The sequence below is a fragment of the Cohnella zeiphila genome (assembly GCF_014212055.1).
Taxonomy (GTDB): domain Bacteria; phylum Bacillota; class Bacilli; order Paenibacillales; family Paenibacillaceae; genus Cohnella; species Cohnella zeiphila.
In genome coordinates this window covers 1-115,343 of the sequence record NZ_JACJVO010000010.1, presented here as the reverse complement: position 1 = coordinate 115,343, position 115,343 = coordinate 1, and the positions used below count along the sequence as shown (strand labels likewise).

At 58.8% G+C, this 115,343-nt stretch carries 90 protein-coding genes and 2 riboswitches (1 of these 92 running past the window's edge); of the genes, 70 read left to right on the top strand and 20 right to left on the bottom strand.

Annotation, left to right across the window (positions count from 1 at the left end; genetic code table 11):
- The 3 genes in view from H7C18_RS10165 to H7C18_RS10155 are tightly spaced (at most 12 nt apart) and all read left to right on the top strand, a layout consistent with a single transcriptional unit that may run on beyond the window.
- Positions 1-838, top strand: the end of a protein-coding gene (locus H7C18_RS10165; RefSeq protein WP_185128940.1) for an ABC transporter permease. It extends 848 nt beyond the left edge of the window; the window shows 838 of its 1,686 coding nt (coding positions 849-1,686); its start codon lies off the left edge, out of view; its stop codon occupies positions 836-838.
- A gap of 5 nt (positions 839-843) precedes the next feature.
- Positions 844-1,965 (top strand): ABC transporter ATP-binding protein, encoded by a 1,122-nt coding sequence (locus H7C18_RS10160; protein WP_185128939.1) that lies wholly within the window; start codon positions 844-846, stop codon positions 1,963-1,965.
- 12 nt (positions 1,966-1,977) lie between these two features.
- Positions 1,978-2,682, top strand: coding sequence for a metallophosphoesterase (locus tag H7C18_RS10155; protein WP_185128938.1), 705 nt, complete (start codon positions 1,978-1,980; stop codon positions 2,680-2,682).
- A gap of 752 nt (positions 2,683-3,434) precedes the next feature.
- Here the strand turns inward: H7C18_RS10155 and H7C18_RS10150 are convergent.
- The 3 genes from H7C18_RS10150 to H7C18_RS10140 all read right to left on the bottom strand — a co-directional run bounded on the left by H7C18_RS10150 (position 3,435) and on the right by H7C18_RS10140 (position 6,306).
- A complete protein-coding gene (locus H7C18_RS10150; RefSeq protein ID WP_185128937.1) occupies positions 3,435-4,751 on the bottom strand; it encodes a glutamate-1-semialdehyde 2,1-aminomutase in 1,317 nt (438 codons plus the stop codon).
- Between the two features lie 34 nt (positions 4,752-4,785).
- Complete coding sequence (locus H7C18_RS10145; protein ID WP_185128936.1) at positions 4,786-5,148, bottom strand: hypothetical protein; 363 nt, start codon at positions 5,146-5,148, stop codon at positions 4,786-4,788.
- Between the two features lie 147 nt (positions 5,149-5,295).
- A complete protein-coding gene (locus H7C18_RS10140; protein ID WP_185128935.1) occupies positions 5,296-6,306 on the bottom strand; it encodes an LCP family protein in 1,011 nt (336 codons plus the stop codon).
- Positions 6,307-6,444: 138 nt separating this feature from the next.
- Here H7C18_RS10140 and H7C18_RS10135 point away from each other — a divergent pair, with 138 nt between their 5' ends.
- From H7C18_RS10135 to H7C18_RS10125, 3 genes are read left to right on the top strand one after another with little or no spacing between them, the layout of a single operon-like run.
- Entirely contained in the window at positions 6,445-7,467 is a 1,023-nt protein-coding gene (locus H7C18_RS10135; RefSeq protein ID WP_185128980.1) for an ABC transporter ATP-binding protein, read from the top strand.
- Positions 7,460-8,254 carry an ABC-2 family transporter protein gene (locus H7C18_RS10130; protein WP_185128934.1) on the top strand — a complete coding sequence of 265 codons (795 nt, stop codon included), beginning with the start codon at positions 7,460-7,462 and terminating at the stop codon, positions 8,252-8,254. Before H7C18_RS10135 ends, H7C18_RS10130 begins: the two co-directional genes overlap by 8 nt.
- Positions 8,255-8,268: 14 nt before the next feature.
- Positions 8,269-9,057, top strand: coding sequence for an ABC transporter permease (locus H7C18_RS10125; protein ID WP_185128979.1), 789 nt, complete (start codon positions 8,269-8,271; stop codon positions 9,055-9,057).
- Between the two features lie 222 nt (positions 9,058-9,279).
- Here H7C18_RS10125 and H7C18_RS10120 read toward each other — a convergent pair whose 3' ends face one another.
- Complete coding sequence (locus H7C18_RS10120) at positions 9,280-9,465, bottom strand: hypothetical protein (RefSeq protein WP_185128933.1); 186 nt, start codon at positions 9,463-9,465, stop codon at positions 9,280-9,282.
- A 55-nt stretch (positions 9,466-9,520) separates the two neighbouring features.
- Here H7C18_RS10120 and bcp point away from each other — a divergent pair, with 55 nt between their 5' ends.
- The 13 genes from bcp to H7C18_RS10055 all read left to right on the top strand — a co-directional run bounded on the left by bcp (position 9,521) and on the right by H7C18_RS10055 (position 32,522).
- Positions 9,521-9,985, top strand: coding sequence for a thioredoxin-dependent thiol peroxidase (gene bcp / locus H7C18_RS10115; protein WP_185128932.1), 465 nt, complete (start codon positions 9,521-9,523; stop codon positions 9,983-9,985).
- A 656-nt stretch (positions 9,986-10,641) separates the two neighbouring features.
- Entirely contained in the window at positions 10,642-11,583 is a 942-nt protein-coding gene (locus tag H7C18_RS10110) for an ABC transporter permease (RefSeq protein WP_185128931.1), read from the top strand.
- Positions 11,584-11,595: 12 nt separating this feature from the next.
- Entirely contained in the window at positions 11,596-12,465 is an 870-nt protein-coding gene (locus tag H7C18_RS10105; RefSeq protein ID WP_185128930.1) for a carbohydrate ABC transporter permease, read from the top strand.
- Positions 12,466-12,775: 310 nt separating this feature from the next.
- Complete coding sequence (locus tag H7C18_RS10100; protein ID WP_185128929.1) at positions 12,776-14,398, top strand: type 2 periplasmic-binding domain-containing protein; 1,623 nt, start codon at positions 12,776-12,778, stop codon at positions 14,396-14,398.
- A 58-nt stretch (positions 14,399-14,456) separates the two neighbouring features.
- Positions 14,457-16,202 carry a cache domain-containing sensor histidine kinase gene (locus H7C18_RS10095; protein WP_185128928.1) on the top strand — a complete coding sequence of 582 codons (1,746 nt, stop codon included), beginning with the start codon at positions 14,457-14,459 and terminating at the stop codon, positions 16,200-16,202.
- Positions 16,199-17,818, top strand: coding sequence for a response regulator transcription factor (locus tag H7C18_RS10090; RefSeq protein WP_185128927.1), 1,620 nt, complete (start codon positions 16,199-16,201; stop codon positions 17,816-17,818). Before H7C18_RS10095 ends, H7C18_RS10090 begins: the two co-directional genes overlap by 4 nt.
- An 81-nt stretch (positions 17,819-17,899) precedes the next feature.
- Positions 17,900-20,146: an FAD-dependent oxidoreductase gene (locus tag H7C18_RS10085; protein WP_185128926.1), complete on the top strand. Its 2,247-nt coding sequence runs from the start codon at positions 17,900-17,902 to the stop codon at positions 20,144-20,146.
- Entirely contained in the window at positions 20,128-21,354 is a 1,227-nt protein-coding gene (locus tag H7C18_RS10080) for an SGNH/GDSL hydrolase family protein (RefSeq protein WP_238357611.1), read from the top strand. Before H7C18_RS10085 ends, H7C18_RS10080 begins: the two co-directional genes overlap by 19 nt.
- 516 nt (positions 21,355-21,870) lie before the next feature.
- A complete protein-coding gene (locus H7C18_RS10075; RefSeq protein WP_185128925.1) occupies positions 21,871-26,880 on the top strand; it encodes a golvesin C-terminal-like domain-containing protein in 5,010 nt (1,669 codons plus the stop codon).
- A gap of 251 nt (positions 26,881-27,131) precedes the next feature.
- On the top strand, positions 27,132-28,652 hold the full coding sequence (gene guaA, locus H7C18_RS10070) for a glutamine-hydrolyzing GMP synthase (RefSeq protein ID WP_185128977.1): 1,521 nt from the start codon (positions 27,132-27,134) through the stop codon (positions 28,650-28,652).
- Positions 28,653-28,731: 79 nt separating this feature from the next.
- Complete coding sequence (locus H7C18_RS10065; protein WP_185128924.1) at positions 28,732-29,589, top strand: AraC family transcriptional regulator; 858 nt, start codon at positions 28,732-28,734, stop codon at positions 29,587-29,589.
- A 78-nt stretch (positions 29,590-29,667) separates the two neighbouring features.
- A complete protein-coding gene (mgrA, locus tag H7C18_RS10060; RefSeq protein ID WP_337913255.1) occupies positions 29,668-30,657 on the top strand; it encodes an L-glyceraldehyde 3-phosphate reductase in 990 nt (329 codons plus the stop codon).
- A 230-nt stretch (positions 30,658-30,887) separates the two neighbouring features.
- Positions 30,888-30,988, top strand: a riboswitch (purine riboswitch).
- A gap of 139 nt (positions 30,989-31,127) precedes the next feature.
- Positions 31,128-32,522: an NCS2 family permease gene (locus H7C18_RS10055; RefSeq protein WP_185128922.1), complete on the top strand. Its 1,395-nt coding sequence runs from the start codon at positions 31,128-31,130 to the stop codon at positions 32,520-32,522.
- Positions 32,523-33,057: 535 nt separating this feature from the next.
- On the opposite strand, the gene H7C18_RS35055 is transcribed toward H7C18_RS10055, so the two are convergent.
- From H7C18_RS35055 to H7C18_RS10045, 3 genes are all read right to left on the bottom strand, one after another.
- Positions 33,058-33,996 carry an IS3 family transposase gene (locus tag H7C18_RS35055; protein WP_420481847.1) on the bottom strand — a complete coding sequence of 313 codons (939 nt, stop codon included), beginning with the start codon at positions 33,994-33,996 and terminating at the stop codon, positions 33,058-33,060.
- Positions 33,936-34,613 carry a helix-turn-helix domain-containing protein gene (locus H7C18_RS35050; protein ID WP_238357610.1) on the bottom strand — a complete coding sequence of 226 codons (678 nt, stop codon included), beginning with the start codon at positions 34,611-34,613 and terminating at the stop codon, positions 33,936-33,938. The genes H7C18_RS35055 and H7C18_RS35050 overlap by 61 nt, the downstream gene beginning before the upstream one ends.
- Positions 34,614-34,713: 100 nt before the next feature.
- Entirely contained in the window at positions 34,714-37,716 is a 3,003-nt protein-coding gene (locus H7C18_RS10045) for a glycoside hydrolase family 3 protein (protein WP_185128976.1), read from the bottom strand.
- 327 nt (positions 37,717-38,043) lie between these two features.
- On the opposite strand from H7C18_RS10045, the gene H7C18_RS10040 reads away from it, so the two are divergent.
- The 6 genes from H7C18_RS10040 to H7C18_RS10015 all read left to right on the top strand — a co-directional run bounded on the left by H7C18_RS10040 (position 38,044) and on the right by H7C18_RS10015 (position 47,464).
- Positions 38,044-39,819 carry a cache domain-containing sensor histidine kinase gene (locus tag H7C18_RS10040; protein ID WP_185128921.1) on the top strand — a complete coding sequence of 592 codons (1,776 nt, stop codon included), beginning with the start codon at positions 38,044-38,046 and terminating at the stop codon, positions 39,817-39,819.
- A 3-nt stretch (positions 39,820-39,822) separates the two neighbouring features.
- Entirely contained in the window at positions 39,823-41,355 is a 1,533-nt protein-coding gene (locus H7C18_RS10035) for a response regulator transcription factor (protein WP_185128920.1), read from the top strand.
- A gap of 116 nt (positions 41,356-41,471) precedes the next feature.
- Entirely contained in the window at positions 41,472-42,446 is a 975-nt protein-coding gene (locus H7C18_RS10030) for an ABC transporter permease (RefSeq protein WP_185128919.1), read from the top strand.
- A 12-nt stretch (positions 42,447-42,458) separates the two neighbouring features.
- Positions 42,459-43,358, top strand: coding sequence for an ABC transporter permease subunit (locus H7C18_RS10025; protein ID WP_185128918.1), 900 nt, complete (start codon positions 42,459-42,461; stop codon positions 43,356-43,358).
- An 87-nt stretch (positions 43,359-43,445) separates the two neighbouring features.
- Complete coding sequence (locus H7C18_RS10020) at positions 43,446-45,212, top strand: ABC transporter substrate-binding protein (protein ID WP_185128917.1); 1,767 nt, start codon at positions 43,446-43,448, stop codon at positions 45,210-45,212.
- A 497-nt stretch (positions 45,213-45,709) separates the two neighbouring features.
- A complete protein-coding gene (locus H7C18_RS10015) occupies positions 45,710-47,464 on the top strand; it encodes an ABC transporter substrate-binding protein (protein WP_185128916.1) in 1,755 nt (584 codons plus the stop codon).
- Between the two features lie 200 nt (positions 47,465-47,664).
- On the opposite strand, the gene H7C18_RS10010 is transcribed toward H7C18_RS10015, so the two are convergent.
- Positions 47,665-48,522, bottom strand: coding sequence for an AraC family transcriptional regulator (locus tag H7C18_RS10010; RefSeq protein WP_185128915.1), 858 nt, complete (start codon positions 48,520-48,522; stop codon positions 47,665-47,667).
- A gap of 134 nt (positions 48,523-48,656) precedes the next feature.
- Here H7C18_RS10010 and H7C18_RS10005 point away from each other — a divergent pair, with 134 nt between their 5' ends.
- From H7C18_RS10005 to H7C18_RS09950, 12 genes are all read left to right on the top strand, one after another.
- On the top strand, positions 48,657-50,171 hold the full coding sequence (locus H7C18_RS10005; RefSeq protein ID WP_185128914.1) for a glycoside hydrolase family 43 protein: 1,515 nt from the start codon (positions 48,657-48,659) through the stop codon (positions 50,169-50,171).
- Between the two features lie 195 nt (positions 50,172-50,366).
- Positions 50,367-52,157 carry a cache domain-containing sensor histidine kinase gene (locus tag H7C18_RS10000; RefSeq protein WP_185128913.1) on the top strand — a complete coding sequence of 597 codons (1,791 nt, stop codon included), beginning with the start codon at positions 50,367-50,369 and terminating at the stop codon, positions 52,155-52,157.
- Positions 52,129-53,748, top strand: coding sequence for a response regulator (locus H7C18_RS09995; RefSeq protein ID WP_185128912.1), 1,620 nt, complete (start codon positions 52,129-52,131; stop codon positions 53,746-53,748). The genes H7C18_RS10000 and H7C18_RS09995 overlap by 29 nt, the downstream gene beginning before the upstream one ends.
- Positions 53,749-53,864: 116 nt before the next feature.
- Positions 53,865-55,460, top strand: a complete 1,596-nt coding sequence (locus H7C18_RS09990) for an extracellular solute-binding protein (protein ID WP_185128911.1) — start codon at positions 53,865-53,867, stop codon at positions 55,458-55,460.
- Positions 55,461-55,481: 21 nt separating this feature from the next.
- On the top strand, positions 55,482-56,390 hold the full coding sequence (locus H7C18_RS09985; protein WP_185128910.1) for an ABC transporter permease: 909 nt from the start codon (positions 55,482-55,484) through the stop codon (positions 56,388-56,390).
- A gap of 10 nt (positions 56,391-56,400) precedes the next feature.
- On the top strand, positions 56,401-57,273 hold the full coding sequence (locus H7C18_RS09980) for a carbohydrate ABC transporter permease (protein WP_185128909.1): 873 nt from the start codon (positions 56,401-56,403) through the stop codon (positions 57,271-57,273).
- 16 nt (positions 57,274-57,289) lie between these two features.
- A complete protein-coding gene (locus tag H7C18_RS09975) occupies positions 57,290-58,756 on the top strand; it encodes a sulfatase-like hydrolase/transferase (RefSeq protein ID WP_185128908.1) in 1,467 nt (488 codons plus the stop codon).
- Between the two features lie 286 nt (positions 58,757-59,042).
- Positions 59,043-59,912 carry a tyrosine-type recombinase/integrase gene (locus H7C18_RS09970; protein WP_185128907.1) on the top strand — a complete coding sequence of 290 codons (870 nt, stop codon included), beginning with the start codon at positions 59,043-59,045 and terminating at the stop codon, positions 59,910-59,912.
- Between the two features lie 14 nt (positions 59,913-59,926).
- Complete coding sequence (locus tag H7C18_RS09965) at positions 59,927-61,105, top strand: betaine/proline/choline family ABC transporter ATP-binding protein (protein WP_185128906.1); 1,179 nt, start codon at positions 59,927-59,929, stop codon at positions 61,103-61,105.
- Positions 61,086-61,766, top strand: a complete 681-nt coding sequence (locus H7C18_RS09960; RefSeq protein WP_185128905.1) for an ABC transporter permease — start codon at positions 61,086-61,088, stop codon at positions 61,764-61,766. The genes H7C18_RS09965 and H7C18_RS09960 overlap by 20 nt, the downstream gene beginning before the upstream one ends.
- Positions 61,767-61,792: 26 nt before the next feature.
- Positions 61,793-62,701 (top strand): glycine betaine ABC transporter substrate-binding protein, encoded by a 909-nt coding sequence (locus H7C18_RS09955; RefSeq protein ID WP_185128904.1) that lies wholly within the window; start codon positions 61,793-61,795, stop codon positions 62,699-62,701.
- An 18-nt stretch (positions 62,702-62,719) separates the two neighbouring features.
- A complete protein-coding gene (locus tag H7C18_RS09950; RefSeq protein WP_185128903.1) occupies positions 62,720-63,385 on the top strand; it encodes an ABC transporter permease in 666 nt (221 codons plus the stop codon).
- Between the two features lie 415 nt (positions 63,386-63,800).
- Here H7C18_RS09950 and H7C18_RS09945 read toward each other — a convergent pair whose 3' ends face one another.
- Both H7C18_RS09945 and H7C18_RS09940 read right to left on the bottom strand, forming a co-directional pair.
- Positions 63,801-65,645, bottom strand: coding sequence for an ABC transporter ATP-binding protein (locus H7C18_RS09945; protein ID WP_238357609.1), 1,845 nt, complete (start codon positions 65,643-65,645; stop codon positions 63,801-63,803).
- A 4-nt stretch (positions 65,646-65,649) separates the two neighbouring features.
- A complete protein-coding gene (locus tag H7C18_RS09940) occupies positions 65,650-66,231 on the bottom strand; it encodes a PadR family transcriptional regulator (protein ID WP_185128902.1) in 582 nt (193 codons plus the stop codon).
- Between the two features lie 290 nt (positions 66,232-66,521).
- Positions 66,522-66,623: riboswitch (purine riboswitch) on the top strand.
- Positions 66,624-67,078: 455 nt separating this feature from the next.
- On the opposite strand from H7C18_RS09940, the gene purE reads away from it, so the two are divergent.
- The 15 genes from purE (at position 67,079) to H7C18_RS09865 (ending at position 84,420) form a co-directional block, all read left to right on the top strand.
- Positions 67,079-67,564, top strand: a complete 486-nt coding sequence (purE, locus tag H7C18_RS09935; protein WP_185128901.1) for a 5-(carboxyamino)imidazole ribonucleotide mutase — start codon at positions 67,079-67,081, stop codon at positions 67,562-67,564.
- On the top strand, positions 67,561-68,832 hold the full coding sequence (purK, locus tag H7C18_RS09930) for a 5-(carboxyamino)imidazole ribonucleotide synthase (protein WP_185128900.1): 1,272 nt from the start codon (positions 67,561-67,563) through the stop codon (positions 68,830-68,832). The genes purE and purK overlap by 4 nt, the downstream gene beginning before the upstream one ends.
- Before the next feature lie 6 nt (positions 68,833-68,838).
- Positions 68,839-70,134: an adenylosuccinate lyase gene (gene purB, locus H7C18_RS09925; RefSeq protein WP_185128899.1), complete on the top strand. Its 1,296-nt coding sequence runs from the start codon at positions 68,839-68,841 to the stop codon at positions 70,132-70,134.
- A 499-nt stretch (positions 70,135-70,633) separates the two neighbouring features.
- Entirely contained in the window at positions 70,634-71,563 is a 930-nt protein-coding gene (locus tag H7C18_RS09920) for a phosphoribosylaminoimidazolesuccinocarboxamide synthase (protein WP_185128898.1), read from the top strand.
- Between the two features lie 42 nt (positions 71,564-71,605).
- Positions 71,606-71,848, top strand: coding sequence for a phosphoribosylformylglycinamidine synthase subunit PurS (purS, locus tag H7C18_RS09915; protein WP_185128897.1), 243 nt, complete (start codon positions 71,606-71,608; stop codon positions 71,846-71,848).
- 6 nt (positions 71,849-71,854) lie between these two features.
- A complete protein-coding gene (gene purQ / locus H7C18_RS09910) occupies positions 71,855-72,541 on the top strand; it encodes a phosphoribosylformylglycinamidine synthase subunit PurQ (RefSeq protein WP_185128896.1) in 687 nt (228 codons plus the stop codon).
- A gap of 16 nt (positions 72,542-72,557) precedes the next feature.
- Entirely contained in the window at positions 72,558-74,801 is a 2,244-nt protein-coding gene (gene purL / locus H7C18_RS09905; RefSeq protein ID WP_185128895.1) for a phosphoribosylformylglycinamidine synthase subunit PurL, read from the top strand.
- Positions 74,786-76,282 (top strand): amidophosphoribosyltransferase, encoded by a 1,497-nt coding sequence (purF, locus tag H7C18_RS09900; RefSeq protein WP_238357608.1) that lies wholly within the window; start codon positions 74,786-74,788, stop codon positions 76,280-76,282. The genes purL and purF overlap by 16 nt, the downstream gene beginning before the upstream one ends.
- Before the next feature lie 173 nt (positions 76,283-76,455).
- Positions 76,456-77,499, top strand: a complete 1,044-nt coding sequence (gene purM, locus H7C18_RS09895) for a phosphoribosylformylglycinamidine cyclo-ligase (protein WP_185128893.1) — start codon at positions 76,456-76,458, stop codon at positions 77,497-77,499.
- A complete protein-coding gene (gene purN / locus H7C18_RS09890; protein ID WP_185128892.1) occupies positions 77,499-78,122 on the top strand; it encodes a phosphoribosylglycinamide formyltransferase in 624 nt (207 codons plus the stop codon). Before purM ends, purN begins: the two co-directional genes overlap by 1 nt.
- A gap of 43 nt (positions 78,123-78,165) precedes the next feature.
- Positions 78,166-79,347 carry a phosphoribosylaminoimidazolecarboxamide formyltransferase gene (locus H7C18_RS09885; protein WP_185128891.1) on the top strand — a complete coding sequence of 394 codons (1,182 nt, stop codon included), beginning with the start codon at positions 78,166-78,168 and terminating at the stop codon, positions 79,345-79,347.
- A gap of 16 nt (positions 79,348-79,363) precedes the next feature.
- Positions 79,364-80,098, top strand: a complete 735-nt coding sequence (locus tag H7C18_RS09880; protein ID WP_185128890.1) for an IMP cyclohydrolase — start codon at positions 79,364-79,366, stop codon at positions 80,096-80,098.
- 16 nt (positions 80,099-80,114) lie between these two features.
- Positions 80,115-81,395, top strand: coding sequence for a phosphoribosylamine--glycine ligase (gene purD / locus H7C18_RS09875; protein WP_185128889.1), 1,281 nt, complete (start codon positions 80,115-80,117; stop codon positions 81,393-81,395).
- 959 nt (positions 81,396-82,354) lie between these two features.
- Positions 82,355-83,176 (top strand): alpha/beta hydrolase, encoded by an 822-nt coding sequence (locus tag H7C18_RS09870; RefSeq protein ID WP_185128888.1) that lies wholly within the window; start codon positions 82,355-82,357, stop codon positions 83,174-83,176.
- Between the two features lie 161 nt (positions 83,177-83,337).
- Positions 83,338-84,420, top strand: a complete 1,083-nt coding sequence (locus H7C18_RS09865; RefSeq protein ID WP_185128887.1) for a DUF3048 domain-containing protein — start codon at positions 83,338-83,340, stop codon at positions 84,418-84,420.
- A gap of 25 nt (positions 84,421-84,445) precedes the next feature.
- Here the strand turns inward: H7C18_RS09865 and H7C18_RS09860 are convergent, their stop codons facing one another.
- Positions 84,446-85,051: a TetR/AcrR family transcriptional regulator gene (locus H7C18_RS09860; protein ID WP_185128886.1), complete on the bottom strand. Its 606-nt coding sequence runs from the start codon at positions 85,049-85,051 to the stop codon at positions 84,446-84,448.
- 103 nt (positions 85,052-85,154) lie between these two features.
- Between H7C18_RS09860 and H7C18_RS09855 the strand changes: the two genes are divergently transcribed.
- Positions 85,155-85,892: an SDR family oxidoreductase gene (locus H7C18_RS09855; RefSeq protein ID WP_185128885.1), complete on the top strand. Its 738-nt coding sequence runs from the start codon at positions 85,155-85,157 to the stop codon at positions 85,890-85,892.
- A gap of 6 nt (positions 85,893-85,898) precedes the next feature.
- On the opposite strand, the gene H7C18_RS09850 is transcribed toward H7C18_RS09855, so the two are convergent.
- Entirely contained in the window at positions 85,899-86,747 is an 849-nt protein-coding gene (locus H7C18_RS09850; protein WP_238357607.1) for an AraC family transcriptional regulator, read from the bottom strand.
- A gap of 154 nt (positions 86,748-86,901) precedes the next feature.
- On the opposite strand from H7C18_RS09850, the gene melA reads away from it, so the two are divergent.
- Entirely contained in the window at positions 86,902-88,203 is a 1,302-nt protein-coding gene (gene melA, locus H7C18_RS09845) for an alpha-glucosidase/alpha-galactosidase (RefSeq protein ID WP_185128884.1), read from the top strand.
- Between the two features lie 76 nt (positions 88,204-88,279).
- On the opposite strand, the gene H7C18_RS09840 is transcribed toward melA, so the two are convergent.
- Positions 88,280-89,788, bottom strand: coding sequence for a response regulator transcription factor (locus tag H7C18_RS09840; RefSeq protein WP_185128883.1), 1,509 nt, complete (start codon positions 89,786-89,788; stop codon positions 88,280-88,282).
- A complete protein-coding gene (locus tag H7C18_RS09835) occupies positions 89,785-91,551 on the bottom strand; it encodes a cache domain-containing sensor histidine kinase (RefSeq protein WP_185128882.1) in 1,767 nt (588 codons plus the stop codon). The genes H7C18_RS09840 and H7C18_RS09835 overlap by 4 nt, the downstream gene beginning before the upstream one ends.
- Positions 91,552-91,684: 133 nt before the next feature.
- On the opposite strand from H7C18_RS09835, the gene H7C18_RS09830 reads away from it, so the two are divergent.
- From H7C18_RS09830 to H7C18_RS09820, 3 genes are read left to right on the top strand one after another with little or no spacing between them, the layout of a single operon-like run.
- Positions 91,685-92,593 carry an ABC transporter permease gene (locus tag H7C18_RS09830; protein WP_185128881.1) on the top strand — a complete coding sequence of 303 codons (909 nt, stop codon included), beginning with the start codon at positions 91,685-91,687 and terminating at the stop codon, positions 92,591-92,593.
- Between the two features lie 12 nt (positions 92,594-92,605).
- Positions 92,606-93,478, top strand: coding sequence for an ABC transporter permease subunit (locus H7C18_RS09825; RefSeq protein ID WP_185128880.1), 873 nt, complete (start codon positions 92,606-92,608; stop codon positions 93,476-93,478).
- Positions 93,479-93,508: 30 nt separating this feature from the next.
- Entirely contained in the window at positions 93,509-95,185 is a 1,677-nt protein-coding gene (locus H7C18_RS09820) for an extracellular solute-binding protein (RefSeq protein ID WP_185128879.1), read from the top strand.
- Positions 95,186-95,255: 70 nt separating this feature from the next.
- Here the strand turns inward: H7C18_RS09820 and H7C18_RS09815 are convergent, their stop codons facing one another.
- Positions 95,256-96,242: a hypothetical protein gene (locus H7C18_RS09815; RefSeq protein WP_185128878.1), complete on the bottom strand. Its 987-nt coding sequence runs from the start codon at positions 96,240-96,242 to the stop codon at positions 95,256-95,258.
- A gap of 153 nt (positions 96,243-96,395) precedes the next feature.
- Between H7C18_RS09815 and H7C18_RS09810 the strand changes: the two genes are divergently transcribed.
- The 6 genes from H7C18_RS09810 to H7C18_RS09785 all read left to right on the top strand — a co-directional run bounded on the left by H7C18_RS09810 (position 96,396) and on the right by H7C18_RS09785 (position 100,470).
- Entirely contained in the window at positions 96,396-96,872 is a 477-nt protein-coding gene (locus tag H7C18_RS09810) for a MarR family winged helix-turn-helix transcriptional regulator (RefSeq protein WP_238357606.1), read from the top strand.
- A gap of 150 nt (positions 96,873-97,022) precedes the next feature.
- Complete coding sequence (locus H7C18_RS09805) at positions 97,023-97,586, top strand: TetR/AcrR family transcriptional regulator (protein WP_185128876.1); 564 nt, start codon at positions 97,023-97,025, stop codon at positions 97,584-97,586.
- 311 nt (positions 97,587-97,897) lie between these two features.
- The gene (locus H7C18_RS09800; RefSeq protein WP_185128875.1) at positions 97,898-98,779 is read left to right on the top strand and encodes an oxidoreductase; all 882 of its coding nucleotides are present in this window, start codon (positions 97,898-97,900) and stop codon (positions 98,777-98,779) included.
- Between the two features lie 59 nt (positions 98,780-98,838).
- Positions 98,839-99,168, top strand: a complete 330-nt coding sequence (locus H7C18_RS09795) for an antibiotic biosynthesis monooxygenase family protein (protein WP_185128874.1) — start codon at positions 98,839-98,841, stop codon at positions 99,166-99,168.
- A 244-nt stretch (positions 99,169-99,412) separates the two neighbouring features.
- A complete protein-coding gene (locus tag H7C18_RS09790; protein ID WP_185128873.1) occupies positions 99,413-99,742 on the top strand; it encodes a hypothetical protein in 330 nt (109 codons plus the stop codon).
- Complete coding sequence (locus H7C18_RS09785; protein WP_185128872.1) at positions 99,736-100,470, top strand: hypothetical protein; 735 nt, start codon at positions 99,736-99,738, stop codon at positions 100,468-100,470. Before H7C18_RS09790 ends, H7C18_RS09785 begins: the two co-directional genes overlap by 7 nt.
- 16 nt (positions 100,471-100,486) lie before the next feature.
- Here the strand turns inward: H7C18_RS09785 and H7C18_RS09780 are convergent, their stop codons facing one another.
- The 5 genes from H7C18_RS09780 to H7C18_RS09760 all read right to left on the bottom strand — a co-directional run bounded on the left by H7C18_RS09780 (position 100,487) and on the right by H7C18_RS09760 (position 107,688).
- Entirely contained in the window at positions 100,487-101,332 is an 846-nt protein-coding gene (locus tag H7C18_RS09780) for a carbohydrate ABC transporter permease (protein WP_185128871.1), read from the bottom strand.
- 1 nt (position 101,333) lies between these two features.
- Positions 101,334-102,236 carry a carbohydrate ABC transporter permease gene (locus tag H7C18_RS09775; protein ID WP_185128870.1) on the bottom strand — a complete coding sequence of 301 codons (903 nt, stop codon included), beginning with the start codon at positions 102,234-102,236 and terminating at the stop codon, positions 101,334-101,336.
- Between the two features lie 665 nt (positions 102,237-102,901).
- On the bottom strand, positions 102,902-104,263 hold the full coding sequence (locus tag H7C18_RS09770) for an ABC transporter substrate-binding protein (protein WP_337913276.1): 1,362 nt from the start codon (positions 104,261-104,263) through the stop codon (positions 102,902-102,904).
- A 109-nt stretch (positions 104,264-104,372) separates the two neighbouring features.
- Positions 104,373-105,938 (bottom strand): response regulator transcription factor, encoded by a 1,566-nt coding sequence (locus H7C18_RS09765; protein ID WP_185128868.1) that lies wholly within the window; start codon positions 105,936-105,938, stop codon positions 104,373-104,375.
- Positions 105,916-107,688 (bottom strand): cache domain-containing sensor histidine kinase, encoded by a 1,773-nt coding sequence (locus H7C18_RS09760; protein ID WP_185128867.1) that lies wholly within the window; start codon positions 107,686-107,688, stop codon positions 105,916-105,918. Before H7C18_RS09760 ends, H7C18_RS09765 begins: the two co-directional genes overlap by 23 nt.
- Positions 107,689-107,873: 185 nt before the next feature.
- On the opposite strand from H7C18_RS09760, the gene H7C18_RS09755 reads away from it, so the two are divergent.
- From H7C18_RS09755 to H7C18_RS09725, 7 genes are all read left to right on the top strand, one after another.
- On the top strand, positions 107,874-109,388 hold the full coding sequence (locus H7C18_RS09755; protein ID WP_185128866.1) for a spore germination protein: 1,515 nt from the start codon (positions 107,874-107,876) through the stop codon (positions 109,386-109,388).
- 15 nt (positions 109,389-109,403) lie between these two features.
- A complete protein-coding gene (locus H7C18_RS09750; RefSeq protein ID WP_185128865.1) occupies positions 109,404-110,597 on the top strand; it encodes a Ger(x)C family spore germination protein in 1,194 nt (397 codons plus the stop codon).
- 6 nt (positions 110,598-110,603) lie between these two features.
- Positions 110,604-110,822: a hypothetical protein gene (locus H7C18_RS09745; RefSeq protein WP_185128864.1), complete on the top strand. Its 219-nt coding sequence runs from the start codon at positions 110,604-110,606 to the stop codon at positions 110,820-110,822.
- Between the two features lie 17 nt (positions 110,823-110,839).
- Positions 110,840-111,973, top strand: coding sequence for a GerAB/ArcD/ProY family transporter (locus H7C18_RS09740; RefSeq protein ID WP_185128863.1), 1,134 nt, complete (start codon positions 110,840-110,842; stop codon positions 111,971-111,973).
- Between the two features lie 102 nt (positions 111,974-112,075).
- The gene (locus tag H7C18_RS09735) at positions 112,076-112,690 is read left to right on the top strand and encodes a DUF47 family protein (RefSeq protein ID WP_185128862.1); all 615 of its coding nucleotides are present in this window, start codon (positions 112,076-112,078) and stop codon (positions 112,688-112,690) included.
- Between the two features lie 29 nt (positions 112,691-112,719).
- Positions 112,720-113,718, top strand: coding sequence for an inorganic phosphate transporter (locus tag H7C18_RS09730; RefSeq protein WP_185128861.1), 999 nt, complete (start codon positions 112,720-112,722; stop codon positions 113,716-113,718).
- A gap of 108 nt (positions 113,719-113,826) precedes the next feature.
- Positions 113,827-114,771: a DUF1861 family protein gene (locus H7C18_RS09725; RefSeq protein WP_185128860.1), complete on the top strand. Its 945-nt coding sequence runs from the start codon at positions 113,827-113,829 to the stop codon at positions 114,769-114,771.
- Positions 114,772-115,343 lie beyond the last annotated feature (572 nt).

The following is a 115,343-nucleotide window of genomic DNA, read 5'->3' as shown; positions in this document are numbered from 1 at the left end:
GGCCCGCGCGACCCGTTCGTCTGCCCGTCTGCCCGCCCGCGGAAAATGGCTGCTGGCGGCCGGCAACGCGCTGCTGCTGCTATTGGCTGCGGGAATCCCGTTCGTCTCGAATGTGCTTACTTCGCTGACGCGTTCGAACGGTACGGAGGGCGTCTCGTTTACTTGGGAATTTTACGGCCAACTGTTCGACCCAGGCGGCCAGCTCGGCGGGGGACTGCTCCATTCGCTGGAGATCGCCGCCAGCGCCGCCTGCGTCGGGCTGATCGTCGGCTTTTTCGTCTCGTACGTACTGACGTACTCCGGGTTCGCGCTGCGCCAGACGGTCGATGTCATCTCTCTGATCTCGCTGGCGGTTCCGGGCGTCGTGCTCGGTATCGGCTATATCTTTATTTGGAACCAGGCCTGGCTGGAGAAGATCGGCCTGCTGCTGTACGGCAAGCCCGCCATTCTCGTGCTGGCCGGCGTGGCGGGGGCGATCCCCGTTATTACCCGCGTCGTGACCGGGGCGATGGCCAAGGTGCCGAAGGGGCTGCTGTCCGCCGCGCAAATGCAGGGCGCATCCTTCGGCCGGAGAATCCGGACGATTCTGCTGCCGCTGATGAGGGGCGCGCTCGTCTCGGCGGCGCTCGCGGCGTTCGGATCGAGCGTCTTCGATCTGGCGGTTACTTCGATCCTGTTCCCGCCGAACTTCATGACCCTTCCGGTCGTGATCAACAAGGCGTTCGAAGACTTGAAGCTCGGCTACGCGTCGGCCGCCACCTTGACCGGCGGCGGCATCGTCGTGGCGATCATCCTCGTGCTGGAACGGCTGCTCAAACCGAAGAAACAAGGAGTCTGAAGCCCATGGATCCGATTCTGGAAGTCGTGGATTTGCAAAAAAAATACGGCGGGCAGACGGCGCTGGCCGGCATCGGCTTCAGCGTGTCCCCGGGCGAAATCATCAGCGTGCTCGGCCCGTCCGGCTGCGGCAAGTCGACGCTGCTGCAGCTCATCGCGGGTCTGCAGCAGCCGGACGGCGGCGAGATCCGGCTGCGCGGCGAGACCGTGTCGTCGGGAAGCCGCTTCGTTCCGCCGGAGAAACGGCGTATCAATATGGTTTTCCAGGACTATGCGCTCTGGCCGCATATGACGGTGTACGACAACATTTCCTACGGCTTGAAAAGAAAAAAGAACTCGGCGGCGGACATCAAGGAAAAGGTAAGCGAGCTGCTGGCCATGCTGCACCTGGAGAGCTTCGCGCAGCGCTTGCCCGCGCAATTGTCCGGCGGACAGCAGCAGCGGGTGGCGATCGCCCGCGCGCTGGCGACGGAGCCGGACCTGCTGCTGCTCGACGAGCCGCTGTCCAACCTGGACATGCGGCTGCGCATCGAGATGCGGACGGAGATGTCCTACCTGTTCCGCAGACTGGGCACGACCGTGTTCCATGTGACCCACGATCCGGAGGAAGCGTTCGCGATGGCGGACCGGCTGGTCATGATGCGCAATGGGGCGATCGATCAGATCGACCGTCCGCACGCCTGCTACCGGCTCCCGGCGACGCCGTCGGCCGCTTCGCTGCTCGGAGCCGGCAACCGGCTCGAAGGCGAATCCATGTTCGAAGAAGGCGTGCCGGCGCTTCAGATCGGCTCCACGATCGTACGGGGAGCTTCTCCGGTCGTTTGGAACAATCGAATGAAGCAAGCCGAAGCGCTGTTCCGGCCGGATGCGGCGAGCTGGGAGACGGCGATCGGGGCGGAAGCCGACGAAGTGGCGGCCGCGGCGGAATCGTCCGCGAACTCGCCGTTCAACCGGATCGCCGCCCGGGTCGTGCACAGCTCGTTCGAAGGGAACCGCTGGCGAGTGCTCGCGGAGGGCGCGCCCGGACGCAGGCTTGCCCTGTTCCACCACGAACCGCTGGCGTCAGGGACGACGGGGCATCTCGTCGTTCCCGTCGCCGATACGTTCCTTTATCCGCTGCCGGGTTGAAGGGGGGAGATCATGTCTCGCATCTTAGCGATCTCGGACATTCACGGCCATGCGGAGGGAGCGCGCTCGCTCCTGAGCATGGCCGATTATATTCCGGGGACCGACCGATTGTATTTGCTCGGCGATTTTATCGACCGCGGCCGCGATACCTGGGACGCGCTTGGCGCGGTGCGGCAATGGACGGCGGAAGGGGCGAAGGCGCTGCTCGGCAACATGGAGCGGTGGCTGCTCGAGCTTTCCGCCGAAGGGAATGGGCTGCCGGAGGACTCGGCGGATTTGGTTTTCCTGAAGGAGACGCCGCTCTATTGGCGGGACGGAGGGGATTGGCTGTTCGTCCATGCCGGCATCCGGCCGGGCGTCCCCCTCGAGCAGCAGCGGGCGTCCGATCTGATCGGCATTCGCCAGGAATTTTGGGGGCAGGGAGCGGGACTGGGGCAAGATCAGGGGCAAGGACAGGGGCAAGGTCAGAGCCGGAGTCAGGCGGAAAGGCTTCCGTATACCGTCGTGTTCGGCCATACGCCGACCTTCAAGCTGGGAGCGCCGGCCGGCGAGCTCTGGTTCGGTCCGGACCGGATCGGCATCGACACCGGCGCCAAGCACGGCTGCCGCCTGACGCTGGTCGACCTGACCGGCGGCCTGTCCTATTCCTGCTCGACCGCCCAGCCGGGCGTCTACACCGACTACCGTATCGCATCGTTCTCGGGAGTCGGAATTTGAGCGGTCCCGGGAAAGGGGAATGGACTCATTGCCAGTTCGGGCCAAGCCGGCAGGCCGCAACAGGGCAGGCCGTAAGTTACGATAGGCCGTTATTCTCAAGGCCGCAATCCGGCAGAAGCGGCAGGCTGCCGCTCTGCCGGGCTGCGAGTCCTGTCGCTTTGACCCGCTGCTGGTTCGGTAGCGCTCCGGCAGCGATCACGCGCCCGACGACTAAGTGTCCAAAAGCAACTAATCAGCCCGCGCCTCCGCATTCTGTTCCGAGTTCGTGTCGAAAAGCAATAACCTCGCATGTTCCGTCGATTTTTCCGTTGATTAACTGCTTTGAATCGTCCTAGAAATCGGAATGGGAGAAGGCATTCATAGAGCAGAAGCTCGGATGGAACGTTCCGGAAGCGGCAGCGGTTACATGTTTGCGGTTTGCTTTATCTTACGTGTGGCGCGATTCGGCGAGCCAAGCTTCCGCTGTCATCAGGTCGCTGAAGAGGTCCCGCAGGCTTATGAAGAGGAACCGACGTTGCGGAAACGGCTCTTCCCGAGCCTCCGTCCAGCTACGATCCGCTTACAGCTGCCAACGATGAGCTGTAGCGTTACGGCTTCCCGGCGCGGCTTAAGGATCCGGAAGTATTGGAACAGTGGATGGCAGATGAGCCATTCAACAAAACGGGCACCGTTCAACATAGTGCCTCTCCAAACCCGATTCGGCGGTGAACATAGGAAATGGCGCCGGGAGCCCGGCGCCATGTGTCAAAGGTTCATCGCGCCGCGATGGCGCGGAAAGACGCTTCCGCCGCTTCCAGCGTGGCGTCGATGTCGGCGTCCGTGTGCTCGGTCGTCAGGAACCAGGCCTCGTACTTGGACGGTGCAAGGTAGATGCCGCGCTCCAGCATCTCGCGGAAGAATCGGGCGAACAGCTCTCCGTCCGTATCCTGGGCTTCGGCGTAGTCGGTAACCGGGTGATCGCAAAAATGGGTCGAGAGCGCGCCGGCGATCCGGTTGACGGTGAGCGAGATGCCGTTCCGGCCGGCCGCCGTCTGCAGGCCGGCCGCGAGCCGCGTCGTCAGCGCCTCCATGCGCGGGTAGACGCCGGGCTCGCGCAGCACGCCGAGGCAGGCCAGGCCCGCGGCGACGGAAGCGGGATTGCCCGCCATCGTGCCGGCCTGATAGGCGGGCCCCAGCGGCGCGACCTGCTCCATCACCTCGCGCCGTCCGCCGTAGGCGCCGATCGGCAGGCCGCCGCCGATGATCTTGCCGAGCGCGGTCAGGTCCGGTTCGATCGCCGCGAGATCCGGAAAAGCCGCCGAATACGTCTGCGTCGTGCCGTAATGGAAGCGGAACGCCGTGATCACTTCGTCGTAAATCACGAGCGCCCCCGCTTCGCGCGCCATGCGGCAGACGCCTTCGAGGAAGCCGGGCTTCGGCATGACCATCCCGAAGTTGCCGACGATCGGCTCGACCAGCACGGCGGCCGTCTCCGGCCCCCAGCGCTCGAGCGCCAGCTTGAGGCCGTTCAGATCGTTGAACGGCACCGTGATCACTTCGCCGGCGATGCTGCCGGGGATGCCGGCGCTGTCGGGGATGCCGAGCGTCGACGGGCCGGATCCGGCCGCGACGAGCACGAGGTCCGAGTGACCGTGGTAGCAGCCGGCGAACTTGATGATCTTCGTGCGGCCCGTCGCCGCCCGCGCGACGCGGATCGTCGTCATGACGGCCTCGGTGCCCGAGTTGACGAAACGCACCTTATCCAGCGACGGGACTGCTTCCTTCAGCTGCCGCGCCAGCTCGATCTCGTTCTCGGTCGGCGTGCCGTACAGCGTGCCGTTCTGCGCGGCTTCCACGATCGCTTCCGTCACGCGGGGGTGCGCATGGCCGGTAATGATCGGGCCGAACGCCGCGAGGTAGTCGAGGTAACGGTTGCCGTCAACATCCCAAAAGTAGGCGCCTTTCGCCCGCTTCATGAACACGGGAGCGCCTCCGCCCACCGCTTTGAACGACCGGGACGGGCTGTTCACCCCTCCGACGATGTGCCGCTGCGCTTCTTCGTACAATTTTGCCGATTCGGCTCGATTCATCCTCTTCACGCCCTCTTTTCGTAATATCGCTCGCTCAAAACCTGCAAAAATGCAGTTTTTTCCTCCGCCAGCCGTCCATCGAATAGCGAGAACTGCAAAAATGCAGTTTTTTGGCGGACTGCAGCCTCTTAACGCGGCATCCGGAATGAAATTCCTGCATTTTTGCAGGCATTATGGTGAAAATGGCCCGTGCCGGCTCGAAAGCCTGCACTTTTGCAGGTTTGCCCGTTCGGGGGGAACCGTCGGGGCAACCCGGCCCTGCGTTGCGAAGCGACGAAAGCCGCGCCGCCGTTCCGCCGGCCGAATCGCGGCAGCCTTGTCCGTTCCCGGCGCAGCCTGCCGTTTTCGGCGCAAGATTGCCCGTTCCAAACGGCGGCACTCCCGCTTCCGGCGACAACCCGCCCACTCCCGATGGGCAGCACTCCGCTCCCGGCGGCATCCCGCCCATAACCTGCGGCAGCCTGTCCGCCCTCGCGGCCTCCACAAAAGAAAGCCGCCCTCCCGGGAGAGTGCGGCTTTCGAATCTGACGCCCGCGGCGGCGGTTTACGGGGAGGCCGAAGCCGAGGCGGACGAAGACGCCGACGGAGAAGGCGTCGCTTCCGTCGTATCCGCGGCGAGCTGCTGCTGCACGAAGCCTTTCAGCGCGTCGAGGTCCTTCACGCCGAGAACCGCCGCGCCGCCTTCGCGCTCGTCGGAGATCAGATCCATCGGCGGAACCTGGGCGGAGCCGGCTTCATGCGACTTGTAGCCGAGGCTGGCCAGCTTGAGCATATCGTTCACGGACAGGTTCGTCTCGATATACGGATTGATCTTGTTCAGGATGTCCGGCAGCTTGAACAGGTTCCAGCCGCTCTTCAGCTTGTCGGCGATGGCGCCGAGGAAGGCGCGCTGCCGCTCCGTCCGCGTGAAGTCGCTCATCGCGTCGTGGCGGAAGCGCACGTACTGCAGCGCGTGCTCGCCGTCCAGGTGCTGCTGGCCTTTTTTCAGATCGATATCGTACTTGTGGTCGTCCGCCGCGTCCGTGTAGTGCATATCCTTCTCCACGTAGAAGTCGACGCCGCCGATCGCGTCCACCAGCTTGATGAACCCTTGAAAATCGACGTAAACATAATACTGAATGTCAAGACCGAGCAAGTTGCCGACCGTCTTCATCGCCAGGTTCGGGCCGCCGAGCGCAAGCGCCGCATTGATGCGCTCCTTGCCGTGGTCGGGAATGGAGACGTACGTGTCCCGGAGAATCGAGAAGAGATGCGCTTTCTTGGTGACCGGGTCGAACGAAGCGACCATCATCGAGTCCGAGCGGGGCACTTCGCCTTTGCGCAGTCCGCGAGCGTCGCCGCCCATCAGCAGAATGTTGACCCGCTCGGTACCGGTCCATTCCGGCGGCTTTTCCTCCGGCTTTTCCGTGAATTGTCCGAACAGGGATTGATCTTGCGGCTTTTGCATCTGATCGAGCTCGTGATAAGTGCCGTATATTTTCCAGCCGCCGACCGCGAGCGCGACGATCACCAAGGCGACGAAGGCCAGCAGCGTGCGTTTCCAGGCTTTTCTCATATGCGCGGAATCCCCTTGTCGCATTGCTCCCCCTTCTTGGCGGAAGCTTCGCGTATTATAATAACATATTGTAAAATTATAAAGTTAGGTCGCATATAGAATCAAGTAATGTCGAAAATTGGAGGGTGGAACGAACGGATGCTGGCCATCGACGTTCATCAGCTGCGCAAGCAGTTCAAGGTTCAGAAAAACCGCGAAGGCCTGAAGGGAGCGATGCTCGACCTGTTCAAGCGCGAGCATACCGAGGTGACCGCGGTCAAAGATATTAGTTTTCAGATTCCCCAAGGAGAGATTTGCGGATACATCGGCGAGAACGGCGCCGGCAAATCGACGACGATCAAGATGCTGACCGGCATTCTGGTGCCGACGTCCGGCAAGCTTCTGGTGAACGGATTCGTGCCCCATAAGGAAAGGGAGAAATTCGTGCACGGCATCGGCGTCGTGTTCGGCCAGCGGAGCCAGCTGTGGTGGGACATCGGCGTCATCGAGTCGTTCCGGCTGCTGCGCAAGGTGTACCGGGTCGACGAGGCCGACTTCCGGCGGCGATTGGACGAGCTGGTGGAGACGCTGCAGCTTCAGGAGCTGCTGAACCGTCCGGTCCGCAAGCTCAGCCTCGGCCAACGGATGCGTTGCGAACTGGTGGCCGCGCTGCTGCACCAGCCGTCCATTCTGTTCCTGGACGAGCCGACCATCGGCCTGGACATCGTCGTGAAGACCGAAATCCGCGAATTTCTCAAAAAAATCAACCGCGAGCACGGAACGACCATTTTGCTGACGACCCACGACCTGCAGGACATCGAAGCGCTATGTTCCCGCGTCATCATGCTCGACGACGGCCGGATCATCTACGACGGCGGCCTCGAGGAGCTCAAGGAGCGCTGGGGCAAAGGACGCGAGGTACAGTTCCAGTTCACGGATCCGATCAGCCTGGACGCGGTGTCCGCCTGGACGGCGGGAATGGACGTCCGCTGGACGAAGGAGAACGATCTGACGGCCAAAGTCTGGATTCCGCGCGAGATGAACGTGTCGGACGTACTGTCGCGGGTCGTCGGCTCGGCGGAGATCAGCGATATTAAAATTTTCGAGACGAACACCGACGAGATCGTTCGCGAGATATACAAGACGGGCAGCTCGGAGGCGAAGGAGGCCGTTCGTGCTTAGCGCTTATCTGGACTTCGTGCGCATCCGATTTCTCATGATGCTCGCTTATCGCGTCAATTATTACAGCGGCATTATTATTTATGCGATCAATATCGGAGCTTATTATTTCATGTGGAAAGCGATTTTCGGCGACGCCGAGACGTTGGGCGGGTTCACGGTCATGCAGATGACGACCTACATCGCGGTATCGTGGATGGCGCGCGCCTTCTACTTCAATAACCTCGACCGCGAAATCTCAAACGAGATCCGCGACGGCAGCGTGGCCGTACAGATGACGCGTCCGATCTCGTATCTGATGGTCAAGCTGATGCAAGGGTTCGGCGAGGGCGTGTTTAGGCTGCTGCTGTTCATGGTGCCGGGGATGATCATCGTCAAGCTGATTTTTCCGATCGAGCTGCCGGCCGATCCGATGCGGTGGATCGTGTTCTTCGTCATGCTCTGGTTCAGCTTCCTGATCAATACGCAGCTCAATATCATGACCGGATTGTTCGCTTTTTTCGTGGAGAACAATCAGGGACTGATGAATATGAAAAGAATCGCGATCGACCTGCTCTCCGGCGTCATTCTGCCGATGTCGTTCTTCCCGGGTTGGGCGCGGGCGGTGCTGAGCTGGCTGCCGTTTCAGGCGATCACGTACCTGCCGAGCTCGGTGTTCACCGGCCGGCTGAACGGCTCGGACGTCTGGAACGCCGTGCTCGTTCAGGCGATCTGGTTCGCGGTGCTGACCGTGCCGATCGCGTGGATGTGGCGGGCGGCGCGCACACGCCTGTTCGTGCAAGGAGGTTGACGGCGATGCGGCGAATGGCTCAATCGATGTCCTTGTTCCGGGAATACATCGGGAATTATATTAAGACCAAGCTGACTTACCGCGCCGACTTCTGGGTCGAGGTGATATCCGACCTGATGTTCTCGGCGATGAATCTCATCTTCATCTTCGTCGTGTTCCGGCAGACGCCTGCTCTGGGCGACTGGAGCGAGGCGGAGGTCGTGTTCGTGTACGGCTACTTTATGATTCCTTACGGCATTTTCAGCACGTTTTCGAACTTGTGGAACTTCAGCGACCGCTATATTACGAAGGGCGAGATGGACCGGATTCTGACCCGGCCCGCCGGCTCGCTCACCCAGGTCATGCTGGAAAACGTCGATCCGCCTTCGCTGATCGGCTCGCTGGTCGGCATCGGCATCATGATTGCCGCCTGGCTGCGGCTCGATCTGCCGTTCCACTGGTACGATCCGCTCGTGCTGATCGTGATGGCGCTCGGCTCCACGCTCGTCTACGTCGGCTTGTACACGGCGCTGGCGGCGATCTCGTTTTTCTCCGACGCGCCGACCGGTATCGTGCCTCTGATCTACAACATTCAGAACTACGGACGGTACCCGATCCAAATCTACAATCGGACGATCCGCTTCCTGCTGACGTGGCTGCTGCCATTCGCCTTCGTCGGCGTGTATCCGGCGTCGTTCTTCCTGGTGGGGCACGGCGGCCGGGCGATGGCCTGGCTGACGCCGGTCGTCGGCGCGATCGTGCTGGCGCTCGGCCTCTGGGTATGGCGCAGCGGCGTCAAGCGTTACCGCGGCGCGGGGTCTTGAGGGGGCGGGACCGCAAGCTTTTGCTAAATTCACCGAAGAACCGCTCATGTGAGTAATCAGGTTGCTCTCTTGCGCCGCATTCGCCGAAGAACCGCCAAAGTAAGTAATCTGGTTACTCTCTTGCGTCGAATTCTCCGAAGAACCGCCAAAGTAAGTAATCTGGTTACTCTCTTGCGCCGCATTCATCGAAAAGCTGCCAAAGTGAGTAATCAGGTTGCTCTCTTACGCCGCATTCGCCGAAGAACCGCTCATGTGAGTAATCAGGTTGCTCTCTTGCGCCGAATTCGCCGAAGAACCGCTCATGTGAGTAAACAGGTTGCTCTCTTGCGCCGAATTCGCCGAGGAACCGCCAAAGTGAGTAATCAGGTTGCTCTCTTGCGTCGGCAAGCTGGCCGGATTCTCGGCCATTTCGGGAACCATAGTCATACAATAACAAATAGGTGAATCCAAGGAGCGAGGAAAAATGTCACAACCGCAAATCGGACAACCCGCGCCGGATTTCGAACTGGAGTCGTCGGACGGGGGCCGCTTGAAGCTGAGCCAACTGCGAGGCCGCAAGGTGGTCTTGTTCTTTTATCCGCAAGACTTGACACCGACATGCACGCAGGAGGCTTGCGACTTCCGCGACGCGAACCCTGACCTGCTTAAGGCGGGAGCGGTCGTTCTCGGCATCAGCCCGGACCCGGTGAAGTCCCACGGGAAATTCATCGATAAGCACGGCCTGCCGTTCACGCTGCTGTCGGATCCGGACCATGCGGTAGCGGAGCAGTACGGTCTTTGGCAGGAAAAGAAGCTTTACGGAAGAACGTACATGGGCATCATCCGCACGACGTTTCTGATCGACGAGGAGGGCATTCTTCGGAAGGAATGGAAGGTCAACCGGGTGAAGGGACACGTGGAAGAGGTGCTGGCGAAAGTGAAAGGGTGAGAAACTTTCGGCGACGTGCTGGTGAAGCTCCTTAAGTTGAAGGAGTTTAAGCTGCGTCGCCGGTACGGGGTGAACCTGCTGGCGGCTCCGCGAATCTGCACCTGAAGTCAGCAGCCTGCCTTCCGCCTCTAGGCCTATTTCCCTAGGCTTCACCCTAGGCCAGCCGCACAAAGCTTCGTTCCTCGAGCCAACCGCCAGCCTTCAACCCCATACAAACTTCGGTGCCGCGCCTGATGCTTGCCAACCCGAACCCGTTGCCGTTCGTCGCATGCTTCTGTCGTTTATCCCAATCATCACTGCAGCTCTGAAGCAATGTCGACGTCCGAAGCAGCCTTCTGCCGACCAGCATGGAACCTAACAGCCCTGTCAATCCTTTTTGCGGGGAATTCGGCCGGCTTCGACTTCCCCATAAAGATCCGCATTCTTAATTCCATCGAATCCTCCCGTCACAATCGCAACCTCCGCCACAGCCTCCGCCGCAGCCTCTTGTCACAGCCGTAGCATCCTTCGCAGTCCCTGTCACAATTCCGCCCCCTGCAAATCAACAATCATCCTCCCGGCACCGCCTTAAAATCTTATAAAAAAAACTAAAGATCGAAGAAATGCGCCCTGACGGCCGCGTGCTAAGCTATAGAAAAATCAAGACAGGTGATGGCATGGACGCAAAGTCGGCGGCAGGCCGAACGGCCGGCGGCCTGAGCATCAGGCTTAGGACCGTTCTGAAGCATAAAACGATGTATTTGATGTTGCTGCCCGCAATGGTCTATTTCATCGTTTTCAAGTACATTCCGATGGGCGGAATTCTGATCGCGTTCAAAAATTACAACATGGTGCTCGGCTTGTGGGACAGCAAGTGGGTCGGGCTCACCAACTTCAAGGATTTCGTGAACGGGGTCTACTTCTGGGACATCATGGGCAACACGATCATTCTCTCGCTCTATAAGCTGGCGTTCGGATTCTCCGCTCCCGTCCTGCTGGCGCTGCTGCTCAACGAGGTACAGACTCAGTGGTTCAAGCGGGTCGTGCAGACGCTCACTTACTTGCCCCATTTCCTCTCCTGGGTCATCGTCTACGGCTTGATGGTCGCATTGCTCGCTCCGGGCGACGGCCTGATCAACATGCTGCTGAAGGAGAACGGCTTCGCGCCGATCTCGTTCCTGACGGAGTCGGCCTGGGCCCGGCCGATGGTCGTCCTGTCCGAGATTTGGAAGGACATCGGCTGGGGAGCGATCCTGTATCTGGCCGCGCTGGCGGGCATCGATCCGAGCCAATACGAGGCGGCCCGCATCGACGGCGCCTCCAAGCTGCGGCTGCTTTGGCACGTGACGTTGCCGGGTATCCGAAGCGTCGTGGTGCTGATGCTCGTTCTCAAATTAAGCCACATTCTGGACGCCGGATTCGATCAGATTTTCATGCTTGCGAACACCTTCAACCAGGACAAAATCGACATCATCGACACTTGGGTGTACCGCGAAGGCCTGCAGCGATTGAAGGTCGGCTTGGCGACGGCGGTCGGTCTGTTCAAGGCGGTGATCGGCTTCGGTCTGGTCATCGCGGCCAACAAAGTCGCCAAAAAATTCGACGGGCAAATCTGGTGAGGTGAAGACAACATGACAAACCTGACGTTTGGCGAAAAAGCGGGACAGGCCGTCGTCTATCTCGTGCTGACCCTGCTGGCGCTGCTGTGTCTGTTTCCTTTCGTGTATGTCATTGCCGTCTCCTTCACCCCGGCGACGGAGGTGATGAGGCGCGGCATCGTCATCATTCCCGAGAAGGTTACACTGGCGGCTTACAAGGAAGTGTTCTATCACCACGGCTTCGGGCAAGCGTATCAGATTACGCTGTTCCGCACGCTGGTCGGCACGGCGCTCAATATGCTGTTTACCGTCTTGGCCGCTTACCCGCTATCCAAGAAGTATCTGCCTGGCCGAGGCGTCTTCCTGCTGGCGATCGTATTCACGATGATGTTCAGCGGCGGGCTGATCCCGACTTATCTGCTCATTCGCTCGCTTCATCTGCTGGACACCGCTTGGGTGCTCGTCATTCCGACGCTCATCAGCGCGTTCAACGTCATTATCGTCAAAGGTTTCTTCGAGCAGCTGCCGGGCGAGATCGAGGAGTCGGCGCGGGTCGACGGCGCGAGCGAGCTGCAGGCGCTATGGAAGATCGTCCTGCCGCTGTCGATGCCCGTGCTGGCGACGATCTCCCTGTTCTACGCCGTCGGCCACTGGAACAGCTATTTCGACGCCATCGTGTACATCAACGACACGAAGCTGATGCCGCTTCAGGTCGTGCTGCGCAACATTCTGCTGAACCTGCAGGCGCAAAGCGCGGACCCGGCCGCGAACACGGAGTACGTCAGCACCGCCGCGCTGCAGATGGCGGCCGTCGTCGTGACGACGCTGCCGATCCTGGTCGCTTATCCGTTCTTGCAGAAGCACTTCACCAAAGGAGTGCTGATGGGCTCCATCAAAGGCTGACGTCGGAGGGCAACGCTTCCTCCGAGGTCGACCTTAAGAGAGACGCCGTCCACCGAGGTTTGACATGAAGAGGGGCGCCGCCTCCTTTGAGGATTGAGATCAAAGGGAGCAACAACTCCATCGAAGACGGATGCCAGGACGGGCGAACGCCGCACTGAAGATGAACGTAGAACGGGCGATCGCCGCACTGAAGACGGACGCCAAAAGGGTTGCACCGCCGGAATTTCGCTCGAGCCGAGTCTTGCTTGACAAACTTCTTGCGCGATTCCGGCGTGTTCATACATTATTAAGCTTAAGGGGAGAGGTTGGTATGAAACGCAGCAAGTCGATCTTATCCGTATTGGCCGCGGTTGTCGGCACCGGCATGGCGCTGTCCGGCTGCGGCGGGAACGGCAACGACAACGGCAACGGGCAGGCGGCGGCACCCGCGTCCTCCGCGGCCGCGTCGGGAAGTTCTCAAACCGCAGCGAGCGGCAAATTCGCAGACAAGCTCAAGATTACGATGTTCAATCAGGCGACGTTCAACGCGGCGGCTCCGGTTCCGCCGGCGGACAAGGACGTCCAGCACCAGATGATCGAGAAGGCGGTCAACGTCGATCTGCAGATGGTCTTGCCGCAGGCGGGAGAAGCGACGACCAAGCTGAACACGCTGATCGCCGGCGGCGACATTCCCGATCTGATCTTCCTGAAGAATCGGGCCGATCTGGCAAACTATTACGAGCAAGGCATTCTGGCCGATCTGACGCCGTACATGGACCAGTTCCCCAAGCTGAAAGAGCGCTTCGGACAGGATTCCTGGGACGCGTCGACCTATCAGGGCAAGATGATCGCCGTGCCGGGCTACGACAACGTCAACGGCGTCGCCCATGACATCCTTATCCGCAACGACTGGCTGCAGAAGCTCCATCTTCAGGTGCCGACCACGCCCGACGAGCTGTTCAACGTAATGAAAGCGTTCACCGAACAGGATCCGGACGGCAACGGCAAGAAAGACACTTACGGGTTCATCGGCGGCATGAACAAGGAAGGAACGCTGCAGACGTACGGCTTCGATACGCTCATGTGGATGTTCGGCGTCAATCCTCCCGCGGCGATCGACGTCAAGGACAACCAGGCGCAGTTCCTTTTCACCGATCCGAAAATGAAAGAAGCGCTGACCTATATCCACAATATGATGGAAGCGGGCGTCGTCGATCCCGACTGGGTCACCATGAATACGTACGATCAGCTCAACGAGAAGCTGTTCAAGGGCAAGGTCGGCGTCATGGTCAACGACATCCGCAGGTTGGAGGCGGACGGCACGCAGAAGATGCAGGAGGTCGGCGGAGAGGTGCCCGATTGGATCGTCATTCCTCCGATGAAAGGGCCTTACGGCGATCAGATTCTGGAGACGAAGACGTACCAGAGCAACACGTGGGCGATCTCGTCCAAAGCAAGCCCGGAGAAGATCACCCGCATTCTGGCGATGCTGGAATACTTGTTCACCGACGAGGAAGCTTACCCGTATTTCGCCTACGGCATCAAGGGCGTTCATTGGGACATGGTGGACGGCAAGCCGAAAAACTTGACCTCCGAATTGACGAAGGAAGTCAAGGACGAATACGCTTGGGTCGATCATTACAAATTCCCGCGCCGCGGCGACGACGCCGAATACTTCAGCTTCAAGAATCCGAAGGTCACCGAATATTTTGAGGAGAACCAGAAGTACGTGGCGCCCACGCTTCCCGGATCGGCTCTGACGCCCGATCCGAACGACGCGAAGGCCGCGGATCGGCAGAAGTACATCAACGAGATGCTAGTCAAATTCATGAGCGGCAAGGAACCGCTGGCGAACTGGGACAGCTTCCTGAATACGCTCGATACGAAGTTCGACTTGCAGAAGTACAAGGACAACGTAACCGAACAATTGAAGCAGCTCGGTTATATCAAGTAACGGAATCGAGAGGGGCGGCTAGGCGCGTCCCTCTCTTTCGCATGAGCGGGAGGACCCGATGAGGAGAAGAATCAGCCTGCCTCTGAAGCTGTTTGTCATCTGCTTTGCGTTCGTGCTCAGCTGCATCATTCTGATCAGTCAGCTGTCCTACCGGTACGTGCGCAGCGAGATGAGAACGAACGACGAATATTACATCAAGCAGATTATGGACAAGGTGGATCAATATTTGACGGTCAACTTCTCCTCCTTCCAGACGATTCTGTTCTCGCTCGAGACGTCCGTTCAGGCCAATCTCCAGAACCCGGAGGTGATCCGTAAGCAAGTCGGGAAGCTGTACGAGATGAACAGCAATTACGTCAGCAACATCTATCTGATCAAAAGCGATCTGTCGGTGATCGGCGGCAGCATGCCGACCCGGATTTTCGACGAACCGCTGCCCGAGCGCAAGCCGCTGTTCGAGGCGGCGACCCGCAACAAGCAGACGACATACGAGAGCGAGCCCTACTTGTCCCGGTATTCCGGCTGGACCCTTACGATGGTCCGGTATTTGCCGGGCTCCGACGAACCGATGGCGGTTGCCGTCGACTTGGATTTGAAGGCGATCGAGGCGACCTTGCTGCAGATTCATGAAGAAGAGCAGATGAATCTGGCTCTGCTCACCTCCTCGGGGCAGATTATCGCCGGCTTCTCCGACAGCAAAGTGCCACAGGAAATGCGGAACCACACGTTCTCCGTCGGCGGCATGTCCGGAACCGATCTGATTGCCGCCAACGGCTCTAACCTGACCGTCGAGACCCGGCAGGGCAAGCCCGTGTCGGTGCAGAAGCGGCCGACGGAGAAGTTCAATTGGTACATTGTCTCCGTCAATGACGAATCGCGGCTGAAGGCGGCATTGGACCGGTTGCGGCAGTACTATCTCGGTCTGCTGCTGGCGGGGCTCCTGCTCAGCTTTCTGATCGCTTATTTGATCGCCAAGTACATCCGGAAGCCTCTCTATTACCTGATGACAAAAATGAACCGGGTCGAGCAGGGAGAACTCGGCGTTGTCGTCTCCGTTCGGCGCAACGACGAGTTCGGCGACTTGTCGCGGGCGTTCGACCACATGCTGCAGCAGATCGTCGACTTGCTCAAACGGTCGGAGAAGCATAACGAGCTGCAGCGGAAGCTTGAGATTCAAGTGCTGCAATCGCAGATCAATCCGCATTTTCTGTACAACACGCTCGGCTCCATCAGCCACGTTGCCCGCCTGGGCCAACTGGACAAGATCGACACGGTCATCGGCTCGCTCATCTCGCTGCTGGAATACGGTATCTCCGACGCCTCCGAGCAAGTGGCGCTGCGGGACGAGTTGCGAAACGTGGCGGATTACGTCGCGATTCAGAATATCCGGTACAACCGGCATTTTCAGCTGGTGGAGCGGATCGAAGACGGGCTGCCGAACTATCCCGTATTCCGGATGCTGCTTCAGCCGCTGGTGGAGAACAGCCTTTTTCACGGCTACTGCGGGGGTCAAATCGAGGGACCGCTGGAGATTTCCGCCTTCCGGGAAGGCGGCTTCGTCGCGATCGAGGTCGCGGACCGCGGCGTCGGCATTCCCGAGGAGAAGCTGGCCCTGCTGTTGACGCCCGAGCCAAGGGACGGAGACGCGAGGCGGCGAAGAATCGGCCTGAACAATATTCATCAGCGCATCCGCACGTATTACGGCAAACCGCACGGGCTGCAGATCGTCAGCGTTCCCGGTCAAGGAACCCGGATCCGCGCTTTGTTCCCGGCCCATCCGACAAAGGAGCTGCAAACTGAATGAGAACCTACACCTGTCTGGTTGTGGACGACGAGGATTTGATCGTTCAGCGGCTGGAGCTGTTTTTCCAGGGACTGTCCGCAGGGGATCGGCGGTTCGAGCTGATCGGCAAAGCGTACAACGGGATCAAGGGGGCCGAACTGGCGTTGGAGCTGAAGCCGGACATCGTTCTGTCCGATATCGTCATGCCGCAGCTGGACGGGATTACGATGATCGAACAGTTGCGGCCGAAGCTGCCGAACGCGCAGTATATTTTGCTGACCGCCTACAGCACGTTCGAATACGCCCAGCGGGCCATTCGCAGCCATATTCTGGAGTATATCGTGAAGGTTCCTTTGAAGGAGGAGGAACTTACGCGGGCCTTGGAAAAGGCGGCGGAAACGCTGGAGGACATTCGGAAGCGGGAGGGCGAATTGCAGGCGCTTAATCTCTCGATTCAGGAGAATCGGTACCGGGTGCGCAAGCAATGGATCGGCGAGCTTGTGAGCGGAGAGCTTCCCGCCCGCCGGGCGACGGGGGAAGGGGGCGGGGCGGAATACGGCTTTTTCGAATCCGGCTATTGCTGCTTCATCGCGGAGATGAACCAGTACGAGAGCTTCCGGAATGCCTATTCGTCGGCGGACCAAAGCGTTCTCAAATTCGCCGTGACCAACGTGCTGGAGGAGACGTTGGCGGACTACGGGGGAGGCGCGGTATCCGAGCTGCGCGATCATCGGTTCGTCGGCTTTCTGGCGCTGGACGGCAACCGCAGCGAGATGGAGATCGAGCGGATCTGCCAGACGTTGGGAAGACAGATGGTCGACAATCTGGAGCGTTACCTGAACCAGGAGGTGTCCGTCGGCTTCGCGGGGCCGCGCAAGGGCTGGGACGCGATCAGGTCCGGCTATGCGGAAGCGGCGGGGCTGTGCGACGACTTTTTCTACCGGGAGGCGAAGTCGGTCGTGACGCCGGCGCATCGCCTTCGCTATCGAGGCGAGCTCGGTCCGGCTTTCCGGGAGAGGGTGGCCGGCGTGCTGGCGCAGCTGCACCGGGAGAGCGGCCGGGAAGAGCTGGCAGAGTGGATGGGAGCGCTGGAGCGGAGCGCCCGGGACGAACGGATTCCGAAGCCGGCGATGCTCGCCCTGCTTCGGGACTTCTGGCGGGATATCGCGGCGAAGCTGAAATCCTGGGGGATTCCAGAGCTGGATGCGGAAGCGGTCCCGGCTCCCTTCGCAGCCTTCCGGGAACAACTGAGGCTGATCGCCGACCTCGTCTTCGCCGCTTTGCAGGACGGTGCGCCGTCCCATCGCACGGAGATCACGAGGGCGATCCTGTATATCGAGCGGCATCTGCGGCAGCGGCTGACGCTGCAGGAGCTCGCCGAGCAGGTGAATCTGGCCCCCGCCTACTTCAGCAGCCTGTTCAAGAAAACGATGAAGGAAGGGGTCGTCAGCTACATCAACCGGCGCAAAATCGAGCTGTCGTTCGAGCTGCTGCAGCGGCGGGATTACTCGATCCTGGAGCTGTGCGAGGAGACGGGGATCGTGAACGAGGGGTACTTCTGCAAGCTGTTCAAGCAGTATGCCGGAATGACGCCCAAGAGGTACCGCAACCTGCATCAGGGGCTAAAGAATGTGTGAGTTTTTCGCAAAATCGTGTAAAAATCGGGTTTCGAAAGCGACTACCATGAATACCAAACGAAGATTCATGGAGGGTTCGCAATGGAGCTTGTCCAATCGGACGTCACCGTCGTCGGAGGAGGCATCGCGGGCGTATGCGCCGCCATCGCCGCGGCGAGAAACGGCTTGGCGGTCGCGCTGATCAACGATCGGCCCGTCCTCGGCGGAAACGCCAGCAGCGAGGTCCGCGTCCATATCAACGGATCGGCCTATCAAGGCAGAAGCCCGTCCTACTACGGGCGGGAGGGCGGTCTGGTCGAAGAGCTGAAGCAGAAGCTTTTTCGCCACAATCCGCTGTACAACCAGAAAATCATGTACTCGGTATCGGATACGGTGCTGCTCGACATGGTCTACGGCGAACCGAACATCGCGCTGTATCTGAACACGTGCGTCTACGAGACAGGGACGGAGGGCGGAAGAGTCGCGCGGGTGGACGCGCTGCAGCTCGCTTCCGAACGGAAATTCCGCTTCGTCAGTCCGTATTATATCGACAGTTCCGGCGACGGCGCGGTCGCGTATCAGGCGGGCGCGCAATTCAGGCGCGGGCGGGAAGCCAGGAGCGAATTCGGGGAAAGTCTGGCTCCGGAGGAAGCGGACGCTTACACGATGGGGGATACGATTCTGTTTCAAACCCGCGACGTCGGCCGCAAGGTGCCGTTCAAAAGGCCGGCGTTCGCATACGATGTCACGAAGCTGAGCTTCTTCGAGGATATTCGCAAAGGGCTGCGCCATCGCGTCATTCCTCGCAAGGTAAATGGGCTTGGCGGCTTGTGGTGGCTGGAATACGGCGGGCATATCGACACTGTCCGGGACAACGAGGAGATCGCGCTGGAGCTGCGCAAGCTGGTGTTCGGCATCTGGGATTACATCAAGAACAGCGGAGACTTCGACGGCGTGGACCCTCTCATCCTGGACCACGTGTCTCCGATTCCGGGCAAACGGGAGTCGCGGCGATTCGTGGGGGATTACATGCTGTCGCAGAACGATCTGACGGAAAGACCATACTTCGCGGATGCCGTGGCCGTCGGCGGCTGGGCGATGGACCTGCACGCCGCCAAAGGGGTTTACGACACGGGGCCGGCGACGGCATGGAACTTCGTTCCCGGCCTGTACAACATTCCGCTGCGGAGCCTATACTCCGCCAACGTTCCCAACCTGCTGCTGGCCGGCCGCAACGTCAGCGCCACCCACGTCGCCTTCGGGTCGACCCGCGTTATGGCGACGTGCGGCTGCATGGGCCAAGCGGTCGGTACGGCGGCGGCGCTCTGCGTGAAGTACGGGGCGGACCCGGCCGACATCGCGGCGGAACACATCGGCGAGCTGCAGCGGATGCTGATGCGGGACGGACAGACGATCGTCGGGCTTCGGGAGGAGCTGACGCCGTGCTTCGCCGAGGGCCTGACCGTTCGGGCGTCTTCGCGGCGGGCGTATGCCAATGAAGTCCCGGGCGAGGCAGTCTCTCTGGAACAGCCGCTGTGCCTGGCGCTGCCGATCGGCACGGAGCGTCTGGAGAGCGTGGCCGTCCGTATTCGGAACGCCGGGGACCGGGCGGAGACGCTTCGCCTGACGGTGCTGGGCGGCGACCGCAAGGAGAACTATGTGCCCGGCGGCGAGCTGAAAAGAGCCGGTATCGAGGTGGCGGCCGGCTTCGACGGCTGGATGACGCTGGACATCGGCTGCGGGAGGCCCGCGGGCGATAAGCTGTATCTGGTGTTCGAAGGGGCGGAGACGCTGGCGCTATCCTGCAACGGCGAGAAGCCGACCGGAGCGGTCAGCTTTCTGTACCGGCCGGAAGAGCCGGCTAAGCTAAGGAAGTGGGAGAAGAGCATCCTGTTCAAGAACCTTCTGCCCGCCCAGCATCTGTACGATCCCGCCAATATCGTCAATGGCTATTCGCGGCCGTACGGGCTGCCTAACGTATGGGCATCGGAGCGTTCCGGCGGCCGGGAATGGCTGGAGCTTGCATTCGCGACTCCCAAGGATGTGGAGGAGCTTCAGCTTGTCTTTAATCCTCGGCTCGATCTGGAGCATTTCGACGAGCCGCCGGAGACGCTGGTCAAGGACTACGACGCGATCGTGACGCTGGCGGACGGCAGCGAGCGGCGCTTTGAAGCCAGAGGCAACGATCTGACGTTGAACCGGTATCGCTTGAACGTACGGGGCGTCGTCCGCATCCGGTTCGAATTCGGCGGCACGCACGGTTCGCCGTACGTCGAAGTGTTCGCCGTCAAACTGTACGCCCCGGAGGTAAAGGAAAAGGAGAGCCCAGAATGCACCCCGAACCGTTGAACGCTTTTTTTCCGCGTGCCGGCTTGCCGAACGTATTCGCCAAACTGGCAGGAGGAGGCGATGCGACGATCGTCTACCTGGGCGGAAGCATCACCCGGGCGCCCGGCTATCGCGTCATGACGGCGGAATGGCTTCAGGAGCAGTATCCCCAAGCGAAGATTGAAGCGATCAATGCCGGGGTCAGCGGTACCGGCTCGGATCTGGGCGCCGCCCGGACGGCAAGGGATGTATTAAGGCACCGGCCCGACCTCGTCTTCGTCGAATTTGTCGTGAACGATCGGGGCGCTCCCGAGTCGAAGGCCTGGATCGAAGGCATCGTCCGGCAAGTCCGCAATGCCGACCCGATGACCGATCTACTGTTCGTTTATACGCTTGCGGAGCAGGACGTGGCCGGATTCCGGAAGGGGAGGTACCAGCCCGGCGCGCTGCTGCAGGACGAGGTGGCAGACGAGTACGGCATCCCGTCTATTCATTTGGGCGTGGAGCTCAGCCGGCTCGTCGCGGAAGGAACGGTTGTTTTTACGGTTTGGGAAGGGGAAAAGGCGCCGGCCGGCGCCGTCGTCTTTACGCGCGATTCCGTTCACCCGACCGTGCCGGACGGCCATCGCCTCTACGCCGACGAAATCGTTCGGCGCCTGAAAACGCTGCGCGGGCGGGCCGAAAGCGGCATGCCGTCGCCGCACCTTCTCCCGGCGGAGACTCTCGTGCCGGGGAATCCGTGGGAGTACGCCGCTATGAAGGCTCCGGCGGAGCTGGCAGCGTTCGCCGGCGAATGGACGTTCGAGACGCCGGAACGGCCAGGGCCTGCTCAAGAATTCTCCTGGCTGTTCCCGGGTCTATGGCGGTCCGGGAAGCCCGGCGACGCTTTTACGGTCGAGTTCGTCGGCACCCACATCGGCCTGTTCGACATCGGCGGCCCCTATTCCGGCAGGCTGAAAGTTTCGGTGGACGGTGGGGAGCCTATCGTTCTCGACCGCTTCACGCTCCACAATGACCACGACCGGAACGAATACGCGTTCCTTCCGGCTCTGCCCAACGGGCGGCATGTCGTCCGCTTCGAGATCGATGCCGCGCGTACGGACAAAGCGGCTGTGTTCGAGGCTGCCGGGAAGCATGAGAGTCTCGGGCATTTTCGACAGCATCCCGATCGATACGGGCAGACGCTCGTCCAGCTCGGCATGCTGCTTCTGGTGCAGCCGCCGCTGTAAGTTCACACCAGGCTGTGCCGGGCTGCGTCCCGTCGCAGCCTGGCTGCCGCGGAACGGGCGATAGAACGTAATAAGACTACTCACATGGGCGGAACGTTGGCGGAACGGACGAAAGAAGGGAGCTTGACTACCCGTATTGACGGAAAGTTATGTGAAGCTTTACGGTCGGCGTGCGGAGGCCATAACGTCATAGTGTACCGGCCACGGCGAACCGCAAGCGGTCGAGCACTACGGCCTGGAATGCCGGTATTCGGTTTCAGCGAGGAGGAACGCGTCCGTTTCGTCTGTTTTTCAGCAAGCATTGCAACTGCAGAAAATCGTATAAACATTTCTAAAAATCCAATAAATCTAAGCCGTAAACGCTGCACTATGATGGCAGAGGAGACGTTAGCCGCATCGAAGCTCAGGAGAGAGGAGAGAGGAAGGCGGAGGGAGAGGAGGAGTTTTCGGGAATTCGAAAGCTCTCACATGAACAGCTGGTTTGGAAGCAGAATCTTCAGAAACGGGGCGATGAGAATGAAGTTGGGAAGAGTCGGAACGGCTTTTTTGGTTTTGTTGATTTTGATAGCGCTTGCAACGATTGGCGCGCCGCTGCCGCAGCCGGGCAAGGCTTCGGCGGAGGAAGGGACGGCGCCTCCTTACCGAACGATCACCATCGACGACGGCAGCATCACCGTCGACGGCGTCGCGAAGAGCGATCCGACGAATGCGACGACGGGCTTTTCCGTGACCGGCATCTGGAACGTCTCCACGAATGTGAAAGGCTACGGCAACTCCAGTTCGCGTTGGACGGACACCGTGAACAATTCGGTGACCTGGAATCCGAATCTGAAGGCCGGCACGGCAACCATCTCGCTGTACAAGCTCGATTGGGAGGACAAGGCCGACGACGGCGTGAAGGTGGAGATCGTGCACAACGGCACGACGGACGTGCTGAACGTCGACCTGCGGCCGTCGTCCGGAGGAAGCGGCTGGGTCGAGCTCGGCGACTACTATTTTAACGGAACGGACAACGAATTCGTCAGGCTGACCCGCGTTCACTCCTCTACGGGGACGGTGCTGACGCGGGCCGACGCCGTCAAGTTCGAAGGAAATATCGAGCAGTACGATACGCCCTATAACTCGATTGTCATCGACGACGGCGACGAAGGCTATTCGGCCACGAGCGGCTGGCAGACGTCTACGGGCGTGAAGGGCTATAACAATTCCGGCACCCGCTACACCGACACGATCAACAACGCCATAACGTGGAATCCGCGGCTGGAAGCCGGCACGGCCAAGATCTCGCTGTATAAGCTGGATTGGGCGGACAAGGCGGACAGCAACGTGAAGGTGGAGGTCGTGCACAACGGGACGACAGACGTGCAATATATCGATCTGAGGCCGTCATCCGGCGGAACCGGCTGGGTCGATCTAGGCACTTACGAGTTCAGCGGAACCGGAGCGGAATTCGTCCGGGCAACCCGCGTTCAGCCGACGACATCGAACATTCAGACCCGGATCGACGCGGTCAAGTTCGAAGGCCGCATCTCGCAGAAGCCGCTGCCGCCGCCGGCGCTGCGCGACCGGACGCTGCCGAATCTGACTTATACGGAGGCGGGCAGCATCGAGAACGACGGCTATAAAACCGTTTTTTACGACGCGGCCTGGGACGGCGGCCATACCGTTGTTCGGGACGTGTATTACAAAGACGCCGACGCGGACGCCTGGGTGCCCGCCAATACGCCGCAGGAGCGGCTCGACGAGCAATGGGTGCTGCTGGACGGGGACGCGGGGCAGCGGACCAACTACTACGACACGATGAATAAAACGTGGATCACATTCGACAGCGTCCAAATTACGGACGGCAAGACCGCGGTTCTGAGCGACTCGTCTCATTCGGCCGATTACGATTTCGAGGCGACCTGGTCGCTCGCGAAGGACAGGCCGGAGGTGTCGTATTCGTTCACGCCCCGACGCGCCGGCCATTACGTGATCGGCTATCAGTCTTTCACGTCGGAGGCCGAGGCCGACGTCGACGAGGTGCTGAGCGGATACAAATCCCATGCGAAAATGATCGGTACGGCGGAATCGACGGGGCTGTGGCAATTGACCGCGCCGATGAGTCTGGTCGAGAAACGCGACGGCGACGGTAATCCGTTGACCTACGGCGTGTTCGTGTCTGCCGAAGAGCTGCCGCTCGACTTCGAGCCGCATGGGGGAGCCGATCGTCAGCCGCTCGGCATGAGTCTCGTCAACAACGACGGCGGCGTGCAGCCGATCGTGTACGCGCCGCAGCTCGGAGCCTATTCGTCTTTGGCCGCGGAGAGCACGTACCGGTTTACGATCGGACTGTACGCGCAGAGGAGCGACATCTACGACGCATACGAGAACATTGTTCGCAGCGAATACGGCTATACGGACTATCGGGAGAACGTCGCCGGCCAATCGCTGACCGACGCGATGTTCAACATGATCGATCTGATGAAAGTCGAGCCGCAGGGGGACGATTCCGTGAATTACGTGCCGTCTCCGAGCGGCTGGTGGGGCCGGGCGAAAGGCTTCATCGACATCGAGAACGAGGACGCGGTCCGCACCTCCTCCGACGGCGTTCTGATGAGCGCCTATTACTTGACCGGAGACGATGATCTGTACGATACGAGGGCGCTGCCTTCTCTGGAGTTCGGCGTATCGCGCAACGCCCAGGGCTGGTCGCCGACGAAGAAGCCGGTTTACGGCGTGCCAAGTAATTGGAAAATGACCTCGCTGCCGTTCGATGTGTCCTCGGTCGCGTCCTTGGCACAGTTAACGAACGGGAACGCGGCCATTCAAGAGATGGTAGAGGAAGAGTATCGCTTTCGGAACCCGGACCTGAAAGAAAGAGGCCCTGTCATCCAGCCGTTGATGATGTACCGAATGACCGGCAACGCGGTCTATTTGCAGCAGGCCGAGACGGCGGCGGACGCTTATATCGCGAGCCAGATCGACACCCCAGCCACCGGTAATGTGTCGGAAAATGAATTTATCGCCAATAACGGCAAGCTGTGGATCGAGTTGCTGGAGCTGTACGAGGAGACCGGGGACGCCGAATACCTGAACGCGGCCTACAAGGAAGCGAAGCGGTACGTCACGATGTTCGTGGCTCGTCCCGTCCCCGAAGGGACCTATACGATCCCGCAGCCGGACGCGCCGTATACGGAATCGTTCCACTGGCCGGCAAGCGCAAAGTACGATTACCCGCGGGACGACTTCCCGGAATACGAGACCGGCGGCGTCCAGACCGACGCTTGGAAGGTATCGCCGAACGGCCTGACCTTCGAAGCGGGCAGCACATCCGCTTACTACCGGATGAACGCGCAGGAGGCGCCCTTCCTGCTGCGGCTTGCGCAGGATACGGGCGATTCGCTGCTCGCGGACGTCGCCCACAACGCGGTGATCGGGAGGTATTCGAGCTATCCGGGCTATTACTACAAAGGCTTCTCGATCAGCCAGCTGGAGCCGGACTTCCCGTTAGAGGGCCCGAGCGAAGCGACGTCGATTTATTACCACCACGTTCCCGGCCAGCTCGGCCAGACGATGGATTATCTGATCAGCGAGCAGGCGCTGAGATCGAACGGAAGCATCTCGTTCCCGTCCGTGTTCGAGACCGATTTCCTGTGGTTCAAGTATCACCTGTACGGCAGCAAGCCGGGAACGTTCTACGGCCATACTGGCGTCTGGCTGTGGATGCCCAAGGGCATTATCTCGACCAGCAACCCGCAGCTCAACTGGATTACGGCCGAGAGCGGCGACCGGTTCTATATCTCGCTCAGCAACGAATCGGCGGACGCGCAGCAAGCGTCGATCGAGCTGAATTCGCAGATCGTCGGATTCGACCCGGTGCAGACGTACCCGGTGACGGTCATCCGGGGCAACGGCGAGCCCGAACAGGCGACGATGACGAACGGCGCGATCGATGTCTCCGTATCCGGCAAAGGAATTACGGCCGTTATCGTGGAAGGGCTCGACATCGAGGTGCCTTTTCACCGGCAGCAGCCGGAGACGACGTCGGAGGCAAGCTATTTCTTCGACACGCACAGCCCGATCGACGCCGTGAAAGGCATGCTGATCGTCAAGCCGGACAACACCGCCTACGACGCCTACATCGAGGCCAAGACCGAGAAAGCAGCGACGCTTTATTACTCGCTTGATGGCGGCGACACGTACACGGCAGTCCCCGATACGGTTTATCCTACGGAGTGGTCGATCCGGGTGAACGATCTGTCCGACACGTTCACCTATTACGTGGAGTCGGAAGGGAAAAAGACGAGAACGAGAAGCCTCTACCTGCCCGATCATACGGCCGTCCCGCCAGAGCAGCCGGCATGGCAGCCGGGAAGCTCGATCGTGACGGACAACACCGAAGCGGAGACGGACGGGATATGGATCCGCGACACGTCGGGCGACGGCTACTATTATGACGGCTACGTCTACGCGAAGTCCGCGACGGGCGCTGCGACGGCCGCGATCCGCTGGCGCCCGGATTTGCCCGAGAGCGTCGTCTACGACGTCTACGCCAAATTGCCAAAAATGACGATCGCGAACGAGAACTGGTCGACGGGCGCCGCGTTCGACGTCCATTATGACGGAGGTACGCAAACGGTGGCGGTCAACGAGCAAGCGTCGGACGGCGGATGGGCCTACCTGGGAGCCTTTCCTTTCGCGGAAGGAACCGGCGGATACGTCGAGCTGACGAATCAATCCGGCAATTCCCGGGTCATAGCCGACGCGGTTATGTGGGTGCCCGAAGACGCGCAGCCGCAATGGCAATCAGTCTCCATAAGCGCGGACAAGGATGCGCTGGAAATGACACGGAACGTTCAGCTTGCCGTGTCAGGCCAGCTGGATAACGGTCTTCCCGGAGATATGAGCCAGGCGGACGTGGCGTACCATCTGGATCGGCCCGATCTCGCGGCTGTCGACGCCGGCGGCGTTCTGCAGCTTCTTCAGTTGGACGGGACAACCGACCATATCGAGGTATGGGCCGATGTGACCGTGAACGGAACGACGCTGGAGACGCCCCGCCTGTCCATCCCGATCCGGGATCTGACCGTTACGGTCGACAGCGCGAACGCGGACGGGCTGTTCGTATCGGCCGGTTCTTGGACCCAGAGCAACCTGTCGGGTTACCAAACGGGCGTCAAATCGCGTTATACGACGACTCAAGGGTCTTCGGCGACTTGGACGGCCATGCTTCCGGAAGGGAACTATACCGTGTCCCTGTACAACATCGTTCACTCTCCCGGGCAGGACACAAACGTCAAGGTAGAGGTGAAGCATAAGACCGGAACGGAAATCCTGTACATTGATCAGTCCTCCGGTTCGTCGGAGTGGCTGAACCTTGGCGCCTACGATTTCGCGGGGGACGGGACCGAATACGTCCGTATGACGAGGGTCACTCCGACCACGGTCGAACCGCAGACGCCCGCCGCGGAACTAATCTACACAAGAGCGGATGCGGTCAAGTTCGAGCGGCATTCCGAAATCCCGGCCGCTGAGGAAGAGTAACGGCTAAGCATGACGAACGGAAGCAGTGATCTTGAGAGGGCACCGGATTCGGCGCCCTCTCTGTTTAGGCGCTCTCGCCGCTTCGCCCGCCGCTCGCTTGTCCTTGACGCTGTCGAAGCCGCAAGGCTATAATGACTTCAATTGATTTGAACCGCGGGAACGCTCCGCTTCCGCCGGCAATGCCGGAGAGCCGGGCGCGTTTTTTGCATTCAGGAGGCTTAGGTTCGACCGTGAATAATCCATCGCATGAAATGATCGTCGTGCTCGACTTCGGCGGCCAGTACAACCAGCTCATCGCGCGGCGCATCCGCGATCTCGGCGTGTACAGCGAGCTGCTGCCGCACAATACGCCGGCGGACAAGCTTCGCGCCCTGCGGCCCAAGGGCATCGTTTTCTCCGGCGGCCCGGCCAGCGTCTACGCCGATGGAGCGCCTTCGGTCGATCCGGGCGTGTACGACCTCGGCGTGCCGATTCTCGGCATCTGCTACGGGATGCAGCTGATCACCCACCAGCAGGGCGGCAAAGTCGAGCCGGCGCATAAGCGCGAATACGGCAAGTCCGACATCGACTTCGCGGATGGAGCCGAGTTGGTTCATGGTCTGGACCGGCGCCAGACGGTGTGGATGAGCCACGGCGACCACGTGACCGAGCTTCCGGCGGGCTTCAAGGTGGACGCCAGCACGGAGCATGCGCCGGTGGCCGCCATGAGCGACGCGTCCCGCCGCCTGTATGCGGTGCAGTTCCATCCGGAAGTGCGTCATTCGGTGCACGGCAACGAGATGATCCGCAACTTCCTGTACCGTGTTTGCGACTGCCGGGGCGATTGGAGCATGTCGTCGTTCATCGAAGACACCATCGCCGACATTCGCCGCGAAGTCGGCGATCAGAAGGTGCTGTGCGCGCTGTCCGGCGGGGTCGATTCCTCCGTCGTCGCGGCGCTTATCCATAAGGCGATCGGCGATCAGCTGACCTGCATGTTTATCGACCACGGTCTCCTGCGCAAAGGCGAAGCGGAGAGCGTCATGGACACGTTCGTCGGCAAGTTCGACATGAACGTTGTCAAGATCGACGCCAGCGAGCGGTTCCTGGGCAAGCTGCGCGGCGTGGAAGATCCGGAGCAGAAGCGTAAAATCATCGGCACCGAATTCATCCGCGTGTTCGAAGAGGAATCGGCGAAGTTCGACGATTTCGCTTTTCTGGCTCAAGGCACTCTCTACACCGACATCGTCGAGAGCGGCACGGCCACGGCGCAGACGATCAAGTCGCACCACAATGTCGGCGGGCTGCCGAAGGATATAAAGTTCAAGCTTGTGGAGCCGCTGAAGGCGCTGTTCAAGGACGAAGTCCGCAAGGTCGGCGAAGAGTGCGGCTTGCCGGAGGCGATCGTCTGGCGCCAGCCGTTCCCGGGACCGGGGCTCGCGATCCGCGTGCTCGGCGAAGTGACGGATGAGAAGCTGACGATCGTGCGGGAGTCCGACGCCATTCTGCGCGACGAGATCGCGAAGGCGGGGCTAGACCGCGAGATCTGGCAATACTTCACCGCGCTGCCGAACATGAAAAGCGTAGGCGTCATGGGTGACGGCCGCACGTATTCGTACACCGTCGGCATCCGCGCCGTAACGTCGATCGACGGCATGACGGCAGACTGGGCGCGCATCCCTTGGGACGTGCTCGAGAAAATCTCCGTCCGCATCGTCAACGAAGTGGACAACGTCAACCGGATCGTCTACGACATTACGTCGAAGCCGCCGGCGACGATCGAATGGGAATAAGCTTATCAGAAAACGAGAACCGTCAGACCGGCCGATTGCCCGCCCGTCTGGCGGTTTTGCCGATTAGGGGAGGATGGGGATGAAGGCGTTCCATTCCAATCGCGACGGCACCGGCGCGGATGATCGTCCGTCCGAACTGACGCTGAGCCATTGGGGAAAAGAAGACTGCGCCCCGCGCCACTCTTTCGGCCCCGGGGTCCGCGACGTTTACAAAGTCCACTTCGTTCATCGGGGACGAGGCAAGGTGCGGGTCGGAGGCCATGAATACGGGCTGGCGGCTGGCGATGCGTTTCTGATCTACCCGCAGGTCGTCATCCAATACGAGGCGGACGAGACGGATCCGTGGACGTACTCGTGGGTCGGCTTCCGCGGCGACCGGATGGCGGACTGGCTCGCACGGACCCGCCTCACGCCCGAGAATCCCGTCTTTGCGATGGACGTGTCGGTCATGCCGACTTTGTACGAGCGGCTGACCGAAGCGGACGCCCGGGAGGAAAGCCGCGACATGCGGATCGCCTCCCTGCTGTACCGGTTCATGGCCGCCCTGATCGAAGCGGCTCCGGCGAGCGCGCCGGGCACGCTCTCTCCGAGGAAGCATCCGGCTCATGTTCATCGCGCGATGGAGTTCGTTCACGCTCATTACGGCGAGCCGATCTCGGTGTCGGGAATCGCCTCCGAGCTGGGGCTGGACCGCAAGTATTTGTCCGCGATTTTCAAAGCGGCGACCGGATCGCCTCCCCAGCGTTATCTGCTGGAGTACCGCATCCGACAATCGTGCAAGCTGCTGAAGGAGAGCGGTCTGCAGGTCGGGGAAGTCGCCCGGTCGGTCGGGTATGAGGATGCGTTGCTTTTTTCCAAAATGTTCCGCAAAGTCACGGGAGTCTCTCCGACGGAATACCGGAGCGAAGAGCAGGAGAGATCTGACTTTATTCCATAAAAAGAAGTTGCTCTGACATCGACCTTCCGGCTTGTCTTCGTTAAGATGGACTTATCCATACGTGAGGAGATGATCCATGTGAGTTACACGGCAAGCGATTCCAGATACGACACGATGACATATAACCGCTCGGGCAAAAGCGGCTTGAAGCTGCCGGCGATATCGCTGGGCCTATGGCACAACTTCGGCGGTATCGACGTCTTCGAGAACGGCAGGGCGATGATCCGCCGGGCGTTCGATCTCGGCATTACGCACTTCGATCTGGCGAACAATTACGGTCCGCCTCCGGGTTCGGCAGAGCTTACTTTCGGCCGCATTTTGAAGCAGGACTTCTCTTCTTACCGCGACGAGATGATCATCTCCACCAAAGCCGGCTATTACATGTGGCCCGGCCCTTACGGAGAATGGGGCTCCAAGAAGTATCTCGTCTCCAGTCTCGATCAGAGCTTGAAGCGGATGGGGCTCGACTATGTGGACATTTTCTACCACCATCGTCCGGACCCGAACACGCCGCTGGAAGAGACGATGGCCGCGCTCGATCTGGTCGTCCGTCAAGGCAAAGCGCTCTATGTCGGCATTTCCAACTACAAGCCGGAAGAGGCGCAGCGGGCGTCCCGCATTCTGAAGGAGCTCGGTACGCCGTGCGTCATCCATCAGCCGAGCTATTCGATGATGAACCGTTGGGTGGAGGATGGCCTGCTGGACGTGCTGGACGAGGAAGGGATCGGCTCGATCGCGTTCTCGCCGCTCGCCGGGGGCGTACTGACCGACCGGTACCTGAACGGCATTTCGCCGGATTCCCGTGCGGCGGGTCCGAGCGTGTTCCTGAAGCCGGAAGATATCAACGACGCGAAAATCGCCAAGGTGCGCAAGTTGAACGACCTGGCCTCCGAACGCGGGCAGAAGCTGTCGCAGATGGCATTGGCCTGGGTGCTTCGCGGGGGCCGCGTAACGTCCGCCCTGATCGGCGCCAGCAAGGTGAGCCAGATCGAAGATGCGGCGGGAGCCGTGCGCAACCTCGCATTCTCGGACGAGGAGCTGGCTCGGATCGACGCGATCGTGGGATAAGCGCGGCGTTTTGGAGCGTTATAGGAGAGAGGGCGTCACCGCGGCGGCGGCGGCGCTCTTTTTTTCTCAATAGAGACTGTTCAGAAAAGTCGGAATCTGGCCTGCGAAGTCCAATAGTCGTTCATTTTGGAATTGTAAACGGTGCCAAAACGAACGAAATTTGCGGAGAAACGTAAAAAGTTCGTTTTACCCGTTGACGGAAAGGTGCTTTGTACCTAGAATGAGGAAGGACAACAACTGAATCGTATTTTCGTATAATCCCGGGAATCGGCCCGGGAGTCTCTACGGGGTCACCGCAAATGATCCGGCTACGGAAAGGCGAGAAGGAATACCGGGGAACGCAGAAGGGGCCGGTATGCTTTTTCGCCGTTGTGCGGAACCTAGAGGAGAATTCTTCTAGGTTTTTTGTATGTTCGATTTCGGTGTTCCATATCTTATCCGTTTCGGATCAAGGAGGGCTTGCTCAAGCGATGGACAAGTTTTTTAAGCTGAAGCAACTGGGAACGAATGTACGCACGGAGATCATGGCGGGGATCACGACGTTTATGACCATGGCGTACATCTTGGCGGTCAACCCGGCCGTGCTGGGAGGTTCGGGGCTCGACACCTACGGCATCTTTCTGGCGACGGCGCTGGCCGCGGGTATTTTCACGCTGGCGATGGGGCTGTTCGTCAATTTCCCCGTGGCGCTGGCACCCGGGATGGGGCTGAACGCCTATTTTGCGACGACGGTGCTCGCATCCAAGGCGACCGATCATCCGATTTCCCCTTCGATGGGTCTGGCAGCCGTATTTATCTCGGGGATTATTTTCGTCATTCTGACGGTTACAAAGGTCCGCCAATTGCTCGTGGTGGCGGTTCCCGACGGCTTGAAGCACGCCATTACGGTCGGGATCGGCTTGTTCATTACGATTATCGGGCTCAAAAACAGCGGCCTGCTGACGATTTCGCTCGACGCGTTCGGCCGCGATTTCGCCAAGGGCTCTTACACCGACCTGGGCGGCAGCGAGACGGTGCTGCATATGGGCGACCTGACCCAGCCGTCCGTCTGGCTGACGGTGGTCGGCCTGCTGCTGATCAGCGTGCTGATGGTGCTGCGGGTACGCGGCGCGATTCTGATCGGCATCCTGGTGACGACGCTGATCGGCGCCATTCCGGGAGTCGACGTCGTCGACTTCGGCTCGCTGAAAGGCCAAGACTGGGTCCCGGACTTCTCGAAGCTGAATTTCTGGGATTTCGATTTCAAAGATTTGCTGTCGACCGGCCTGTTGTCGGCCATCGCGACGTTCACGTTCGTCGAGCTGTTCGACACGTTCGGCACGCTGGTCGGTACCGCCAACCGCGCGGGACTGCTTCAGGATAAAGAGAAAGGCAACAAGCGGATCGGCAAAGCGATGCTCGTCGACTCGATCGCGGTCAGCGGCGGCGCCGTTCTCGGCACCAGCACGATCACGGCCTATGTCGAGAGCACGGCCGGCATCGCGGAAGGCGGACGCACGGGCTTGACGTCTTCGACGACCGGCGTACTGTTCCTGCTGTCGCTGTTCCTGGCGCCGATCGCGCTGCTCGTGCCGTCTCCGGCTACGAGCGCCGCTCTGATCATTGTCGGCGTGCTCATGATGCAATCGGTCAAGGAGATCGACTTCTCCGACCTGATCATCGGCATTCCCGCCTTCCTGACGATCGGGCTGATGCCGTTCACGTACAACATCGCCAACGGCGTCTCGTTCGGCATCGTCTCCTATGTCGTTCTCGCTACGGTCGGGAGAATGGCCGGCAATAAGAAATACAGCGTGCACTGGCTCATGTGGATCCTGTTCGTGCTCGTCATCGCGCGCTACATCTTCATCGGCTCGCAGGGCTGATATCGCTGACAGGTACTTTGTAAACCTGTATATTTCGTTTACCCAATCCCGTGTGGCTTCTCTTGAGAGAGGCTGTGCGGGATTTTTTACCTCCGGCCGGGGTGCGGGGGATAGCTGGATATGGGCGGGAATGAGGCTCGGCGGATGGAAGTAGTCGAAACTCAATTCGGGCGAGGCTGCGGCTCGATGGGTGGAACTAGCGTCGGAACGCAATAACTCGGGCNNGTCTCGGAACGCAATAACTCGCGGGGGAATGCGGCTTGGTGGGCGGAATTAGTCTCGGATCGCAATAACTCGTGCGAGAATGCGGTCAGACGAACCGAATTAGTCTCAAAACGCAATAACTCGTGGGAGAACGCGGCTTGGTGGGCGGAATTAGTCTCGGATCGCAATAACTCGGATGGATATGCGTCCAGGCGGGCGTTTGTATGCGGTGGTAAGATGGGCTGGGAAGTAACCGGTAGTTTAAAGAGCAAGGACCGCCAGGAAATGATCTGCGCCCCGTCAAGTAGACAGTACAAAAAATAAAAGTCGGTTAAGCGGCCTTCGTCCTGAATTCCATGGGACTGAGGCCGTTTAGCTTTTCCTGCAACCGCTCGTTATTGTAAAAGTGAATGTAGCCGTCAATGTCCCGTTTGAGTTCCTCAAACGTGCGGTAGGTATGCAAATAGTACTTCTCACACTTCAGCGTTCCCCAGAAGGATTCCATGGGACCATTATCGATACAGCGCCCCACGCGTGACATGCTTTGAGTCAGTTTGCTTTTGTCTAAGATCTTCTTAAAATGGCGAGACGTATATTGAAATCCCCGGTCGCTATGAAGCAAGGGCGAGCTGTCTGGCGCTGCCTTCAAGGCCAGCTTTAACGTCTGGAAGACGAGTGAATTGTTATTGGAGTGCCCGATGACGTAAGACACAATCGCGTTGTCGTGAAGATCCAATATGGCGCTAAGATAGGCCTTCTGACCATTTCCATATTTGAATTCCGTTACATCGGTGACCCACTTTTTATTGGGAGCTTCCGCTTGGAACTTGCGGTTTAACACGTTCTCGGCAACCTGCTGCGGCGCAGAGCGCTCATATTTCTTCCTCTTCTTGCGGATGACGGACTGGATGCCCTTGAGCTTCATGAGGCGCTGTATGCGCTTGTGATTAATGGGTTTCTCCGTCTGGCGCCGCATATGCAGCGTTAATCGGCGATACCCGTAGATGCCTTCTACCTTCTCGTACAATGAATACATGGTCTGCATCAGTTCTTTGTTTTCAAGTTCGCGCGGGCTGGGTACATGCTTTAGCCATTTGTAATAGCTCTGGCGTGGTATACCGGCAGTCTCGCACAACAGCAGCACGCTGAACGAACTTTCTTGCCGTACCGCTTGAATCGCAAGGTAGACGTTCTCCTGGCGATGTCCGCTTAGCGACGCCTCCTTTCGAGTTCCTGCAACTTTTTTAGAAAAGCATTCTCCGCCCGTAATCGCTCGTTTTCATATTCCAGCTTCTTCATCGCAAGTTTTTGACGTTCCGCCTCGGTGAGCTCCTCTGGCGCTTTCGTTCTTCCGCGACCGTCCTGAAGCGCATCCTGGCCGCCTTCTTCATACTTCTTGACCCATCCGTACACTTGCTGATAAGACACCTGGTACTGATTGGCCGCCTGCGTATAGTCACACTTGTGAGCCAGGCAATATAGAACGATGTCGATTCTCTCTTGCCAAGTCGTTGTCCGTCCCTTGGTCATAGCCGTAGATCCCCCTGTGTAAGCCTTGAGGCTGCTATGACCATTATACTTCTTTATCCAATTTGACAGTTGGGTTCGGCTCGCGATCTTGTACTTGTCGATAACCTCATATTGGGATAACCCGCCATCCAGATAGTCTTGGACGGCTTGTTGCTTCAGCTCCGCGGAATAACTCCGATTGTGAGAACGGATTTCTAAGCCCTCGTATCCATACACCTTGTAGCGGCGGCACCATTTTACTAACGTTGTCTTGTTAACGCCATACTTGTACGCTGCAGCTACAAAGCTAATTCCACCCAGCTCCAGCTCCTGAATAATGGATAATTTCTCAGATGCAGTAAAAGGTTCTCTTCGCATGAAAAAGCTCCCCATACAGCAGCAGGCTTTTATTATTTCACCTGTCTACTGTATGGGGAGCATATCAAAATCCTGACGGTCCTTGCTCTTTCCTCAAGCATCACCCGACGAAGCGGAACCAGCTCAGCCGCACGCCGGGGCTGAGGCGAAGGACGACGTCGCGTCGTCCTAAGAGCGGCGCGACGGCGCAGGTCAGCGTCCGCCACGTCTGAGCTCCGCCGGCAGGCACCGGGCAGACGCCGAGGACGTCGCCGTCCGGACCGTCCGCGCGCAGCTCGATCCAGCCGGCATCGGAGTTGGCCGGATCACTGGCACCGCCATCAGCCGCACCGCCATCGCGGCCCTTGACGCCAGTCGCGTCGCTGCCGTTCTCGCCCTCGCTGCCGTTCTCGCCCTCGCTGCCGTTCTCGCGGCCACCGCCGACGGCGGAAGCCCGCGCCTCAAAACTGATCTCGCCGCGCTGGCCGAAGTCCGCGTCGCGGTACAGCATCCACGTGCCTTCGCCGACGGCCCAGGCGCTGCTGCCGCCTTCCTTGCACTCGTCGAGGACGACGCCCTCGTAGTCGTCGTAGTTGACCGCCGCCGTAACCTGGCGCAGGTCGCGCGGCGGTACGGTCTCCCCCCGCACCGTCAGCTCGGCCGTCAGCGCCTTGTCATCCGATGAGCGGCCTGCCCACACGGCCCAAGCGCTCTCCTCGAGGCACCAGCGGTCCCGCGTGACGTCCCAGAACGACAGGTCCGCAGCCCGAAGCGGGAACCGCACGACGGCGGTCTCCCCGGCTTCCAGTCGAATCCGTCGGAAGCCGAGCAGCTGCCGGACCGGACGCTTCACCCGCGACACCCCGGCGCTGCCGTACAACTGCACGACCTCTTCGCCGGCCTTGCCGCTTGCGTTGCGAACCGTGACCCGAACTTCGAGCTCCTCGTTCGGCCCGATCGAAGACCGGCTGAACTCCATCGCCTCATAGGCGAATTCGGAATAAGTCAGCCCGTGCCCGAACGGGTAGAGGACGTCCCCTTGGAAATATTGATAGGTGCGCTCGCCCTTGATAATGTCGTAGTCCATGAAGTCCGGCAACTGTTCGGTCGAGCGGTACCAGGTCATGTTCACGCGTCCGGCCGGGGCGTAATCGCCGAACAATACGTCGGCAAGCGCCGTGCCCAATTCCGGACCGGCATGGGACGTGTACAGCAGCGCCGGTACGTGCTCGTCCGCCCAGTTGACCGCGAACGGATAGCTGCCGACGATCACGACGATCGTATTCGGATTGGCCGCGCGCACTTCTCGTATCAACCGCTCTTGCGACTCCGGAAGCGTCAGGTCCGGGCGGTCGATCGTCTCCTTGCCGTTCACGAGCGGGTGGTTGCCGACGAAGACGATCGCCGCATCCGCTCCGCGCGCCGCTTCCACCGCCTCGCGGACGCCGTCCGCGACCGTCAGCGAATCGAACGTGACGGCAGCCACTTTACGTGCCGCCTTTTCCCCCGCGGCGGCCCGCTCCTCCGGCGAGCCGAGGGAAGAGCGCTCCTCCGCGGTTTCGGAGTCGACGCTCAGCAGGCCGTTGTCGCCGATGCCGATCCGGGCGTTGTTCCACGCCGAGATATTCAACTTGCGATTGCCGATACAGCCCGCGCTTAAGCCGCTATCGCCGCAATTGCCGTCATCGCTGCTCCCGTTCTCGCCGGCATGGCCGTCGCTATCGCCGCCATCGCCGCCCGAACGATCGACAAGCAGCGCTTCTTTCGTGAACCAGCCGAAGACTTCGTCCGAATCGGCGGTGACATGGACGTCGTCCGCCGTCGTGACATACTTGCCGGTGCCTTCCGCCACGATCGTATGCGCGCGCCAGCCCCAGTCGGTCAGCTCGAACGTCTCCGCGCCATCCGGTCCGTCCGCCGCCGCGGCAAGCTTGCCGTCCGCAAGCGCAGTTACGAACTTGCCGCCGGACGCCAGCTTCAGCCTGTCGTTGCCGCTGGCGTAAACGACGTCTCCATGCCCTTTCATCCGATCGCGAATCGCCGCCAGCGGCGTGACCGCGTAAGGCAGCTTTCCGCTGTACCAGTCGCGGTACACGATGTCCGCCAGCGGCCCGACGACGGCGACTTTGCGAACGCGCGACGCGTCCAGCGGCAGCGCGGCGCCTTTATTTTTCAACAAAACGACGTTCTTGCGGGCCGCGTCGAGCGACACCTCGCGATGCTCCGGCGAGCAGATGACCGATTCGTCGATCGCGGCGTACGGATTGCGCTCGTCCGGATCGAATTCGCCGAGCCGGAAGCGCACGCGAAAGGCGTTGCGCAGCGCGATGTCGAGGTCGTTCTCGGTCAGCAGTTCGTCCGCCAGCGCGTCGCGGATCGCCTGCTTCGATACGGCATGATCGTCGGTGATGCTGTCGATGCCGCTCTTGATCGTCTGCGCGACGGCTTCTTTGTAGCTGTCATAGTAACGATGGTCGTTCACGGTTCCGAGCACGTCGCCCGCATCGCTGACGACGAATCCGTTCATGCCCCATTCGCGCTTGACGACGTCGTTCACGAGCGGCAGCAGGTTGGCGGGAACGCCGTTCACCGAGTTGTAGGCGGTCATCATCGACAATGCGCCGCCTTCCTTGAAAGGCAGCTCGAACGCCTTCAGGTAATACTCCCGCAAGTTGCGCGGATCGAGGCTGACCGAGCGTTCCCCGCGCCCGACCTCGTTGTTGTTGCCGATAAAATGCTTCAAGCTGGCAACCGCCCGAACGTAGAACGGATGGTCGCCTTGGATGCCTTTCGCCAGCGCGGCCGTCAGCTTGCCGGCCAGGTGGGGATCTTCGCCGTACGCTTCCTCGTTGCGGCCCCAGCGGGGATCGCGCTCCATGTCGACGGTCGGCGCCCACAGCGTCAAGCCGTTCAGGGCCGGATCGCGGCGGAAGAAGCCGCGCGCTTCCGTGCCGATCGCTTCGCCGACGCGGCGGAGGAGCTCCGTATCCCAGGTGCAGGCGAGGCCGACCGGCTGCGGAAAATAAGTCGCTTCTCCAAGCCAGGCGATCCCGTGCGCCGCTTCGGTTCCATGCTTGTACTTCGCCACGCCGAGCCGGGCGATCTCTTCCTGATATTGGCACATCAAATCGATTTTCTCATCGAGCGTAAACCGCGAGACGAGATCGTTCACCCGCGTCTCGAGCGGGAGATCGGGGTTCCGAAACGGATAAGAACCGTAAGCTTCGTTCAAGCGAAATATCTCCTTCCAAGGCCTGCACAGATTGCAAACGCATCCAAATGATACCCTATTGTACTACGAAAAACGTTTTCTCCATACCCCAACAATTGCACTTAAAATCCTGCATATTCTTGACAAGGGCTTGCAAGTTTCCCGCCGATTGGCCACAATAAGGCATGGCAAAAGAGAAAGAAGGCTGCCTTCCGAACGAGGAGGAGCGACGATGGGGGAATGCGTTTGCGGCGGCTGATCTTACGGTTCAACGACATGAAACTGCGCAATAAGATCGTCCTCGCCTACATCCTGTTCCTGATGCTTCCGATCGTCCTCGTCGGACTGGGCGTCGTTCGACAGTATCGGGAATCGGCGCTGGACAAGGCGATCGAGCAGACGGAGAACTCCGTCGCGAGGGTCGAATCCCGGACGGAAGAGACTTTGTCGGTCGCCAGCGATCTGTCGGCGCGGCTTAAGCTGAACAAGGACATGGAGAAAATCGCGACGACGCGGTTCGAATCGGTTAGCGATATTGTAGACGCTTACAGCGGTTTTGATATTTTTGAAACGTATCTTACGTTCAATCCGGAAATCTCGTGGATCAAGCTGTACGCGGCCAATCCGACGCTGATCGACAATTGGGAATTTATACCAACTTCCCCGGATGTTGAGAATTCCTTCTGGTACCAGGCGGCGCTGAAGCACCCCGGCCTGCTCGGGTGGTACGATTTTCCGGCCGAGTCCCGCAAAGCGAACAGCAATTTGAGCCTGGTCAGCAGCGTTTATTTTCAGGAGAGCCACAAGTTCGGGGTGCTGGCCCTCGACATCAATACGAACTACCTGAACACGATGCTCGAGCAGGAAGATTCGGAGACGGTGCTGCTCGACGGCAGGGGAGTCGTCGTCGCCTCGAACAGCCCGGACTTCGTGGGCAAGGAGCTGAGCAAGACCCGCCTGGGACCGACGCTTGCGGAGGACGGCCCGGGCACGTACGAGATGACGGTGGACGGCGTTCTGTCCAAGGTCGTCATCGACGAGTTCCTTCCGGAGAACAGCTTTACGAAGCTCAAGATCATCTCGATCTTCTCGGTCGGCAGCATCGTCAAGGAGGCGAACCGGATCAATACGGTCGGGATGGAAGTCATCGCGCTGTTCGCGGTGCTGTCCGTTCTGATCATCTATCTGATCTGTTCGCTGGTAACGAACCGGCTGCGGAGGTTCAGCCGTCAGATCAGCAAAGTGTCGATCGGCAACTTCGACGCGGAGCTCACGGTGGAGGGCAAGGACGAGATCGGGCAGATCTCCCGCCAATTCAACCAGATGGTCGCGAATATCAAAGACTTGATGGAAGAGCTGAAGGTCTCCCATAAGCACTCCAGCGAGCTGGAACGCAAGCAAAGCGAGATCAAGCTGAAGATGCTCGCGAACCAGATCAACCCGCATTTTCTATACAACGCGCTCGAGTCCATTCGCATGAAGGCGCATATCCGGGGCGAGAAGGACATCTCGCGGACGGTCAAGCTGCTGGGCAAGCTGCTTCGCAAAAATCTGGACTTGACCGGCGGGAAGATCAGCCTGGGCGAAGAGATCGACATGGTCGAATGCTACCTCGAGATCCAGAAGTTCCGGCATGAAGAGCGGCTTCGCTACAAGATCGAGATCGAGCCCGGAGCGGAGCAGGCCAGGCTGCTCCCGCTGCTGATCCAGCCGCTCGTGGAAAATTCCGTTATTCACGGGCTGGAGGCGAATATAGACGGCGGCGAGGTCAAGGTGGTCGCGGAGCTTAGGCGGGGCGGCCTGGAGGTGACCGTATCGGACGACGGCGTCGGTATTCCGGCCGGGAAGCTGAAGGCGATCCGCCGGTCGCTCATGGAACAGGAGTCGTCGCGGATCGGCCTGCATAACGTTCAGCAGCGGCTGCTGCTCACCTACGGTCCGAATTCGGGCCTTCGCATCGAGAGCGAACCACATTCTGGAACCCGGATTTCCTTCTGGATTCCGTTGGAGGAATGACAGATGTACAAGGTGCTGATTGTAGACGACGAGCCTCTGATCCGCGAAGGATTGCGAACGATCGTGGAATGGGAGGAGAACGGCTTTGCGGTCGTCGGGGTCGCCGCCGACGGGAGGGACGCGCTCGCGAAGGCGGCCGACCTGGAGCCGGATCTGATGGTTGTCGATATTCGCATGCCGGGTATGAGCGGTCTCGATCTCATGGGGGCGATTCGGGAAAAGTTCGCTTCGGCTCCGAGATTTCTCGTTCTGAGCGGCCATGCCGACTTCGAATACGCCCGCCAGGCGATGGCTATGCAGGCGGACGGCTATATCCTGAAGCCGGTGGAAGAGGACGAGCTGATCTCCGCCCTCGTTCGCATCAAGCGGACGCTGGACGAGCAAAGAGCGGGGGATGTCCGGCCGCCGGTCCACGATTGGGGGCGGGAGCGTACGGCGATCAGTCTGCTGACCGGCGAGGGAGATCGTCCGCCGAAGGAAGCGATGGAAGCGTTTCGGTTCGGCGAGCCGCCTTACGAAGCGGTGCTGATCCGGCTGCAGAGCCGGGGAGAGATCGACTCGGCGACCTATACGCTGATCCGCAACCGCTTGTCGGATTCCTTCGAGGCATCGGACAAGGGCATTGTTTTCTCCCTTGATCCGTATGTCGGCCTCGTCCTTGCGGGCGGCGACGCCGGGCTGGAGGCGGCTTATCGCGAGATCCGGCGGGCGTGCGCGGAGGCGGAGGTCGACTTTGCCGCGGTGGCCGGCGGCGCCGTGGCTCGTCCGGAGGAGCTGAACCGATCGTTCCGGTCGGCCCGGGATGCGATGAAGAACCGCTTCCTGATGGACGGGGATCGCCTTTACCGGGCCTCCGAAGCGGAGGCGTTGGCGCCCGGCGCCGGGCAAGCCGCCGCCCCGAGCTCCGACGACGCGGCTTCGGGCGAGAAGCTTCTGCTGGCGCTGGATATCGGCAGCGGGGAGGCGGCTGCCGCATGGGTCCGCGAGACCGGCGAAGCCATGCGGGCGTCGGGAAGGAGCGAGCAGGAGATCAAAGCCGGCTTCGCGCGGTCGTTCACCCAGGCGCTGGCCAAGCTGGAGCAGAGCCGTCCGGACGTTCGCGAGCGGAGCCGGGCGTTCGCCGCCGAAGTGCCGAAGCTGTATGAAGAGTATCGCTTCTCCGGGCTGCTCTCCCGGCTGACGCAGCTGGCGGGCGAGATGGCGGACGCCTTCCGCAGCTACGACGGCGACAAGCAGGTACGGAAGATGATCGAACTCATTCGCCGCAATTACGCGGAAAACCTCAAACTGGAGTCGCTGGCGGAACTTTTCGGCTATAACAGTTCATACCTGGGCAAGTTGTTTAAGAACACGACAGGCGAGCCTTTCAACACCTATTTGGACAAGGTTCGGATCGAGCGGGCCAAGGAACTGCTGGAGCAGGGAATGAAAGTGTACCAGGTCGCCGAGCGCGTCGGCTACTCGAACGTCGATTATTTCCACGTCAAATTCCGCAAGTACGTCGGGGACTCCCCCTCCTCTTATCGCAAAAAATAAGGGGAGTCCCTCCTCTTCCACCTCTAATTTTTGCATGGTTTTTACTTCAAAAAATCGCGTATTTTCCGTTCTTTCGGTAAGCTATGCTATTTGTATAGCGAAGGGGGAACGACATAATGGATTCGCAACCAGCCTTTCCGTCGACTGGCCGTGTAAGCGCAACCGGCGCTTCCGCAAGAAAGAAGAACCGATTCTGGTCCGACATCTTGCGACAAAAATATTTGTACTTAATGTCTTTGCCCTTTGTAATCTGGCTGTTTATTTTCAATTACGTGCCGATCTGGGGCTGGACGATGGCGTTCCAGAACTACAAGCCGGCCAAATCCTTCAGCGAGCAGAAATGGGTAGGGTTCGACCAGTTCAAGACGCTGTTCCACGATGATCAGTTCTATCGAGTGCTTCGCAACACGCTGGCGATGAGCGGCCTGTCGCTGGTCGCGGGGTTCATTTTCCCGATCCTGTTCGCGGTCCTGCTTAACGAAGTGAAGAGCATGCCGTTCAAGCGAATCACCCAGACGATCTCTTACCTGCCCCACTTCGTCTCTTGGGTCGTCGTTGCCGGCATCGTGACGAGCATGCTTTCCCTGGACGGAGTCGTCAACCACCTGCTCACATGGCTGCATATCTCCGACGAACCGATCCAGTTCATGGCCAAGCCGCACTGGTTCTGGGGAATCGTCACCGGCTCCGATATTTGGAAGGAGACCGGATGGAACGCGATCATCTATCTGGCGGCCATTACCGGCATCGACAAGGAGCTGTACGAAGCGGCCCGCGTCGACGGAGCCGGACGCTTCCGGCAGATCTGGAACATTACGCTTCCGGGCATTCGCTCCACGATCATGGTGCTGTTCATCATGTCCATCGGCCATCTGCTCAGCATCGGATACGAGAAGCAGATGCTGCTCGGGAACAACCTGGTGTCCGACTATTCGCAAGTGCTCGACCTGTACGCGCTCAATTACGGAATTAAGATCGCGCACTTCTCTTACGGTACCGCCATCAGCATGTTCAACTCGGTCGTCAGCGTCATTCTGTTGTTTGCCGCGAACGGCCTGTTCAAAAAATTCGCGAAAGAAAGCATCATGTAAGGGGGCGGGCCTGTGTCAACCAAAGCTTTCAACCTGACCCGAGGGGAAAGAACGTTCAACGTCATCAATTACGTCGTGCTTACGGTCATCGTCGCCGCCACGCTGTACCCGTTCTTGAACGTGCTGGCGATCTCCTTGAACGATTCCGCCGACACCGTGCGCGGGGGGATCTATCTGTGGCCGAGGCAGTTCACGCTGAAAAACTACGAAACGATCTTCGGCTATACGACGCTGGTACAAGGCTTCAAAATATCCGTTCTGCGGACGGTGATCGGCACGCTGCTCGGTTTGCTGAGCGCTTCGATGCTGGCCTACACGCTGAGCCGGCCCGATTTCAGAAGCCGCAAGTTCGTCTCTACGTTCCTTGCGCTCACGATGTACTTTTCCGGAGGAATGGTGCCGGTGTACATCCTGATGCGCGACCTTCACATGATCGGGACGTTCGGCATCTACGTGCTTCCGGGCATAGTCAGCGCCTTTAACGTGTTCGTCATTCGTTCTTTCATCGACGGCTTGCCGTACGCCCTTCAGGAATCGGCCAAGCTGGACGGAGCGAACGACTTTCAGATTTATTACAAGGTCATTCTTCCGCTCTGCAAGCCGGTGCTGGCGACGATCGCTCTCTTTCTGGCGGTCGGACAATGGAACTCCTGGTTCGATACGTATTTGTACAACGGCAACAAGCCGTCTCTCACCACGCTGCAGTACGAATTGATGAAAATTCTGGACAGCACGCAGCAAGGCAGCGCCATGAGCAACTCCAACGATCTGGCGAAGCTGATGCAGCAAGTGTCGCCGGAATCGATCAAGATGGCGATTACGATCGTCGTCACCGTGCCGATCCTCGTCGTCTATCCGTTCCTTCAACGGTATTTCGTCGGCGGCATGACGCTGGGCGCGGTAAAGGCATAACCGTTCTTCGCTTCCATATTTTATCGGTACATCCGGGCTTGAAGCCTGTGTACAATATAAGCTTGATACGATTAAGGGGGAAGTTCAATGAAGTGGAACAGCACGAAATCGCTCTCATCGCTCTCGTTGCTAACGCTTTCGGGCGCATTGCTGCTTAGCGGTTGCGGACAGAACAACAACGGCGATTCGGCAAGCAATTCCGGCAGCTCTGCGTCCGCCAGCCCGAGCGGCAGCGGCAGCGCCTCCGCATCGTCCGATGCCGGCGCGCAAATGGATACGACGCCGATCACGTTCTCCTTCTTCGGCGCGGACGCAAGCCCGAACTGGAATAACATGCAGGATGACGTCGGCAAGGCTATTACCGCGAAGACGGGCGTTACGATCAATGCCGAATACGACGTCGCCAGCGGCGGCGGCCAGAGCAAAATCGCCCTGATGGCCGCGAGCGGTCAATATCCGGACATCATCTTCGCCAAGGGCGAGCTGGGCAAGCTGGTCGACGCGGGCGCCATTATCGATTTGACCGACCTGATCGACAAATACGCTCCGCACATCAAGGCCATGATGAAGGATAACATGAATCGCCTGAAGTACAGCAACGACGATCAGTCGATTTACGCCATTCCGACGAACGGGGGCGTGAACAACCAATATTTCGACGCCACCGGCGGCTTTGAGGTTCAGCTCCGCGTGCTGAAGGAACTGGGTTACCCGCAGATCAAAACCGTTCAGGATTATGAAAACGTTCTGAAGGAGTACGTGGCGAAGCATCCGACGACGGACGGACAGCCGACGATTCCGCTGCTGCTGAACGGCGATGGTTGGAAGCGCATGATTACGATCACGAACCCGGGATTCATTGCAACGGGCGCGCCGGACGACGGCGAATATTATGTCGATCCGACGACGTACAAGGCTGAACTGCACTACAAGCGTCCGGAAGAAAAAGACTACTTCAAATGGCTGAACCATATGTACAACGAAGGCCTGCTCGACAAGGACACCTTCGTCGAGAAGGACGACCAGTATCAAGCGAAGATCGCGAGCGGCCGAGTATTGGGCCTGATCTCGCAGGAGTGGGAGTACGGCAATGCGGAGAACTCGCTGAAGTCCGCGGGCAAAAACGATGAAACGTACGGCCACTTCCCGGTAACGTTGAATGATCAGTACCAAGATCACGAGCTGCAATCCGTCGGCGTCGACTTCTCCGGCATCAGCATCACGACGGCGTGCAAGGATCCGGTTCGGGCGATCCAGTTCCTGGATTGGCTCGCTTCCGACGAAGGCCAAGTGCTCGTCAACTGGGGCGTGGAAGGCAAGCAATACAATATCGTGAACGGCCAGCGCGTCATCCCGGCCGATGTCCAGAATGCGAAAGTCAACGACAACTCCAACTTCGCCAAGACGACCGGCGTCGGCCTGTACACGACGTTCGCTCCGCATTACGGCGACGGCGTCAAGGATTCGACGGGCAACTACTACACGACGAACTTCCCGGATCAAATCGTTGCCAGCTATTCCGACGCCGAGAAGGAAGCGCTGAAGGGCTACAACGCGACGACCTGGAAGGACTTGTTCCCGAGCGAGAAAGATCTGCCGGTCAAAGAATGGGGAGCGCTGTATAACATGCAGGTGCCGACGGACGGCGACTACGCGGTCATCTACCAGAAGACGCAAGAAATCGTCGACAAGAGCATTCCGAAGGTCATTCTGGCGAAGCCGGAAGACTTCGACAAGACATACGACCAGTTCATCTCCGACCTGAACAAGGCGGGCGCGGAGAAGATGGAAGCTACGTATACGGACCTCGTCAAGAGCAGAGTCAAGCTGTTTACCGGCAAGGACGTTCAGTAACGGCATGTACGCAGAACCGCCCACGGGGAGACGGAAACGTCCCCATGGGCGGTTTTTATCTATCCTAAAAGAAAGTAGAACGAATAGGAATTTCTCCTCCTAAATATGCGAAAACTTCGGGAAGAAGAGGATGAACAGGAAAACCTCCCGTTATTTCATGCCAAACTCCCCAGAAGGAGCCGACGAGCCATGATTAGCGGGAGGTTTTCCCTTTGATTCTGTCCATTCATGATATTTGGAAAAAATAGCAGGAGATTTTCCCTTTATGATTTCTACGATACAGCCTTTATCAGAATTGCTCCTCGTACAAGGACGTCGTAAAGCGTTTTTCTTATGCGATGGGCCGGCTCCCAATCGAATGACTATATCATGCTAGTTTATGACTTGAAAATCAAGGTTTGGCGACGAGCGCTAAGCCTATAATCAGAAAGAAGGGAGGAATCCCGGACAGGGACTCCCGATTCTCGCATGGCTGATTATGTTAAGGGGGAAATTCAATGAAGTGGAACGGCACGAAATCGCTCTCATTGCTGACGCTTACGGGCGTATTGCTGCTTAGCGGTTGCGGACAGAACAACAACGACGATTCCGCGGGCAATTCCGGCGATGCCGCCGCGACCGGCAGCGCGTCTGCCAGCGGCAGCGCTGCCGCATCGTCCGATGCCGGCGCGCAAACGGATACGACGCCGATCGCGTTCTCTTTCTTCGGCGCGGACGCAAGCCCGAACTGGAACAACATGCAGGACGATGTGGGCAAGGCCATTACCGCGAAGACGGGCGTTACGATCAACGCCGAATTCGACGTTGCCAGCGGCGGAGGCCAGAGCAAAATCGCCCTGATGGCCGCCAGCGGGCAATATCCGGACATCATCTTCGCCAAGGGCGAGCTTGGCAAGCTGGTCGACGCCGGCGCCATTATCGACTTGACCGACTTGATCGATAAGTACGCCCCGCACATCAAGGCGATCATGAAGGGCAGCGAGAACCGCATGAAATACAGCAATGACGACCAGTCGATCTATGCGATTCCGACGAACGGGGGCGTGGGCAACCAATACTTCGACGCCACCGGCGGCTTCGAGGTTCAGCTTCGCGTGCTGAAGGAGCTCGGCTATCCGCAGATCAAGACGACGCAGGATTTTGAGAACGTGCTGAAGGAGTATGTGGCGAAGCATCCGACGACGGACGGACAGCCGACGATTCCGCTGCTGCTGAACGGCGACGGATGGAAGAGGATGATTACGATCACCGACCCGTCCGTCAATGCGACGGGGGCTCCCGGAGACGGCGAATACTACGTCGATCCGACGACGTACCAGGCCGAGCTGCACTACAAACGCCCGGAGGAGCGGGACTACTTCAAATGGCTGAACCATATGTACAACGAGGGCCTGCTCGACAAGGACACCTTCGTGGAGAAGGACGACCAGTATCAAGCGAAGATCGCGAGCGGCCGCGTACTGGGCCTGATCTCGCAGGAGTGGGAATACGGCAATGCGGAGAACTCGCTGAAGTCCGCGGGCAAAAACGATGAAACGTACGGCCACTTCCCGGTTACGGTGAACGATCAATACCAGGAGCACGAGCTGCAGCCCTTCGGCGTCGACTTCTACGGCATCAGCATCACGAAGGCTTGCAAGGATCCGGTTCGCGCCATTCAGTTCCTGGATTGGATCGCTTCCGACGAAGGCCAAGTGCTCGTCAACTGGGGCGTGGAAGGCAAGCAATACAATATCGAGAACGGCAAGCGCGTCATTCCGGACGATGTCCTGAATGCCAAGGTGAACGACAGCGCCAACTTCGCCAAGACGACCGGCATCGGCCTGTACACGGCGTTCGCTCCGCATTACGGCGACGGCGTCAAGGATTCGACGGGCAACTACTACACGACGAACTTCCCGGAACAGATCCAGGCGAGCTATTCCGACGCCGAGAAGGAAGCGCTGAAGGGCTACAACGTGACGACCTGGAAGGACCTGTGGCCGCAAGACCTTCCGGTCAAGGAATGGGGCGCGCTGTATAACATGCAGGTGCCGACGGACGGCGACTACGCGGTCATCTACCAGAAAACGCAGGACATCGTCGACAAGAGCATTCCGAAGGTGATCCTGGCGAAGCCGGAAGACTTCGACAAGACGTACGACCAGTTCATCTCCGACCTGAACAAGGCCGGCGCGGAGAAGATGGAAGCTACGTATACGGACCTCGTCAAGAACAGAGTCGAGCTGTTTACCGGCAAGGATATTAAGTAACGGCAAGCCTGCAGAACCGCCTATCGGAGGACGGAAACGTCTCCCCATGGGCGGTTTTTTATCGGGGGCTCCCCCAAAAGGATTCGGAATTCGCTACGGAGCTTAGCGTCACTTTTGGGGGTTCATACCGGGGGCTCCCCCAAAAGGATTCGGAATTTGCTACGGAGCATAGCGTCACTTTTGGGGTTCATATTGGGGGATTAGTGCCGCCTATAAGCCTTCGGGGACATCCCCAGAACCTTCGTGAACTGGCGGGTGAAATAATTGCTGTCGTTAAACCCGCACTCGTAGGAAATCTCCGTAATGGGAAGGCTGGTCGTCTTGAGCAGCATGCACGCACGTTCCAGGCGCAGCTTCAGAAGATACGAGAAGGGGGTCGTCTGGTAATAGGACTGGAAGATCCGGTTCAGATGCCTTACCGAAATGCCCGATTTGGATGCGATATCCTCAAGAGTAAGCGATTCCAAAAAGTGGGCTTCGATAAAGGAGATCGCATTTGCCAAGTGCATCAGATTGCTTTGAACGCCGGTCTCTTCCTTCTCGTATTGCCTGGACAAGAAAACGACGAGTTCCATAAACCGCGCCCGGAGCATCGTCTGGTAGCCCTGAAGCTTGCTCTCATACTCTTCCATCATGAAGGAGATCATGGACGAGACGTGTTCCAGGCTTGCAATCGACAGGTTCATCTTGCTCTCGTAATGCTGAATGTTCCGATAATACGGCTCCAACAGGAACAGAGCCTGAAATCCCTTGGACGCCCTCAAGTCGGACCCGGCCGCTTTCAGCATCTCGGGCCGAAACATGATGTTGCAAATTTTAAAGTCGTGGGGGTCCTTATACGCATGAGCGGTCACGCCGTCGATGACGAATACGTTCCCCTTTTTGATGAAGGATGCCTCCGAATTGACGATGTGCGTAGCGTTGCCGCTCAGCACGATGACGAGTTCGGAGAAATCCAAATGCCTGTGCAGGTCCATGTCTTCGTCATGTCCGCCATATTGAATGAAGAACGGGAATTGTTCGTCGGACGTAAACCAATTCAAGTGCACGGTAAGCATACGAACGCCCCCTTCCCAAGCTCGCGGCCGGATGACTATATCATGCTATTTCATGACTCGAAAATCAAGGTTTGACGAAGAACGCATCCCCTATAATACTAGCCGAGACTATAACAAATAGGAGAAGTGCATCCATGCCGTACACGAACCCGATCATTCCCGGCTTTCATCCCGACCCGAGCATCTGCCGAGTCGGGGAAGACTACTACCTGGTGACAAGCTCGTTCGAATATTTTCCGGGAGTGCCTATTTTTCATAGCAAGGACCTCGTGAATTGGCGTCAGATCGGACATTGTCTGAATACGGAGGAACAGCTGCCGCTGGCTCACGCGGGAAGCTCGGGAGGGATCTACGCCCCGACGATTCGCTATCACGACGGCTGGTTCTATATGGCGACCACGAACGTAAGCGGGGTCGGCAATTTCTATGTCCGGAGCAACCAGCCCGCCGGCCCCTGGTCCGATCCGATTCCCGTTGCGCAGCAAGGCATCGATCCGTCGCTTTTGTTCGACGAGGACGGCCGCGTATACTTTCAATCCACTTGTTCCGGCCATGAGGGCGAGGGGATTTATCAATGCGAGATCGATATTTCGACCGGAAGCCTGCTGACGGAGAGCCGTCTGATCTGGAGGGGAACGGGCGGAGCTTATCCGGAAGCGCCTCATCTCTACAAAATCAACGGACTTTATTATTTGATGATCGCCGAGGGCGGGACGGAATACGGCCATATGGTGACGATAGCAAGAAGCGGCGATCCCTATGGTCCATACGATCCATGCCCGCATAATCCGATTTTGTCTCACAGAAGCTTGAAAAGCAGCATCCACGCGACCGGGCATGCGGATCTCGTACAGGCGCACGACGGCAGTTGGTGGGCGGTTTTCCTGGGAATCCGGCCGGTCTCCTATCCGATGAAGCATCATCTGGGCAGGGAGACGTTCCTCGCGCCCGTCTCCTGGTCGGATGACGGGTGGCCGATGATCGGGCATGGCGGACGCGTCGAGTCCGTCATGGATTCTCCGCCGTTCGCCGAAGTCCGGTGGCCGCTGAAGGCCGATCGGGATGATTTTGACGATCCGACGCTGGGCCTCGATTGGACCTTCCTGCGGAATCCAGCTCCCGGAAGCTGGTCGCTGAGCGAACGTCCGGGGCATCTCGTGCTGCGCGGAACGAAAACCTCGCTCGACGACGCCGGAGCCCCGGCCTTTGTGGGCCGCCGTCTCGCTCACTTCTCGTGCAGCATGGCGGCCGCCCTCGATTTCGAACCGGCCGAGGAAGGAGAGGAAGCCGGGCTTACCGTGTTTATGAACGAAAGGCATCATTACGACCTGGCCGTAAGGTTCCGGGAAGGACGCAAAGCGATCGTCTTTCGGCGAACCGTCGGATCGCTCCGAACGGAGAGCGCGCAGGAATGCGCGCCGGGCCCGGTCGTCTTGCAAATAGAAGCTCGGCCGGACACGCTTGTTTTTACCGTTCGGCAGGATTCCGCCCCTGATCTGGAAGCGGGCTCGGGGGAAACGCATCTGCTCTCCACGGAGGTGGCGGGCGGATTTACGGGGGTATTCGCCGCGATGTATGCCGTCAGCGAGACGGGCGAGCGTACGCCGGCTTGCTTCGATTGGTTCGATTATGTGCCGAATCGCGCCTAAAAGCGGTGTGAGGTCGGCAGATACGGTCTCGTCGTCCGTTCGGACGGCGAGGCCGTTTTTTTGTCGCGGCCGGCGGCGTCCTTCAAGTCTGCATTGATCCGAAGGTTTATTGAATGCTAATATTTGAATTAGAATTTTTTGGGGATACCCGGCTACCAGCGTTTGCGTGCATGAGCGGCGGAGGGCTGACTGGACATGAATACTGCGTTCTTTAATTATCTGTTTTCCGCAAGAACGAGCATTCAGGCGAAAATATTCATTTCGTTCGGTACGGTTTTTTGCCTGTCGATTTTGCTGGTTTCGTTCAGCGCGTATTATAATTCCTCTTCGACGATCAAAAGAACGACGATCGACAATTTCACGGCAAGCATTCGGCATGCGGAGGAGAATTTGCGCATCATGCTGGATGACATCGACAATATGACGACCGTGATTACGACAAGCAAGGAGTACATCACCGATCCCCTTTTAAACGCCCATGATCAGGTCACTTACGAAGGGTTCATGGAAAGCAAGAAAGCCGAGGATTTCCTGTCTTCGCTCATGGCCTATAAATCTTACATTTCGCGAATCGCCGTGCTCGGTACGAACGGTAAGGTGTTCCGAACCGGCGGTTCGCTGCTTTCCCGCTCTGTCATACGGGAGCGCTGGGCGCAAGAGCTTCTCGCTTCTCCCCGCAAACAGATCCTGTACAACGCCACCGATGAGGGAACCGTTACCGTGGGGCGTCCGATTTACGTGGCCGGCGAACCTCTTGGCGTCGCTCTGATCGATTTTAATTCAGCCATCCTGAACAAGGTGTTCGATATTCAGCCGTCCACCGACATGCTGATCCTCGTCGTCGATCCGTCGGGCGAGCTTGTCTACCGTTCTTCCGAACAAGTCGTCGCGACCAATATTATCTTCACCCCTTATGCCGATGTGTACAAGAAGCTGCAGGCAGCCGGGTCCGACCATACGTACCGGGTCGGGAATCGAACGTATTTCGCCATGCACGTTACCTCTTCCTATACAGGCTGGACGACCATCGGGCTGATCCCCGAGAACGTGCTCATGCGAGAAGCGTACGTCATTCGCAATCAAATTTTCGGCATCGCATTCCTCGTGCTGGTTGCGGTTCTTGTCGTATCCATCATCGTATCGAATCAAATTACCAAGAATTTAAAGCGTCTTCATAAGTCCATGCGTCTCATTCGAGCCGGCCTCCTGACCGCCAAGCCGGAAGTGAATTCCAAGGATGAAGTGGGTCAGCTCAGCGAAGTGTTTACCTCGATGATGAGCGAAGTCCGAGGCTTGCTTGACGACATCAAGCGGAGGGAGAAGCAGAAGCGGGAAACGGAATTCAAGGCGCTTCAGTCGCAAATCAACCCGCATTTTCTATCCAATACCCTCAACACGATCTCGTATTTGGCTCGGCTGCAGCATGTCCCCAACATTGAAGAAGTGACCAATTCCTTGATCGATCTTCTGCGCATTGCCATTCGGAGAGAGGAGTACATTACGATTCGGGAAGAGCTGAATTATGCGAATCGATATTTGGACATCCAGAAGTATCGCTACCTGGAAAAGCTGCGCGTCGTTTACGACGTGGAGGACGGGAGCTACGATTGCTACACTCCCAAGCTCATTCTGCAGCCGATCGTAGAAAATGCGCTGGACCACGGGTTATCCGGCAAAAAAAGCGGCGGGCTGATCACGGTCCGCATCTATCGAATGGGAGAACACATGATCTTCGAAGTTACCGACAACGGTATGGGCATGAGTCCGGAGCAGGTCGAAGCCCTGCGGCAAAGGGCCCCGACAGGGAAAGAGGGGTCGACCGGGATCGGCTATCATAACGTAGACGAACGATTGAAGCTGAGATTCGGCGACTCTTACGGTTTATCCATTTATAGCCGATCCGGGCAATTTACCAAGGTTCTGATTACGATTCCGGTTTTGAGGGAGGCGACGGTTCGTGATATTGAGCGTCTTGATCGTGGATGACGACTTGCTCGCGCGCAATCATTTGCGCTCCTTGATCGATTGGGAACGGCACGGCTTCCGCATCTGCGCGGAAGCCGCGGACGGTGCGGCGGCTCAGGCGGCCATTCGCCAACATCGCCCGGACGTCGTGCTATTGGACGTTCAGATGCCGATGAGGAACGGCGTGGAGGTGGCGAAGTACGCGCGCGAGCATCACGAGGATATTCAAGTCGTCATGCTAAGCAGCTTCGATTCGTATGAATACGTCCGCGAAACGCTGATGAACGGCGCCGTGGATTATTTGCTGAAGCACCGGACGGACGCCGCCGCATTGCTGAACGTGCTGCGCACCATCAAGAACCGGGCCAAGAAGCAGCTCGAACGCAAGGAGAACGACGATCGGACGACGAGAATGTGGACCGCCGTCAGTCCGCTGGTCGCTCAGAGCTACATTCGCGAGACGGTTACGGGCGTCAGCCAATCGGGGCTTCAAGAGCTAAGCCCGCTAAACGAGTTGGAAAGATGGAACAACCTGAAGCTTGTCGTAGCGGAGATCCCCAATTTCGATTTTGTCACGAGCCGCTATACCGATATTCAAAAAAACAAGCTGCTGACGTCCATCTCCGATATCTGCCAACAATCCATCGAGGAATATGCGAAAGGATATGCGGCTTACATCGAGAAGGGACGATTCGTGCTGCTGGTTTCTTTCGAGAAGCACCGAAGCGAAAGCGCCATTTTCCAAGAACTGCAGAGCATGCAGCAGCGGATCGAACAATCGTTGCGGATGTATCTGGGCATTCACGCCGTATCCGCGAGCAGCTCGCTGCCTAACGGAATGAGCCGACTGGCTGACTGTTATCAAGCGATTTGCGGCCGACTCGAGCGGACGCATCGCCCCGGCGAAGCGGCGTCCGGGCTGAAGGCGGATCAGCCGATCGTGACCTTGACGATCCGTCAGGAGAAAGATTTGCTGTCGGCCATCGAGCTTGGCGACGGCGATCAAATAGACGGACAAATCGAGCGCATCTTTGAAGGGTTGAACGCGGCGGACAGCGGCACCGTTCAGTTCGTCATGAGCGAATTGCTCCATGTGGCCGAGAAATTAAGCGGTAAATCCGGACGGGATACGCAGTGGGTGACGGCGGAAATGAAAGAGATGCTGAGCAATTCCCGCTTGGAGCCTCGCGACTTCTGCGAATGGTTCCAATCGTTATTTCAAAGAATCGCCCGTCAAATCCACTCGGACGGTACCGCCAATTCCTATTCGCCGCATGTTCGGGAAGCGATCGGATATATTCATAAGCATTACCGTCAAGCGATTTCCTTGGAAGAAGCGGCAAGCCGCGCCGGTATAACGGCTTCTTATTTAAGCCGCTTGTTTAAAGAGGAGACCGGCATCGCTTTTACGGAATATTTGAACCGTCATCGGATCGAGATCGGCAAGCAGCTGCTGGCGGAAGGGCAGACCAAAGCGAAAACCATCTACGGGAAAATCGGCTTCAACAATTACAGCTATTTTATCAAGGTGTTTAAAGATATCGTCGGCATGCCTCCGCAGAAATATGCCCAAACGACTCGCAATCCGAAAGATCCGACTGCAAAAAAGTGATGTTTTCGTGCAAAAATTCGAAATCGGCTGCCTCCTCGGGATCGGTATACTTGGCTAAGGACGGATGAAAGCGATGGTCATCGGCAGGCAGCCCACAAACACGAGGAGGTCGAAAGATGAAAAGAAAGCGCAAGGGAACGGTCCTGCTGCTCGCAGGGGCTATGGCCGGAGTGCTGACGTTGTCGGCGTGCGCAAAAGAAAGCGCTGACACGAATGGAGGAGCCTCGGCGGAAGGGCAGAACGGCGGGGTCAATACGGCGGGGTTTCCCATCGTGAAAGACCAGGCGTCGTTCACGGTGTTCGGTTGTAAGGACCCGAACCAAGCCGCATGGAAGGACGTTCTGGTGTTTAAAGAGTACGAGAAAAAATCGAACGTCCATATGGATTTCCAGGAAACGCCGTCGCAAGGCTGCGCAGAAAAGAAAAACTTGCTGTTCGCCTCCAACGAGCTGCCCGACCTCTTCTTGCGGGCCCAGCTTACCAACGATGACCTCGCCAAATACGGCATGCAGGAGAAGCAGCTGATTCCGCTCGAAGGGCTGATCGACCAGTACGCGCCGAATCTCAAGAGTCTGTTCGAGCAGTATCCGGACGAGAAGAAAGCGATTACCGCGCCGGACGGGCACATCTATGCGCTCCCGCAGATGCGGGTGCTCGGCTCCGAGCGCTCGGAGAAAATTTGGATCAACAAGGATTGGCTGCAAAAGCTGAATCTGCAGGCCCCGACCAATGTGGAAGAGCTGAAGAAGGTTCTTGTCGCATTCCGGGATCAAGATCCGAACGGCAACGGGAAAAAGGACGAGATTCCGCTCGGTCTCCGGGATATGGGCATGGTATTCTCGGAGTTGACGGGCTCCTGGGGACTGGATCGGCAGCTCGGCTACAACATCAATATCGACAACGATAAGGTCCATATCTGGGTGGCGGACGATCGCTTCAAGGACATGCTGATGTTTCTGAACGAGATGTACAAAGAGAACCTTCTGTGGGCCGATTTCTACAAGGGAGACATTCCGAAGTGGCGCAGCAATTTGTCCCAGGCGAACTTCGGCATGTTCTTCATTCAAGCGTCCGATCCGTTTATCAATGTGGAAAACCAATTTACCGGCATGGCGCCGATTAAAGGTCCTTTTGGCGACCAGAAATTCGTGTCCGCCCAGCCGATCGCTTCCCCGACCGGCACGTTCGCCATTACGAAGGTGAACAAGAATCCGGAAGCGGCCATGCGCTGGGTCGATTATTTCTATGGCGATGAAGGCTCCTTGTTCTTCCGGTTCGGCGTAGAAGGTCAAACGTATGAGATGAAGGACGGCAAGCCGGTCATGAAGGATTCCGTCCTGAACGATTCGCGCGGCGTGATGGCGGCCATGGGGGACATCAACCTGGTGCCGGGCGGCGGGTTCCCTCATCTCGTCACCGAGAAGACCGGAGGCTTGACGAATAACGAGAAGGTCATGGAAGTTTACGGCTATGTCGAGAAATACATTCCTCAGACGATTTACGGCGCGCCGATCTTTGACAAAGCCGCTTCGGAGAAGATCCTCTCTCTCCGGGCGGACATCGACAAGTACGTGAACGAGTCCGTCGCCAAGTTTATTCTCGGCGAATTGAGCTTCGACCGCTGGGACGCTTACGTCAATACGCTGAAGAAGATGCAGCTCGACGAACTGGAGAAAGCGTACCAGCAAGCCTACGATACGATGAAACAATAGACGGGGATCGGAGGGATCCGGATGCAGGGCAAGCTTCTGAGGCGCATGTTGACCAGGTATGATTTATATTTGCTGCTGCTCGTCCCTATGGTTTGGTATATCGTGTTCAAATATTATCCGATGTACGGGCTGCAGATCGCCTTCAAGGATTTTTCCCCTTCCCAAGGGATATGGGACAGCAGCTGGGTGGGGCTTAAGCATTTCGACCGCTTCTTCTCCTCCTATTATTTCTGGCAGCTGCTGTGGAATACGGTTTCGCTCAGCCTCTACTCTTTGATTGTCGGATTTCCGATTCCGATCCTGCTGGCGCTGCTCATCCACGAAACGCCGAGCCGCAAGTTTAAGAAATGGCTGCAAAATGCCACGTATATGCCGCATTTCCTGTCCCTGATCGTCATCATCGGCATGCTGAACATTTTTCTGGACCCGATTACGGGGATGGTCAACCGGGTCCTTGCGGTTTTCGGAATGGATCCCGTCGATTTTATGCGCAAGGCGGAATGGTTCCAGACGATCTTCGTCGGGTCGGGGGTATGGCAGAACATGGGCTGGGGCTCGATTATTTATTTGGCCGCCTTGTCGTCCATCGATCCGACCTTATACGAAGCCGCCAAGATGGACGGCGCCTCGCGGATGCGGAGAATTTGGCACGTCTCCCTTCCGGGCATCCTGCCGACCATCATCATTCTGTTCATCCTGCAGATCGGCAGTTGGATGGATGTCGGCTTCGAGAAGGCGCTGCTCATGCAAAACCCGATCAACGCGGAGAGAAGCGACATCATCGCCACGTTCGTCTACAAGACCGGTATCCAGGAAGGACAGTACAGCTATACGGCCGCGGCCGGCTTGTTCAACTCGGTCGTCGACTTCATTTTGCTTCTGCTCGTGAACGGTTACGCGAGAAGGAAGACGGAATCCAGCTTGTGGTAGGAGGCGGCTTATGCCATCGAGAGCGGCGGATGAAAAGTGGTTCAATTTTCTCATATACGGTATCGCGACGATTACCCTTGTCATCGTCCTGTATCCTCTTGTTTTTGTCTTGAGCGCCTCCTTCAGCAATCCCGAGAAAGTCGCCGACGGAAGCATCTGGCTGCTGCCGCAGGGACTGACGCTTGAGCCGTATCGCAAGGTGTTCGAGAACGAGTCGATCTGGACCGGATATGCCAATACCTTGTTTTATGCAGGGGCGGGAACTCTGGTAAATATCGCGCTGACCGTCATGGCGGCGTATCCGTTGTCCCGCAAAGATTTGCCGGGCAGGCAGATCTTTATGTTCCTTATCACGTTCACGATGTTTTTCAGCGGAGGGCTGATTCCGACTTTTCTGCTTGTGAAAAGTCTCGGAATGATCAACACGGCATGGGCGATGATCGTTCCCGGAGCGATCGCGACTTACAATCTGATCGTCATGCGGACTTTTTTTCAAACCAGCATTCCGGTCGAATTGCAAGAATCGGCGTGGCTGGACGGCTGTTCGAATATCCGCCTTTTGATCCGTATCGTGCTGCCGCTGTCCAAGCCGATCCTTGCGGTCATGGTTTTGTTCTACGGGGTCGGCCATTGGAACGCTTGGTTTAACGCGCTGATTTATTTGAAGGATGAGCATCTGTATCCGCTCCAGTTGGTCCTGCGGGAAATTCTCATCCTGAATCAGTCGGACGATATCGGTGCCGGGATGAGCGAACGGGTGTTGATGTCGGAAAGCATCAAATATTCCGTTATAATAGTCTCGTCCGTTCCGGTGCTGCTGATTTATCCGTTCATTCAAAAGTACTTCGTTCAAGGCGTCATGATCGGTTCCATCAAAGGATAAAGGGGTGTGATACGGCGTGCAGCCGAATATTGTCCTCATTCAAACCGACCAGCAATCCGCCGAGACGCTCGCTTTGTACGGCAACCCGCTCGTGCGTACCCCTCATTTGGATCAGCTGGCGAAGCAAGGCGTGTTGTTCGAGAAAGCGTTCTGCAATTATCCGGCCTGTTCTCCGTCGCGATCGTCGATGATGACCGGAAGGTACGCCTCGACGATCCGCGTCCACGCGAATCATATGCTGATCGATCCGCGCGAGATCTCTTTGCCGCAGGTGCTGCGGGAAGGCGGGTACCAAACGGCGTTAATCGGCAAAAATCACGCTTTTCCGAAAGAGACGCTCCATCAAGTGTTCGATCACGCCGTTCAAGGCGAGCACGGTCACCTCGTGGACGGGCATCGGGACGATCCGGAGGCGAAGGCCGCCCACCAATGGGCGGTGGACCATTGCTGGCGCAGCCCGCTCGGCCATGGGACGAATCCGGCTCCTTATGAGAAATGCGGCACGTACTTGCTCGGACAATCGGCGGCGGATTACATGGAACAGGCAAGGCAGCCCGAGAAACCGTTTTTCATGTGGCTTTCCTTTCCGGACCCCCATACGCCCTATCAGACGCCGGAGCCTTACGCGAGCATGTACAGCCCCGAAGACGTTCCGATGCCGCCGTACGACGACTTGAAGACGAAGCCGGAACGGCAGCGGGTCATGCACGCGATGGATGCCATGGATCGGGCCGACGAGCAGACGATTCGCAGCGTCCGGGCGATCCACTACGGCATGATCTCCTTTATCGACGACGCCATCGGGCGCGTGATGGCCAAGCTGGAGGAACTCGGACTTTCCGACAATACCGTCATTCTCTTCACGTCCGACCATGGCGATTCGATGGGGGCGCACGGCTTGATCCAGAAGCATAATGCCTTTTACGACACGTTCACTCACGTGCCGCTGATCATGGCTTGGCCTGGCAAATCCTTGGCGGGGATTCGCAGCCCCCATCCGATCGAGCTCGTCGACATCATGCCGACGATACTGGACTTGGCCGAATGCCCCATTCCGTACGGCGTGCAGGGCAGAAGCTGCGCTTCTTATTTGCTGGGGCAATCTTACGAGCCGCGCGAGTTTGTCGTCATCGAGAGCGGAGAAGAAGGAGAACCGATCCGCATGGAGGAGATCGGGAAGCGGCCAAGCGATCCGTTCGACGAAAGCTGCTTCGTATGGTGCGCCTACCGCGATGCCTGGTACGGCAAAGGAAAAAGCATCCGCACCGCGGAATGGAAGCTGAATCTGTACACGAACGGCGATGGAGAACTGTATCGCCTTACCGAGGATCCGCACGAATTAACGAACGAGTACGGCAATCCGGAATGGGAGTCCGTCGTCATCGAGCTTGAGCGAAAGCTGTTGCGATGGTCCTTGGCGAACGAGGACCGGCTGCCGGTTAACGACACGGTGAAATTGAATTATCGGCAACAAGCGACGTGATGCGGATCTTCGGGGATAAAGAGAGCAGCTTGCCTGTGGCAGCTGTTCTTTTTTTTGGTAAAACCGAGCGAAACCGGAGGATCCGGGAGGATACGGGACGATCGGGCAGGATCCGGGGAGGATCCGGGGATGAGCTTTTCTGAGGTAACGATATCCAAGGAGATCCCTGCTCCTCCCCTATTACCGCCGTTGCCCCATGAATCGTCCGTTTGTTACGATATACATCATAGAATTTTATTTATCATAGAATTTTTCAACATTCTGTACAAACAGACGGTGATGCATCGTGACGGAATCGTTGGAGGGCACGGAGGATTTACTGATTTCGTTCGAACGTTTCTTGGCCCGGCAATGCAAGGAGGAGAGCACGATCCGGATGTATATCGCGGAGGTGCGCAAATTTCTCGGCTGGGTCCGGAGAAGCGGACGGACATTGCCGGAGATCCGGATGGATGACCTGCTATCTTTTCGGGGCGACCTGGAAAAAGCCGGCGTTCGCAGCGCGACGATCAACAAATCGCTGTCCGTGGTCAGCACGTTTTTTAAATGGGCTCACGCGCAAGGCCATGCTTCCGGAAATCCCGCGGAGCATGTGCGCATCATTGATACGCAGAAGGCCGCTCCGCCGCGTTGGCTGTCCGCCGAAGAAGAAGAGAAGCTGCTGAAGATCGCCGCCATGGAGCAGAACCCGTTCAAGCGGGCGAGGAATTTGGCGCTCCTTCACACGATGCTCTATGCGGGTCTGAGGGTGGAGGAGGTCTCCGACCTGCGGCTCGAGTCGCTGCGGGAGAACGAGCTGCTCGTTTTCCACGGGGAGGAGCCTGCGCGCGCCGTTCCGCTGTCGCCGGAGTCTTCGGCGCAGCTTCGGGAATGGGTGCGCCTGCGCGGCGAAGCGGGCAAGACGGAATACGTTCGAAGCCCGTACCTGTTCATCACCGAGCGGATGGGCGCGATGCAGCCGCGGGCCGTGCAGTTCGTCGTCGAGGGCTATAGCGAGAAACTCGGATTTCCGGTGCTGTGCCAGCATTTGCGGCACACCTATTGCCGGAGACTTGCCGAACAGGATATGCCGATCGAGCGAATCCAGCGGCTTGCCGGACAGAAGTCCCCGACGACAACGCGGCGGTATTTTCAAGGTTTGGATCATTTTTCATAAGGGGAGGGTTTGCCTTGATTGTGTTTACCGGGGTGAAAAAGCAGTACGACGATGGCTTTCAGGCAATCAAGAACATCGATCTCGAAATCAAGGAAGGCGAGATCACGGTGCTGATCGGTCCGAGCGGCTGCGGGAAAACGACGACGATGAAGCTCATCAACCGTCTGATCCAGCCGACCGGGGGCTCGATCCGCATTCAGGGCCGCGACATCGCGTCGCTCAATCCGGTGGAGCTGAGGCGGCAGATCGGTTACGTTATCCAGAACATCGGACTGTTCCCGCACATGACGATCGCGAAGAACGTCGGCGTCGTTCCCAGACTGCTCAAGTGGGATAAGGACAAGGTGGAGCGAAGGGTCGACGAACTGCTGGGCTTGGTCGGGCTGGACCCGGACACCTATCGCAACCGGTATCCATCGGAGCTGAGCGGCGGCCAGCAGCAGCGCATCGGCGTCATTCGCGCCTTGGCCGCCGACCCGGACGTCATCTTGATGGATGAGCCGTTCAGCGCGCTGGACCCGATCAGCCGCGAGCAGCTCCAGGATGAGCTGGTTCGTCTGCAGCAGGAGCTGCGCAAAACGATCGTGTTCGTCACCCACGACATGGACGAGGCGCTGAAGATCGCCGATACGATCGTGCTGATGAAGGATGGGGAAATCGTGCAGGCGGACCGGCCGGAACGAATTCTGCGTTATCCGGCGAACGACTTCGTCAAGAGCTTCATCGGCAAGAAACGGCTGCAGTCCGCCGGAACCGAGCTCGTCGCTCCCGAACTTGCTCCGAGCGTGGACGACGTGATGGTGGAGCAGCCGGCGACGGCGTTCCCGAGCCGCGGCTTGGCCGAGGCGGTCAAGCTGATGGAGAGACGGCGCGTCGACACCTTGCTGATCGTCGACAAGAACCGCAAGCTGCAGGGGACCGTCTCGATCTACAACGTGCTGGACCAGTACGCCGAAGAGAACAAGACGGTCGCCGACGTGATGAGGCCGGTCGAGCATACGGTTCCTTCCGGGACGTCGCTCGCCATCGCGCTTCAGCTCATGAGCGCCAAGCAGCTGTCCAATCTGGCGGTCGTCGGGGAAGACAACCGTTTCGTCGGCCTGATTACCCGGGGCAGCGTGGTCAGACATATGGCTGATCTGTATGCTTCCGGAAGCAACGGAGGCGATGCATATGCTTCTGTTATCGTCTGAATTTTTGAAAGATTTCGACGTCTTTATCCGAGAGCGCTACCCCGACCTGCTGCAAGCGACCGGCCAGCATCTGATCCTGTCGGGGGTAGCCCTCGCGCTGGGGGTGCTGGTGGCCGTGCCGGCCGGCATGCTGCTGGCGCACTATCCGGCCAAGTGGGCCCGGACGGGCGCGTTCGGCGTCGCCAACATTTTTCAGACGATTCCCAGCCTGGCGCTGCTCGCGCTGCTCATTCCGCTGTTCGGGATCGGCACGAAGCCGGCCATTCTCGCGCTGTTCCTGTATTCGCTGATGCCGATCCTGCGGAACACGTACACCGGCTTTCGGTCCGTCGATCCAGCCATTCTGGAATCCGCAAGGGGGATGGGATACGGTGCGGCGCAAAGGCTGATGCGGATTCAGTTCCCGCTCGCTTTTCCGTATATCATGTCCGGCATTCGGGTGACGACTGTCTATATCATCAGCTGGGCGACGCTCGCTACGCTGATCGGCGCAGGCGGACTGGGACAACTGATCGTGTCGGGAATCGGGGTCAATAAGGAAGAGTTGGTCGTTGCCGGCGCGGCCGCAGCCATCGTACTGGCATTGCTGGCCGACGGAGTGCTGGGCGGCATCGAAAGGCGGGTCGCCCGCAGAGCGCATCCGAAGGCCGCATCCAAATAAACAAACAGATTCACAGAGGAGGAGCTATGCAAAAAAAGAAACTGAAATTCGGGGTCGGATTGGTTGGACTTGTCGCTCTATTGCCGCTTGCGCTTACCGCTTGCGGAGGAAGCAAGGGAGATACGCTCACGATCGGGGCGCAGACCTACTCCGAGCCGAAGATTCTGGCGGAGATGTACAAGGCGCTCATCGAGGACAAAACCGACATGAAAGTGAAGATCAAACCCGATCTGGCGGCGAGCAAGGTCGTCATCGACGCCATGAAGAAGGGCGACATTCAGATGGCGACGCTGTATTCGGGCGAAATCTACAACGGATACTTCGATATTCCCGATACGAAGGACCGCGCGGAAGTGCTGAAGGTCGCGCAGGAGGGCTTCGATAAGAACTACGGCTTCAAATGGTACGACTCTTACGGCTTCGAGAATACGTACGCTTTTGCCGTCCGCAAGGACGTGGCCGACCAGTACCAGCTCAAGACCGTATCCGATCTGAAGGATCACGCCAAAGACTTGAAGCTGGGCGTGGACACGACGTGGCTCGAGCGCGATAACGACGGATATAAGGCGTTCCAGCAAGCGTACGGGATCTCGTTCGGCGAGACGTTCCCGATGGAGATCTCGCTCGTCTACAAAGCCGCCGGAGATAAGAAGGTCGATGCCGTGCTGGCTTATACGACCGACCCGGGCATCAAGCAGTACAATCTCGTTACGCTGGAAGACGACAAGCACTTCTTCCCGCCTTACGACGCATCGCCGGTCATCCGCAAGGATATGCTGGAGAAGCATCCCGAGCTGAACGATATCATCTCCGAATTGATCGGCAAGATCGACGCCAAGACGATGGGCGAACTGAACTACCAGGTCGACGTGGAGCAGCGCAGTCCGGATGAGGTGGCCGTCGAATATTTGAAGCAGAACGGCCTGCTCGACTAAACAGGGGAAGTGATAGCGATGAATGCGGATCAACCGTTGTTCGTTCGCGTGTATGAATATATGGCCGATCATTCCGACGAGTTGATCGGTCTGATCGGAGACCACCTGGCAATGGTATTCTGCGGCCTCGCCCTGGCGCTTGTCGTCGGCATTCCGCTTGGCATCCTCTGCCTTCGCAGCGAGAAGCTGGCCGCGGTCATTCTTGGGGCTGCCAACGTTATTCAAGTGCTCCCGAGCCTCGCCCTGCTGGCCTTGCTCATGCTCGCGCTCGGACTCGGCTTCAACACGATGGTCGTCGGACTGTTCCTGTACTCGCTTCTGCCGATTATCCGCAACACGTACGTCGGCCTGAAGCAGCTCGACCGCAACCTGGTCGAGGCCGGGCGGGGCGTCGGCATGAGCCCGATCCAACTGCTGGTGAAGGTGCAGCTCCCGCTGGCGCTGCCGTTCATCATGGCCGGCCTTCGGGTGGCCGCGGTCATCGCCATCGGCGTGGCGACGCTCGCTCCGCTGATCGGCGGAGAGGGGCTCGGCCGGGTGATCTATTCCGGTCTGAACATGCGCAACGACGTCAAAATTTACGCGGGCGCCATTCCCGCGGCGGTTCTGGCCATCCTGGCCGACGCGATTCTCGGGTGGCTGCAGGGCCGGTTCAAGAAAGGCAGCCACGCGGCGGAAGCTTGAGCGAAGCGTCGAGGGCAGCCTCTGCTGAAGCGCAAGCGGAGCGTGAAGAGGGCAGCCTCGGCGGAAGCGCAAACGGAGCGTGAAGAAACGGCCGCTGCCGCCAGCGACCCATACGGCCCCGCCGTCCTTTCGGACGGCGGGGCCGTTTTTGCTTTTGCTGTTACGATGCCTACGGACTCAGCTTCGGCCGCATTTTCGCCAATGAGGGTAATCAGACTGCCTACTTTTACGTCGAGTGACGAAATATCGCCAAAGAAGGTAATCAGACTGCCTACATTTGCGTCGGGTGACGCGTTCTCGCCGATGCAGGCAGTCAAATGGCCGTTTTCGTTTGCTTTTGACCTGTTACTCTGCCTGACGAAATTGCGACAGGACATACGCGGGGGACGTCAGCAGCGGTTTCGTAACCCGCTTGTCAACGGGCCTGCACCGGAATCGCTCTGTCCTGGCGCGGACTTCGCGGTTCGGACTTGCTCGACTGCGGGAACTGCAAGTCGTACAGATGCTTGTATTTGCCTTGCCGCTCCAGCAGCTCCTCATGCGTGCCGGATTCGACGATAACGCCCCGTTCGAGCACATGGATGACGTCCGCTCTGCGGATGGTGGACAGACGATGCGCGATGACGAGCGAGGTCCGGCCGGTCAGCAAGTCTTCGAGCGCCGCCTGGATCGCCCGCTCCGACTCGGTATCGAGCGCGGACGTTGCCTCGTCCAGAATGAGCAGCCCCGGATCCCGCAGGAGAGCCCGCGCGATCGACAGCCGCTGCTTCTGTCCGCCCGACAGCTTGACGCCGCGTTCCCCGATCTGCGAGTCGTAGCCTTGCGGAAGCGACACGATGAACTCGTGCGCATGGGCCGCCCGGGCGGCTTCGATCATCATCTCCTCCGTAGCTTCCGGCGCGCCGTAGACGATATTTTCGCGGACGGTGCCGTTGAGCAGCACGACGTCCTGGGAGACGAGCCCCATCCGGCTGCGCAGCGACTTCAAGTTAAGGTCCGGCAGCGGTACGCCGTCGATCTCGATCGTCCCCGACTGCGGGTCGTAGAAGCGGGAGATCAGGTGGGCGATCGTCGACTTGCCCGCGCCCGAAGAGCCGACGATCGCGGTGACGGTTCCGGGGCGAAGCTCCAGGTTGAAATTCCGAAGCACGGGCGAATTCGGCTGATAAGCGAAGCCGACGTCGCGGAACTCGACATGGCCGCGAAGCTCCGGAAGAACGACGGCGTCCTCCTTTTCGACGATTTGCGGTCGGGTGTCCAGCACCTCCACGATCCGGTCGTAAGCGGCGGCGGACTGCTGAACGGTGTTCAGCGTGCGGCTGATGCGGCGGATCGGGTTCTGAAGCAGCCGCAGGTACGCGAGAAAGGCGACGATCTTGCCTATCGTCAGCGCCCCGTCCATCGTGTGCAGCGCGCCGACGATCAGCACGGCGGCCGTTCCGGCGTACGTCAGCATGTCGATCGTCGGTTCATAGACGGCCCGCAGCTTCACGGCGGCCAGGTTCGCATCCCGATTGACGGCGCTGCGTTGCTCGAAGCGTTCCGACTCGTACTCCTCGGTGGCCGAGATTTTCATCAGCCGAATCGACGACAGCGTATCCTGCAGATGGTTCGATACTTCCGCGACCGATTCCTGGGTTCGGCGGAAGGCGGCGCGAATGCGCTTACTGAAAAAACGGGTGGCGGTTACCATCAGCGGAAACGTAGCCAGAACGATCAGCGTCAGCTCCCAGTCCTCCCACATCATATAGGCGACGACGGCGACGAACGTGAACAGGTCGGTCACCACCGTCATCATGCCAGAGGAGACGAGCTGCTGCAGCATCCCGACGTCGTTCGTTACCCGCGACATCAGGTCGCCCGTGCGGCTGCGGTCGTAGAAGCCGAGATCGAGCGATTGCAAATGCCGGTAAAGCCGGGTCCGCAGCTCGTGCACGGCCTGCTGGCCGACGGTAGCCAGCGCCATGCTGCTGGCGTAATTGAAGATGCCGAGCAGGACGGCGGTCAGCGCGAAGCAGACGGCAATCCATGCCAGGTCGCCGTATTGTTTGGCCGGAATCAGCTTGTCGATCGTATATTGGGAAAATTGCGGGACGACGAATTGCAGCAGCGACACGGCGACGATCGAGATCATCGCCACGATCATTCCTTTCCATTGGGAGCGCACCTGGAAAAAAATCATCCGATACATGCCCCAGACGGATCCCGGCTTCGGCTTCGCTCCTCCCCGGCCGAACCGGCGCACCATGCGTTCGTCCATCGGCTCAGGCGCCTCCTTCCTCGGGTACGCCCGCCAGGAAGGCCTCAAGCTCCGCGTCCACCTTCGCGATCAGCCGATCCAGCTCCTCGCGCCTGACGCCGTCCCCTTCTGCTGCTCTCTCCGCAGCGCTCAGCTTCCGCACGATCTCGTAGCTTCCATCGCCGATTCCCAGCTTTCTTTTGTACTTTTCCCGGCGCCATCTGGCGATCCGTTCTTCCTCTTCGTCGGTTCCGGCAGCTTCTCCGAACGGTCCGCGGCGCTCGTCTTCCGAACGTTCCCGCAGGAACCGAAGGCCTTCCTCGGTAATCCGGTACGCCTTCTTGCCCTCGCTCTCCGCCGGCTCGATCAGCGAGCGGTCCTCCAGCATTTGCAGCGTCGGATAAATCGAGCCGGCGCTCGGCATATACATGCCGCCCGATTGCTCCTCCAGCGCCTTCATCATCTGATAGCCGTGCATCGGCTCCTTGGCCAGCAGCTCCAGCAGGGCGTACTTAACGCCGCCCCGGCCGAAGTATCGCCGGTTCCCGCAGAACGGCGGTTCGTCTCTCCCGGCCCCGTTCCGCCTTTCGTCGCGGTCCTGCTTCATCTTGGATCACCCCAATACGATATATCGTATTTAGAAAATAAGCGATATATCGTATTAATGTCAATCGCGTTTTTGCGGAGTGGGGAGGGAGGGAAGTATAATAGGAAGAGAAGGATCGAAGCCGCTCTCTTTTTGTCGATTCGCGCCGTGAAGGACGGCGGAGCGAAGAGTCGCCTCAGCCTTCGCGAAGAGGAATGGAAATGTGGCCTAAATCCGAACGTTCACTTTTTCAAAACAAAAAAGCGTTCGCCTTTGGATTGACAATCATGTCAGGTTGGAGTAAACTTAGAACCGAAAAAAACGAAATCGCTCGTATATCATCGGGGATATGGCCCGGTCGTCTCTACCCGAGAACCTTAAATTTTCGGACTACGAGTTTTCGGATTTCGCAGGTGAACGCCGTCCGGACTCGACAAAGTTCGAGCTTTCGGCGTTTCGCCTTTGCGGCGTCCGGAAACTCGCGGTTTCGTTGGCGTTTGTCGGAAGATGCCGCTAAGGCGGGCGTCGGCCGAAGATCGCATACGCCGGACCCGCATTAAGGGTTAAGGAACGGCGCCGGCTTGGCGCGGGGAGAGAGAAGACGGGGCCCTTGGGGAATGCTGACAGTATCCCCAGCGGCCTTTTTGCGTTGTCCAGCAAATAATGCGATAACCGGGGGGCTCCCCCAAAAGTAATCGGAATTAACTTCAAAGCATCACGTCACTTTTGGGGGATTCATACCGGGGGCTCCCCCAAAAGTAATCGGAATTAACTTCAGAGCATCGCGTCACTTTTGGGGGATTCATACCGGGGGCTCCCGGGGATTTGTTCTTCGGGACCAATCGCGGAAAATGGGAAGGGTGGAAGCATGTCGGCATTGGTTGGCGTCATTATGGGGAGCACGTCGGATGCGGAAACGATGAAGAAAGCGTGCGAGATCCTGGACGAGCTGCAGATTCCATATGAATGGAAGGTCGTCTCGGCGCATCGGACGCCGGATTTGATGTTCGAATATGCGGAGAACGCGGCGTCTCGCGGGCTCAAGGTCATTATCGCGGGAGCGGGCGGAGCCGCTCATCTGCCGGGTATGGTCGCGGCCAAAACCGTGCTTCCCGTCATCGGCGTGCCCGTCAAGTCTCAAGCCTTGAACGGGCTCGATTCGTTATTGTCGATCGTCCAGATGCCGGGCGGCATTCCGGTCGCCACGGTGGCGATCGGAACGGCGGGCGCGACGAACGCGGGGCTGCTCGCGGCCCAGATCATCGGCGCGTTCGAGCCGGACGTTCAGGCTCGGCTGACGGCTCGTCGCGAGCGGATCACGGCGGACGTGCTGGCGCAAGGTGATCTGGCATGAGCGACGAGATCAAGCTGACGAGCCTGGACCTCGGCGATTCGCAAGGAGCGGTATGCGAAGGCGACAACTGCGCGGTTCCGGGTGCGGCTGACGGCAAGGATGGCGGGCTCGAGCCGCAAAGGCGAACGATTCTGCCGGGCGCGACAGTCGGCATTCTCGGCGGCGGCCAGCTTGGCCGGATGCTCGCTCACGCCGGGAGCCGGCTCGGCTACAAGTTCGTGACGCTCGACCCGACGCCGGACTCGCCGTGCGGCCAGACGGCGGCGCAGATCGTCGCCGGCTACGGGGACCGCGAAGCGGCGCGCGAGCTGGCGCGCCGCTCGGACGTCATCACGTACGAGTTCGAGAACGTCGACGCCGGCGTGGCGGCGATGCTTGAAGCGGAATCGTACGTGCCGCAAGGCAGCGCGCTGCTGCATACGACGCAGCATCGGCTGCGGGAGAAGCGCGCCATCGAAGCGGCGGGCGCGCGGGTCGCCCCGTACGCCCAGGTCGCCGGCCTGGGCGAGCTGAAGGAAGCGGCCGCGCGGCTCGGCCTGCCGGCCGTGCTGAAGACGGCCACCGGCGGCTACGACGGCAAAGGCCAGTGGGTGCTGCGCTCGGAGGCCGAGCTGGAGCCCGCCTGGGCGGAAGCCGAAGCGGCCGGCACGGAGCTCGTCCTGGAGAAGTTTATCTCCTTCGCCAAGGAAATATCCGTCATCGCGGCGCGGCGCCCGTCGGGCGAGATCCGCACGTTCCCGCCCGCCGAGAACGTCCACGTGGACAATATTTTGCACTTATCCATCGTCCCCGCCCGCATCGGCGAGCGCGTTCGCGAGGAAGCGGAGAAGCTCGCGGTGTCGATCGCCCGGACGCTCGGCGTCGTCGGGCTGATCGCCGTCGAGATGTTCGTCGGCGCGGACGGCGAGCTTTATGTGAACGAGCTTGCGCCGCGCCCGCACAACTCCGGGCACTATACAATAGAAGCAAGCCGCACGTCGCAGTTCGAGCAGCACATTCGCGCGATCTGCGATTTGCCGCTCGGCGACCCGTCGCTTCTGACGCCGGTCGTCATGGCGAACATTCTTGGCGAGCATGTTCCGCCGCTGCTGGAATGGATGGGGACGCGCGATTCCGAAGCCGAACGGCTTGGAGTGGAGCCGAAGGTGCATCTGTACGGCAAGACGGAAGCCAAACGCAAGCGAAAAATGGGCCACGTCAACGTGCTCGCGCCGAACGTCGACGCCGCGTTGGCGTGGATCGCCCAATCGAATATATGGAGGGTCTGACCTACTATGATTGAACGCTACAGCCGCCCGGAGATGCGGGCCATCTGGACGGAGGAGAACAAGTTCAAAGCTTGGCTTGAAGTCGAGCTTTGCGCTTGCGAGGCATGGGCCGAACTGGGCCATATTCCGAAGGAAGATACCGTGGAGCTTCGCAAAAACGCGAAGTTCGACATCAACCGCATTTACGAGATCGAAGAGGAGACCCGCCACGACGTCATCGCTTTCACCCGCGCCGTCTCCGAGAGCCTCGGGGCGGAGCGCAAGTGGGTTCACTACGGCATGACGTCCACCGACGTCGTCGACACGGCGCTCGGCTATCTGCTGAAGCAGGCGAACGAAATTCTGGAGCGCGACCTGGTTGCCTTCGTCGATATCCTTCGCGGACAAGCGATTCAATACAAGTCGACCCCGATGATGGGCCGCACCCATGGCGTTCACGCGGAACCGACGACGTTCGGCTTGAAGCTGGCGCTGTGGCACGAAGAGATGAAGCGGAACCTGGAGCGGTTCCGTCATGCGGCGGACAACGTCCAATTCGGCAAAATGTCCGGAGCCGTCGGCACGTACGCCAACCTCGACCCGTTCGTCGAGCAGTTCGTCTGCGACAAGCTGGGCATCAAGGCCGCGCCGATCTCGACGCAGACGCTGCAGCGCGACCGCCATGCGGAATACATGGCGACGCTGGCCTTGATCGCCACGTCGCTGGACAAGTTCGCGACCGAGATCCGCGCGCTGCAAAAAAGCGAATTCCGCGAGGTCGAGGAGCCGTTCGCGAAAGGGCAGAAGGGCTCGTCCGCGATGCCGCACAAGCGCAACCCTATCGGCTGCGAGAACATTAGCGGCCTCGCGCGCGTCATCCGCGGCCACATGGTGACCGCGTACGAGGACGTGCCGCTGTGGCACGAGCGCGATATCTCGCACTCTTCGGTCGAGCGGATCATTTTGCCGGACGCCACCATGCTGCTGAACTACATGCTCAACCGCTTCGGCAACATAGTCAAAAACTTGACGGTGTTTCCGGAGAACATGAAACGCAACATGCGCAGCACGTATAACGTTCCGTTCTCCGGCCGCGTGCTGACGAAGCTGATCGACAAGGGCTTCAGCCGCGAGCAGGCGTACGACACCGTGCAGCCCCGCGCGATGCAGGCATGGGAAGAGCAGCGCGACTTCCGCGACATCGTCTCGTCGACGCCGGAAATCACGAACGTCCTCAGCGCCGAGGAAATCGCCGACTGCTTCGACCCAAGCTGGCACCTGAAGCACGTCGACACCATTTTCAAGCGGCTGGGCCTGGAGTAAGCGCGGGCTTCCTAGCTCGGAACCGACGAAGTTATTGCTTTTGGACACTTCATTCGCCGGATGCAGCGTAGGAGTTATTGCGACCAATACCAATAAGGCCGCGCGAGGCACAGAAGAGGCGAAATTAGTCTGAAATCAGACTATCTAGATCGCACGAGGCACAGAAGAGGCAGAATTAGTCTGAAATCAGACTAAACCGGTCGCACGAGGCACAGAAGAGGCGAAATTAGTCTGAAATCAGACTAAACCGGTCGCACGAGGCATAAGAAGAGGCGAAATTAGTCTGAAATCAGACGAACTCGGCCGCACGAGGCACAGAGGATGCAGATTTAGTCTGAAATCAGACGAAATCGATCGCACGAGGCATAGAAGAAGCGGATATAACGCGGAGTTGGTCTGATATCAAACCAACTCCGCCGCATCCGGGCATCGAAACAAAAATCAACCGGGCTCCCCGGAGTCCTGATTGACATCCATTACGCTCCACAAGGAGGCTGTCATGTCGACAGAAGCGTTGTCCACCGCCGAAGGGCTCGTCCGCGCCCCGCTCATCCACAAAGGGAAGGTGCGGGAGCTGTACGATCTCGGAGAGCATCTCCTGATCGTCGTTACCGACCGCATTTCCGCGTTCGACTACGTGCTCGATCCGCCGGTTCCCGGCAAAGGCCAAGTGTTGAACGGCCTCAGCTCGTTCTGGTTCGGGTTGACCGGCGACCTGCTGCCGAACCACGTCGTCCATACCGACGTGAACCGGCTTGGCGAAGACGTCGTCGATCCCGCCGATCGCGCCAAGCTCGGAGGCCGCATCATGGTCGCCCGCAAGGCGAAGCGGATCGACATCGAGTGCGTCGTGCGCGGCTACATTACCGGCGGCGGCTGGCGGCAGTACCAGGCGACCGGCGAAGTGAACGGCATCAAGCTGCCGGAAGGGCTCCGCAAGAACTCCCAGCTGGAGCAGCCGATCTTCACCCCCGCCGGCAAAAACGACGTCGGCCACGACGAGGACATCCCGTTCGAGGAGATGGCCCGCCGCGTCGGCCAAGACCTCGCGGAGAAGCTGCGCGACCGCAGCCTGGACCTGTACGCGTTCGGCCGCGGCTACTGCGACGCCAACGGAATCATTCTTGCCGATTGCAAATTCGAATTCGGCCTTATCGATAACGACATCATTCTGATCGACGAGCTGTTCACGCCCGATTCCTCCCGTTTCTGGGCCAAGGAGAACTACAAGCTGGACGTCGAGATCGACAGCATGGACAAGGAGCCGGTCCGCGCTTACCTGGCGAATTCGGACTGGGACAAGAACAGCACGCCGCCCCGCCTGCCCGACGAAGTCGTCGAAGCGACGTCGGCCCGCTACTGGGACATCCATCGCCGTTTGACCGAATCCAAAGTCGGATTCAGCATCCTGAAGCCGATCGCGCCATAAGCCGCAAGCCATTTTCCCCAAATCAGGAGGAGACATTCACCCATGAAAGCAACGGTATACGTCACGATCAAAGAGAACGTGCTCGATCCGCAGGGCAACGCCGTTCAAGGCTCGCTGCACACGATGGGCTTCGAGGAAGTCGGCAAGGTCCGCATCGGAAAATACATGGAGCTTCAACTGGACACGAACGACCGGGCGAAGGCGGAGGAACGGGTCAAGGCGATGTGCGAGAAGCTGCTGGCCAACACCGTCATCGAAGACTATCGCTTCGAACTGGAGGGCTGAACCCCGATGAAATTCGCGGTACTCGTTTTTCCGGGCTCCAACTGCGACATCGACATGCTGAAGGCGGTCGAGGACGTCGTGCGGCAGCCCGTCGACTACGTGTGGCACACCGCCACCGATCTGTCCGACTATGACGCCATCCTCGTGCCGGGCGGCTTCTCCTACGGCGACTACCTGCGCTGCGGCGCGATCGCCCGCTTCGCTCCGGTCATGGCGGAAGTTCGCAAAGCCGCCGAAAAGGGTAAGTTTATCCTGGGCGTCTGCAACGGCTTCCAGATTCTGACCGAAGCAGGACTTTTGCCGGGTGCGCTTATCCGCAACAATTCCCTCAAATTCCGCTGCCACCCCGTCGACCTCCGCGTCGAGAACGCGGGAACGGCGTTCACGAACGATTACGAGAAGGGCGAAGTCGTCCGCATCCCGATCGCGCACGGCGAAGGCAACTTCTATTGCGACGACGAGACGCTGGCTCGCCTCAAAGCGAACAACCAGATCGTTTTCCGCTATGCAGGGGAAAATCCCAACGGCTCCGTCGACAACATCGCCGGCATCTGCAACGAAGCGGGCAACGTCGTCGGCATGATGCCGCATCCGGAGCGCGCGGTCAGCGACCTGCTCGGCTCGGCGGACGGCGCCCGGATGTTCAAGTCCGCGCTTCAAGCATTCGTATCTCAGGCCGCATCGGCCCGCTAAGGAGGGACATCGACCAATGGCGCAGCAAACCGCCGCGAAAGAGCCGACGATCGAGCAGATCGCCGAGCAGAAAATTTACAAGCAATTCGGCGTGTCCGACTCGGAATACGCGCTCATCTGCGAATTCCTCGGCCGGCAGCCTAACTATACGGAGATCGGCGTTTTTAGCGTCATGTGGTCCGAGCATTGCGCCTACAAGAACTCCAAGCCGCTGCTCCGCCGCTTCCCGACGACCGGCCCGCGCGTCCTGATGGGCCCCGGCGAAGGCGCCGGCATCGTCGACATTGGCGACAACCAGGCCGTCGTGTTCAAGATCGAGTCGCACAACCACCCGTCCGCCGTCGAGCCGTACCAAGGCGCGGCGACCGGTGTCGGCGGCATTATCCGCGACATTTTCTCGATGGGCTCGCGCCCGATCGCCTTGCTCAATTCCTTGCGGTTCGGCCGGTTGGAGAACGACCGCGTTCGCTACCTGTTCGAGCATGTCGTCAGCGGAATCGCCGGCTACGGCAACTGTATCGGCATCCCGACGGTCGCCGGCGAAGTCATGTTCGATGAGTCGTATGAGGGCAACCCGCTCGTCAACGCGATGTGCGTCGGCCTGATCGACCACGACCAAATCCAGCGCGGCGTCGCCAAAGGCGTCGGCAACCCGGTCTTCTACGTCGGCCCGGCCACCGGCCGCGACGGCATCCACGGCGCGACGTTCGCGTCGGAGGACCTGACCGCCGAGTCGGAAGCGAAGCGTTCCGCCGTGCAAGTCGGCGACCCGTTCATGGAGAAGCTCGTCATGGAAGCGACGCTCGAGCTGATCGCGTCCGGCATCGTGCTCGGCATCCAGGACATGGGCGCCGCGGGCCTCACCTGCTCGAGCTCGGAGATGGCGAGCAAGGCCGGCAACGGCATGGAGCTGTACCTCGACGAGGTGCCGCAGCGCGAGGAAGGCATGACCGCTTACGAAATGATGCTGTCCGAGTCGCAGGAGCGGATGCTTTTCGTCACCGAACCGAAGCACGAAGAGCAGGCGAGAGCGATTTTCGCGCGGTGGGGGCTGGATTGCCACAAAGTGGGCAAGGTAACCGACGACGGACGACTGCGGTTGTTTCACAAGGGCGAGGTGGTCGGCGATATGCCGGTCAAGGCGCTCGTCGACGACTGCCCGGTGTATGACAAGCCTTCCAAAGTACCGGATTACTATCTGAAGAACGGTTCGATCGACACGAACCGCTACGAGCAAGCGATCGACCTGAACGACGCGCTTCAAAAAGTGCTCGGCTCCCCCTCGCTCGCAAGCAAAGAGTGGGTGTACAGCCAGTACGACTACCAAGTGCGGACTTCGACGGCGGTCGTTCCGGGCTCGGACGCGGCGGTCGTTACGATCCGCGGCACGCGCAAGGCGCTGGCGATGACGACGGACTGCAACGGACGTTACGTCTACCTCGACCCGGAAGTCGGCGGACGCATCGCGGTCGCGGAAGCGGCGCGCAACATCGTCTGCTCCGGCGGCGAACCTCTCGCCATTACGGACAACCTGAACTTCGGCTCTCCGGAGAAGCCTGAAGTTTTCTGGCAGATGGAGAAGGCCGTCGACGGCATGGCCGAAGCCTGCCGCTTCCTGGAGACGCCGGTCATCGGCGGCAACGTCTCCCTGTATAACGAGAACGCCAAGGGCGCCATCTACCCGACGCCGGTCGTCGGCATGGTCGGCCTTGTGGAAGATATCGACCACATCACCACGCAGGACTTCAAAGCGGAAGGCGACGTCATCTTCCTGCTCGGCGAGACGAAAGCGGAGATCGGCGGCAGCGAGTTCCAATACGCCGTGCACGGCTTGACCGAAGGCCGTCCGCCGGAGCTGGACCTGGCCGTCGAGCAGCGCTTGCTCAAGTCGGTGCTGGGCGCGATCCGCAAAGGGCTCGTCGCTTCGGCGCACGATCTGTCCGAAGGCGGACTCGCCGCGGCGATCGCGGAATCCGGCTTCGGCCGCGGCCTTGGCGCCACCGTCGACTTCGCGACGAACCTGCGCCCCGACCTGGCGCTGTTCAGCGAATCGCAGTCGCGCATTCTGCTGTCGACGAAGCCGGAGAAGGCCGAAGCGCTGGCCGCGTTCCTGGCCGAGAGCGGCGTGCCCGTGCAGCGGCTGGGCACGGTAGGCGGAGAACAACTGACCATTTCCATTAACGGACATATCGCGATTCAGGCACCTTTGAACGAATTCCGTATGCCATGGAAGGAAGCGATCCCATGCCGGATGCAGTAAAATCCGGAGTTGACGCCGCCGAAGCCCGGTTCTGGACCGGGAACCATTATAACGAGGGCGGCTTTCAGGAAGAGATTTTCGACAAGGCGAAGGAAGAGTGCGGGGTGTTCGGCGTGTTCGGCCATCCCGACGCTGCCGGTCTGTCTTATTACGGCCTGCACGCGCTGCAGCACCGCGGCGAAGAGAGCTGCGGCATCTGCGCTTCCGAGGACGGAGAATTCCATTATCACCGCGGCATGGGGCTGGTCAAGGAAGTGTTCGACCGCGACCGTCTCGGCGCGCTGAAGGGAGACCGCGCGATCGGGCACGTCCGGTATTCGACGTCGGGCTCCAGCAAGCTCGGCAACGCTCAGCCGCTCGTGTTCAAATACCGTGACGGAGACCTGGCGGTTTGTACGAACGGCAACCTCGTCAACGAGCCGGTCATCCGGCGGGAGCTGGAGGAGCAGGGGTCGATTTTTCAGACGTCCAGCGACACCGAAGTCATCGCCCACCTGATCGCCCGCTCTCCGAAGGACCTGGTCGAGGCGGTCAAGGATGCGTTCGCCCGGCTGATCGGAGGCTACGCGTTCCTGATCATGACGAAGGACCGGCTGATCGCGGCCTGCGACCCGAACGGCTTCCGTCCGCTCGTCATGGGGCGGCTCGGCGAGGCGTACATTTTCGCGTCGGAGACGTGCGCCTTGGAGACGATCGGCGCCGAGTTCGTGCGCGACGTTCAGCCGGGCGAGCTGCTCGTGCTGGACAAGGACGGCCTGCGCGAGGAACGCTTCGCGAAGATGGAGCGCCGCGCGGTGTGCGCGATGGAGTACATCTACTTCGCCCGGCCGGACAGCGACATCTACTCGGTCAACCTGCATTCGGCTCGCAAACGGATGGGCCAGCAGCTCGCGCAGGAAGCTTTTGTCGACGCGGACATCGTAACCGGCGTGCCGGATTCGAGCATCTCGGCCGCGATCGGCTACGCCGAGCAGACGGGCATCCCGTACGAGCTCGGACTGATCAAGAACAAGTACACCGGCCGGACGTTCATCCAGCCTTCGCAGGAGCTGCGCGAGAAGGGCGTCAAAATGAAGCTGTCCGCCGTCCGCAAAGTCGTCGAAGGCAAGCGCGTCGTCATGATCGACGACTCGATCGTCCGGGGCACGACGTCGCTGCGCATCGTCAACATGCTGCGAGAAGCGGGCGCGACCGAGGTTCACGTTCGCATCTCGTCGCCGCCTTTTATGAACCCGTGCTACTACGGCATCGACACGCCGAACCCGGCGGATCTGATCGCGTCCACCAAGTCGGTGGAGGAGATCCGCAAGGCGATCAACGCCGATTCGCTCTACTTCCTGAGCAAGGAAGGGCTGATCGATGCGGTCGGCGGGCACGACGGCGAGAAGAATCGCGGCCTCTGCCTCAGCTGCTTCGACCACGATTACCCGACGAAGGTGGAGTTCGAGCTGGCGAAGGCGACTTCCTGCAGCTGCGATTGACTCGCGATCGTCGCACCATGCGGCTGACGCTCCGCGTTGGGCGTCGCTGGTGGGTGAGTTAGCCGAGAAAATCGGCTAACGCTCCACCTTGGCGCCAGAAGAGACGTCGTTCCGCTGGCGTTACGACGAAAAAGGAAAGTAATCATTCACCGAATTTCTAAGGAGTGAACGAAGTGTCCGAAGCGTACAAACAGGCCGGCGTGGACATCGCCGCGGGCAACGAAGCGGTCGAACGGATGAAGAAGCACGTTCGCAAGACGTTTCGTCCGGAAGTGCTGACGGGGCTCGGCGGGTTCGGCGGGCTGTTCGGGCTGAACAAGGACAAGTACGAAGAGCCGGTGCTCGTCTCGGGGACGGACGGCGTCGGCACGAAGCTGAAGCTGGCGTTCATGCTGGACAAGCACGACACGATCGGCATCGACGCGGTCGCCATGTGCGTGAACGACGTCGTGGTGACGGGAGCCGAGCCGCTGTTTTTCCTCGATTACCTGGCCTGCGGCAAGCTGGTTCCCGAGAAGATCGAAGCGATCGTCAAAGGCGTAGCCGACGGCTGCGAGCAGGCGGGCTGCGCGCTGATCGGCGGCGAGACGGCGGAGATGCCGGGCATGTACCAGGACGGCGAGTACGACATCGCCGGCTTCACCGTCGGCATCGTGGACAAGCCGAAAGCGATCGACGGCTCGACCATCGCTCCGGGAGACGCGGTCATCGGGCTCGGCTCCAGCGGCGTCCACTCCAACGGCTACTCGCTCGTTCGGCGCCTCCTCATCGAGACCAAAGGGTACTCCTTCGCCGACAAGCTGCCGGAGCTTGAAGGACGGACGCTCGGCGACGTGCTGATCGAGCCGACCCGCATCTACGTCAAGTCGGTGCTGAAGCTGATCGAGAGCGTGACGGTCAAAGGCATGGCGCACATTACCGGAGGCGGCTTCATCGAGAACATTCCGCGCGTGCTGCCGGATGGCGTGAACGTCGACATCGAGCTCGGCTCGTGGCCGATCCAGCCGATCTTCAAGCTGATGCAGCGGGACGGCGCGATCAGCGACCGAGACATGTTCACGACGTTCAACATGGGCGTCGGCATGGTGCTCGTCGTGCCCGCCGACCAGGCGCAGCAAGCCGTCGAGCTTGCCAAGCAATGCGGCGAACGAGCCTACGTCATCGGAAAAGTCACCGAAGGCCGCAAGATCGTTACGTTCGGAGGGGCGGAGCTGTAATGGCGTCGTCCCGGCTGAAAATCGCGGTATTCGCTTCAGGCGGCGGGAGCAATTTTCAAGCGCTGGCCGAAGCGGTTCGGGCGACGAATATCCCCGCCGAGCTCGCGCTGCTCGTCTGCGACAAGCCCGCCGCGCGGGTCGTTCAGCGGGCGGAGTCGCTCGGCGTGCCGACGTTTCTTTTCAAGCCCAAGGACTATCCGTCCCGCGAAGCCTATGAGCAAGAGATTGTCCGCCGCCTGAACGACGAAGGCATCGAGCTGATCGTGCTGGCCGGCTATATGCGGCTGATCACGGACGTGATCGTGAAGCCTTATTACGGAAGGATGATCAACATCCATCCGGCGCTTCTGCCCGCTTTTCCTGGCGTGGGAGCGGTGCGGCAGGCGCTCGAATACGGCGTCAAGCTGACGGGCGTGACGGTTCACTTCGTGGACGGCGGGATGGATACCGGACCGATCGTCGCTCAGCGTGCAGTCGAAGTGCGCGAAGGCGATACGGAAGAGACGCTGGCGGAGCGAATTCATGCGGCGGAGCATGAGCTGCTGCCGCTTGCAGTGAGATGGATCGCGGAAGGCCGCGTGACGCTGACGGATCGGAAAGTGAACGTTCGTCCCGGCGAATAGCGCCGGGCGACGACCGATACAGGGAAGGGACGAGGATAAACCGATGAGCGAAAAGAACGAAATCGCGCTGCGATACGGCATGAACCCGCACCAGAAGGAAGCGAAGCTATTTTCCGAGGACGGCAAGCCGCTGCCGCTGACCGTCGTGAACGGCGATCCCGGCTTCATCAATCTGCTGGACGCCCTGAACGCGTTCCAGCTCGTGCGCGAGCTGCGCCAGGCGACCGGCCTGCCGGCTGCGGCGTCCTTCAAGCACGTAAGCCCGGCCGGCGCGGCGGTATCCGTGCCGTTTACGCCGGAATTGGCGAAAGCTTATTTCGTCGACGGCATGGAGCTTTCGCCGCTGGCAACCGCCTATGCGCGGGCCCGCGGAGCCGACCGCATGTCCTCCTTCGGCGACGCCGCCGCGCTGAGTGACGTCGTGGACGCGTCGACCGCGCTGCTGCTCAAGCGCGAGGTGTCCGACCTCGTCGTCGCGCCGGGCTACACGCCGGAAGCGCTCGACATCCTGAAGCAGAAGAAGGGCGGCAAGTACCTCATTCTGCAGATCGATCCGGAGTACGTCCCGGACCCGATCGAGACCCGCACGCTGTTCGGCTTGAAGCTGCAGCAGGAGCGCAACAACGCGGTGCCTGACGCTTCGGTATTCGACAAGATCGTAACGGAGAACAAGGAGCTGCCGGACAGCGCGAAGCGCGACCTGCTCGTGGCGCTCATCACGCTCAAATACACGCAATCCAACTCCATCTGCTACGCGCTGGACGGCCAGACGATCGGCATCGGCGCGGGCCAGCAGTCCCGCATTCACTGCACGCGCCTCGCCGGCGACAAGGCGGACCGCTGGTATCTCCGCCAGCATCCGGCCGCGCTGAACATGAAGTTCCGCGAAGGGCTGGCGCGGGCCGAGCAGAACAACGCCATCGACCTGTGGCTTGAGGACGAGGTCACGCCGGTCGAGCAGGCGGCTTGGGAGAGCTGCTTCGAGGAAGTGCCCGCGCGGCTGACGCGCGAGGAGAAACGCGAATGGCTGCACGGCCTTGCCGGCGTCTCGTACGGCTCCGACGCTTTCCTGCCGTTCCGCGACAACCTCGATCGCGCAAGCCGCAGCGGCGTGAAGTATGTGATCCAAGCCGGCAGCTCGCTGCGGGACGAAGAAGTGGTGCAAGCTGCGAACGATTACGGCATGGTGATGGTGTACTCCGGCGTGCGCCTGTTCCATCACTGAGGAAGGGGCGACGAACATGGCTGCGAATTGGCAGGAGCTGGCGGATCGTACCGTACAGACCTTGAAGGAGAACGCGTACCCGGGCCGCGGAATCGTCATCGGGCTGACGCCGGACGCGACGCGATACTTACAAGTGTATTGGATCATGGGCAGAAGCGAGAACAGCCGCAACCGGATTTTCGTGCCTGAGGAGAACGGATTCCTCCGGACGGAGGCGCGCGATCCCGCAAAGCTGTCCGATCCTTCGCTCATCATTTACTATCCGCTGCGGCATGAAGGCGGCGCCCATATCGTGACGAACGGCGACCAGACCGACACGATTTGGGAGGCGCTGAAGCAAGGAAGCACGTTCGAGCAGGCGCTCGCGACCCGTACCTATGAGCCGGATCCGCCGAACTTCACGCCGCGCATCTCGGGGCTCGTCGACTTGAACGACCGGCAGAACGCCTACAAGCTGTCCATCCTCAAGTCGAACGAGAACGACGAGTCGCAGACGAAGCGGCAATTTTTCCACTATGAAAAAGCGATCGCAGGCTACGGCCACTTCATCTCGACGTACGTGGGAGACGGCAATCCGCTTCCTTCGTTCGCGGGCGAGCCGCAGCTGGCGCCGCTGTTCGACGACGAGCAAGAGACGGCGCGGTTCTACTGGGATCTGCTGAATGAGGACAACAAGATTTCCTTGCTCGTCAAGACGATCCGTATCGGGGACGGAACCGCGTCTCTGACGGTCATCAACAAGGAAGTTTAAAGGGGGAGCTGGCAACGTGCGCATACTTGTCATCGGACGCGGCGGCCGGGAGCACGCGATCGTCTGGGCGCTGAAGCGAAGCGAGAAGGTCAAGCAGGTGTACTGCGCGCCGGGCAATGCGGGCATCGCGCAGCTCGCGGAGCTGGTCGACCTGGACGAATTCAAGTTCGACGAGCTCGTTCAGTTCGCGCTCGACAACGCGATCGACCTGGTCGTCGTCGGCCCGGACGATCCGCTGGCGGCGGGAATCGTCGACGCGTTCGCGGCGAAGCGGGTGCCGGTGTACGGTCCCCGCAAGAACGCGGCGGAGATCGAGGGCAGCAAGATTTTCATGAAAAACCTGCTCAAAAAGTACGACATCCCGACCGCCAAATACGAGACGTTCACGGATTATGAGTCGGCGCTTGCGTATCTGAATTCGCAGCCGGTGCCGATCGTCGTCAAGGCGGACGGCCTGGCCGCGGGCAAGGGCGTCACGGTATGCTTCACGCGCGAGGAAGCGGAGAAGGCGCTCGCGGACACGATGGTGGGCAAGGCGTTCGGCGCGGCCGGAGAAAAGGTTGTCATCGAGGAGTTCCTCGAAGGACAGGAAATGTCGATTCTGGCGTTCGTCGACGGCGAGACGGTGCGTCCGATGCCGGCGGCGCAGGATCACAAGCCGATTTTCGACGGCGACAAAGGGCCGAATACCGGCGGCATGGGCACGTATTCGCCGCTGCCGCACATTCCCCAGTCGATCATCGACGACGCGATCGAGAACATCGTCAAGCCGACGGCCCGCGCGATGGTGGCCGAAGGCCGGCCGTTCCGCGGCGTTCTCTTCGCCGGACTCATGATTACCAAAGACGGACCGAAGACGATCGAATTCAACGCCCGTTTCGGAGACCCGGAGACTCAGGTCGTACTGCCGCGCTTGCAGACCGACCTCGTCGACATCTTCCTCGCGTCCCTCAACGGACGCTTGAACGAGATCGACATCTCTTGGAGCGACGAAGCGGCGGTATGCGTCATTCTGGCTTCGGAAGGCTATCCGGGCTCGTATCCGAAGGGGATTCCGATCGAAGGGCTGGAGGACGCGGGAGACGCGCTCGTTTTTCATGCCGGTACGGCGGAAAAAGACGGCCGGATCGTGACGAACGGCGGGCGGGTGCTCGGCGTCGTCGGGCTCGGCGCGGACATCGCGGCGGCGCGGGACAAGGCCTATGCCGCGGCCGACAAGATCCGCTTCCAGGGCAAGCAAAATCGCACGGACATCGCAGCGAAGGCGCTGGCGCCGCAGGCGCCGTGTCGCGGCTAAAGAGCAACGCAATGTAATGCAAAGCGTCGCAACGACAACGCAATGCAACTACAAGCAATGATACGCAATAAAACCGCCGCAAGGCTCCCCGGACGGAATGGGACGGGAGCTTTGCCGGCGGTTTTTTTGTCGGGCTTGGAAGTGCGGAAGCGAGCGTTCACGCTAACGAAACTCAGAGACGCTATACCGGCAAAATCAAGGTTGGGCCAAACGTAACGAAACGAGTAGACCTTATCTGGGCCGATGAGGGCTGGTTGCCGGAGAAAATGGGCGAATAAGCGTCCTCCGTTTCGTTAGAGCGCAAACCGGCTTTGTTTTCGCTGAATAAGATCGTGAGGTTTCGTTAGCGATGGGGACTCGAACGAGCCCGGATGCTGCTAGACTCGACGTGCCGGAAAACCCCGGGCCGCTGCTCGCCGTGCCGGAAACGGCACTCGATGCCGTAAAACCCGCGAACTGATCGAAGCCGATAGCGGCCTCGATGCCGCAAAACCCGCGAGCTGGAATCTCGCCGGAGCCGATAGCGGCACGCGTTGCCGTAAACTCGTGGGACGGAATCCCCTGGTACGGCTTCGGTTTCCGCGTTCGGAGCCGTCACTCTTTCCAGAACAGGTTCTGGCGGTTGGCGATCACGTAGCCGACAGCCAGCAGCGTCCCGATGATCAGTATCGTGGTCAACACGTGATGGGATAGCCAATGGACGAATGCAGCCAAGCGGGTTCACCTCCGGGCAGAATGATCGAACGGTCGAAACGCGTGCACGACGGCGGCCGAACCGAAGCGGACCGCGCGCTTGGCGTGGATGAATCGTTGCCGCTATGGGTAGGATACCCATGTTCTCGATATTCTATCGGCCATTCTCGGGAGAGGGGGGCGAAATCCGTTGACAGGGCGGCGCGCGGATGATAGGATTAATTCATATTAATTCAATCGGAATTAACGAAAATGGAGGGCCGGCCATGATCCATTCGCTTACGATTCGCCACGACAACCTGTCGCTTGCCGCGACGATTCACTACCCGGAGGGCACGGCGGCCCGGTGCGACCGCAAATGGCCGCTGGTCATCATCGCCCACGGCTTCGTCGGCAACCGCATCGGCGTCGACCGGCTGTTCGTGCTGGCGGCCCGGGAACTGGCCTCCAAAGGCCATCTCGTCATCCGCTTCGACTTCGCGGGCTGCGGGGACAGCGAAGGCGTCTACGGCGAGCACGGGCTCGACTCGATGATCGCGCAGACGCGCTCCGTCATCGACTACGGCTTGGCGCTGGATCTGGTCGACCCGCTGCGCGTGACGCTGCTCGGCCACAGCCTTGGCGGAGCGGTTGCCCTGCTGACCGCCGTCCGCGACCGCCGCGTCAAATCGCTCGCGCTTTGGTCGCCGGTCGCCTATCCTTTTAACGATATCGTCCGCATCGTCGGCCGGTCCGTTTACGATACGGCCGTCACCAAAGGGACCGCCGACTATCTGGGCTACTCGCTGACGCCCGACTTCTTCGACTCGCTACTCCGCCATCAGCCGTTCCAGGAAACGCAGAAGTTCTCGGGCGACGTGCTGCTCGTGCACGGAACGGGGGACGAGACGATTCCCGTCGACTACACGTTCCTGCTGGAGAAAACGTTCTGGATGCGCGGCGAAGGACGCTGCGACAAAGTCGTGCTGTTCCAGGCGGATCATACGTATTCGAGCGGCGAGCACAAGAAGGAGCTGCTACAGGCAACGGCCGACTGGCTGACGGGGTATGAGCAGCGCCAGCAGGAGTGGCATCACTGGAGCATCTGAACCGGGGAGTATCGGAGAATCAATCGTCGTTTTGCCGTCCGCTGCGGGCGGCTTTTTCGCGTCCGGGAACGCTCTGCCCGAGACAAGCGGTTCCCGGATATGTTTTAATAGGAGGAGCACATCCTAACAGGGAAAAAATGCCGACGGAGGATTTGGAGACCATGCCCACGATTCCGGCCCGCATGAGGCGAACCGCCGCCGCGCTCGCGCTGGCGTCCGCCCTGACGGCCTTGGCCGGCTGCGGCGGCAGCGGCGGGAACGAGCCGGCGACGGCCGACCCCGTGACGTCCGTGCCGAGCTTGCCCGCATCGCCTTCGGCCAGCGCGTCCGCGACGCCGACCGCATCCTTCCTTGCGCCGCTGACCGGCTTGCCGGTGGAGGAGAGCGTCACGCAGCGTCCGCTTGCCATTATGATCAACAACTTCAGCGAAGCCCGGCCCCAATCGGGCCTGACCCATGCCGACACCGTCTGGGAGGTGCTGGCCGAGGGCGGCATTACGCGATTGGTCGCGATTTTCCAGAGCCGGAACTTTGCCGATCCGGTCGGCCCGATCCGCAGCATCCGCCCCTATCTGATCGACATCGGGGAGACGTACGGCGGCATTCTGGTGCACGCGGGAGCGAGCAACGACGCGCTCGCGCTGCTGCAGCACTCGGGCAAGGCCGACATGGACGAGATCAACAACGCCGGCGCTTACTTCTACCGGGACAAATCCCGCAAAGCGCCGCACAATCTATACTCCACGCTGGACAAGCTCCGCGAAGGGGCGCAGAAGCGCAAGTTCGACGAGACGGCTCCCGAACCGTCGCTGTACTTCGATGCGCAGCCCCATCTGGATTCCGAGCCGGCGGCGACGAGCGTCGAAGCGAAGTTCGAGCTGTCCAGCTACAAAGTGTCGTATGCGTACGACGCTTCCAAGGGACTGTACTTGAGATCGGTCAACGGCGAGCCTCACATCGACAAGAACAACAACGAGCAGCTGACCGCCGCCAATCTCGTGTTCATCTCCGCGAAGCATAAAATCTACGACGACTACGGCCGTCTGGACATTGACCTGTACAGCGGCGGGGACGCGCTGCTGTTCCAGCAGGGCCATGTCATCGCCTGCACGTGGCAGCGCAAGAAGGGCGACATCGTTCGTCTGATGAAGGACGGCAAAGAACTGCCGTTCGTGCCGGGCGTGACGTATTACCACGTCATTCCGAGCTCGCACCCGCTCGCCGCGCAAGTCACTTACCAATAGCGTTTTTCTGGAACGCCCGCCGGCCTCAATCGGCGGGCGTTCGCGCGCCGAGAAGCAGAAGGTCGACGATCCGGCTCGCGAACGCGTCGTCCAGCTCGGCGTGGCGGTTCAGCAGCCGATACCAGATCGGGCCGTAACACAGATCGGCCAGCCACTCGAGATCGGCGTTCGTCGGAATTTCCCCTCGTTCGGCGCCGCGGCGCAGCAGGGAGGCGAGCGCCTCGCGGCGAACATAGATGAACTTCTGCCGGAAGGTATCCGCGAATTCCGCATCGAACTGGGTCTCCGCCATAAGCCGGGCCACGATCTCCCCGGTCGGGCCCGCCAGGATCCGGCAGGTTTCCGTAACGTACGAGATCAGATCGTTCCGCAGCGAGCCGGTGTCCGGAAGTCCGATGCCGTCGTCGGCCTTCCTCAGAAGCGCTTCGATAACGATGGACGGGGCGTTGGGCCACCACCGGTACAAAGTCGGCTTGCCGACGCCCGCCTCCTTGGCGATGGCTTCCATCGTCAGCCGGCGATAGCCTTGCGTCTCAAGCAGCGCGTCGACGGCCTTCATGACGGCTTCCCACGCTTCCTGACTGCGGGGCCGTCCGGGGCCGCCGGATGTGCCGGTGCTTTTTGCGACCATATGGAAAGTCTCCTTTTTTTAAAATTGATTATTTACATTACGTTACGTAAAGTATTATAATCGATTCAGGAAAAGAAATCCACCCTTGAGGAGGCGCATACTTATGTTCGAATCGATTCGCGGTCAACGCGTCATTATCGTGGGAGGCACGTCCGGCATGGGGCTGGCCGCCGCGCGCATGCTGCTCGAAGCCGGAGCGTCCGTCGTCGTCGCGGGGCGCGACGGGAAGAAGCTCGATGAAGCGCTCGCGACGCTCGGAGCCGGCGCCGAGGGAGAGACGCTGGACGCTTCGTCGCCGGAAGCGGTGCAAGCTTTCTTCGAGCGGCAGGGAAGCTTCGATCATTTGGTTCTGTCCCTCTCCGGAGCGAAGGGGGCGGGCGGCTTCCGCGACCTGCCCCTGGACGATCTGAGAGGCGGCTTCGAAGCGAAGTTCTGGCCGCAGCTTCTTTGCGCGCAAGCCAGCCTGAAGACGCTGAATCCGGCCGGCTCCCTCACGTTCATCACCGCGATCTCCGCCCGCCGGGCCGCTCCCGGTCTCTCCGGTCTCGCGGCCATCAACGCCGCGCTCGAAGCGATGGTGCCGAATCTGGCGCTGGAATTGGCTCCGCTCCGGGTCAATGCCGTCTCGCCGGGCATCGTTAACACCGCCTGGTGGAATTGGATGCCCGAAGAGCAGCGCGCGGCCGCTTTCCGGCAGTACGCCGGCCAAATCCCGGTCGGCCGGGTCGGCGAGCCGGAGGATCTGGCCCAGTCGATCTGCTATCTGATCGGCAATTCGTTCGTCACGGGGACGGTGCTGGAGGTCGACGGCGGCCAGCGCTTACGCTCCGAAGGATTGTAAGAAGGATCAAGTCCGGCCGAGCCCTTGCCGGTACTCCGTCGGCGTGCAGCCGACCCACTTCCTGAACGACTTGGAGAAGTAGAGCGGATCGGCATAGCCGACAGACAGCGCGACCTCCTCGATTCGCAGCGGCTCCAAGAGCAGCGTCTTGGCCCGCTCCATCCTCAGCTGCTGCAGATAGCGGATCGGCGACATCCCCATCTCGGCGTGAAAAAGCTTGGTCAGGTGCGTCCGGTGATACCCGAGCTCCCGCGCCATCCGCGCGATCGTGACGGGGCCGGCAGCCTGCGCCTGCAGCCAGCGGGCGGCGCGGTCGGCCTCGGCCGCCGCGACGCTCTTGGCCGTGGCGGCGGTGGGCGGCCCCGCGGGCCGGTTCGCCCCGGCCCAGGCCGAGAAGGCGAGCCGCAGCCAGCCTTCCGCTTCCCAGTCCGCGGTCCACTCTTTCTCGCGGAAGCAGCGCTCCACGGCGGTCATCGCCCGGAGCGCCGTTTCGTGTCCGCCCTTCACGATCGGCCGCTCCGCGTCGATTCCCGCCGCAGCGAGCCAGCGGTCCGCCTCCGCGCCGCGGAAGGCGATCCACCGGTATCGCCACGGATCCTTCCCGTCGGCCTGATACGTATAAAGCTCCCCAGGCAAGATGACGAAGCTGTCTCCCGGCCCCAGGTCGTAATGCCGCTCCCGGCAGCGGAACCAGCCCGTTCCCTCGATGACGGTATGGATCAGCACGTAATCCACCTTCTGCGGCCCCATGCGGTGCTCCGGCACGGTCTGCGACTGTCCGGCGAACAGGATGCTGAGCGCCGCGCCGGGACGGGGCGACGGATGGACCATCGTAACGGTGAACGATTCGCGCAAGGGGGTTCCTCCTCTCCAACTCTTCGCAGATATCCGCAGATGACTACAAAATTCCATATAACGAACAAATTCATCCATGTGTCCGCAAACGCTTTTATTCTATTATAGGACGCATAAAGTCTTTATTCTAGCGGATAATCAGGAGGATCTTGCGATGTCTAAAATTACGTTCCTTGGCGCGGGAAGCACCGTCTTCGCCAAAAATGTCCTGGGTGACGTCATGCTGACGCCGGCGCTTCAAGAGTTCGAGCTGGCGCTGTTCGATATCGACCCGGTACGGCTCAAAGATTCCGAGGACATGCTGAACAACCTGAAGCGGACCTCGGGCAGCACATGCCGCGTGGTGGCCTACACCGACCGCAAGGAGGCGCTGCGCGGCGCCAAGTACGTCGTGAACGCCATCCAGGTGGGCGGGTACGATCCCTGCACCATCACCGACTTCGAAGTGCCGAAGAAGTACGGCCTGCGCCAGACGATCGCGGATACGCTCGGGATCGGCGGCATTTTCCGCAACCTGCGCACGATTCCGGTCATGCTGGACTTCGCCCGCGACATCCGCGAGGTGTGTCCGGACGCGTGGTTCCTGAACTACACGAACCCGATGGCCGTGCTGACGAACGTCATGAACACCTACGGCGGCGTAAAAACGGTCGGCCTGTGCCACAGCGTCCAGGTGTGCGTGCACGACCTGTTCAAGGCGATCGACATGGACGAGACGGGCGTTCAGTCGAAGATCGCCGGCATCAACCACATGGCGTGGCTGCTCGAAGTGACGAAGGACGGCGTCGACCTGTATCCGGAGATCAAGCGGCGCGCGGCCGAGAAGCAGAAGGAGAAGCACCCGGACATGGTGCGCTTCGAGATGATGCTGCGGTTCGGCTATTATATCACCGAGTCTTCCGAGCACAACGCCGAGTACCATCCGTACTTCATCAAGAAGAACTATCCGGAGCTGATCGAGCGGTTCAACATTCCGCTGGACGAATATCCGCGCCGCTGCGTCAACCAGATCAACCGGTGGGCGGAGATGCGGGAGAGCATGGTGAACAACGTCAACCTGACGCACGAGCGGTCGCACGAGTACGCTTCGTATATTTTCGAAGCGATGGAGACGAACAAGCCGTTCAAGATCGGCGGCAACGTGATGAACACCGGAGGGCTGATCGCGAACCTGCCCCGCGAAGCGTGCGTCGAGGTTCCGTGTCTCGTCGACCGGTCCGGCGTGACGCCGACGTACGTCGGCAACCTGCCGCCGCAGCTCGCCGCGCTGAACCGCACGAACATCAATACGCAGCTGCTCACGATCGAAGCGGCGATGACCGGCAAGAAGGAGCACATCTACCATGCCGCGCTGCTCGACCCGCACACGGCCGCCGAGCTGTCGATCGACGACATCGTCTCGCTGTGCGACGATCTGATCGAGGCGCACGGAGACTGGCTGCCGGAGTTTAAATAAGATTGGCCCGACAAACCGAAAGGGGGCTGTCCGAAAAGGTCGTAAGCGACCTAGGGGCAGCTCCTTTTTTTGTCCCTCAACGATGCTGCCGGAATTCGCTTGGCGAGACGTGAAAGTGCTTTTTGAACACGCTGGAGAAATAGGTGGAATCGTCGAATCCGACGGTCTGGCAGATCTCCGAGATCTTCATGTCCGTATTGCGCAGCAGCACCTGCGCCTTCTGCAGCTTCAGCTTGGTAACGTAGCCGGTGAAGGTCTCGCCGGTCTCTTTCTTGAACAACGTACTCAAGTAGCTGGGGTTCAGATGGATATTTTCGGCGACTTGCTTGATGGACAATTCGCTGTCAAGGTAATGTTCTTCGATATAATCGATCGCTTGCTGAATGCTGTTCATATAAGGGGTGGCTCGCTGCTTCCACCGGTCCAGACGGGTCTCGAAATTCTGGCAGGCCGCTCTGAACCAATTCCTTAGCTCCGCGCTCCCCGGAAGTTGATCCACGATTGGCAGCAGCGACTCCGCCGGATTGCTCTGACGGGCGAATAACCCCAATACCTCCGAGATCTGATTCAACGCAAGGGCGTGGTTGATCACAAGCATTTTGCCGTCAGTCAATGGAAGAGAGGCAGCTTGTCCGCCAACCTTCTCGAAGTAGTCGCGCAAGGCTTGAAGATCGCCGGAGATAATGAGCGACATGACTTCGTTTTTTACCGCTTCAACCGCTTGGCGCTTATTTGTTCCGTCCTCGGCATGTGGCGTTTTTACCGTTCGCATTCGCTGCTCATTATAATCGTTATAGGCCGACACCAGCCGATCGATCTCCGTGCTTGGTCCAAGCAGTACGCTCTCGATGTCGATGCCTAAGTACTCGCGTACCGCAAGCTCCGCATGCTCTCTCCAGCAGGCTTCCCCAAGCGCGGAGGATACCGACAAGATGAACTGGTCTTCCTTCAGAATAAGCAGCTTGGCATCCGCATCCTCGCTTACCGCCAGCTCCTGAATCATGTTGTAGATTCCGTATTGCAGCACGTACAGGTCGTCCGCACCATAGTTCTTGCCCTCCGGAAAATAATCCGTCATCGTAACGAGCCATAGCCGGCTGCCTTCAAACAGGCGGAGAAAATGGGACTTCAGCTCCTGATTCATCTGATACTTGAGCAAGATCGAGCGGAGCAGATGCTCCCTGGCGGTCTGCCGCTCCTTGCGCTTCGTCCTCAGTCTCTTGAAGGCGCTGTCGAGTATGCTTGAAATATCCTCGTCCGAGCAAGGCTTTAATAAGAAATCCGTCGCTCCGTACCGAATAGCCGCCTGTGCGTATTGGAAGTCCTGAAAGCCGGTGATGATAACGAACAGCGTATCCAGACCATGCGCGTGTATGCGCTCCGCGAGCTCAATCCCGTTCATCGCCGGCATGTGAATATCCATCAGAATGAGGTCGGGCTTCAGCTCAAGAGTCCTCTGCCAGCCTTCTTCTCCGGTCTCGGCTTCTCCGATGACGGTCCAGTTTCTTGAGCTCTGATTGATGAAAACTTTCAGTCCCTCACGGAAATTCGGCTGGTCCTCTACCAATAATACGGTGCCCTTCATGCGGATTCTTCCTTTCGGATCGGTAGAATAAAGCTGACGGTTGTTCCGGCACCCGGTCTGCTTTCGAAATGCAAGCCATAGGGAGCTCCATGCACGAGTTGGATTCTTCTCTCCGCGCTGTGAATGCCCAGATGATTCCCCTGAATGTCGCGCTCGTTGGCCTCCAATTTGCGCAGCATATTCGGCTCGATTCCCTTGCCGTTATCCGTGACATCCACCCTCAGATGATCCTGCTCCCGAGAAACGCGAATCCGCAGCAGCTTCTTGTCCGCTTTTGTTTTATCGGCAAAGGCATGGACAAAAACATTCTCGACCGCCGGCTGCAGCAGCAGCCTTTGCATTTCCATGCACAGCAAATGCTCGTCCGTTTGCATATCCAACTCCAAGTCCGGATGGAACAGCTCCATCTGAATGTTAATGTAGCTTCGGAGCTGCTCGAGCTCCTCCCGCAGCGTACTCGGCTGCTCTATGGGTTTCAGGGAATACTGCAGGATTTTCGAGAGAGACCGGATGATGCCGGCCGTCTCCTTGGCATTCTGGAGATACAGCTTCCAATAGATTTCGTTCAATATATTGTACAGAAAGTGCGGATTCAACTGTGCCTGTATCGCCCTGAGCTCCGCTTCCTTCTCCCGCAGCTGCTTCAGCAGCACCTCGTCAATCAGCTTCTGAATATGATCGGCCATATCGTTAAACGACTCTCCGAGAAAAGCGAGTTCATCCTTGGAGCGCACTTCGACGCGGGCATGCATCTGACCCGAGCGAAGCCGCCGCATTCCGGACACCAGATTCCCCAGAGGACGAAGCAGCCTGGCGCTGATGATCGTCAGCAGGAGACTGGTCAGCAGAATACTGAACAGGCCGGATATCGCGATCGTTTTGAAAATATCGGCATTTCGTTTGTCGAGCGCATTCAGTCCTAAGCCGCTGACAAGCTTGAAGATGCCGGAATCGGAAATATTTTTGACGAACAGATAGTTGCCTTGATCGGGAACTTGAACGACGGACGACTGTTCTCCCGCGTCGTGCTGCAGCGGAATCGTCTCCGGCTTCGGTTCGGCGGCATCCTCTTGGCTTCGTTGGCTAAATAAGAGACGGTCCTTCCGGTCAAGCAAATAGACGATGCTGCCGTTCTGGCCGATATCGTCGATCACCTCGGAGAAAAAGCCTTCATCGAGCACCAGCACAAGCGTGCCGTACGTTTCCTGGAAGGTGCTCTTCATTTGACGGGCGGCGATGATCATATACCGGTAGCCGCTTGGATCGGCCGAGCTTGCTAGCTTTAAGCGGAACCAGGTCAACGCCCCGTTGGTCCCCTCAAGCTCTTGATTAATGATGCTGCGTGCAGACGGATCCAGCATGGAGATAGCCCCGAAATTCGCATTGTAATAGCTTTCGCCGCGCAGATTGTAGATGAACATCGCCCGGATATGCGGCGTATCCAGACTCGTTTGCGAGACCATGTCATACATAAGCTGCAGCTGCTCGACTTTATCTTCGGTTTTCAAGGAATTCGTTAAGATGGAAACGACGGTCGGGTGGAAAACGATGGACTGCGAGATTCGTTCCACCTCGCGAATATTCTGGTTGATCCGCTGAAGAGCCTGCTTGTTATTTTGCAGAAATTGGCTGCGGATTTCCTCTCGAAACAGCTTCTGATTGGACCGGTACACCATGATTCCGGTAATCGAGGAAGTGAGGATGACGACGAGCGACAGGCTGAGGATCAGCTTGACGGCAACGCTACGGGTATGAAACGGCATGTCAAAGTAAGCCTCCTTACAAGATCTAATTTAAGCTAAAATTCCCCCAATTAAATTTAAAGAAGTACCCTATGCAAACGGATACACTAGTTACAGATCAAAAGCAAACCGTAACTGGAAAAGGGGGAATAGCTTGAAATCAGCATCTAAGAAAGCTTTGTTCAAGAAAAATGTGCCTCTTCTGTTGATGTTTGCTCCGGTTCTTGCATATTACTTGATTTTTAGATACTTGCCAATAGGCGGGCTTGTCATCGCCTTTGAGAACTACAACTTCTTTGATGGCGTATTCCATAGCCCTTGGGTAGGTTTTAAAAACTTTGATATGCTGTTCAGCAATGACAAAACGATCCGAATCATCTGGAATACGCTGTGGCTCAGCGTGCTGAACCTGGCGGTCGGCTTCCCGATCCCCATCATTCTGGCCCTTATGATTAACAGCGTGAGAAAGCCGGGGTATAAAAGGTTTGTTCAGACGGTTGTGTATCTGCCGCATTTCTTCTCCTGGGTTATCGTGGGCGGCATGGTGGTGACCTTGTTCTCCATGGAATCCAGTTTCCTGAACCACTGGATCGAATCGAAGTACGGCGAGCCGTATCCATTCTTGTACAAAACCTTCTCCTGGGTAACGATCTTCGTAGGTTCCGGGGTTTGGAAGGAGATGGGCTTCGGCACCATTATTTATCTGGCCGCTCTAACGACGATTTCACCGGCCCTTTATGAAGCGGCTTCGATGGATGGGGCAAGCAAGCGGAAACAGACCTGGCATGTTACTTTGCCCGGGATTAGAGGCACGATCATCCTGGTGCTGATCCTCTCCATGGGACGAGTCTTAGAGGTTGGTTTCGATCAAATCTATAACCTTCGCAATGCCATGGTATCGAATATCTCGGAGGTCATCAGCACTTATATCTACACGTTAGGCATTCAGGGGGGGCAATTCAGCATCACGACCGCTCTGGGCCTGTTCGAATCGGTTGTCGCCTTTATCTTTATTCTGAGCGCGAATCGGATGGCCAAGAAGTTCGACAACAACTTGTTCTGAGGTGAAGCGACGGTGAGAGAATCCTCCGGGGATAGAATAACAAGAATTGGGATTTCGTTTCTCCTGCTGCTCATTTCCATCTCGTGTCTGGCGCCGGTAATCAACATTCTGTCGGTTTCCTTCAGCGGCAAGCAGGCCGTGGAGACGGGCAAAGTGCTGCTTTGGCCCGTCGATGCCACTCTGCAGAGCTACTCCGCCTTATTTGAAGGAACGCGGGTGCTCGCGTCGCTGTGGAACGGGGTTGTGATGACGGTTGGCGGAGTTATCATTTCGATGGTTTTTACCATTTGTGCGGCTTATCCGCTGTCAAAAGGTTATTTTTACGGCAGAAGAACTTTTACGCTGCTGCTGCTCTTCACGATGGTTTTTACGGGCGGCTTGATTCCGACTTATCTGGTTGTGAAGAGTCTGGGGCTGATCGACTCGTATTGGGCGATTTGGCTGCCGGGAGCGGTCAGCACGTATAATATGCTCATTATGCGTTCCTACTTTGAGAGCATGGAGCCGGAGATCGAAGAGGCGGCGCGGATCGACGGCTGCAAAGAATGGACCTTGCTGTTCCGGATCATTCTTCCTTTGTCCATGCCGGTTATGGCAACGTTAATCTTGTTCTATGGCGTAGGCTATTGGAACAGCTTCATGAATGTACTGATTTATATCAATTCGACTGAAAAATATACGATCACGGTATTGATTCAGCAAATGATCGCGAGCCAGTCTCTCTTGACCGAAGCGCTCGTCAACGATTCCCAGGCGATGCTGTTAGTGCCAGAGGGCATCCGATCGGCCGGTATTATCGTTCTGATCCTGCCGATGGTTCTGATCTACCCGTTCCTACAGAAATATTTCGTAAAAGGCGTCATGCTGGGGTCTGTGAAAGGGTAAGTTTACAATCGACGATGGAGGATTGCGTACATGAAGATGTCCAAGAGAAACGTCATGTTAGCCGGTGCGTCTGTAGCCTTGATCGGAATGCTGGCTGCCTGCAGCCATAGCGACCATGCGGAGAATAGCGGGCCGTCCGGCGACAGCGGAAGCGGCAAGAAACCGACGATCAGCGCAACGATCTACGACCGCGGATTAATTGCGGCATCCGAAGGGACGATGGAGAACAACCGCTGGACCAAATGGATTAACGAGAACGGTCCGACGAACGTGAAGTTTACGGCGGTTCCGCGTACAGAGTCGAAGCAAAAGCTGAATACGCTATTTGCCTCCGGCAGCGCGCCCGATCTGATCTTCGAGTTTGATCCGAACATCAAGAACCCTCTGTACGAGCAGAAACAGCTGATGCCTCTCGACGATATGATCAACCAGTACAGCACGACTTACAAGAAAGTGCTGGATGAAAATCCGATTCTGAAGCAGGTGGCTACCAAGTCGGACGGCAAGATGTACGAGTTCGGAAAAATAAATGAGGCGATTCCTCAGAACATTGCCGTCATCCGCCAGGATTGGCTGGATAAGTTGAAATTGACGGCTCCGAAGACAACCGAAGAGCTTTATCAGGTGGCGAAGGCATTCGCCGAGCAGGATCCGGATGGCAATGGGCAAAAGGATACATATGGCCTTAACGTAGGTCCGGGGCTGCTGGATATATTCGGCGGGGGTGGCTCCTATAACATCGAGAACGGCCAGTTGGTCCGGACATGGGACGGCTACAAGTTCTACATTGATTTTCTCAAACGTTTATACGATGAAGGCGTTATCGATAAGGATTATATTACAGACAACAACGGTGCCAAGGCTCGTCAAGATTTCCTCAACGGCAAGACGGGAATCTACTTTGTGCAGGCGAGCTCCTATAGTCTGTGGAACCGTCTGTGGGTCACGGATTACGCTACGCTGAAGACAAACGCGCCGGGAGCGGATCTCGAAATGATGCCCTATCCGAAATCCCCCAACGGTCAATTCATCAACTGGATCAACAATCCGGTTCAACTGACGGCGGTGGTGAACCGCAATGCCAAAGATCCGAAGGCGGTTATGGAATATATCGACTTCCTGTCTAAACCCGAAACCGGAAGAACGCTGACGAACGGTCTGGAAGGCGTGCATTGGCAAGAAGGACAGAGCGGGTGTCCGAATACGATCGATCAGGAGAAAAACAAAACGGAGCTTGGTTACGTGGGACAGGACTACGATATGATTTTCTCTGTCACCAGCGGCGGCAAATGCTCGTTCATTGCAAGCAGCTTTAATCCCGATAAGCCGGATGAGAAGCTCGCGAAGGACAAATTTAAAGAGAGCATGAATATCTTTTACAGCATGATCGATCAAGGAGCCAAGTGGCCCGGTCTGACGCACTCCGAGCACATGCCGACCGTTCCGCAAGACTTGCTGGTCGATTCCCAGAACGGATCCACCGAAATTGGCAATCTGGTTACGAAGGCGATTGTAGGCGGCGCAAGCTATACGCCGGATAAAGCCATAAGCGAAATCCAAGCCCTCTGGACCAAATACAACGGCGCGAAGATCGATGCGTTCTATCAGGAATGGTACACCGCGAACAAAGATACGGCGCTGATGCCGGAAGACATTTTCCAGATCGTGAAGGAGCAGAAGGCGACACAGGATGAGATCTTGAAATAGGAGCGGGAACAACCCCCGGGGAGCGTGAGCTCTCCGGGGGTTGTTTGTTTCGTTCGCGTTCGCCTATCGTTTACCGCCCCAATTCCCGAATCAAGCGCTTAAAGACTTCAAAAGCGGGCTTCGGCGTGTAGTCGTCCCGCAGAATGCCGTACTGATGGAAGAGATCCTGCTTGCCGCTATCCGCATCCCGAAGGCCGAACAGCTCGTAGTGGCTGATATGGAGCTCTTCTCGCAGACCGAATACGGCGCGGATCACCGCTTCCAGGACGCTCGCCTGCCGTTCGTACGATCTCTCCCATAGGGTAAAAGGGTTCTGTCCGGTAGGCCACCCGTTCTCCGTCACCCGGATCGGAACGGAAGCGGAAATTCCGGCCGCGGTTAGATGATCTTCCCTCAGCTGCCGAAGAGTCCTTTCCACGGCCGCGGGAATTTCGTTCAAGTCAAGCGGCTCCTCCTCGAATACGTCCACGTAGAAATTATGGCCGACGAAGTCGACCGAATCCGCGAACGTCTTGCCGCCTTCTTCGGCCAGGCCTTCCCAGAAGCCCGGAACCGACACGGGGCTTTCCGGCACGGAGCCGAATCCGATCGGAACCTGAAGTCCGAGGGAGGACATCTCTTGTTTGGCCGCGATCACCCCTGCGATCAGGGCTTGGCGCGCGTAAGGCTTTGCGCCTTCCATGAACGACAAGTTCGGCTCGTTCGTAATCTGCAGGGAGGATAGATGGGAACCGTACGTTCGGACGACTTGGCGAACGAACGCAAGCCAAGCCTCCATTCCAATATCCGCCTCTCCCATCTGGTGCCAGCCAATCGTCAGATCCCCGAGCAAACCGCCGTGAAGGAGCCGGTCGGCGAACTTGAACAAGCCGGGCTCCGAATCGGGCTTCGTAAACACCAGATAGTTCCGCGGAGATAACGCGCGCGAGTCGCCCCGGAGCTCCCGAAGAGCGTCCGCGATCTTGGCGTAGTCGTCTTCCGGACCGACGGCCAAGCCGGTCGGGGTGCCGGCCGGGCTCAGCGGGTAAATCCCGAATGTGAGAAGCGAAGAAGTCATCCGTGTCTCCTCCCGAATGCTTTTTTCTGCGAACGGCGCTGCATGAAGGAACGATAGATAGTAAGATAATAATGTTCATGATATCAAAATGATAAATATTTGTTTACTTTATGTCAAATAAATCGAATGAATAATAAAGGGATGTTGACTAATTTGAAAGATCAAACCCAGAAAATCGCCGAAAACTTTATTCGCTTCCTTCCGCTGGTCTATAACCGTATGGACAAGACGGCTCTGAAAAACAATCCGGAGGCCGGCCAGACGAGCCTGACTCATCTTCAGCAGCATATTCTGGAGGAACTGGCCCAGACGGAGGCGGGCATCTCCGTTACGCGTCTGGCGAACAGCATCCGGATCTCCAAGCAGCAGCTGACTCCCCTTATCATGAAGCTTGAGGAAGCTGGGTATGTAAGCAAAAATCCGGACCCGATCGACAGGCGGGCGGTATTGCTCTTGCTGACCGACAAGGGGAAAGACATCGTGACTCGGCATTGGGGAGAGTTCTACCGCGCGTTCACCGGCCGAATCGCCGCCCTTTCCGAAGAGGATCTGAACGATCTGGACTACGCGATCGATAAGATCGTCCGCATCTTCGAGCGGATGGAACGCGGGGACGGGGCTCGCCGATAACCGGCTCGAATCCGATCCCCGATTCTGACGGGACTTATATCCTCATCCGAAAAGGACAAGGATATTTACGTAGCCAGGCCGTCAAAAAGGCGGAGATTCTTGACTTCTGCCTTCGGCCCGTACTAATGTTAGTCTCGAGAGGTGGAGTAGATGAGCAAGAAACAAGATATAATGGCTGCCACGCTCGACTTGATTCATGAAGAGGGGCTCCAATCGGTTACCTTCTCCAAATTGTTTAAAAGGGCAAACGTAGGGTCCGGCACGATCTATAACTATTTTGCCAATAAAGAAGAACTGGTGAATGCCGTCTATAAAGAGGCGCGGCTGCACATGGGGGAATACCTGATGCAGGGTTACGATCCCGAAGCCAGCCTTTACGAGCGCTTCAAGTGCCTTCAGTTGAACAGGCTGAGGTTTGGGATTGATTTTCCCAAAGAGTTCCTGTTCATCGACAGCTTCTCCTATTCTCCGTATATTTCGCCCGAGCTGCGGAACATGGACGATCCCCGCCATTCCGTTGAAGTTGTTCTTTCCTTGATTGTCGAAGGGCAGAAGCACGGGGTCATTAAAGAGATGGATTCTCATTTCTGCCATCAGCTCATTCACGGCATTATTTCATCTGTTTTGAAAGGCTATTATGTAGAGAAGTATCCTTTAAATGAAATTCAGATTCAGCAGATGCTGGAGGCGTCCTGGAAAGCCATCCTCGTGTAAAGAACAATCCCTTTGGAAGTTCGCGGAAACGGCGACCCGTCAGAAGACACTTTGAAAAGTGGTTCTCTGGCGGGTCGATTTTATTTGAGAATTGGAATATTTATTCTAATCATCATGAATTGTTTATTCCTATCTGGAGTAAACGTTCTAACAAATCGGCGTGAATATGCGTTTAAATATAAAAAATGGTATAGTGAGTGATATGAATTTGGAATGTATATTCCGATTTTTCTTGACGAAGTGACGTAGAGGGTCTATACTGACATTGGAATGAATGTTCCAAACTTATTTTTGAGGAGGCGCATAGGAAGATGTCGAAGGTTTGGCTGATTACAGGAAGCTCCCGAGGTTTCGGCCGCAGTCTTGCGGAAGCGGTACTGGCGAGTGGCGATCAACTCGTCGCAACGGCTCGCAAAACCGAACAGATAGCCGATCTTGCGGATCGCTACGGGAGCCGGGTTCATATCGTACAGCTGGACGTCAATCGTTACGACCAGGCCGAAGCAGCCATCAAGGCCGCTTTCGATACGTTCGGACGATTGGATGTCCTTGTGAATAACGCAGGCTACGGCAACATCTCCTCCATTGAAGAGACGCCGATGGAAGACTTCCGCGCTCAATTGGAGACGAACCTCTGGGGCGTCATTAACGTAACGAAAGCCGCATTGCCGCTGCTCAGAGAACAGGGACACGGCCACATCCTGCAATTTTCTTCGATCGGCGGCCGAACCGGCGCACCGGGTCTTGGAGCGTATCAAACGGCGAAATGGGCGGTGGAGGGATTTTCCGAGGTGCTGTCCAAAGAAGTGGTCCCGCTGGGCTTGAAGGTTACATTGATCGAACCGGGCGGCTTCCGTACCGATTGGGCGGGCTCCTCCATGCAGCACATCGAGCCTCGCGACGAGTATAAAGAAACGGTCGGAAGTCTGTTAAAGTATGCGCGCGATACAACCGGCAAGGAGAACGGCGATCCGGATAAAGCGGCTCAAGCGATCCTGAAGATCGTGAATGAGGAAAACCCGCCGCTTCGCTTGCTGCTCGGAAGCGATGCCGTCGCGATCGCGAACGCGGTGGACACCGGCAAGTTGGCCGAGACGAAGCTTTGGGAGGCGCTGAGCGTCTCGACCGACTTTGAATCCAGAGAATTGGACTCGGCCGTATCGCGCATGTTCGATGAGATGGAGCATGCATGAAAGGATGACTCGCTGCCAAGGCTAAGCAAGCAGACGGAGTCCATTAAGGAGTTATTCAGATGACGGATATTTCCGCGAGCCATCGCGTTGTTACTCTGATCAATGTATTTACGGTCGCTCCCGAAAATCAGGAACGTCTGATCGAGTTGCTTACTCAAGCGACGGAAGTCTCTGTCCGATACGCTCCCGGATTCGTCTCGTGCAGTCTCCATCGAAGCATGGATGGGACCAAAGTGACCATGTATGCCCAATGGAGAAGCGCGGAAGATTACGAAGCGATGCGGAAGGACCCCAGGCCTCTTCCCTTTCTGCAGGAAGCCTTGACCATCGCCAAGTTCGAACCCGGCATGTACGAGGTCGTCCAAACCTTCGAACCGGCCGTTGAATAAAGGGATTGCCTTTATGTCATCCGCATCTTCTTCCGACCTTGCCACCTTCACCTTCACCGTCCTTCGCGAAGGCGATAAAGCCAGTCAGGACTCCCGGTCTTTGTTCCGGCTGGACGTTTTACGTTCGTACATGCTATTCTTTTGGGTGAGATGACAAATTCGGTCCTGAAGCGCAGGCCGCTCGACTCCGGTACGATCCGGACGGGCGGCTTTTTTGCTTGGACGGAGGAGGCGCGATCTGCAGATGAACGATCGGACAAGAACGCTCAAGCGGTCAAGCGGCGACAAAGAAACGACCTACCCGGACCCATCGGCAAAGTCCAAGCCGGACGCGGCTTTCGAACTGGCTTATTCGCAGATGATGGAGAACGCGCTGGCGATGAGCCGAGGCGAACGGAAGCGCAGATTATTAGAGAAGCACGGCCATGCGGAGAAAATGCTGGCGGCCCGCGTGCTGTGGCCGGCTCTCGGCAGTTTGGAGGGGCTGCATCCCGAATTCGAGATCCAGGATTTGCGTTCGGGCAACCGTTCGCCGATTACGTTTATCAGCCTTCGCATCGGCTTGGGGTGGTGATCGAAGCGGACGGCTTCGGTCCCCACTGGCGCGATATCAGCCGCTGGCAGTTCGACGGCGACCTGGAGCGGCAGAATTTGCTGCTGATCGCCGGCTGGAAGATGCTCCGCTTCTCCTATGACGGGATTATGGAGAAGCCGCTGCGCTGCCAACAAACTTTGCTTTTGTCTTTGGCCAAGTGGGGACAGCTGGCGGTCGAAGCCGGAAGAAAGACTCCGCTCAACGTGTATGAACGGGCGATCCTTCACTTCGCCTTGTCGTTTGAGGGGGAGAAGATGACTCCTTCCGAAGTTGCAAGAGAATTGGGGATCAGCAGTCCAACGGCCATCACTTACATGCAGGCATTAGCCGAAAAGGTACTTGCTTCCCGATCCTTCACCAACTGGCAGAAGAATGGGATATGTCCTGGCTTTTCCCCGCACAAGGGGATGAGTGAAGAAAGTAACCAGATTACTCACAATGGCGGGGAAACGTCGAGATGGGCGAAAGAGAGTAACCAGATTACTCACATTGGCGGGGAAACGTCGAGATGGGCAGAAGAGAGCAAGCAGATTACTCACATTGGCGGGGAAACGTCGAGATGGGCGAAAGAGAGTAACCAGATTACTCACATTGGCGATGAAACGTCGGGATACGCGAAAGAGAGTAACCGGATTACTCACATTGGCGATGAAACGTCGGTAGCAGCGAAAAGTGGCCTGGGAGTAGCACTCCCAGGCCCCACATAATCAGCACCATCCAATCTTACCCCTTCAAACCCGTCGTGCTGATTCCTTCCACAATGTACTTCTGGAACAGGAAGAAGACGAGGAACACCGGGATGAGCGACAGCGTCGACATCGCGAACAGGCCGCCCCAGTTGTTGACGGCGTCGGCGTCGAGGAACAGCTTCAGCGCGAGCGACACCGGGTACAGCTTGGGGTTGTTCAAGTACAGCAGCGGGTTGATGAAGTCGTCCCAGTTCCAATAGAAGGCGAAGATCGTCGAGGTGACGAGCGCCGGCGTAATGAGCGGGAGGACGACCCGAAAAAAGATGCCGTACTTGCTGCATCCGTCGATCTTGGCGGCCTCGTCCAGCTCGCTCGGAATCGTGCGGATGAACTGCATGATCAGGAAGATGAAGAACGGCGTTCCGAGAAACTGCGGCACGATGAGCGGCTTGAAGGAAGCGAGCCAGCCGAGCTTCGAGAACAGAATGTACTGCGGGATCATCGTGACGTCGCGCGGCAGCATCATCGTCATCATCATGGCGCCGAACCAGATCGATTTGCCGAAGTAGGATACGCGGGCGAAGCCGTAAGCGACGAGAGCGGAGCTGGCGACCGCGCCGAAGGTGGAGATGACGACGAGAAAGAGCGAATTTTTGTAGAACGTCGAGAACGTGTTGCCGCCGAAGCCTTTCCAGCCGGTGGAGTAGTTGGACCAGGCGAATTTGCTCGGGATAAGGCTGTAAGCCGTCGTAAAAATTTCCCCGTTCGGCTTCAGCGAGCTCATCGCCATCCAGAGGATCGGGTAGATCATGACCAGCGCGAGCAATCCGACGATCAGGTGGTAGAGCAGCGTTCTCATTTTCCGGTTCGCATAGGTCATGTCAGCCTTCCCCCTTCGATTCGTAATGGACCCAATAGCGCGACGATTGGAAAATGACCAGCGTCAGCAGGCCGATGACCGCGAGCATCACCCAAGCCATGGCGGAGGCGAAGCCCATGCTGGAGAACTCGAATGCTTTGCGGTACAGGTACAGCGAGTAAAGCAGCATCTCGTCCACGGGGCGGCCGTCGCCTTGGGAGAGAATGTAGGCCGGCGTGAACGTCATGAACGCCGAGATCGTCTGCATGATCAGGTTGAACAGGATGATCGGGCTGAGCAGCGGCAGCGTAATGCGGAAAAAACGGTGGAACCCGTTCGCCCCGTCGACGCTGGCGGCTTCGTAGTAGGAGGGGGGGATGTTTTTGAGCCCGGCCAGGAAGATCAGCATCGACGAACCGAACTGCCAGACCGACAGGGCGATCAGCGTCCAGATGGCGGTCCCCGGCGAGCCGACATAGTTCTTGTCGGCGTGAACCCCGAACAGGCCGAGCACGGAGTTGACCAGGCCGTCGCTGCCGAATACTTGCGACCACATGATCGACACGGCGACGCTGCCGCCGATGAGCGAGGGCAAGTAGTAGGCGGACCGGTACAAGCCGACGCCCGACACCGCCCGGTTCAGAATGCTGGCGACCAGCAGCGCGAAGGCGAGGCGCAGCGGCACGCTGGCGATGACGTAGACGAAAGTGACCGAAACGGATTTGGCGAATTTATCGTCGTCCATGAACATCTCGCGGTAGTTGTCGAACCCGATCCAGTTCGGCGCTCCGAGCATCGTGTAGTCGGTGAACGAATAGTACAGGGAGCTGGCGATCGGGTACAGGATAAAGATCAGAAAGCCCACTATGAACGGGGCAGAGAACACATAGCCGACCAGGTGATCGTTCTCTCTCAGTCTTCTCATCAGACGACGTCTCCTTTCGCGGTTGCAGGGCCGGCGCCGCCGAATCGCAGCGCTTTCTCGCTATATCTTGATTATGCCGGACGTCCGTTGCCGCCAGAAGGCAAAAAACCGAGGTGTTTGTTTAATAAGCCGACATGCTGGAGGCGTTGGCGCGGATTTTTAATTAAGGTGGCGGGAATCAAGCGTGAACTCGTGTGGAACTGCCATTCGAACAGGAAATGCTCCCTTTATCGCGAACGGAATGACCAACCTAGACCCGTGAACCGGAAAATCTCCGCTTATTTCGATCAGATCGCGCCAATTGCCGTGCATGATCGATAATAGGGGGAGGTTTCCCCTTCCAATCGCAGAAATCGGGTCCAAAGGCCGGATTGTATGGAGATTTTCCGGTTCGCGACCGTTCGCTCGGAAGTTTTCGGCCCAGCTAGCCGATGAACGACTGTACTCGCGGGTTCAATTTGACACCGGCAGTCAATTACGAGCTTGGCGCGGAAATTCTCCGACCGTTTAAAAGCCGGAACGGATGGAAGAAGTTAAGCGACCGTTGAACCGGTTATGGAATGAACAGCAACGCCAACGTCCTAACCGGTCCCCCGACCGCCCTCTCTAGCAGCAAGCCCGCCCCCGCGGACGAATGCGGGGACGGGCTGCGGAAGGATAGAAGGTTATTTTTTGTTCTTCGCCAAGATTTGTTCGGCTTCCTTGCGGAACTTGGCGGCCGCTTCTTCGACGGTGTTCTTCTTGTAAAGAATCGATTCCGCGTACGATTTGAGCAGCGCGTCGACCTCGGTGGCTCCGACCGGGTTCGGCGGGTCCATCTCGCTCGAGTTTTCCGCGGCCCAGGCGACGTAATCGAACACTTTCGCCTGCTCCGGAGACAGGTCCGGCTTGAGCGCTTCCTGGACTTTGGTGGAGACCGGAACGCCGCGCTCGCCCATGATGATCTTGTTGGCGTCGATATCGTTGACCCAGAAGTCGATGAACTTGGCCGCTTCCTCCTTGACCTTGGAGCCGGAAGCGATGGAGAAGTACATGGACGGCTTCAGGAACAGCGCCTTGTTGTCGTTCCAGCCCGGAATCGGCAGGATGTCGAGCGGCCGCTTGACGGCGTCCGAGAGCAGGATGTACTGGTTGGACCAGCCGTTCGAGGAGAACGAATGCCCGGGCACCATCTCGTCCTCTTCCGGCGTCCCTTTCTTCTGCGCTTCCTTGTCGAGCGAGAGCAGGTAGCCTTTGTCGTACCAATCTTTATACATATTGAAATAATCGATGAAGTACTTGTCGTCGGAGTACCCGAGTCCGGTGCCGTCCGCCGCGTACATATGCTGCCCCTGGCCTCTCAGGTAGAAGGGGAAGAAGACGTCGAAGCGGAAGCCGCCGACGATCTTGCCCTTGTCGTGAAGCTTGGCGGCGATATCGGTGTACGTCTGCCAGGTCCAGTTGTTGTCCGGCACGTCGATGCCGTTGTCCTTCAGCATCTGCAGATCGACGACGGACGCCAGCGCGTTCGAGCCGAGGTTGAAGGCGTAAAGCTTGTCGCTCACTTTGCCGCCCGACAGGGTGCTGTCGCTGATGGAGCTCGTATCGATCGTGCCGTTGTCGATGTACGGCTGCAGATCGTCCAACTGCCCTTTGCCGGCGTATTGGTTCAGATACGAGATGTCCATCTGGATGACGTCCGGAAGCTGATTGGCGGCCGCTTGCGGGGCCAGCTTCTTCCAGTAGTCGTCGAACGCCGCGTATTCGGCTTCGATCTTGACGTTCGGGTGCTTCTGTTCGTACAGGTCGATGACTTTGAGCGTGTAGTCGTGGCGAGATTGGCCGCCCCACCAGGCGACGCGCAGCGTAACCGGAGCGTCGCTGCTGCCGGAAGAAGCCGAGGCCGACGACGCGGGAGCGCTGGAGCCGCCAGATGCCGACGGGCTAGCCGCGTTGCCGCCGTTATTGCCGTTGTTGCCCGAGCTTCCGCATGCGGATAAGCCGAGAGCCAGAGACAGGGTGAGCAGCGCGATCGCATTTTGCTTGATCTTCATCTTTTTCCTCCCCATGATCTGTCCATTAGATGGGATAGTGCTTACATTTCCTATTATCCGGCTCTCGGGAGGAAAGGTTAATTCAAAAAACCGGTCTAATTGTTCAAAAACCAGAGGAGTCCGGGTTCCGCATATATTCGGACGGCGTGCAGCCCATGATTTTTTTGAACACTTGGCTGAAGTACTGCGGATTGTCCCCGAAGCCGAACTGTTCGGCCAGCTCGAAGATCTTGACGTCCGGCTGCCGCGCGATCAGGCGGGTGGCGGCCTGGATCCGGGCTTTCATGACGTAGTTGGAAAATTTCTCGCCGGTCTCCTTCCGGAACAGCTTGCCGAGATAGTCGGCGTTCATGTACAGCATCTCCGAAGCGACGGACTGCAGCGTCAGCTCCGAATCGCCGAGATGGCTGCCCACGATCTCGAGCATTTTGCCGACGATGGCGGTATGCTTGACCGAGTTCCGCTCGTAGTAGCCGTCGGCGATCTTCCGGACGGTTTCGCCCAGGAAAGCGTGCGCCGCCTGCAGCGACGGAAGCTCCGCGATCGCGGGAATCCGCTTGTAGTCTTCGTTCATCCTCTCCGGCTCCTCCAGGCGAATGAGCGAGACGAAAAGCTGAACGACGTACGTTTTCGCTTGTTCGATCGAGATGGAGGCCTGCCGGAGTCCGTCGATGAAGCGGGCGAGCGCTTGCTCCGCTTGTTCCCGGTGGCCGGACCGGACCGGACCGATCAGGCTCTCCTCGTCGTAAATAAACGCTTCCGCTCCGCCGGCCGCCGCTTCTTCGGTGTCCTTGAGCGTAATGAGTCCGCCTTCGTTCAGGTAGAAGCGGTAATTCAGACATTGCAGCGTCTGGCGGTACAAGGCGCGGACGTCCGTCATGCCGCCCGCTTCGCTGAGGGCGATCGTGGCGTTCAGCTTGTAATAATCGCGGAACGTGCAGCGGATGTCGCGGATTCGAAGGTGCAAGTCCGGCAGGTCGCCCGGATCGGGGACGATGATCAGGACGTGGCCGCCGACCGTCGTGCCGAGCAGCGCTTGCGGCAGCAGATCTTCGGCGATGTTCTTGATCGCGAACAGATGCTCGAACTCGACGCCGTCCCCTTCGATCCGGAACAGAACGAGGCGCACCGGCAGGTCCAGCTCGAAGCGGAACAGGTCGCGGTAATAGTCCCACTCGCGGCTGCCGTACGTTTTGTTGGTGACGAACTCCTTCAGCACCTGCTCCTTCACGTGGGGCATGACCTTCTCGAGACCTAGCCGCATCTGGCGGACGAACCGTTCCTTGCGTTCCTCGAGGTCCAGCTCCTGCACGATCTCTCTCAGCGAATCGGCGATCTTCCCTTCGTTGGTCGGCTTGAGCAAGTAATGCTTGACGCCGTACTGCATGGCGCGGCTGGCGTATTCGAACTCTCCGAAGCCGGAGAGGATGACGAAGCGGATGTCCGGATGGGAGCGGAACGTCTTCTCGACGAGCTCGAGTCCGTCCATGCCGGGCATCTTGATGTCGCTGACGACGATGTCGGGCGGGTCCGCGGCGATGAAATCGTAAGCTTCGAGACCGTTGTGGGCGGTGCGGACGAGCTCGGTTCCGAGCGACGGCCAGTCGACCATCCGCGAGATGCCGTCCAGAATGATTCGTTCGTCGTCAACAAGCAGCACTTTGTACATGCGCGTTGTCCTCCGTTTCTCTCGGCAGCGCGAGCGCGATCCGGGCGCCGCCTTCCGGTTGATTGTCCAGCCGAATGCCGTACTTGTCGCCGAACGCCAGCTTGATCCGCTCGTCGATGTTGAGCAGGCCGATGCCCTTGCCCTTCGCCGTCAGTTCGCCGCTGCGCAGCCGATTCAGCGTGTCCGCGGCGATGCCCGGTCCGCTGTCCTCGACGGCAATGAGCAGCTCGTCGTCCGTCTCCCACGACCGGATCGCGATCCGGCAAGGGCCGACGGACGGTTCGAGCGCGTAATGGATCGCGTTCTCCAGCAGCGGCTGCAGCGCCAGCTTCGGAAGCTTCCGGGCCAGGTGATCCTGCGGGATGGAGAGATGGAAGTCGAGCCGCTCCTCGAACCGGTACTTCTGAATCGTGACGTAGCTGCGGACGATCTCGACCTCGTCGGCCAGCGTCAGCATCGGTTCCTTCAGGCTGATCGAGCTGCGCAGCAGGAAGCCGAGCGATTCGACCATGCTGGAGATCTGCTCCTGCCGGTTCACCTTGGCCAGCCAGTTGATCGATTCCAGCGTGTTGTACAGGAAGTGGGGATTGATCTGGGCCTGCAGGGCCTTGAATTCCGTCTCTTTGATCAGCAGCCGGCTCTCGTAATTCTCCGTGATCAGCGCCTGGATCCGTTCGATCATGAGACGGAACGTCCGCCGCAGCAGGCCGATCTCGTCCATCGCCACCGGCGAGTCTCCGGCGGGCAGCAGATTCGCTTCCGCGAAGTTTCCTCTCTCGGCGAGCTTCATCCGGCTCATCAGATCCTCGATCGGCCGGGTCAGGCTGCGGGAGAAGCGGATTCCCCAGAAGATGACGAAGGCGAACAGCGCGATGAACACGCCGACGACCAGCTCTTTGAGGAACACGACCTTTTTGAAAATGTCGTTGAACGGCGTGATGTTGAGATACGTCCATCCGGTGTTCGCGGACAGGATGCGGGAGATGAAGTACGTTTTGTCGTCGTACGTTTCCGTGAAGTAGCTTTTGGCTGCGACGCTCGAACCGGCGAGGGCGGCCGGATTGATCTCGGGCTGAAGCGGGTAGAGGACGTTCCCGCCGGACAGGATGATCAGATCCCCGCTTGGATTAACGTATTTCTGGATGATGCTCTCCAGATCGATGCGGACGACGAGCGTTCCGATGTTCTCCAAATCGATGTTCTGCTTGCTGAACGAGCGGATCTCGCGCACGAGCGTCAGCGCCGGGTCGTCTTCGCTCGGGAGAATCCAGCGGGAATCGCCCTTCGCCTCCAATGCCAGCTCCCGGATTCGAGCGGCTCTCGCGGCGGACGTCGGGAACACGTTGCCGACTTCGTTCTTGACGCCGAGGGCGTCGAACACCTGCACGGAGAGAACGGCCGTCTCGGATCCGGCGTACGTGATCAGATGGTCGACGAAATCTTTTCGCAGCAAGTACCGGTCGTACTCCGAGTCGCTGCTCATGATCGACTGCAGCCCCTTCTGGACCTGGGTATCGGCAATGATGCTGTAGGACACTTGCTGAATCCGCTTCAGCTCGGTCTCGATGGCGGACGAGCTCAGGTTGAGCACCTGGGCCGACTTGGCGTACAGCTGCTGATCGTACGTGGCGAACGCATACTGCTGAACGAGCAGCGAGAAGGCGAACGTCACGAGGATGATGAGGGCGATCAGAATCGACAGCTTGTGGCGGATCTTCAGGTGGCGGTAAGACTCGAGCCATCTGCGCATGACGACTCCCCCTCCGGTTGGATTTCTCAAAATTATGTCACCAGGCTGGAAGCGCTGTCAATCGGAAGGTTTCGGAATTCGTTCGCGGCGGAGCCCGGTTCGCGCTCTCCGGCAGGTTTAAACGAATGGGGGGACGTCCAAGCTGAGAAGAGCGCCAAAAGCATGCAAAGCGGGGGATATCATCGATGAACAGCACCACGGGAGGGCCATCATCTTCCGATTCGCTAAGCCGCAGCCTGAAGATCAACCTGGACCGGATACTGCAAGGCACCGGCAACAGCTTCGACATCAAAAACCGCTCCTTTCATAAAAGAGGCGCGAACGGTCGCAAATACGCGGGCGCGGTTCTGCACGCCGACGGTTTGGCCGACGCTCGGCCGCTGCTGCAGGCGATCATGGGCTGTCAGCCGGGCGACGAGGGGGACAATATCCGCGGCGAAGACGACTTCATGACTTATTTGAGAGAGAGCGTGCTGAGCGACGGCAGCATCGAGGAGCTGACTTCGTTCAAACGAATGTTCGCGCTGCTGTTCTCCGGGTACAGCATCGTGCTGCTGGACGGAGTCGAGAAGGCACTGGGCGTGGATACGATCCGGCTGAATGCCCGGCCGGTCGAGGAGCCCAACGTTCAATCCGTCGTGCGCGGTCCGCGGGAAGGCTTCACCGAAGTGCTGACCTGGAACACGTCGATGCTGCGCCGCAAAATCAAAAATCCGAACCTGTGGATCGAATCGCGAGTGCTCGGCGTTCAGACCGGAACGATGATCGCGATCGCGTACGTGAAAGGCATCGTGTCCGAAGATGTGCTCAAGGAAGTATATGCCCGGCTGGATAAGATCGATATCGACGGCATTTTCGAGAGCAACTATATCGAGGAGTACATTCAGGACAAGCAATTTACGACGTTCCCGACCGTGTTCAACACCGAGCGGCCGGACGTCGTGGCGGCCCAGCTTCTGGAGGGAAGGGTCGCCATTCTGGTGGACGGAACTCCGTTCGCGCTGGTCGTTCCGGCGTTGTTCACGCAATTTTTCCAATCGCCGGAAGACTACTATCAACGGTCCGATTTCGGCACCTTGATTCGAATGCTGCGGTTTCTGGCTTTTTTTCTGGCGATCCTCACCCCTTCCCTTTATATCGCCGTTACCACCTTTCAGCACGAGCTGCTTCCGACCACTCTGCTGTTCAACCTGGCCAGCCAGCGGGAAGGCGTTCCGTTCCCGGCGTTTCTGGAAGCTTTGATCATGGAAGTGACGTTCGAGATTCTTAGGGAAGCGAGCGTGCGGATGCCGAAGACGATCGGGCAGTCGATCTCCATCGTCGGGACTCTCGTCATCGGGCAAGCGGCGGTCGAAGCCGGTCTTGTGACGGCAGGCATGGTGATCGTCGTATCGATCACCGCCATCTCCAACTTCGTAATGCCGGCATTCAATATGGGCATCTCCGCGCGGATTCAACGGTTTAGCCTGATGGCGCTGGGGGCGTCTTTCGGCCTATACGGCGTGTTCCTCGGCATCATCCTGCTGGTCGTCCGGCTGTGCAGCCTGAAGTCGTTCGGCGTTCCTTACCTGTCCCCATTCGCGCCTACCCGTTACGGAGACCAGAAGGATTCGCTGTTCCGCTTCCCGTTTCCGTGGATGAGCCGGCGTCCGCTCAGCATTCCGACCCCCAACCGGATTCGCCAGCGGCGGATTCGCTGAAGCGGAGGCGGTCTGATGCTTCGAAGCTGGGCGTTCGTCTTGCTGGCGGTGCTGCTTATGCTGCCGCTGGAGGGGTGCTGGAGCCGGAAAGAGCTGAACGAGCTGGGGATCGTCGTCGGATTGGGCATCGACAAGGATAAGGACGGTTACGAAGTCACCGTGCAGATCGTCAACCCCGGGCAGGTGTCCACCCGCAACGGAATCAGACCGGAGGCGACTCCCGTCTCCTCTTTCTCGGAGACAGGCGAGACCGTGCCCGAAGCCATTCGGAGGATGACCACCTTGGTCTCGAAGAAGCTGTATTTCTCTCACTTGAGAATCGTCATCTTCGGGGAGGCTCTGGCGCGGGAAGGCATCGCGAAGCCGCTCGACTACATCTCCCGCGACCGTCAGATGCGCAACGATTTCTACTTGGTGGTCGCCAAAGGGAGCAAAGCGTCCGACATCCTGAAGATATCCAGTCCGATCGACCCGATCCCGGCCAACAATCTGAACGTTAAGCTGGCCAATTCGGACAAGCTGTGGGCGGCTACGGGCCAGATTACGCTGGACCGGCTGATGATGGATCTGCAGTCCCCGGGCAAAGACCCGACCTTGACCGGCATTCTCATCGCCGGCAATAAGCGGGGCGGCGAGACTCCGAGCCAAAGGATCGAGCCGAGGGCCGCTCTCAAATATTCCGGAATGGCGGTATTCCGTCAAGACCGCATGGTCGGATGGCTGGACGAGAACGGCACCAAATCGCTCAATTATTTGCAAGGCAGGGTCCATCAGACGTTGGCGACGGCCAAGTGTCCGCAGGGAGGCACTCTCTCCGCGAACATCATGAACGTGAAGACGCGAATCCGAGTCGGAAAATCCGGCGACGAGCCCGTCATCAACGCTCATCTGCGCATCGAGGTCGACTTGGCCGACGCGGAGTGCAAAATCGACTTGAGCAAAAACGAATCTTTGACCTGGATTCGCAAGCAATTGGAGAAAAAGACGCTCAGCGTGCTGGAGGAGGGCCTCGAGCAAGCTCAGCACCAATTCCATGCCGACATCTACGGCTTCGGCCGATACGTTCATCGCCAGCAGGTGGGAATCTGGCGCAAGGTCGACGACTGGGACGAACAGTTCAGCCGGATGAAGGTACGAATTTACCCGGATATCCATTTTCGGCGGATCGGGACGATCCAGCAGCCGATCGAGCAAGTCCGAAGGGAGTGAAGACGAATGTGGGGTGTCGTCGGTGTCGCCATGGTTGCAGCCGTGATCGTTTGGTTCGAGGTTCCGCGTCAGTGGAAGCAGCGGAGCTGGCGCGACCTGTCCGTGTTCGGCGTCATTCTCGTCTGCGCGTCGGTGCTGCTCTCCTTGGAGTCGTACCAAGTCAAGCTGCCCAATCCGTTGGCGGGAATCGAATGGGTTCTGCGGTCGATCGGCCGGATGTTCTAGAGGAGGCGGAGATCAAGTTGAACAATTCCGACGACAAGAAACCGCTCGTCAGCATTCGAGCTTTCACGATTCTGACCATGTTCTATACCGTCGGCACTTCCATTCTGATTACCCCGGGAGGCCTCAACCTTCATGCCAAACAGGACGCCTGGATTGCCTGTCTGTTCGGAATCGCGCTCGATCTGGCGCTGGTCTGGGTCTTCTCCGTCTTGGGTGAACGCTATCCCGATCTGACGATTATTCAATACAGCCGGGTCCTGCTGGGGAGGTGGCTCGGCGGGGCCGCGGGGCTGTTGTTCTCCGCTTTCTGCTACTTGCTGGCCGCGCTGCTCGTCGCCGACCTGGGCTACTTTCTGACCACTCAAGTCATGAGCGATACGCCGATAGAGGCGCTGGCGGTCATCTTCATCGCGGCGGTGGCCTACACCGCGAGACAGGGGATGCGCGTCTATTCGCTGACGGCGGAAATGCTGTTTCCCTGGGTGACGCTGCTTCTGGTCATCCTGCTTTTTCCGGTGTTCAACAAGTTCGACGTACAGACGCTGCGGCCGGTATTCGAATTCGGCTACATTCCGGTCGCCAAGGGCGGCGCGTCCTTCTCCATGCTGCAGGAGGTGGCGGTTTTGCTCGTTCTTTATCCGTTCGTCTCGAAGGGGAAAGGCCGGCGAAACGGCTATCTGGCGGGTACCGCCATCGGGGGGGCGGTGCTGTTCAGCGTGACGGCCGGATCGGAATTCGTGCTCGGGGTGGAGCTGACCGCGAACCACGTGTACCCCTCTTACGCCTTGGCCAAAAACATTCGGATGGGACATATGATCGAACGGGTCGAGGGACTGCTCATGTTCATTTGGGTCTGCTCCGTCTTCATCAAAACGGTCGTTACGTTCCACGCATCCGTCATCGGCCTTAACCAGACACTGGGGATACGAGACTCCAAGCTGCTGATCTGGCCGCTGGCAATCGGGCTTTTTCCGGTGGCGATGGCGAGCTACACCAACATCGTATTCGCCGTGAATTTCGTCGACAAATATTGGGCCGCTTACGCCTTCCCTTTTATCGTCCTGTTCCCGCTGCTGCTGCTCTGCCTTTCGTTTATTCGGCATGGGCGAAGAAGCGTCGGGTATGATCGTCCGCCCGGAAGACCATCTTAACAAAAAGTCCAAGTTTTCCGTTCAAATCCACCATACCATGCCTGTCCCTGCTGTGATAAGATATGGAGTGGGTTTATCCATATGTGGAAAGAAGGTTAATCCGTGTTTCGCAAAAAGGATATTTTCTTCAAAACGCTGGAGGAGATGGCGGACCTGATCGTGGAAGCCGCCGAACGCTTCGCCTCCGCCATGAACGGCGAATTGAAAAATGTCGGCGATTTTGCCGTCGAAATGAAGGAATTCGAGCATAAAGGCGACCAGTTGGCTCACGTGATCTTCACCGAGCTGAACAAGACCTTCATTACCCCGATCGAACGGGAGGACATTCTCGAGCTGACGAGCCTGCTCGACGACGTGCTGGACGGAATCGAAGCGAACGCTTCGCGGTTCGATATGTACCAGGTTACGCAACCCGACGCCTACATACGCAAGTTCGGCGACGTGCTGCGCCGCTCCGCGCTGGAGATCAAATCGGCGATCTATTTGCTGACCCAGAAAAAGCTGCTCGCGATCCAGACCCACTGCGTGCAGCTCAATGAGCTGGAGAACGAAGGCGACGATCTGATGCGCCAAGGGATCAAGCATCTGTTCCAGGACGTCAAGGATCCGATCGAGCTGATCAAGCTGAAGGATCTATACGAGCGGCTGGAGCAGACGACGGACTCCTGCGAGGACGTCGCCAATATTTTGCAATCCATCATCATGCGCAATTCTTGACGCGCGGACAGGACTGAGAGTAAACGACGATGGATCATATGACTTGGATTGTGGCCATTATTGTGGTTCTGGCACTTGGCTTCGATTTTATCAACGGGTTTCACGATACGGCGAACGCGATCGCGACGACGGTATCGACGCGGGCGCTCTCTCCCAGAGTCGCCATCCTTCTGGCCTCGTGCATGAACCTGGTCGGAGCGCTGATGTACACGGGCGTCGCCAAGACGATCGGCGGCCAGATCACCGACCCTTTTAAGCTCGAACACGGCCTGACGGTCGTGTCGGCGACGCTGGTCGCTTCGATCCTTTGGAACCTGGTCACTTGGTGGCAAGGCATTCCGTCTTCCTCGTCCCACGCGCTCATCGGCGCGCTGGCCGGCGCCGCGATCGCTTCCGAAGGCTGGGACGGCATCAACTACAGCGGGTTCACGACGATCGTGGCGGGGCTCGTGCTGTCTCCGCTCATCGCCTTCGTGGTCGGCTACATCATTATGTCGATCTTAAAGTTCCTGTTCGCGAACGCCAGCCCCCGGTACGTCAACAGGGGGTTCCGTACCGGACAGATTTTTACGGCCGCGCTGCAATCGTTCTCCCACGGAACGAACGACGCCCAGAAGGCGATGGGGATCATCACGCTCGCCCTGGTCACCGCCGGCTTCCAGTCGCATCTCGACGTTCCGCTGTGGGTCAAGCTGTCGGCGGCCGTCTCCATGGCGCTCGGAACGTCGATCGGCGGCTGGAAGATCATCAAGACGATGGGCACGAAGATTTTCAAGATCGAGCCGATCAACGGCTTCGCCGCCGATTTGGGATCGGCTTCGGTCATTTTCACCGCCACGCTGACGCATCTTCCGGTGAGCACGACGCATGCGATCACGTCGTCCATCCTCGGCGTCGGGGCGGCGAAGCGGTTCTCCAGCGTCCGCTGGAACACGGCGGGACGAATTGTCGTCGCCTGGGTCGTCACCATTCCGGTGGCGGGAGTGATGTCCGCGCTTATTTATTGGCTTTTTAGTTTATTTCAATAGAGAAGGCGCCGATATTCGGCACCCTCTTCGGGGATTATCGGTAAAATATAGGGAGCACGTCGAGACTTGGCCCGCAATCGCTTAGGATCGGAATGGGGAGGGACAGTCATGCAGGCATCGGCACAGCAAGCCAAACCGTGCGCAGCGTTGCTCGAGCAATTTCGAAGGAATCGTCCGGGCCGCATCGGCGAGCGAATCTCGTTTGCCGGGGTCGGCGGCCGCGACGTCTACAATATTACGGCTCCTTTCAAGGACGACGGGGAGTGGGTGATCGCAGGACGGGTCGAAGACCGGACGAGCGAACGGTCGGAGACGATGTTCTTCGTCGAACGCAGAGGCGAATGGGTGCCCCGGAACGGCGCTCCCGTATTCGCGCTGCAGGACCCGTTCTTCTGCTTCATCCATGGCGAGCTGGTGTTCGGCGGCGTCGAAGTGTACTTCGACGGGAGCGATCCCCACTATGTCACGTCTTGGCGTACGGTGTTCTACCGCGGAAGCAGCATTCGCCGATTGGAACCGTTCGCGAAGGGACCGCTGACGATGAAGGACATTCGCCTGGTGGAGCTGCGCGGCGGCCGCATCGGCGTCTTCACCCGCCCGATGCCGGTCGAGGACGCTCGGGCGATGATCGGCTATGCCGAGATCGGCAGTCTGGATGAGCTGACCGAGGAGATCATGCGCGACGCGAGGCTGCTGCATCATCAATTCACCAAAGTGGAATGGGGCGGGTGCAACGAAGCCCACCTCTTAAGCAACGGTGTCGTCGGCGTTCTCGGGCATGTCGCCTGCATGGACGACGGCAACATCCGCCATTATTATCCCATGGCATTCGCATTGGACCCGGTAAGCGGCGAGCACACCCCGCTGAAGATCATCGCTTCGCGAGACATGTTCCCGGACGGGCCGACCAAACGCCCGGACCTCGCGGACGTCCTGTTCAGCGGCGGCCTCCACCGCAACGGCGACGGCACGGCGACGCTCTACACCGGCGTCAGCGACGCGGAAGCTCACCGGATCGTGATCGACGATCCGTTCGTTGAATACGAGGCGTAACTTCTATTTAGAAAGCCCGCATGGCAGGATTTCCTCCTGCCTTACGGGCTTTTTTGGAATTTTCCCGGGACGGAGCGGGATGCGGCCTTGAACGAGGTGCTTGTGGCGTCACGGGAATGGGCCGATGACCGGTCGATCGCATAGTTGCGATCGCATGGCCGCGGCGACGGCCTAACGAATCGTAGCGCTCTTATTCGCCTTCGTAGAGGCCCATTTGGATTCTAACGAAACGGAAAAGCCTTATTTGCCTCGGAGAGCGGGAAGCAAGGCGCATTTTCGCCAAATAGCGTTTATACGATTCGTTAGAACGGGCCAACCCTCGATTTTGCCGGAATAGCGTCGTGTGGTTTCGTTAGCGACCGTCGCCCGCACATGCTTGTGTTCACACCGATCCTGGTGCCAGGACCCCCCGATGCCCCCAGGGCACACGGTGCCGCTAATTCCGCCGGCGCCCGCCTGCCCGCGGGACATAGCCGCCCGCGGTGCCGCCATCGCCCCGCCATCGCCCTCCGCCATCGCCGCCGCCTCACACCCAACCTTTCTCCATGGCCTTCAGGATCAAGGCCGCGAAC

Bases quoted from the DNA above. Each gene is read 5' to 3' on its own strand.
- H7C18_RS10160 (WP_185128939.1), top strand. From the start codon at position 844: ATGGATCCGATTCTGGAAGTCGTGGATTTGCAAAAAAAATACGGCGGG.
- H7C18_RS10155 (WP_185128938.1), top strand. From the start codon at position 1,978: ATGTCTCGCATCTTAGCGATCTCGGACATTCACGGCCATGCGGAGGGA.
- H7C18_RS10150 (WP_185128937.1), bottom strand. From the start codon at position 4,751: ATGAATCGAGCCGAATCGGCAAAATTGTACGAAGAAGCGCAGCGGCAC.
- H7C18_RS10140 (WP_185128935.1), bottom strand. From the start codon at position 6,306: ATGAGAAAAGCCTGGAAACGCACGCTGCTGGCCTTCGTCGCCTTGGTG.
- H7C18_RS10135 (WP_185128980.1), top strand. From the start codon at position 6,445: ATGCTGGCCATCGACGTTCATCAGCTGCGCAAGCAGTTCAAGGTTCAG.
- H7C18_RS10125 (WP_185128979.1), top strand. From the start codon at position 8,269: ATGGCTCAATCGATGTCCTTGTTCCGGGAATACATCGGGAATTATATT.
- H7C18_RS10120 (WP_185128933.1), bottom strand. From the start codon at position 9,465: ATGGCCGAGAATCCGGCCAGCTTGCCGACGCAAGAGAGCAACCTGATT.
- bcp (WP_185128932.1), top strand. From the start codon at position 9,521: ATGTCACAACCGCAAATCGGACAACCCGCGCCGGATTTCGAACTGGAG.
- H7C18_RS10110 (WP_185128931.1), top strand. From the start codon at position 10,642: ATGGACGCAAAGTCGGCGGCAGGCCGAACGGCCGGCGGCCTGAGCATC.
- H7C18_RS10105 (WP_185128930.1), top strand. From the start codon at position 11,596: ATGACAAACCTGACGTTTGGCGAAAAAGCGGGACAGGCCGTCGTCTAT.
- H7C18_RS10100 (WP_185128929.1), top strand. From the start codon at position 12,776: ATGAAACGCAGCAAGTCGATCTTATCCGTATTGGCCGCGGTTGTCGGC.
- H7C18_RS10095 (WP_185128928.1), top strand. From the start codon at position 14,457: ATGAGGAGAAGAATCAGCCTGCCTCTGAAGCTGTTTGTCATCTGCTTT.
- H7C18_RS10090 (WP_185128927.1), top strand. From the start codon at position 16,199: ATGAGAACCTACACCTGTCTGGTTGTGGACGACGAGGATTTGATCGTT.
- H7C18_RS10085 (WP_185128926.1), top strand. From the start codon at position 17,900: ATGGAGCTTGTCCAATCGGACGTCACCGTCGTCGGAGGAGGCATCGCG.
- H7C18_RS10080 (WP_238357611.1), top strand. From the start codon at position 20,128: ATGCACCCCGAACCGTTGAACGCTTTTTTTCCGCGTGCCGGCTTGCCG.
- H7C18_RS10075 (WP_185128925.1), top strand. From the start codon at position 21,871: ATGAAGTTGGGAAGAGTCGGAACGGCTTTTTTGGTTTTGTTGATTTTG.
- guaA (WP_185128977.1), top strand. From the start codon at position 27,132: ATGATCGTCGTGCTCGACTTCGGCGGCCAGTACAACCAGCTCATCGCG.
- H7C18_RS10065 (WP_185128924.1), top strand. From the start codon at position 28,732: ATGAAGGCGTTCCATTCCAATCGCGACGGCACCGGCGCGGATGATCGT.
- H7C18_RS10055 (WP_185128922.1), top strand. From the start codon at position 31,128: ATGGACAAGTTTTTTAAGCTGAAGCAACTGGGAACGAATGTACGCACG.
- H7C18_RS35050 (WP_238357610.1), bottom strand. From the start codon at position 34,613: ATGCGAAGAGAACCTTTTACTGCATCTGAGAAATTATCCATTATTCAG.
- H7C18_RS10045 (WP_185128976.1), bottom strand. From the start codon at position 37,716: ATGTGCCAATATCAGGAAGAGATCGCCCGGCTCGGCGTGGCGAAGTAC.
- H7C18_RS10040 (WP_185128921.1), top strand. From the start codon at position 38,044: ATGCGTTTGCGGCGGCTGATCTTACGGTTCAACGACATGAAACTGCGC.
- H7C18_RS10035 (WP_185128920.1), top strand. From the start codon at position 39,823: ATGTACAAGGTGCTGATTGTAGACGACGAGCCTCTGATCCGCGAAGGA.
- H7C18_RS10030 (WP_185128919.1), top strand. From the start codon at position 41,472: ATGGATTCGCAACCAGCCTTTCCGTCGACTGGCCGTGTAAGCGCAACC.
- H7C18_RS10020 (WP_185128917.1), top strand. From the start codon at position 43,446: ATGAAGTGGAACAGCACGAAATCGCTCTCATCGCTCTCGTTGCTAACG.
- H7C18_RS10015 (WP_185128916.1), top strand. From the start codon at position 45,710: ATGAAGTGGAACGGCACGAAATCGCTCTCATTGCTGACGCTTACGGGC.
- H7C18_RS10010 (WP_185128915.1), bottom strand. From the start codon at position 48,522: ATGCTTACCGTGCACTTGAATTGGTTTACGTCCGACGAACAATTCCCG.
- H7C18_RS10005 (WP_185128914.1), top strand. From the start codon at position 48,657: ATGCCGTACACGAACCCGATCATTCCCGGCTTTCATCCCGACCCGAGC.
- H7C18_RS10000 (WP_185128913.1), top strand. From the start codon at position 50,367: ATGAATACTGCGTTCTTTAATTATCTGTTTTCCGCAAGAACGAGCATT.
- H7C18_RS09990 (WP_185128911.1), top strand. From the start codon at position 53,865: ATGAAAAGAAAGCGCAAGGGAACGGTCCTGCTGCTCGCAGGGGCTATG.
- H7C18_RS09985 (WP_185128910.1), top strand. From the start codon at position 55,482: ATGCAGGGCAAGCTTCTGAGGCGCATGTTGACCAGGTATGATTTATAT.
- H7C18_RS09980 (WP_185128909.1), top strand. From the start codon at position 56,401: ATGCCATCGAGAGCGGCGGATGAAAAGTGGTTCAATTTTCTCATATAC.
- H7C18_RS09960 (WP_185128905.1), top strand. From the start codon at position 61,086: ATGCTTCTGTTATCGTCTGAATTTTTGAAAGATTTCGACGTCTTTATC.
- H7C18_RS09955 (WP_185128904.1), top strand. From the start codon at position 61,793: ATGCAAAAAAAGAAACTGAAATTCGGGGTCGGATTGGTTGGACTTGTC.
- H7C18_RS09950 (WP_185128903.1), top strand. From the start codon at position 62,720: ATGAATGCGGATCAACCGTTGTTCGTTCGCGTGTATGAATATATGGCC.
- H7C18_RS09945 (WP_238357609.1), bottom strand. From the start codon at position 65,645: ATGGACGAACGCATGGTGCGCCGGTTCGGCCGGGGAGGAGCGAAGCCG.
- H7C18_RS09940 (WP_185128902.1), bottom strand. From the start codon at position 66,231: ATGAAGCAGGACCGCGACGAAAGGCGGAACGGGGCCGGGAGAGACGAA.
- purE (WP_185128901.1), top strand. From the start codon at position 67,079: ATGTCGGCATTGGTTGGCGTCATTATGGGGAGCACGTCGGATGCGGAA.
- purK (WP_185128900.1), top strand. From the start codon at position 67,561: ATGAGCGACGAGATCAAGCTGACGAGCCTGGACCTCGGCGATTCGCAA.
- purB (WP_185128899.1), top strand. From the start codon at position 68,839: ATGATTGAACGCTACAGCCGCCCGGAGATGCGGGCCATCTGGACGGAG.
- H7C18_RS09920 (WP_185128898.1), top strand. From the start codon at position 70,634: ATGTCGACAGAAGCGTTGTCCACCGCCGAAGGGCTCGTCCGCGCCCCG.
- purS (WP_185128897.1), top strand. From the start codon at position 71,606: ATGAAAGCAACGGTATACGTCACGATCAAAGAGAACGTGCTCGATCCG.
- purQ (WP_185128896.1), top strand. From the start codon at position 71,855: ATGAAATTCGCGGTACTCGTTTTTCCGGGCTCCAACTGCGACATCGAC.
- purL (WP_185128895.1), top strand. From the start codon at position 72,558: ATGGCGCAGCAAACCGCCGCGAAAGAGCCGACGATCGAGCAGATCGCC.
- purF (WP_238357608.1), top strand. From the start codon at position 74,786: ATGCCGGATGCAGTAAAATCCGGAGTTGACGCCGCCGAAGCCCGGTTC.
- purN (WP_185128892.1), top strand. From the start codon at position 77,499: ATGGCGTCGTCCCGGCTGAAAATCGCGGTATTCGCTTCAGGCGGCGGG.
- H7C18_RS09885 (WP_185128891.1), top strand. From the start codon at position 78,166: ATGAGCGAAAAGAACGAAATCGCGCTGCGATACGGCATGAACCCGCAC.
- H7C18_RS09880 (WP_185128890.1), top strand. From the start codon at position 79,364: ATGGCTGCGAATTGGCAGGAGCTGGCGGATCGTACCGTACAGACCTTG.
- H7C18_RS09870 (WP_185128888.1), top strand. From the start codon at position 82,355: ATGATCCATTCGCTTACGATTCGCCACGACAACCTGTCGCTTGCCGCG.
- H7C18_RS09865 (WP_185128887.1), top strand. From the start codon at position 83,338: ATGCCCACGATTCCGGCCCGCATGAGGCGAACCGCCGCCGCGCTCGCG.
- H7C18_RS09860 (WP_185128886.1), bottom strand. From the start codon at position 85,051: ATGGTCGCAAAAAGCACCGGCACATCCGGCGGCCCCGGACGGCCCCGC.
- H7C18_RS09855 (WP_185128885.1), top strand. From the start codon at position 85,155: ATGTTCGAATCGATTCGCGGTCAACGCGTCATTATCGTGGGAGGCACG.
- melA (WP_185128884.1), top strand. From the start codon at position 86,902: ATGTCTAAAATTACGTTCCTTGGCGCGGGAAGCACCGTCTTCGCCAAA.
- H7C18_RS09840 (WP_185128883.1), bottom strand. From the start codon at position 89,788: ATGAAGGGCACCGTATTATTGGTAGAGGACCAGCCGAATTTCCGTGAG.
- H7C18_RS09835 (WP_185128882.1), bottom strand. From the start codon at position 91,551: ATGCCGTTTCATACCCGTAGCGTTGCCGTCAAGCTGATCCTCAGCCTG.
- H7C18_RS09820 (WP_185128879.1), top strand. From the start codon at position 93,509: ATGAAGATGTCCAAGAGAAACGTCATGTTAGCCGGTGCGTCTGTAGCC.
- H7C18_RS09815 (WP_185128878.1), bottom strand. From the start codon at position 96,242: ATGACTTCTTCGCTTCTCACATTCGGGATTTACCCGCTGAGCCCGGCC.
- H7C18_RS09805 (WP_185128876.1), top strand. From the start codon at position 97,023: ATGAGCAAGAAACAAGATATAATGGCTGCCACGCTCGACTTGATTCAT.
- H7C18_RS09800 (WP_185128875.1), top strand. From the start codon at position 97,898: ATGTCGAAGGTTTGGCTGATTACAGGAAGCTCCCGAGGTTTCGGCCGC.
- H7C18_RS09795 (WP_185128874.1), top strand. From the start codon at position 98,839: ATGACGGATATTTCCGCGAGCCATCGCGTTGTTACTCTGATCAATGTA.
- H7C18_RS09790 (WP_185128873.1), top strand. From the start codon at position 99,413: ATGAACGATCGGACAAGAACGCTCAAGCGGTCAAGCGGCGACAAAGAA.
- H7C18_RS09780 (WP_185128871.1), bottom strand. From the start codon at position 101,332: ATGACCTATGCGAACCGGAAAATGAGAACGCTGCTCTACCACCTGATC.
- H7C18_RS09775 (WP_185128870.1), bottom strand. From the start codon at position 102,236: ATGAGAAGACTGAGAGAGAACGATCACCTGGTCGGCTATGTGTTCTCT.
- H7C18_RS09765 (WP_185128868.1), bottom strand. From the start codon at position 105,938: ATGTACAAAGTGCTGCTTGTTGACGACGAACGAATCATTCTGGACGGC.
- H7C18_RS09760 (WP_185128867.1), bottom strand. From the start codon at position 107,688: ATGCGCAGATGGCTCGAGTCTTACCGCCACCTGAAGATCCGCCACAAG.
- H7C18_RS09755 (WP_185128866.1), top strand. From the start codon at position 107,874: ATGAACAGCACCACGGGAGGGCCATCATCTTCCGATTCGCTAAGCCGC.
- H7C18_RS09750 (WP_185128865.1), top strand. From the start codon at position 109,404: ATGCTTCGAAGCTGGGCGTTCGTCTTGCTGGCGGTGCTGCTTATGCTG.
- H7C18_RS09745 (WP_185128864.1), top strand. From the start codon at position 110,604: ATGTGGGGTGTCGTCGGTGTCGCCATGGTTGCAGCCGTGATCGTTTGG.
- H7C18_RS09730 (WP_185128861.1), top strand. From the start codon at position 112,720: ATGGATCATATGACTTGGATTGTGGCCATTATTGTGGTTCTGGCACTT.
- H7C18_RS09725 (WP_185128860.1), top strand. From the start codon at position 113,827: ATGCAGGCATCGGCACAGCAAGCCAAACCGTGCGCAGCGTTGCTCGAG.